Genomic DNA, 112223 nt, shown 5'->3' on the forward strand with positions numbered 1-112223 from the left:
GCGACGACGTGCCGCCAGCGGCCGTAGTCCTTGTACTGCTTGGCCAGCGCCCGCACGCTCGGCCGGGGCCGGTAGGACACCTTCAGCTCGGGCGAGAACCAGATCAGCCCGCCGGCCTCGCGGATGCGGAAGTTCAGCTCCCAGTCCTGGGCGCGGATGAACTCCTCGTTGTAACCGCCCTGCTGCTCCAGCGCCTCGCGCCGGAACACCCCGAGGTAGACCGTCTCGGCGGGGCCCGCCTGGCCGCCGGTGTGGAAGGCGGCGTTGCCGACGCCGATCCTCGACGTCATGGCGGCGGCGACGGCGTGCTCCCAGGCGTTCTCGCCCTCGGCGTGCATGATGCCGCCGACGTTCTGCGCGCCGGTCTCCTCCAGCAGCCGTACGGCCGTGGCGATGTAGTTCGGCGAGAGCATGCCGTGGCCGTCGACGCGCACCACGACCGGGTGCCGGGAGGCCTTGATCGCGGCGTTCAGCGCGGCGGGGGTGCGCCCGCTGGGGTTGGGCACGGTGTGCACGCGCGGGTCCTCGCGGACGAGTTCGGCGGCTATCTCGTCCGTGCGGTCCGTGGACGGACCGAGGGCGATGACGACCTCCATCTCGCCGGCGTACTCCTGCGCGAGGATCGCTTGGACGGCTCCGCGCAGGTGCCGCTCCTCGTTGAGGACCGGCATGATCACGGACACGGCGGGAGGCTGCACGTCGGAGTTGGCGTTCATCGCAGCCCACGTTACCGCGAACGGGGGACACGGGTGCGCGCCGCGGGGGCCGCTGCACCGGGCCGCAGATCGTATGGGCCTACGGTGCTCACGGATCCCCACATCCGGTTCCAGGGCCAGTCCCCGCGGAGGTTTCCCCTTGCCCACGCCGCCCCGCTCACCCTCCCCCAGGGTCCCGGCCTCACCCGCGCGGGGCGGGCCCCCGCCGCCCCGGCGCCGCCCGCGGGCCCCGGGGCCGGCGGCACCGGGGCCCGCCGCCGGGCGGAGGCGGCCGCGCTGGGCCCTGCGGGCGGTGACCACGCTGTCGGTGGTGGTGCTCGCCTCGGCCGGCATCGGGCACACGGTCCTCAGCGACCTGGACGCGGACATCGCCCGGGTCGACGCCTTCAAGGACATGAAGAACCGGCCGCGCGCCGGGCACGGCACGAACATCCTGCTCGTCGGCACCGACGGCCGCGACCGGGTCACCCCCGAGGAGCGGCACCGGTACCGGCTGGGCGGCGCGCCCTGCCACTGCACCGACACCATCATGATCGTGCACATCTCGGAGGACCGGGAGCGCGCGAGCGTGGTGAGCCTGCCGCGCGACTCCTACGCCATGACGCCCGAGCACACCGACGCCACCACCGGCGAGCGGCACGACGGCCACCCGCTCAAGCTGAACGCGGCCTACGCCGAGGGCGGCCCCCAGCTGACCGTCCGCACCGTCGAGGCGATGACCCGCGTGAAGATCGACCACTACCTGGAGGTCGACTTCACCAGCTTCATGAAGACCGTCGACGTCCTCGGCGGCGTGCGGGTGTGCACCGCCCGGCCTCTCAAGGACAGCCACACCGGCCTCGACCTGCCGGCCGGCACCCACACCCTGTCGGGCGGGCAGGCCCTGCAGTACGTCCGCTCCCGCCACCTCGACGGCGCCTCCGACCTGGGCCGGATGCAGCGCCAGCAGCAGTTCCTGGCCGCCCTCATCGAGCGGGCGACCTCCTCGGGCATCCTGTTGAACCCGATCAGGTTCCGGGACATGACGCGGGCTGTGCTGGGCTCCGTCCGCGCCGACAAGGGCTTCGGCACCGGCGAGCTGCTGGCGCTGGGCCGGGCGATGCGGAACTTCTCCCCCTCGTCGTCGGAGTTCGCCACGGTGCCCATCGAGGAGATGGGGTACGCCGTCAAGGGCGTCGGCTCGACCCTGAAGTGGGACCCCGCCCGGTCCGAGCGGCTCTTCCGGGCGCTGCGCGAGGACGAGCCGCTGGCAGCGCACCGGCCGCGCGCCACGCCGGCGCCGACCGTGCCGGTGGACCCGCGGCGGATCCGCGTCCAGGTCGAGAACGGCACGCACACGGCCGGGCTGGGCCGGCGGGTGGACGCGGCGCTGGCGGCGCTCGGCTTCGGCACCACCGGGGCGCCGGTGAACGCCGCGGACCGCACCGTCCGGCGGACCGTCGTCGCCTACGACCCCCGCTGGGACCGCTCGGCCGAGTCGCTCGCCGCGGCCCTGCCCGGCAGCGAGCTGCGCCCGGTCGCCGGGCTCGGGCCGACGCTGAGGGTGATCGCGGGCAGCGACTTCGAGAAGGTCCGCGAGATCCGCGCCGAGCAGCCGGTCCGGCAGCCGGGCGGCGTGGTGCGGGGCGACGAGGTGGTGTGCGGGAAGCCGTGACCGCGGCGGCCCGGCGCCCGCTTGGCGGATCCTCCTCCCGCGCTCCCGTGGCGGGCCCGGCCCGGGGGGCGTACGACGGAGGGGTGGGGCCGGTTCGCGGCCCCGCCCCCGCCCGTCCCCGAGGAGGACACCATGCAGCAACCCGCCGGCATGACCGCGATGAGCAAGGAGATGCAGGACTGCGTCGAGGCGTGCATGTCCTGCCACACCGTGTGCGAGGAGACCATGAGCTCGTGCCTGCAGATGGGCGGTCAGGCCCAGATGCAGATCATGCGCGCGCTGATGGACTGCTCCGAGATGACCCGCATGTGCGCCGACATGATGATGCGCCGCTCGCCGATGGCGGCCGAGATGTGCGCCCTGTGCGCGCGGGCCTGCGAGATGTGCGCCGAGGCGTGTATGGCGATGCCGGACGACGCGCAGATGAAGCGCTGCGCCGAGGCCTGCCGCCGCTGCGCCGCGACGTGCCGGGCCATGGCGGGCGCCACGATGTGACCGGCCCCGCCCGGTGACCGGCCGGGGGCGCCCCGTCGCGGGGCGCCCCCGGTGTGCCGCGGGGTCAGTCGCCGGAGACGGTGACCGTCTCGTCGTTCCTCAGCTGCTCCACGAGCTGCTTGACCTTGGTGGTGTCCCACTGGAGGTTGCCGTTGGGGGCGTTGCCCGCGATCGGCATGTTCAGGGACTTGCCGTCGCCGCCGCTGACGCCCTTCATCGCCCAGAACATGTCGGCCAGGTCGAACAGGCCCATGTCCTTGTCGACGATCAGGGAGTCCAGGCCGGCGCCCATGGTCGGGTAGAGCCTGAACGGGTTGAGGACCGTGGAGGGGGTGGCCACCTGGCTCGCCAGGGCCGACAGGAACTTCTGCTGGTTCTTCGTGCGGTCCAGGTCGGAGCCGGCCAGCGCGTAGCGGGTGCGGACGAAGGCGAGGGCCTCCTCGCCGTTCAGGGTCTGCCGGCCCTTCTTGAGGTCGGCGCCGGACTTGGTGTCCTTGATGTCCTGCGGGATGTCCATCTCGACGCCGCCGACCGCGTCCACGATGTTGGCGAAACCGGCGAAGCCGATCTCGACGTAGTGGTCGATGCGCAGCCCGGTGTTGTACTCGACGGTGCGCACCAGCAGCTCGGGGCCGTCCTCGGCGTAGGCGGCGTTCAGCTTCACGTGCCGGCCGGTGGCCTCGTACCGCTTGCCGGACTCCGAGCCCACGAAGCTCGGGATCTCCACGTCCGAGTCGCGCGGCAGGGAGATCAGCGTGGCGCCGTTGCCGCCGGTGTGCAGGATCATCATCGAGTCCGTGCGCTTGCCCTCGGCGGACCCGGTGTGCAGCTTCTTCTTCTCCTCGGCCGACATGCCCTCGCGGCTGTCGGAGCCGACGATCAGGTAGTTGGTGCCCTCGCCCGCCTCCGGCCGTTCGATGACCTTCGACAGGTCGACCTCGCGGTTGAGCTTGGAGTCGGCCCAGAAGTAGGTGCCGATCGCCGTCACCACGAGCACGGTCACGACGGTGATCGAGGTCACCTTGATGCGGCGCCGCCAGTCGGGCGCGGTACGCGGGCCGCGCGCGCCGGGGCCCCGGCGGCCGGGGGTGCCGTAGACCTGGCCGGTGTTGTAGCCGCTGTCGTAGCCGCCCGGGTCCGCGTACCCGTCGTGGCCGCGGCCGTCGACGTACGACGGCTGCTGCGGCACCCGGGCGCCCTGGGGCCCGGCCGCGGGCCCCCGGCCGGGCGGCCCGGCCTGGCCGCGGCGGACCTGCCGCATCACACGCGCGCCCTCGGGCCGCGCGCTCGCGCTGCCGCGTCCGTACCTGCCGCGGTCGTCGTCGGACCGCCCCTGGGGCCATTCGCTCATGGCTCCCAGTGTGCAGGTCCCCCCTGTGCGGCATACAAGGGTCGTCGGAAAACGGGGGCGGCGCTGTTGCGAAGCCGGCACAAAATACGCCGTCGCCGCCCCGCATAAGGTGGAGGCCATGACAGACCAGGCAGACCACGCCTCGGCCGCCGAGGCGCAGACCCCGGAGATCCCGGGCAAGCCGACCTCGGCGTCCCGCACCACCCTGAGCCACATCATGACCCACAACGACACCAACCTCCTCGGCACGGTGCACGGTGGTGTGATCATGAAGCTGGTCGACGACGCGGCGGGCGCCGTCGCCGGCCGGCACTCCGGCGGGCCGGCCGTCACCGCCTCCATGGACGAGATGGCGTTCCTCGAACCGGTCCGCGTCGGCGACCTCGTCCATGTGAAGGCCCAGGTCAACTGGACCGGCCGGACCTCGATGGAGGTCGGGGTGCGGGTCCTGGCCGAGCGCTGGAACGAGTCCGCCCCGCCGACCCAGGTCGGTTCCGCCTACCTCGTCTTCACCGCCGTGGACGCCGACGGCAAGCCGCGCCGCGTGCCGCCGGTGATCCCCGAGACCGAGCAGGACAAGCGCCGCTACCAGGAGGCCCAGATCCGCCGCACCCACCGCCTCGCCCGCCGCCGCGCGATCATGGAGCTGCGGGAGAAGCGGGCGGCGGAGGGGTTCCCGGACTGACGCCCGGGTCCGGCCCGGAGCCGGGCTCCACGACCGGTGCCCGGATCCGGCCCGGAGCCGGAGCCTCACGGACCGGCGCCCGGGTCCCGCCCGGGACCGGGGCTCCCCGTCTCGAACCAGAGCAGCTTCCCCGCCCCGCGCCCCGGGGGGCCGTCGCCGTCACCGAGCGACCAGGCGCCCCACGAGTCGGCGTACTCCTTCACGAGGTGCAGCCCGCGTCCGCCGCCCGCGCCGGGCGGGGCGGGAACGGCGCGGTCCCCGGGCGGGCCGGTGAAGGGCGCGGGAACGTGCGGGTGGCTGTCCCACACCCCGACCCGCAGCCGCCCGTCGCCCAGCGCGGTGAGCCGCAGCGAGCACGGCCCGCCGGTGTGCCGGTAGGCGTTGGTGACCAGTTCGGACGTCAACAGCTCGACGGTGTCCAGCAGTTCGCGCCTGCCGTGCCCGTCGAGGACGGCCCGTACGGTCATGCGTGCGACGCGTGCGGCTCTGGGGTCGTGGGGCAGGCGGAGGGCGTACACCCAGGTGTCGGGCAGGGATACGGTGCCCATGGAGACCTCCGGGAGAAAGGGGACGCGGCTTGCCCGACCGGCCGCGCCGAGCGGTGGCAGTGCCTGGGGTGGTGCGCTTCCGGCTTATGGGGGCGGCGAGTTGGGCGGTACATGAGAACCGTAGAGCAGACAGTTAGATGCATCTAACCGATTCGCCTAAAAGCATCCATGCTTCACCCTTGTGAGGGAGCACAGCGCCGCGTCGCGGCCAGGAAGGAGACGCCGTGCCGCCCACCAACAGCCCTACGCTCCGGCAGCGAAGGCTGGGCGCGGAGCTGCGCAAACTTCGCGAGCGGGCCGGACTCACCGCTACGAGCGCGGCCGAACTCCTCGGCGTCAACCAGGCACGCGTCAGCATGATCGAGACCGGCCGTACGCCCATCAGCTCCGACCGGCTCCGCTCCATGGCGCACGTCTACGACTGCCGTGACGAGGAGCTGATCGACGCCCTCGCCGCGATGACGGGCCGACGCACGCGCGGCTGGTGGGAGGAGTACCGCGACCACGTGCCGGTCGCCCTGGTCGACTTGGCCGAACTGGAGCATCATGCCTCCGGTTTCCGTGTGGCACTCCTGATCCACATTCCGGCGCTGCTCCAAACCACCGACCACGCCCGCTCCCTGTTCCGCGCAGTGGTCCCGCCGATGCGCCAATACGAGATCGAGCACCGCCTCACGCACCGCATGAAACGGCAGGGCGTCCTGCACCGAGCGGATCCGCCCCCGTACGCGGCGATCATTCACGAAGCGGCACTACGGATGAACTTCGGCGGCCCGGCCGTCGCCCGTGGCCAGCTCAAGCACCTGCTCGACATGAGCGAACTGCCCCACGTCACCATCCGGGTGATCCCCTTCGGCGCGGACCACTTCCCGACCACCGGCCAGTCCTTCGACTACATCGAGGGCTCCGTCCCGCAACTCGACACGGTCCAGCTGGACTCGCATCACGGTGCCTGCGAATTCCTTGACGCGGAGGCTCAGTTGAGCAAGTACCGCGCGGTACTGGACCGCATGGACTCCTGCGCGCTGGACCCCGCCAAGACGCGCGACTTCATCCACCACCGCATCCAGGACCTGTGAAGGAACCGGCCATGCAGACCTTTGACTGGCGAAAGTCCACCTACAGCGGCGACGGCTCGAACTGCGTCGAGATAGCCACCACCCCGGGCACCGTCCTGGTCCGCGACTCCAAGAACCCGGCCGGCCCCCACCTCGCCCTCCCGCCCGCCGCCTGGGCGGACTTCCTCTCCCACCTGACGGACGCCGATCGCTGAGCTCGGTGTTCACGTCGACGAGCCCAGTGCCCCTCGGCCGACTCGGCGCGTCCGGTGGTCCCTCCCTGCCGGACGGCAGGGGGTGACAGCGCGGTTCGGGGGGTGCCCGTCCTCCGGCCTCGGCGCTCCACGGCTGTGGGGCTCCCCGAGCATGACCGGGACACGAACCGTCCGGTGCCCGGCCTCGCCCGCCGGGGCGGGCAGCCGGAGGAGGCCGCGGACGCCGGCAGCCCCGGCCGCCGGGGGCCGGGGCTGTGATCCCGCGGGGCGTGCGGGGCCTACGGCAGGTTCCTCGCCATCACGATCCGCTGGACCTGGTTCGTGCCCTCGTATATCTGCGTGATCTTGGCGTCGCGCATCATCCGCTCCACCGGGTAGTCACGGGTGTAGCCGTACCCGCCGAGGAGCTGGACCGCGTCCGTGGTGACCTCCATCGCCACGTCGGAGGCGAAGCACTTGGCGGCGGCGCCCTGGTAGGTGAGGTCGGCGTCGCCGCGTTCGGAGGCGGCGGCGGCCTGGTAGGTCAGGGCGCGGGCGGCCGAGATCTTCATGGCCATGTCGGCGAGCATGAACTGGACGCCCTGGAAGTCGGCGATCGGCTTGCCGAACTGCTTGCGCTCCCTGACGTAGCCCTTGGCGTAGTCGAGGGCGCCCTGGGCGATGCCGAGGGCCTGGGCGGCGATGGTGATGCGGGTGTGGTCCAGGGTCTTCATCGCCGTGGCGAAGCCGGTGCCCTCCGCGCCGATCATGCGGTCGGCGGGGATGCGGACGTCGTCGAGGTAGACCTCGCGGGTCGGGGAGCCCTTGATGCCGAGCTTCTTCTCCGGGGCGCCGAAGGAGACGCCGGGGTCGGACTTCTCGACGACGAAGGCGGAGATGCCCTTGGAGCGCTTGGACGGGTCGGTGACGGCCATCACCGTGTAGTACTCGGAGACGCCCGCGTTGGTGATCCAGCGCTTGACGCCGTTGAGGACCCAGTGGTCGCCGTCGCGGACGGCCCTGGTCTTCATGCCGGCGGCGTCGGAGCCCGCGTCCGGCTCGGACAGGCAGTACGAGAACATCGCGTCGCCCTTGGCGAGCGGGGCCAGGTACTTCTTCTTCAGCTCCTCGGAGCCGGAGAGGATCACCGGGAGCGAGCCCAGCTTGTTCACCGCCGGTATGAGCGAGGACGAGGCGCAGGCGCGGGCGACCTCCTCGATGACGATGACCGTGGCGAGCGCGTCGGCGCCCGCGCCGCCGTACTCCTCGGGCACGTGCACGGCGTGCAGGTCGCCTGCGACGAGGGCGTCCAGCGCCTCCTGCGGGAAGCGGGCCTCCTCGTCGACCGCGGCGGCGTGCGGCGCGATCTTCGCCTCGGCCAGCGCGCGGACGGCGTCGCGGAGCATGTCGTGCTCCTCGGACGGGCGGTACAGGTCGAAGTCAGCCGATCCGGCCAAGGTCTCTCACGCTCCAAAACGCTGTGATGTGGCGCCCACTGAGCTAACTACCGTTAAGTAACCAAGATTTTAAGGCTCCGCCGGTGCTCCTGGGTAGGTGAGCTTGGCGACAGCGGGAAAGCCGCCCGGCGGGGCCCGCTCCCCGCCCCGGATATGCTCGGGCCGCACGACTGCCGCACATCCCTGGAGCACCCATGGCCCTGAAGATCACCGTGATCGGCACCGGCTACCTCGGCGCGACGCATGCGGCGGCCATGGCCGAGCTCGGCTTCGAGGTGCTGGGGCTGGACGTGGTGCCCGAGAAGATCGAGAAGCTCCGGCGGGGCGAGGTCCCCATGTACGAGCCCGGTCTGGAGGAGCTGCTGCGCCGGCACGTCGCCGGGATCGAGGGCTCCAGCGGGCGGCTGCGGTTCACGACGGACTTCGAGGAGGCGGCGGCCTTCGGCGACGTGCACTTCGTGTGCGTGAACACGCCGCAGAAGCACGGCGAGTACGCGTGCGACATGAGCTACGTCGACGCCGCGATCGCCTCGCTCGCGCCGCACCTGAGGGGCCCGGCCCTCGTCGTCGGCAAGTCGACCGTGCCGGTCGGTTCCGCCGACCGGCTCGCCGCCTACCTGGCCGAGCACGCGCCGGCCGGGGGCGACGCCGAGCTGGCGTGGAACCCGGAGTTCCTGCGCGAGGGCTTCGCCGTCCAGGACACCCTGCACCCGGACCGGATCGTGGTGGGCGTGCGCAGCGAGCGGGCGGAGAAGCTGCTGCGGGAGGTGTACGCCACGCCGATCGCCGAGGGCTCGCCGTTCGTGGTGACGGACTTCCCGACCGCGGAGCTGGTGAAGACGTCCGCGAACTCCTTCCTCGCCACCAAGATCTCGTTCATCAACGCGATGGCGGAGGTGTGCGAGGCCGCGGGCGGGGACGTGGCGAAGCTGGCGGAGGCCATCGGGTACGACGACCGGATCGGGAAGAAGTTCCTGCGGGCCGGGATCGGCTTCGGCGGCGGCTGCCTGCCCAAGGACATCCGGGCCTTCATGGCGCGCGCGGGCGAGCTGGGCGCCGACCAGGCGCTGACGTTCCTGCGCGAGATCGACTCGGTCAACATGCGCCAGCGCGGCCGGATGGTGGAGCTGGCGCGGCAGGCGCTGGGCGGCGGGCCGTTCCTGGGCAAGCGGGTCGCGGTGCTCGGCGCCACCTTCAAGCCGGACTCGGACGACGTGCGGGACTCGCCGGCGCTGAACGTGGCCGGGCAGATCCACCTCCAGGGCGGCCAGGTGACGGTGTACGACCCCAAGGGCATGGACAACGCCCGGCGGCTGTTCCCGACGCTCGGCTACGCCGGTTCGGCGCTGGAGGCGGTGCGGGGGGCCGACGTCGTGCTGCACCTGACGGAGTGGCGGGAGTTCCGCGAGCTGGACCCCGAGGAGCTCGGCGAGGCCGTGGCCGCCCGGATCGTCCTGGACGGGCGCAACGCCCTCGACCCGGAGGCGTGGCGGCGGGCCGGGTGGACGTACCGGGCGATGGGGCGTCCCACCGCGTAGCCGGCGCCCCGCCGCGCGGACGGCCGCGGGCGCACGGGGCCGGAAGGCCACAGGCGTACGGGACGAGACGGCCCCGGGCGCACGGGGCCGGACGGCCGTGAGGGCGCGGGGCGCCGGTCCCGCCCGGGCCGGTGTCCCGCCGTGCGCCGGGCCACGGGGCGCGGGTCTCCCCCTCACGCCCCCTTCGCGCGGTAGCGGCGCATCTTGGCGCGCGCCCCGCACACCCGCATCGAGCACCAGCGCCCGCGTCCGGCGGGGCTGCGGTCGTAGTACGCCCAGTGGCAGTCGGCGGCCTCGCACGCCTTGAGCCGCATCCAGGTGCCGTCGGCCAGGGCCCCGGCGACGGCGGCGGCGACCCGGGAGAGCAGGGGCGGGCGGGCGGCGGCGGGGGCGAGGGCGGCGGTGCCGTCGGCCGCGTCGACCGTGACCACCAGGGGCGCGGCGGCCAGCAGGTCGCCCAGCGGCGTCACCGGGCGGTGCGGCGGGTGGCCGGCGTGGGCGAGCAGGGCCGCGCGCAGCGACTCGCGCAGTTCGCGCGCCGCGGGCACGTCGTCCTCCGCGAGGCCGAACCGCTCCCGGCTCCGCGGTGTGCCGAGCGAGTCGGCGCCCGTCCCGAGGTCCAGCGTGTTCACCAGCTCCTCGACCAGGGCCAGGCTTCCCGGCGCCGGCGACCTCCCATTCATGGTTGCGACGTTACCCCCGGTGCGGGAGCATGAGGTAACGGTTACCGGTTGCCCGGGTCAGCGGGTAACCGCGGACTCCGAGGAGGAAGTCATGGCCGTCGCCGAACTGGGCATCGTCGTCCTGGACTGCCCCGACCCCCGCGCCCTGGCCGGTTTCTACGCCGCCGTGCTGGGCGGCACGGTCGAGGAGGACCCCGGGAACACCGACTGGGTCACCCTGAAGCCGCCCGGCGGGCAGACCCTGGCCTTCCAGGCCGCCCCCGGCTTCGTACCGCCCCGGTGGCCCTCCCCCGACCACTCGCAGCAGTTCCACCTGGACCTGGACGTGCCCGACCTGGACGCGGCGGAGAAGGCCGTGCTGGAGCTGGGGGCCGAGCCGCTGGACACCGAGGACCGCACCCGGAGCTTCCGGGTTTACGCGGACCCGGCCGGGCACCCGTTCTGTCTCTGCGTCTGCTGACGCCCCACATCCGGAGGTTGTGTCCATGGCACCCGTGGCACGTGTCCGTTCCATCGTCCTCGACTGCCCCGATCCGCACGAGCTGGCCCGCTTCTACGCGCGGGTCGCGGGCGGCGAGCCCGTGGAGGAGAGCCCCGACTGGGTGGTGCTCCAGGTCCCCGGCGGGCCGCGGCTGGCCTTCCAGCGGGTCTCCGGCCTGACCCCGCCGGAGTGGCCGCGCCCGGACCGCAACGCGCAGCAGCTCCACCTGGACTTCGACGCGGGGTCCACCTGGGAGGAGGTCGACGCGGCCCACGAGAAGGTGCTGGCGCTGGGTGCCCGGCCGCTGGACCTGGAGGACCGGGAGAAGAAGGACTTCCAGGTGTACGCCGATCCGGCGGGGCATCCGTTCTGCCTGTGCCGGATCGAACACCCCTAGAGATCGTCTTCAAAGGTCAGATCCAGAGCAGGATTGAGGCGATGGTGACGGCGGCCTGGTAGGACTCGCGGGTCTTGTCGTAGCGAGTTGCCGGGCCGCGCCACTGCTTGAGGCGGTTGAAGCAGCGTTCGACGACGTTGCGGCGGCGGTAGACGGACCGGTTGAAGCCGGGTGGCCGGCCGCCGCGTGTGCCGCGGTTCAGTCGGCCGAGGGCCTGGTCGACGCGTTCGGGGATCGTGTGCGGGATGCCGCGCCGTCGCAGGTAGGCGCGGATCTTCCGGGAGCTGTAGCCCTTGTCGGTGACCACGTGGTCGGGGCGGGTGCGTGGGCGTCCGGGCCCGATCCTGGGCACGCTGATCGAGCCCATGAAGACGATCTCTAGGCCCTGTCGTCAGGGAAACAGTGGAGGCGCCCGGCCGGAGTTCCCGGCCGGGCGCCTCCCTGTTCCGTGCCGCCGTACGCGTCGGAGCGAGCCGCTGCCTCGACGAAGTCCGAGAAGGCCTTCGGCGTCACCTTGAAGGCGGCCGCGCCACCACCCGCAGGCTGAAGCAACGCCTGCCGCCGGACGCTCTCAGGGCTGCCGCGGACGGGGGACACGGTGAGCTTCGGTGGGCGGCCCGGCTTTTCCTTTCGGCAGCAACGGCTCGGGCCGGGCCCACTGGCCATTCGCTGGATCCCCCGCCCTCGGAGCGACCACTGCGGATATTGATCCACTTCTACGGCAGGTCCTCAGTGGCCGCGGCACCGCCGGGTCCGGCACCGACGAGTACGGCGACCAGTCGTTCCGCCTGTTCGCGGGGGTCCGGCACGTCGGCCCAACTCGTCATCAGGAGGTGGTGGACGGTTCCGACGAGGGCGAGCGCGATCGAGGAGGTGTCGGTGGTGTCCGGAAGGCGCCCGAGCCGCTGTTCGCTGTCCAGATAGGCGGCGATCGCGCCCTGGATCGCGGCAAAGCCCGGCGAGCCGGCCTCCAACGCCCGGCGAATCCGGAGAGAAGCGGCGGGGCGGGTCAGGGCCAGGCCGATGACCGCGGGGTCCAGGGAATTCAGGAGTGTGAGCGCGACCGTGACGAGGTTGCCGGCCACGGTGGCCCGGCCTGCTTGTGCGGGGAGCCCGTCGGTCTGTCGCGCGGCGCGCGCGAACCGGTCCAGGACCAGCTCGGCGATGAACTCGTCCAAGCCGTCGAAATGCGCGTGCAGCAGCCCCTTGGCGCAGGCCGCCTCTCCGGTGATCGCTCTGCTGGTCAGGGCGGCCGGGCCCTCTCGGGCCAGGACCCGTTCCGCGGCGTCGAAGAGCCGTTCGCGAAGGTCGAGGATCGCTACTCCACGCGGTGACACAGGCCTCTCCCGGTACGGGTCGTACGGCATCGCGTCCTGCTCCGGCGATAAGGGATTGCCGGTATGGGCGCACGCCCATAGTGTTTGGGCGCACGCCCATACTAATTCCGGCAACCACCGCATCCCCCAGGAGGCCGCGCATGCAACGCATCGTCAACACCGACCAGGCGCAGGCATGGAACGGGTATGAAGGCAACCACTGGGCCCAAAACCAGGTCCGCTGGGACGCCGTGAACGCCGGCTTCAACAAACCCCTGCTCGCCGCCGCCGCGATCCAGGAGCGCGACCGCGTTCTGGACATCGGCTGCGGAACCGGGTGCACGACCCGACTGGCCGCACGCCGGGCCCGAAGCGGCCGAGTCCTGGGCCTGGACCTGTCGGCACCGATGCTGGCGCGCGCACGCGAGACCGCGCAGCGTGAAGGCATCCCCAACGTGGCCTTCGAACAGGGAGATGCCCAGGCCTACACCTTTGAGCCAAGCACGTTCGACGTCGCGATCAGCCGTTTCGGAGTGATGTTCTTCGCCGACCCCGTCGCCGCCTTCACCAATATCCGGCGCGCCCTACGCCCCGGTGGCCGCACGGCGTTCATCTGCACGGCCGGGTCCGAGGGCAACGAGTGGCTTCAGGCCGTCGCGGCACTGCGCGACATCCTGCCTGTCGGAGAGTTCGGCGCACTGGAGAGCCCCGGAATGTTCTCCTTGGCGGACCCGGACCGCACCGGCGAGATACTGTCCGCCGCTGGATTCGAGCACATCGACGTCGTGCGCGTGGACGCATACGGGACATGGGGCCGGAACGCCGCCGACGCTGCCGCCTTCCTGCTGGCCTCCGGACCCGGACGCCACCTGACCGGCCAGGTCGAACAACAGACTCGGGACCGCGCCCGCCAGGCACTCACGGACATCCTCGGCATCCGCGAGGAGAACGGCGCACTGCGACTGCGTACCCCCGCCTGGCTGGTCACCGCCAACCGCCCGAAGTAGCCGGGCCAGGCCGGCCGGCTCGCCCGGCCGCGACAGCCCGGTCACTTCACTTCGAGGTCAACGTGCTGGTCCCGGACATCGATGAGCCGCTGTGCCCAGCCCTCCCAGGGGGTTGGGGAACATCCGTGTCAGATCGTGCGCCAAGCCTCCGTCGGCCCTGGTGGGCGGCTGACGGGGTGTCGGCTCCCCGCCACGTCTGAAGTCCTTCCGGAGACAACGCCCTGGTCATCTGCGGCATCGCCGAGCGCGACCTGCGGCGACGTCCTCGGGCCGATGCGCAAAGCGGTCCCGTTATCCGCGGCAAGGGAGAAGCTGTGACCGCCGTCACCGGGCTCCCGACCGGGAAGGTGCTGACCGTCCAGGCGGCGGCCGACATCTTCCTGGACTCGCTCGGCAGCCTGCTCGCGCCCGGCGACAGCAGGCGCTGACCGTGCCGACCGCCTGTGTGCCGGTCGGCTCGCCCGGCGGGGTCAGTTGCGGGTGACGTTCGCGGTGAGCAGGCGGAGCAGGTGTTTGGCGGTGGCGTCCTGCTCGGGGGTCAGGCCCATGGCCTCACCGATGGCCAGGGGGACGGTGCGGGCCTTCTCGCGGAGGTCCGTACCGGCCTGGGTGAGGCGTATGGCGACGGAGCGCTCGTCGTCGGAGCGCCGCTCACGGTGGATTAGGCCGCTGGCTTCCAGACGCTTGAGCAGAGGGGAGAGGGTGCTGGACTCCAGCTGGAGCGCGGTTCCCAGCTCGCGGACGGAGACCGAGTCCTGGTCCCACAGCACCAGCATGACCAGGTACTGCGGGTAGGTCAGCCCCAACTCCTCCAGCAGCGGCCGGTAGCGCGTGGTGACCGACCGCGAAGCGGCGTACAGGGCGAAGCACAGCTGGTCCTGGAGCAGGAGCGAGCCCTGTTCTGCGGCGTGGTGCGCGGCCTGGGCCATGACCGGGTCCTAACGTCGAACGATCGGAACTCCATCCTACCATTCCAGTCGCGCACGACTACATATAGCTCAATTAAGTTGTGCACGATTCAATCGCGCAGTACTGTTCTTGTCGTACCCGCCGAACGACTGGCTGACACGACCCACGAGGAGCGCCCCATGTCCGAGACCACCACCCGCCCGGTGCTGGAGCCGGCCGCCGCCGCCTTCGCCGAGGCCACCGCGAACCCGCCGTACCTCTTCGACCTCGGTCCGGCCGAGGGCCGCAGGACCGTCGACGAGGTGCAGTCCGGTGAGATCGGCAAGCCGGAGATCGCCGAGGAATGGGTGACCGTCCAGGGCGGCCCCACCGGATCGGTCCGGGCCCGCATCGTCCGGCCGGCCGGCGCCGAGGGGACGCTGCCGGTGATCATCTACATCCACGGCGCCGGCTGGGTCTTCGGCAACGCGCACACACACGACCGGCTGGTGCGCGAACTGGCCGTCGGCGCCCGGGCGGCCGTCGTCTTCCCCGAGTACGACCTGTCTCCCGAGGCCCGCTACCCGGTGGCCATCGAGCAGAACTACGCCGTCGCCCAGTGGATCGTCCGCGAGGGTGCGGCCAAGGGCCTGGACGCCACGCGAATCGCGGTGGCCGGCGACTCCGTCGGCGGCAACATGTCAGCTGCGCTGACACTGATGGCCAAGGAGCGCGGCGACGTACCGCTGGTCCAGCAGGTGCTGTTCTACCCGGTCACCGACGCGAGCTTCGACACCGGCTCCTACCACCAGTTCGCGGAGGGGTACTTCCTGCGCCGCGACGCCATGCAGTGGTTCTGGGACCAGTACACGACCGACGAGCAGCAACGCGCCGAGATCACCGCCTCCCCGCTGCGCGCCACCACCGAGCAACTCACCGGCCTGCCCGCAGCCCTGGTCATCACCGCCGAGGCCGACGTGCTGCGCGACGAGGGCGAGGCCTACGCCAACAAGCTCCGCCAAGCAGGCGTCCCGGTCACCGCCGTGCGCTACCAGGGCATCATCCACGACTTCGTCATGCTCAACGCCCTGCGCGAAACCCACGCCGCCGAAGCCGCCGTCAACCAGGCCGTCGCCACCCTGCGCACGGCCCTCGGCACCGTGTGACCCAGCCATCCCCCAGTCTGCGGCCCGGGCAACACAGACGCCCGGGCCGCAGCATTCCTGCCACCGGAGCAAGGCCCGCTTCACAACGCCTTGCCATGGCGAAGGCATGGGTACACGACAACGGTCAGTTGTCCTCGGCGGCGTCCGGATGGCGCAAGGGCCGCATGCCACCGGGCAGTTCCGGCAGCTGGAAGGAGTAGCGGCCCGGCATGTCGATGTGGTGCCGTACGAACGGGGGGGGGGAGGCGGGCCGGCTCGTGCGGCTCGGGGCAGTCGAGGACGAGGGAACGGACACGTGCCACGGGTGCCACGGGCACAATCGCGGTGCCGTCAGCCGTCAACCGTCGAGCTCGGCGATCGTCGCCGTCGACGGCTCGCGGCGCCGCTGGAACGCGCGGACGGTGAAGTCCGCGACGCGCAGCACACGCTGCACGTTCCCCCAGGTCAGCAAGGCCACGTCGGACTCCTCCCAGCCGCGCCGGAGCAGCTCGGCGATCAGGCGGGGGTAGCAGGAGGCGTCGTCGAGCTCCATCGGGTGGGCGGTCCCGGTGTCGTACGCGCCGGACAGGGCGACGCATCCGGGGCCGGCGACGGCGCGGACGTGGTCGAGGTGGTCGGCGACGTCCCGGACGGCCGGGCCGGTCTGCTCGGCGGTCAGCGGCACCATGCACAGGCCCCCGGCGGCGCCGAGTTCGGCGAGCAGGTCGTCGGGGAGGTTGGCCGGGTGGGGGCGCAGGGCGTGGGCGGCGGAGCGGGTGCACAGCACGGGCGTCCTGGAGATGGCGAGGACGCGACGGACGGTCCGCGGGGAGGCACCGGAGAGGTCGGCGAGGACGCCGAGCCGGTTCATCTCGCGCACGACCTCCTCACCGAACCGGGTCAGCCCCTCCTCGCCGGCCCAGGTGGCGCCGGTCAGCGTCAGCACGCGCAGCCCGAGGGCGCGCAGGCAGCGCAGGGTGCCGAGGCTGTCGCCGAGGGCGGCGGCACCGGCGGGACCGAGCAGGACGGCGACGCGTCCGCAGTTGCGGGCGTCCACGGCCTGTCCGGCGTCCTCGGCCAGGCGCAGGTACTCGGGATGGGCCCGCACGACCGTCCTCACCAGGTCGAGCTGGTCCAGGGTGGCGCCGACGGCCCGGTCGCCGTCGAGGCCGTCGGGCAGGTGCAGTGACCAGAACAGGGCGGCCACGCGGCCCTCGCGCAGCCGCGGCACGTCGGTGTCGACGGCGCTCTCGCCGAGGTCCAGGTCGTACCAGGGCAGGCGCTTGAGGGCCCAGGCCAGTCCGCTGTAGCCGTCGGCCACGGGGTGGGAGGCGAGCACGGCGCGGGCCTGCTCCAGCGGGGCGTCGTCCGGGCCGGAGAGGGGCCCGCCGGCCCCCTGCTCGGGGGCGTCCACCGGGATCGGCACGGACAGATCGTCGAGCTCGTCGGCCTCCGGAGCGGCGCGCAGGTCGTCGAGCTCACCGGCCTCTGGAGTGGCGTGCAGGTCGTCCTGGAGGTCTGCCATGGCGGGCTCCGTACGGTCGTCGTGCAGTACTGTCACCGTCGCACGGAGCCCGGGCGGCTTCCTGGTGGGCGGGGCGTTCGGGGGTACGCCGGTTCAGCGGCCCCGGGCCGTGTCGATCACCTCGTCCAGGGTGTCCCGCGAGCGGACCAGATCGGCGATCGTCCGGTCGATCCGCTCCCGCTCGGCGATGAGGTCCGTCACCAGTTTCGGCGTGGCGATCGCGGAGGGACGGCCGTCGGCGTCCCGCATGCAGGGCAGCAGCTGGGCGATCTTGCTGCTGCACAGTCCGGCGGCGAACAGCTCCTGGATCCGGACGACCCGGTCGACGGCCGCCTCCGGGTACTCGCGGTGCCCGCCGGGCGTGCGCTCGGCCGCGAGCAGCCCCTGCTTCTCGTAGTAGCGCAGCGAGCGTTCGCTGACGCCGGTGCGCCGGGCCAGTTCACCGATCCGCACCTTCCCCCATCCCTTCTCCCGCCGGGACTTGATTCTGACACCAATGTCAAGTTTTAGTGTACCGGCATGACGAACGCGACGAAGCTCCTCGCACCCGCCTCCCTCGGTCCGCTCTCCCTCCCCAACCGCCTCCTGATGGCCCCGCTGACCCGCAACCGGGCCGAGGCCGACGGCACGCCGACCCCGCTGATGGCCGAGTACTACGCCCAGCGCGCCTCCGCCGGCCTGATCATCGCCGAGGCTTCGACGCCGAACGCGGTCGGGCAGACGTACCCGAACATCACCGCGATCCACACCGCTCGGCACGTCGAGGGCTGGCGGCGGGTCACCGACGCGGTGCGCGAGGCCGGGGGCGGGGGGATGTTCCTCCAGCTCCAGCACGGCGGCCGGGTCGGCCATCCCGCGACCAGCGGGCTGACGCCCCTCGCGCCGTCGCCCGTGCCGCTGCCCGAGACGATCTTCACGCCGGGCGGGCACCGGCCGGCCGTCGTACCCAGGGAGATGACGGCCGAGGACATCCGCACCACGATCGCCGACTTCGCGCGGGCCGCCCGCAACGCGAGGGACGCCGGGTTCGAGGGGGTGGAGGTGCACTCGGCCAACGGTTACCTCCTGCACCAGTTCCTGGCCCGCAACACCAATCGCCGCACGGACGGCTACGGCGGCTCGATCGCCGGGCGGATCCGGTTCACGGCCGAGGTGACCGAGGCCGTGGCCGCCGAGATCGGGGCCGACCGGGTGGGCTTGCGGATCTCCCCCGGCAACACCGTCAACGGCATCGCGGAGGGCGAGACCGAGGAGGTCTACCCGGCGCTCGCCGAACGGCTCGGCGGGCTGGGGCTGGCCTACCTGCACCTGGTCTTCGCCGACCCGGACAGCCCGGTCTTCGGCGAGATCCGCGCCGGATGGCCGGGAACGCTGGTCGCCAACCCGGTGCTGAGGGAGATGTCCGGCCCGGCGATCGAGGAGGCGTCCGTGCGGCTGCTGGAGGCCGGGGCCGACCTGATCGCCCTCGGCCGGCCCTTCCTCGCCAACCCCGACCTGGTGACCCGGCTGCGCCTCGGCGCCCCCCTGAACCAGGTACGGGACCGCTACCTGATGTACGTGGGCGGGGCGACCGGCTACACCGACTACCCCACCCTCGCCGAGGCCGGTGCGGCCGCTCAGCCGTCCAGCGACTCGATCGTCGCGTTGGACGGCGCCCGCGTGGCCTGAAGGTCCCGGGCCACGTCCTCCGCCGCGCCCAGCACCCGCACCGCGTTCTTCCAGGTCAGCTTGGACAGGTCGGCCTTGGACCAGCCGCGCTCCAGCAGCTCGGCGATGAGGTTGGGGTAGCCGGATACGTCGTCGAGGCCGTCGGGGGTGAAGGCCGTGCCGTCGTAGTCGCCGCCGATGCCGAGGTGGTCGACGCCGGCGACCTCGCGCATGTGGTCGAGGTGGTCGGCGACCGTGGCCGCCGTGGCGACCGGGCGCGGGACGCGCTCCTCGAAGGCGCGGTGGACCCTCATCGCCTCGGGGCTGGTGTCCAGGTGGTGGAAGCCGTGCGCGCGCATGTTCTCGTCGGCCGCGGCCGTCCAGTCCACGGCCGCCTGGAGCACGAACTTCGGCACGAACGTCACCATCGCGACGCCGCCGTTGGCGGGCAGCCGCTCCAGGACGTCGTCGGGGATGTTGCGCGGGTGGTCGCACACGGCCCGCGCGGACGAGTGCGAGAAGATCACCGGCGCGCTGGAGGTGTCCAGCGCGTCCCGCATCGTCGTCGGCGCGACGTGCGAGAGGTCGACCAGCATGCCGAGGCGGTTCATCTCGCGGACCACCTCGCGGCCGAAGGCCGACAGGCCGCCGACGCGCGGCTCGTCGGTCGCCGAGTCCGCCCACGCCACGTTGTCGTTGTGGGTGAGGGTCAGGTAGCGCACGCCGAGCGCGTACAGCGCGCGCAGGGTGGCGAGCGAGTTCGCGATCGAGTGGCCGCCCTCGGCGCCCATGAGGGAGGCGATGCGGCCCTCGGCGCGCGCCGCCTCCATGTCCGCGGCCGTGTACGCGGCGCGCAGATCGCGGGGGTGGCGGTCGATCAGCTGCCGCACGCAGTCGATCTGCTCCAGCGTCGCCGGGACCGCGTCGGGCAGGTCGGAGCGGACGTACACCGACCAGTACTGCGCTCCGACGCCGCCCGCGCGCAGGCGGGGGATGTCGGTGTGCAGGTGGGCGGCCTGGTCGACGGCGATGTCGCGGGCGGCCAGGTCGTAGCGGACCTGCTCGCGCAGCGCCCAGGGCAGGTCGTTGTGGCCGTCGGCGACCGGGAACTCGCGCAGGAGCTCCCGGGCCTCCTCCAGCGGGGTCGTCGCCGTCACCGCCGTCACTTCCCGAAGCCGAAGCCGGCGCCGGCCCCCTGGGTCTTGGACCGCAGGCGGCGGCCCTTCTCGGTGGCCTGGTCGTTCAGGTCCTGCTGGAACTCGCGCATCCGGGCGAGCAGCTCCTCGTCGTGCGCGGCGAGCATGCGGGCCGCGAGGAGACCGGCGTTGCGGGCGCCGCCCACGGAGACGGTCGCGACGGGCACGCCGGCCGGCATCTGCACGATCGAGAGCAGGGAGTCCATGCCGTCCAGGTACTTCAGCGGCACGGGCACGCCGATGACCGGCAGCGGGGTGACGGAGGCGAGCATGCCCGGCAGGTGGGCGGCGCCGCCCGCGCCGGCGATGATCACCTTCAGGCCGCGGTCGGCCGCCTGCTCGCCGTACGCGATCATCTCGCGCGGCATGCGGTGCGCGGAGACGACGTCCACCTCGTAGGCGATCCCGAACTCGTCGAGGGCCTTGGCGGCGGCCTCCATCACGGGCCAGTCGGAGTCCGATCCCATGACGACGCCGGCAACGGGGCTCATTCGGTGATCGTCCCTCTCAGGTAACCGGCAGCGTGACGGGCGCGCTCCAGCACGTCGTCCAGGTCGTCGCCGTAGGTGTTGACGTGGCCCACCTTGCGGCCGGGCTTCACGTCCTTGCCGTACATGTGGATCTTGAGCTGGGGGTCGCGGGCCATGCAGTGCAGGTACGCGGAGTACATGTCCGGGAAGTCGCCGCCCAGGACGTTGACCATGACCGTCCACTTGGCGCGCGGGCGCGGGTCGCCGAGCGGGAGGTCGAGCACGGCCCGGACGTGGTTGGCGAACTGGGAGGTGATCGCGCCGTCCATCGACCAGTGGCCGGAATTGTGCGGGCGCATCGCCAGCTCGTTGACGAGGATCCGCCCGTCGCGGGTCTGGAACAGCTCGACGGCGAGGTGGCCGACGACGCCGAGTTCCTTGGCGATGTTCAGCGCCATCTCCTCGGCCCGCAGGGCGAGGTCCCGGTCCAGGCCGGGCGCGGGGGCGATGACCGTGTCGCAGACGCCGCCGACCTGGCGGGACTCGACCACCGGGTACGCCACGGCCTGGCCGTGCGGGGAGCGCACGACGTTGGCGGCGAGCTCGCGGACGAAGTCGACCTTCTCCTCCGCGAGGACGGGGACGCCGGCGCGGAAGGGCTCGGCGGCCTCCTCGACGGAGTCGACGACCCAGACGCCCTTGCCGTCGTAGCCGCCGCGGACCGTCTTCAGGACGACGGGGAAGCCGTCGCCCTCGGCGCCCTCGGGCAGGCCCTCGCGGGCGAAGGCGGCCACGTCGGCCGGGTCGCTGACGATGCGGTGCCGCGGGCAGGGCACGCCGATCGCGTCGAGCCTGGCCCGCATCACGCCCTTGTCCTGGGCGTGCACGAGCGCGTCCGGACCCGGCCGGACGGGGATGCCGTCCGCTTCCAGGGCGCGCAGGTGCTCGGTCGGGACATGCTCGTGATCGAAGGTGATCACGTCACAGCCGCGGGCGAACGCGCGCAGTGTCTCCAGATCGCGATAGTCGCCGACGACGACATCGTTCACGACCTGGGCCGCGGAGTCCTGAGGAGTGTCACTGAGGAGCTTGAACCTGATGCCCAGCGGGATGCCCGCCTCGTGTGTCATACGAGCGAGCTGGCCCCCGCCGACCATGCCGACTACCGGGAACGTCACACCCCTAGCGTATCGGCCACACGGCGGTGCCGGTCCCCCGGCCGGTTCGCCCCGTTCCGGGTGGGCTTCGGCCCTCGTCCACAGGAAGATCACGGGTGGGGGTGGTTAGCATGGCTGGGTTGACGCCGACCGATGGACGGGGGCCTGCACGACCATGGGACGTGGTTCCTCGGGGCACCCCCCGACGCCCCCGGCAGCACCCCGCGGGCCGGTGCGGCAGCGCATCGACCGGCTCGTGCGCGAGGCCGCCAAGTTCGGCGCGGTGGGCGGGGCGGGGCTGCTCGTCAATCTGCTCGTGTTCAACCTGGTCCGGCACACGACCGACCTGCAGGTGGTCCGGGCGAGCGTCGTCGCGACCGTCGTCGCGATCGTCTTCAACTACATCGGCTTCCGCTACTTCACGTACCGGGACCGCGACAAGAGCGGCCGTACGCGGGAGATGACGCTGTTCCTGCTGTTCAGCGCGGCCGGGCTCGTGATCGAGAACGGCGTGTTGTACACGGCGACGTACGGCTTCGGCTGGGACAGCCCGCTGCAGAGCAACGTCTTCAAGTTCCTCGGCATCGGCATCGCCACGCTGTTCCGCTTCTGGTCGTACCGCACCTGGGTCTTCCGCGCCCTGCCCGCCCGGGAGGCGGTGGCCCGCGCGGAATCGTTCCTGGACCGCGAGCGCCCGACGGCGGCCCGTCCGGGTGACGGCCCCGCCGCCGGCCGCTCCACCAGGGTGAGCCGGGTGGGCGCGGGACGCAGGTCGTAGGGCGCGGGCCGCGGGGCCGGCGGACCGCCCGGGCACGGGGTCAGCGGACCGTGTGGGCCGGGTCCGACTTCTTCGGGGGCGGCGTGCGGGACAGGAACAGGCCGAAGACCGCCGGCTTGGTCTGGAGGAGCTCCAGACGGCCGCCGTCGGCCTCCGCCAGGTCGCGGGCGACCGCCAGGCCGATGCCCGTCGAGTTCCGGCCGCTGATCGTGCGTTCGAAGATGCGGGCACCGAGGTCGGCGGGGACGCCCGGACCCTCGTCCGTCACCTCCACGACCGCCTGGTTGCCCGTCACCCGGGTCCGCAGCGCCACCGTGCCGCCGCCGTGCATGAGGGAGTTCTCGATCAGCGCGGCCAGCACCTGCGCCACCGCGCCGGGCGTGCCCACGGCCTCCATGTGCCGCTTGCCGGAGGAGACGATGGCGCGGCCCGCGCTGCGGTAGGCGGGGCGCCACTCGGCGATCTGCTGCTGGATGACGTCGTCGAGATCGAAGGTGACCGCGGAGCCGTTGCGCGGGTCGCGGGAGTTGGTCAGCAGCCGCTCCACCACGTCCGTCAGCCGCTCCACCTGCGACAGCGCGATCGTCGCCTCCTCCTTCACCGTCTCCGGGTCGTCGGTGAGGGTGATCTCCTCCAGTCGCATCGACAGCGCCGTCAGCGGCGTGCGCAGCTGGTGGGAGGCGTCGGCGGCCAGGCGCCGCTCGGCGGTCAGCATGCGGGCGATGCGCTCGGCGGAGGCGTCCAGCACGTCCGCGACCCGGTCCAGCTCCGGGACGCCGTACCGCTTGTGCCGCGGGCGCGGGTCGCCGGAGCCGAGGCGTTCGGCGGTCTCGGCGAGATCGGTGAGGGGCGAGGCGAGGCGGTTGGCCTGGCGGACCGCCAGCAGCACCGCCGCGACCACCGCGAGCAGCGCCACCAGCCCGATGATGATCAAGGTCCGGCCGACCTCCCGGGTCACCGAGGAGCGCGGCTCCTCGACGACGACCGTCTCGCCCTCCTCGCCGGTGGCCCTTCCGCGGATGACCTCGCCGTCCGGTTTGCCGCCGATCTCGATGACCGGCTTGCCCGGGATGCGGATGGCGGCGTACCGGTCGTCCGCGACCTGCTGGCGGAGGACGTCCGCGTCCACCCGCCCGGTACCGAGGAGGCGGCTGTCCACGATGCTGGCCAGCCGGGCCGCCTCCAGATCGACCCGTTCCTGGGCGCTGCTGCTGATCGTCCGGGTCTCGACGATGACGAGGGAGACGCCGAAGACGGAAATCACGACGAGCACCACGGCGAGCGTGGACTGGATCAGTCGGCGGCGCATGTCCTCTTACCCGGTGGGAGCCCGTAGGGCTCGGTCCTCGGAGCCCTGTGGGGCTCAGCTCTTCTCGAAGCGGAAGCCCACGCCACGCACGGTCGCGATGTACCGGGGGTTGGCCGCGTCGTCACCCAGCTTCTTGCGCAGCCAGGAGATGTGCATGTCGAGGGTCTTGGTCGACGACCACCACGTGGTGTCCCAGACCTCCCGCATCAGCTGGTCGCGGGTGACCACCCGGCCGGCGTCGCGCACCAGCACCCGCAGCAGGTCGAATTCCTTCGCGGTGAGCTGGAGCTCCTCGTCGCCCATCCAGGCCCGGTGCGACTCGACGTCGATGCGGACGCCGTGCGCGGCGGCCGGCTGCTGCGGCTCGGCGGAACCGCGCCGCAGCAGGGCCCGGACGCGGGCGAGCAGCTCGGCGAGGCGGAAGGGCTTGGTGACGTAGTCGTCGGCGCCCGCGTCCAGGCCGACGACCGTGTCCACCTCGTCGGCGCGCGCGGTCAGGATGAGGATGGGCACGGCATGGCCCTCGGCGCGCAGCCGGCGGGCGACCTCCAGACCGTCCATACCGGGCAGGCCCAGGTCCAGCACGACCAGGTCCACGCCGCCCCGCATCCCGGTGTCCAGCGCGGCGGGTCCGTCCTCACGCACCTCGACCTCGTACCCTTCCCGGCGCAGTGCGCGGGCCAGCGGCTCCGAGATGGACGCGTCGTCCTCGGCGAGCAGTACACGGGTCATGAGCTGATGGTAGTCCGCTCGGACCAACGGCCGAGGCGGGATGCGGAGGGCCGTTGCCCCCTTCGGACAGGCCGGGCACCCGGCCCCGCCGGCCGTCCGCCGCTCCCGGCGCCCCCGGCGCGGACCTGCGGCTGTGGGATGCCATCCTGATAACGACCTTGGAAAGGACATCCGCGGTTCCGGGATCACCTGTGATCCATGTCTCAAGTCCTTCCATACCAGGCGGTGTCCTGCCGTATGGTGAATCAACGCCTGTAGCACCACGGGGACCTTTGGCGACCATTTGACGCTGAAGGTCTCTTTTGTGTGCGGGCTGGTCCGAGACCAGCCTGACAAGGAACGACCTGTGGCCGGGCCTCACCGCGCAGCGACGCGCACCGAGGCGTGGATCCCGGTGGTCACCGTCCGCCGCCCCGTGATCCGGGGCGGGCACCCCGTGGGCGTGGGGTGGACGGCCCGCCGCCGGTGCCGGCTCCCCCACCGGGCGCGCATCGCCTACTGAGCGCGTCCCGACCAGCAAGGAACGACCATGGCGTCCAGCCTGACGAAGGACTCGGTCCACCCGGGCACCCCCGGGTCCGAGAAGACCTTCTTCGGCCACCCCCGGGGACTGGCCACCCTCTTCATGACCGAGATGTGGGAGCGCTTCAGCTTCTACGGCATGAGGGCCTTGCTCGTCGTCTACCTGCTCTCCGGCGGTCCTGACGCCAAGGAAGGCAGCATGGGCGGCGGGCTCGGCATGGACCTCGCCACCACGACCGCGATCTACTCGGTCTACCTGTCGATGGTGTACCTGCTCGCCATGCCCGGCGGCTGGCTCGGCGACCGGGTCTGGGGTCCCCGCAAGACGGTGGCCGTCGCCGCCGTCACGATCATGGCGGGTCACGTCGTGCTCGCGCTGCCCGGCGGGCAGGCTCCCTTCTTCGCCGGCCTCGCGCTGGTCGCGCTCGGTTCCGGCCTGCTGAAGGCCAACATCTCCACCATGGTCGGCCACCTCTACAACGGTCCGGACGACCCGCGCCGCGACGGTGGCTTCACCATCTTCTACATGGGCATCAACATGGGTGCCTTCTTCGCGCCGCTGATCATCGGCACGGTCGGCCAGAAGGTGAACTGGCACTTCGGCTTCGGCCTGGCCGCCGTGGGCATGGCCATCGGCCTCGCGGCCTTCCTGATCGGCACCCGCAACCTCAGCCCGGAGAGCAGCGTCGTCCCCAAGCCGCTGGCGGCCGAGGAGCGCGCCGCCTGGCTGCGCAAGGGCCTGATCTGGCTGGCCGTCGCGGCCGTCTTCTACGGCATCGTCGGCTTCACCGGCCACTTCACCCTGAACTGGGCGATGATCCCGCTGACCGTGCTCGGTCTGGTCATCCCGGCGGGCGTCCTGCTGCGCATCAAGCGCGACAAGGAGCTGTCGGACGTCGAGCAGTCGAAGATGACCGGCTACATCTGGTTCTTCGTCGCCGCCGCCGTCTTCTGGATGATCTACGACCAGGGCGGTTCCACGGTCCAGGCGTTCGGTGAGACGGGGGCCGCCAACTCGCTGTTCGGCTTCACCTTCCCCTCCTCCTGGTTCCAGTCGCTGAACCCGGTGTTCATCATGGCGCTGGCCCCGGTCTTCGCCTGGTTCTGGCTGTGGCTGAACCGCAAGGGCAAGGAGCCGAGCACGGTCGCGAAGTTCGCCGCCGCCCTGTTCTTCATCGGCGTGTCGTTCTTCTTCTTCCTGCTGCCGATGGGCATGGCCGACGGTGACACGCTGGTCAGCCCGATGTGGCTGGTGGGCATCTACCTGATCCAGACCGTCGCCGAGCTGTGCATCTCCCCGGTCGGCCTGTCGGTGACCACGAAGATGGCGCCGGCGAAGTACGCCAGCCAGATGATGGGCGTGTGGTTCCTCGCGGTCACGGCGGGCGACTCGATCACGGGTCTGCTCTCCAACCCGGCCGTCGCCGGGGTCGACCTCAGCGGCAGTGGCGCGGTCGCCGCGGAGGCGGCCCTCGCCGTCGTCGCGGGCATCGCGGTCTACATGTACCGCAGGAAGGTCAAGGAGCTCATGGGCGACGTGCGCTGACGCCTGAGGGCGGCACACGGCCGCCGGCCACGACGCGGAAGGGCCGCGCACCCGAGGGTGCGCGGCCCTTCCGCGTCCTCCGGGCCCGTACGCGTGCCACCGCGGCACGGGGGACACGAGGCGGCGCGGGGATTCCGTCCGGACGGGGTCCGGACCGGGTCGCGGAGGAGTGACGGCGCCGGCCGGCGCCGTCGAGGGGGCCGCGGTACGCGCGGCCGCGAGGCGGGGGAGCCAGCCGGCGCGGAGCGTCGGCGGGGGCCGGCGACGTGGTGGACGCGTGTGCCGGACCCCACCTCCGCGGCAGGGTCCGAACGGCCGCCCCCGGGCCCGGTACGGGGCGGGGGCGGCTACGCCGGTACGCCCAGCTCCGCCCAGACCCGCTTGCCGTCGACGCCCGGGGTCCGCACGACCCCCCAGTCCAGGCACAGCCGCTGCACGATGAACATGCCGTGACCGCCGGGACGTCCCGCGCGGTGCGGGGTGCGGGGCGCGGGCTGGCCGGTGCCCCGGTCGGAGACCTCCAGCCGGATCACCTTCCGGTCGCAGCTGATCCGCAGCTCGTCCGGTCCCTCGGCGTGCAGGCAGGCGTTGGTGACCAGCTCGGACACGACGAGCAGGACGTCCTCCGCGGCGGCCCGCTGGTCGGCGGTGGCGGCGGGCAGCCAGCCCCACGCGTACAGCGCCTGGCGGGTGAAGTCGCGGGCGAGCGGTACGACACCGCTCTCGCCGTCGAAGCTCAGCCTGCGGACCTGGCGGCCCGCCGGTCCCGGCGGCCCGGCCGCGTCCTCGGCGGCCGCCGCGGTCTCCGTCGCGCCTCCCGCGGGCTCCTCGGTCACGGGTACGCCCCCCTCAGGCATCCCGGAAGCGCCGCTGGGCTCCGGACCGCGGTCGCCCGGCGAGTGGGGCCGGGTGGTGCTCATCAGCGCTTCACCTCACCGATTCACCAGTTCACGTTTCAACGTCGTACTTCGAAGTCGTGCACATTCAGTTGCGTGGTACAGCGGCGCCCGTCCCGGGCACCCCGCGCCCCGGCGGCCGACAGGTTCAGGTTGTCTCCTGCCCGGGCGAACCGGCGGAACACCCCCTGTCCTCACGGGAAACCGGGCAGCGGGCGAAATCGCCGGCCGCGGAGCCGCTCGGGGGTCGCCGTCGCCGCCATCGGGCGACTCAGCCGGACTCGCCGGCCAGAGCGGCCTCCAGCGTGTCATGGACCGTGAAGACGGCGTCCGCCCCCGTGATCTCGAACACGCGCGCCACGACCGGCCGCATCCCCACCAGGTGCACGCCGCCCCCTGCCGACTCCGCCTTCAACCGCGCGCCCAGCAGGACGTTGAGCCCCGTGGAGTCGCAGAACTCCAGGCGTGAGCAGTCGACGACCAGCCGGCCGAATCCTTTGGCGAGGCAGTCCTCCAGCGGCTCACGCAACAGGTCCGCGGTGTGGTGGTCCAGCTCACCCGCCGGAGTCACGACGGCGCTGAGGCCCTCTTCCCGCACCTCCACCAGAAGCCGGCCCGACTGTGCGCTGCCGACTGTCCCGTGGTCCATGCCGTCTCTCTCTCCCGACGTCGTGACTGCTTGCTGACGCCCCTGAACACTACGCCTTCCCCGCGCCCTTCGACACCCGAACAATCGCGCACAAACGGACATATGCCCACAGAACACACTTGCGGTGGGCTCGGTGAAGCGGGTAGGCCTAGGAGGACACGTACCCGACACGGCCGGCTTTGGAGGCGCCGCACACCGCAGTGCACGTAACTGGCTTCGGCAGCCGTATGCCGAGAACGATGGAGGACATCATGTCACCCCGGCTCGACGGATCGCGTACCCACGAAGCGACGTCGACACTCCCTCCGGAACACCCGAATCCCATCGAGCAGCGGGACGCGGACGCCTCTCACGGCGACGCGCTCGCCGGGCTCCCGGACATCCCCGCGTACGACGAGGTGGCTCCGGCCGACGCCCGGGCGCTGTCCAAGACCCTCTTCGAGCGGCTGGAGTCGCTGGAGGAAGGCACCTACGAGTACGCGTACGTCCGCAACACGCTCGTCGAACTCAACCTCGCGCTCGTCAAGTTCGCCGCCTCCCGCTTCCGCTCGCGCAGCGAGCCGATGGAGGACATCGTCCAGGTCGGCACCATCGGCCTGATCAAGGCGATCGACCGCTTCGAACTCCCCCGCGGCGTGGAGTTCCCCACCTTCGCGATGCCGACCATCATCGGCGAGATCAAGCGGTTCTTCCGCGACACCTCGTGGTCCGTGCGGGTACCGCGCCGCCTCCAGGAACTCCGGCTCGACCTGGCCAAGGCCGGTGACGAACTGGCCCAGCAGCTCGACCGCTCCCCGACCGTGGCCGAACTGGCCGAGCGTCTCGGCATCTCCAACGAAGAGGTCGTCGAGGGCATGGCGGCCGCGAACGCGTACACCGCCTCCTCGCTGGACGCCCAGCCGGAGGAGGACGACACCGAGGGCACGCTCGCGGACCGGATCGGCTACGAGGACCACGGGCTCGAAGGCATCGAGTACGTCGAGTCGCTGAAGCCGCTGATCGCCGAACTCCCCGCCCGGGACCGGAAGATCCTCTCCCTGCGTTTCGTCGCCGGCATGACCCAGTCGGAGATCGGCGAGGAGCTCGGCATCTCCCAGATGCACGTCTCCCGGCTGCTGTCGCGCACGCTGGTGCGGCTGCGCAAGGGGCTGACGGCCGAGGAGTGACGGCCGGCCGCCGCACGGCCCGCCGGACCGGGATGCGGCTCACCCCGGTGCCCCGCCGGCGCCGGATGTCCGCACGGGCACCGGGCGTCCACCGGGCGCCGGGGTGAGCCGCGTGCGGGCCGTGCGCACGGCCCGCACGCGGCCGGAGGGTCAGCCGCCCACGCGCCGCCCCCTCCGCCAGACCTCGCCGACCAGCGGGACACCCGGCCGGTAGGCCAGGTGGACATGGCTCGGGGCGTCGAGGAGGACCAGGTCGGCGTAGGCGCCGGGCGTGAGGCGGCCGATGTCCGTGCGGCGCAGGGCCGCCGCGCCGCCCGCCGTGGCCGACCACACCGCCTCGTCCGGCGTCATCCCCATCTCCCGCACCGCCAGCGCGACGCAGAAGGGGACGGAGGAGGTGTAGGACGAACCGGGGTTGCAGTCGGTGGACAGGGCGACCGTGGCGCCGGCGTCGATCAGGCGGCGGGCGTCGGGCCACGGGGCGCGGGTGGAGAACTCGGCGCCCGGGAGCAGGGTGGCGACGGTGCGGCTGTTCGACAGGGCGTCGACGTCCGCGTCGGTGAGGTGGGTGCAGTGGTCGGCGCTGGCCGCGTCGAGTTCGACGGCGAGCCGCACGCCGGGGCCGTGGGAGAGCTGGTTGGCGTGGATGCGGGGGTGCAGGCCCCTGGCCCTGCCCGCCGTGAGGATCGCGCGGGCCTGGTCGCCGTCGAAGGCGCCCTTCTCGCAGAACACGTCGATCCAGCGGGCGTGCGGGGCGCAGGCGTCGAGCATCTCGCCGGTGACGAGGTCGACGTAGGCGGCCGGGTCGTCGGCGAAGTCCGCGGGGACGATGTGGGCGCCGAGGTAGGTGACCTCGTCGGTGTGGCGGGCGGCCAGGCGCAGGGCGCGGGACTCGTCGGCGACGGTGAGGCCGTAGCCGGACTTGGTCTCGAAGGTGGTGGTGCCCTGGCGGAGGGCCTCGGCGAGGTGGCGGACGAGGTTGGCCTCCAGTTCCGCGTCGGTCGCGGCGCGGGTGGCGGCGACGGTGGTGCGGATGCCGCCCGCGCTGTAGGGGCGGCCGGACATGCGGGCGTTGAACTCCTCGGTGCGGTCGCCCGCGAAGACCAGGTGGGAGTGGGAGTCGACGAAGCCGGGCAGGACCGCCCGGCCGCCGGCGTCGACCCGGTTGTCGGTGGCGGGTGCTTTGCTTGTCCCACCGGTCCACGCGATGCGGTCGCCGTCGATGACGACGGCCGCGTCCCGGACCAGGCCGAGGGGGGAGCCGTCGCCGAGGGAGGGGTCGTTGGTGACCAGCGTGGCGATGTTGGTGATGACGGTGCTGCTGCTCATGGCGTCCTTGGGGGTTCCCGGTTCGGGGGGTGGGGTCAGGCGCGCAGTGCCTCGACGGCCCGCGCGAGGGCCCGCGGCACGTCGGGGACGAGGGTGTGCGCCCCGTCGCGCACGACGTGCCGGCCCGCGACGATCGTGTGCCGCACGTCCGCTGCCGTCGCCGCGAATACGGCCGTCTCGGCGCCGAGCCGCGGGGGCGGCCCCGCTGTTCTGACCGAGTCCAGCGCGAGGGTGGTCAGGTCGGCGCGGGCGCCCGGCTCGATGGTGCCCGTGCCGTCCCAGCCGAGGGCGGCGTGGCCGCCGGCGGTGGCGGCGCGCAGCAGCGCGTCGGCCGTCCAGTGGCCGCGGGTGCGGCTGCGCAGGCGCTCGTTCAGCTCCATCGCGCGCGCCTCCTCCAGCAGGTCGATCACGGCGTGGCTGTCGGAGCCCAGGCAGAGCGGCGACCCGGCCCGCTGGAGGGCGGCGGCGGGGCCGATGCCGTCGGCGAGGTCGCGTTCGGTGGTAGGGCACATGCAGGTGCCGGTACCGGTGGAGCCGATCAGCGCGATGTCCTCGTCGGTGAGGTGGGTGTTGTGGACGCCGGTGGTGCGGGGTCCGAGCACGCCGTGGTCGGCGAGGAGCCGGGCCGGGGTGCGGCCGTGGGCCCGGCGGCAGGCGTCGTTCTCGGCGGTCTGCTCGGACAGGTGCACGTGCAGCGGGGCCCGCCGCGCCTCGGCCCAGTGCGCCACGGTCGCCAGTTGGCCGGCGGGCACGGCCCGTACGGAGTGCACCGCCGCCCCGATCCGCGCGTGATCCCGTTCCTTGAGAAGTGAACAGCGCTCCGCCCAGGACTCCGCGGTCCCGTCGGAGAAGCGGAGCTGGTGGGCGTCGGGCGGCTGCCCGAAGCCGGCGGAGAGGTAGCAGGCGTCGAGGAGGGTGATGCGGATGCCGGCCTCGGCGGCGGCCTGGATGAGCGCCTCGCCCATCGCGTTGGGGTCGGCGTAGGGGGTGCCGCCGGGGGCGTGGTGGAGGTAGTGGAACTCGCCGACGGCGGTGATGCCGGCCAGGGCCATCTCGGCGTACACCGCCCGCGCGAGGGCGTGGTACGAGTCGGGGGTCAGCCGGTCGGCGACGGAGTACATGACCTCGCGCCAGGTCCAGAAGGTGCCGGAGCCGACCTGGACGGTGGAGCGCAGGGCGCGGTGGAAGGCGTGGCTGTGGGCGTTGGCCAGGCCGGGGAGGGTCAGGCCGCGCAGCGTCTCGGCACCGGGCGGCGGTGCGGTGACGCCGGTGCGGACGGTGGTGATCCGGCCGTCCGCGACGCCGAGGAGCACGCCCGGCTCGACGGGGGTCCCCGCAGCCCGGGCGGAGCCGGGCGCTTGGGGGAGGGTGCCGAGCCAGGCGTGCTCCAGCCAGTACGTCCGTGGGGGCGTGGGCGTCCGCGTCACGTGCAGGCCAGTCCTTCCAGTACGTCGGCGAGGGCGAGGACCCCGGCCACGCAGTCGTCCTCGGCGGCGAACTCGGCCGGGGAGTGCGAGACGCCGGTGGGGTTGCGCACGAACAGCATGGCGGTGGGGACGCGTCCGGAGAGGATCCCGGCGTCGTGTCCGGCGCCGGTGGCGAGGACGGGGACCCGGAGATCGGCGTCCCCGCCCAGGATGCGGGCGAGTCGGTCGCGCAGGGCGTGGTCGAACTCGACGACGGGCGTGAAGGACTCGCGGACGACATCGAGGCCGACGCCGTGGGCGGCGGCGTGTTCGCGGGCGGCCCGCTCGATGCCGGTGACGACCGTGTCCAGGGTCTCCTGGTCGGCGGCGCGGGAGTCCAGCCAGCCGCGCACCAGGCCGGGGACGGCGTTGACGCCGTTGGGTTCGACGGCGACCTTGCCGAAGGTGGCGACGGCGCCGGCGAGACGGGCCTCGCGGCGGGCGGTGAGGACGGTCTGGGCGTAACCGAGCATGGGGTCGCGCCGGTCGTCGAGACGGGTGGTGCCGGCGTGGTTGGCCTCGCCGCGGAAGTCGAACCGCCAGCGGCCGTGCGGCCAGATGGCGCTGGCGATGCCGACGCGGTCGCCGGTCAGGTCCAGGGCGCGGCCCTGTTCGACGTGGAGCTCGACGAAGGCGCCGATGCGGGCGAGGCGTTCGGGATCGGGTCCGATGGCGTCGGGGTCGTACCCGGCGGCCGCCATGGCCCGTGGGAGCGTGGTCCCCTCGCCGTCGGTCAGCCGGTGGGCCTGCTCGGCGGTGAGTTCTCCGGCGGTGAGGCGGGAGCCGACGCAGGCCAGGCCGAACCGGGCGCCTTCCTCGTCGCCGAAGTTGACGATGCCGACGGGTTTGGTGAACCGCGCTTGCCTGTCGCGCAGTTCGTCCAGGGCCGCGAAGGCGGACACGACGCCGAGGGGCCCGTCGAAGGCGCCGCCGTCGGGGACGGAGTCCAGGTGGGAACCGGTGACGACGGCGTCCCCGGCGGCCGGGTCCCCGAGCCAGGCCCACTGGTTGCCGTTGCGGTCCAGTTCGTAGGCGAGCCCGCGGTCGCGGGCCTGCTGTTCGAACCAGGCCCGGCACTCGGCGTCGGCGGCGGTCCAGGCGAAGCGGCGGTAGCCGCCGGTGGCGGAGCTGCGGCCGACCGGCAGCAGCTCCGCCCACATGCTGTGGAAGGTCACGCGTCGTCACCCTCGCGCATCGGGACGCGCACGCCGCGCTCCTGGGCGACCGTCTCCGCGATGCCGTATCCGGCGTCGACGTGCCGGATGACGCCCATCCCGGGGTCGTTGGTCAGCACCCGGCGGATCTTCTCCCCGGCGAGGGGGGTGCCGTCGGCGACGGTCACCTGCCCGGCGTGGATCGAGCGGCCCATGCCGACGCCGCCGCCGTGGTGGATGGAGACCCAGGAGGCGCCGGAGGCCACGTTGACCATGGCGTTGAGCAGCGGCCAGTCGGCGATGGCGTCGGAGCCGTCGAGCATCGCCTCGGTCTCGCGGTACGGGGAGGCGACGGAACCGCAGTCGAGGTGGTCGCGGCCGATGACGACCGGCGCGGCCAGCTCGCCGCTCGCGACCATGTCGTTGAACCGCTCGCCGGCCTTGTCGCGCTCGCCGTAGCCGAGCCAGCAGATGCGGGCGGGCAGGCCCTGGAAGCGGACCCTCTCGCCGGCCATCCTGATCCAGCGGGCGAGGGACTCGTTCTCGGGGAAGAGGTCGAGGACCGCCTTGTCCGTCCTGGCGATGTCGGCGGGGTCACCGGACAGGGCGGCCCAGCGGAAGGGGCCCTTGCCCTCGCAGAACAGGGGGCGGATGTAGGCGGGGACGAAGCCGGGGAAGGCGAAGGCCCGGTCGTACCCGGCGAGCCTGGCCTCGCCGCGCAGGGAGTTGCCGTAGTCGAAGACCTCGGCGCCCGCGTCCTGGAAGCCGACCATGGCCTCGACGTGCTTCGCCATCGACTCGCGGGCGCGGGTGGTGAAGCCGGCCGGGTCCTTGGCGGCGGCGTCGGCCATGTCCTCGAAGGCGACGCCGAGCGGCAGGTACGAGAGCGGGTCGTGGGCCGAGGTCTGGTCGGTGACGATGTCGACGGGGGCGCCCATGGCCAGCAGTCGCGGGACGATCTCGGCGGCGTTGCCGAGGACGCCGACGGACAGCGGGCGGCGGGCGTCGCGGGCCTCGACGGCGAGGCGGAGGGCGTGGTCGAGGGAGTCGGCCCTGACGTCGAGGTAGCGGTGCTCGATGCGGCGGTCGATGGCGCGGGGGTCGCAGTCGACGCAGATCGCGACGCCGTCGTTCATCGTCACGGCGAGGGGCTGGGCGCCGCCCATGCCGCCGAGGCCGGCGGTGAGGGTGAGGGTCCCGGCGAGCGTGCCGCCGAAGCGTTTGGCGGCGACGGCGGCGAAGGTCTCGTAGGTGCCCTGGAGGATGCCCTGGGTGCCGATGTAGATCCAGGAGCCGGCCGTCATCTGCCCGTACATGGTCAGGCCGAGGGCCTCCAGGCGGCGGAACTCCTCCCAGTTCGCCCAGTCGCCCACCAGGTTGGAGTTGGCGATGAGGACGCGCGGGGCCCACTCGTGGGTCCGCATGACGCCGACCGGGCGGCCGGACTGGACGAGCATCGTCTCGTCCTGTTCGAGGGTTTTCAGCGTGCGGACCATCGCGTCGAAGGACCGCCAGTCCCGGGCCGCCTTCCCCGTGCCCCCGTAGACGACGAGCTTGTCGGGGTGCTCGGCGACCTCCGGGTCGAGGTTGTTCCGCAGCATCCGCAGGGCGGCCTCCTGCTGCCAGCCCAGGGTGTTCAGGTCCGTGCCGCGCGGCGCTCGTACGGGGCGGGGTCCCGGCATCGTCTGCCTCCTGTCGTCACTGCGTCTATTCAGATCCTGTCCGCGTGAATAGAACTAGTCAATAGGGCGGTCGGGGCACACCGGCGCGCCGCGGGTGTTTGTCTGGAGGGACGGCACGCGGACACACGCGCGCACGACGGGGCCGACGACAGGAGGGGGAGGCCGTGGAGCGGGACGGCGACGGCGGGGCGCGGGCGGCCCGGCGGGACGCGGCGGTGCGGGCGGCGGTGGAGCAGGGGCTGCTCGGGCCCGCGGCTCCCCTGGCCGGGCTGCTCGACGTCGTCGGCATCCGGGAGTCGGCGGCGGCTCTGCGGGCGGCGTTCGACGCGGTGGTGGCGCCGGGCACGCCGGTGCTGCACGCCTTCGCGGTGAAGGCGGCCCCGCTGGTGCCGGTGCTGCGGCTGCTGGCCGGGGAGGGACTGGGCGCGGAGGTGGCCGGCCCGGGGGAGCTGGCCCTGGCGCGGGCGGCGGGGGTGCCACCGCGGCGCACGGTCCTCGACTCGCCCGCCAAGACGCCGCAGGAGCTGCGCGAGGCGCTGGCGCTGGGCGTCGCCGTGAACGCGGACAATCCGCAGGAGCTCGACCGGATCGACGCCCTGGTGGGGTCCGCCGGCAGCCGGTCGCCGCTGGGCATCCGGGTGAACCCGCAAATCGGTGCGGGTTCCATCGAGGCGCTGTCGACGGCGACGGCGACCTCGAAGTTCGGTGTGGCGCTGCGGGACGAGGGGGCCCGGGAGTGGGTCGTGCGGGCCTTCCTGGACCGGCCGTGGCTGACCCGGCTGCACACGCACACCGGGTCCCAGGGAGTCCCGCTGTCCCTGATGGCCGAGGGTGTGGCGGCGGCGTACGCCCTCGCCGAGGAGATCAACGAGCGGGCCGGGCGGCGGCAGGTCGACACGCTCGACATCGGCGGCGGCCTGCCGGTGAACTTCGCCTCCGAGGAGACGGCACCGACGTACGCCGCGTACGCGCGGCGGCTGCGGGCGGCGGTGCCCGGGCTGTTCGACGGGCGGTACGGGCTGGTCACCGAGTTCGGGCGGTCGCTGCTGGCCAAGCACGGGACGGTGGTGGCGCGGGTGGAGTACGCCAAGAGCGCCGGCGGGCGTCCGATCGCGGTCACGCACGCGGGGGTGCAGGTGGCGACGCGGACGGTGTACGCGCCGGGGGCGTGGCCGCTGCGGATCGCCGCGTACGACGCCGGGGGGCGGCCCAAGGGCGGGCCGGACGTCGTGCAGGACGTGGCCGGTCCCGCCTGCTTCGCGGGGGACCTCCTCGCGGCGGGGCGGGCGCTGCCGCTGCTGGAGCAGGGGGACTACGCGGCGGCGCTGGACACGGGGGCGTACTACTTCGCGCACCACTACGCGTACAACTCGCTGGCCCGGCCCGGGGTGTACGGTTTCGCGCCGGACGGCGAGGGGGGCGTCGCCTTCGCGGTCGTGCGGGAGCCGCAGCCGGTCGAGGCGATCGTGGCCGAGGCGGGAGGGGCCCACGCCGACGCGCTCACCTCGGGCCTCGCCCCGCGAGCGGCCCGACCGTCCCGGGACCGGCGGCCCGGGCGGTGACGTCCCGGGCCCGGTGCGGGGGGGGGCGGGGCCGGCCCGCACCGGGGCGGCCCGGCTGAGCGGGCCCCCGGGCCCGCTCCACCGGAACGCGTCCCGCGTGCGGTCAGACCAGGGCCGCCGCCTTGCGGGGCTTGCCCCCCGGGACCGCCGCCTTGCCGGGCTTGCCCCCCGGGACCGCCGCCTTGCCGGGCTTGCCCCCCGGGACCGCCGCCTTGCGGGGCTTGCCCCCCGGGGCCGCGTCGCCCGCCGCGATGCCGGTGCTGCGGTACGCCTTGACCGCCTTGCCGGCGGGGCGGCCCGCGCTCTTGGTGAGCCAGTCGACGCGGACCCACAGCAGGACGTCCGCGTCGCGTTCGAGGCGGCCGACCCAGGCGGCCTTCAGCCACAGGCCCACCCCGCAGCCGGCCAGCAGCATGCCGCCCGCGGCCGGCGCGGCGAACGCGCTGCCCACGGCGACGAGGAAGGCGAGCAGCAGCCACCAGCGGTGGCCGCGGCGCCAGTTGCGGGCGGTCACCGCCCGGTCCTGGAGCACGTCGTGCTTGCCCGCGCGGGCGGCCGAGCGGGCCAGTGCGGCGTACCGCCTGCGCCGCGCGTACGCCACGGCGGCCACCGCGACGAGGAACAGCGCCGCTCCGGCCAGCACCCCGATCCGGCGCCCGGTCAGTCCCGGTACGCACGCGCCGACACCCGCCGCGAGCACGCCCAGCCACCACAGCGGCGCCGCGCCCGCCCGCACGACGACGGCCACCCGAGCCAGCCCTTGTCCACCGCGTGCCACGTCCAGCCTCCCGTCCCAGGTCTGTGAAGGGTCTGAGGGTTTCTTGGGGGAGGCACGGTAGCGGGGCAACGTGAGACGAGTCTGAGAAGCCCGTCCCACGAACGGCCCCGCCGTCACTCCACGAACAGCCCCCGTGCCGCCGCCTTGGCGTCGAACTCCTCCAGCCGCGCCTGGGCGTCCGGCAGGTCGTCGCACATCGCCTCCAGCAGCACCCGGCCGAGCAGCATCGGCGCGCAGGCGGTGTCGAAGGCGAGGCCGGTGCCGACGGCGGCGGGCAGCAGCAGGTCGGACACCTTGGCGACGGGCGCGAAGGCCGAGTCCGCGACGGTCACGACGGTCAGCCCGGCCTCGCGGGCGTAGGCGAGGGCGTCGACGGTCTCGCGGGGGTGCCGGGGCAGCGCGAAGCAGAGCAGGGCGCGGGCCCCGGCGCGCACGGCGCCGTCGATGCGGTCCTGGAGCATCGTGCCGCCCTCGTCCAGCAGGCGCACGTCCGGGTGGACCTTGGTGGCGAAGTAGGCGAAGCCGTAGGCCTGGGAGGCCGCCGCCCGCAGTCCGAGGACGGGCAGGGGCCGGGAGGCGGCGAGCACCCGGCCCGCCTCCCGCACCGGCCCGGGGTCGGCCAGCAGTTCCGCCAGGTGGCGCAGGTTCTCGATCTCGGCCTCGACGGCCCGCTGGTACTCGTTGGGCGCCCCGGCCCCGCCCGCCGGCTCGGCGGGGGCGACCTCGCGCAGGTGGCGGCGGAGCGCCGGGTAGCCGTCGAAGCCGAGGGCGACGGCGAAGCGGGTCACGGACGGCTGGCTGACCCCGGCCAGTTCGGCCAGTTCGACGCTGGAGAGGAACGGCACGTCGGCGGCCCGCCGCACCATGCTGTGCGCGATGCGCCGCTGGGTCGGCGTCAGGCGGCGCCCCTCGAAGAGCGCCTGCAGCCGCGCGGCAGGGCGGTCGGTCACGCTCACGACGTGTTCCCCCTCCAGATGTCCGTGCGCCGTCGGCCGGGCCGGCCCGCCACCGTCACGCCCCGGGAGGGTACAGCGGCCGTTCGCGGCCCCGTCCGCGCGGTCCGGGACGGCGTCCCGTCCGCTCCCTCCCCGAACCGGACGTCCGGTCCCGCCCTCCGGCCCGCCGCCACCGCCGGCCCATTCACTCCGTCAAAACTCTGCATACCGTTATACATCCGCGTGCGGGGCCCCGCACGGCCCGGTCCGTCCGGACCGTGCTCGGCCGGCGCCGCCCCGGACGACGAGCGCCACGGCGGAGCCCCCCGTCCACGCTCCGGCCCGGCGCCGGCCCCCGGGGCACGGCCGTCGTCGCCGGCGCCCTCGCCGGCCCGGCGGACCCCAGGCCGAGAACGGGGGTTACCCCCAGTGCGGCCCGCCCCGCCGCTCCCTACCGTGGGGCGCATGACCGGAATGGACGCGCGGGACACCGACCTGAAGAAGGAACTCGACGCCAGCCTGCGGGCCCGCGGGGAACTGGGCGAGGAGTACGAGTCCGCGCTGGTCGACTCGTTCCTGGAGAAGGTGGACCGGCGGATCGACGACGCCGTCGAGCGCCGGGTGCGGCGGCAGGTCGCCGAGCAGCGGACGGCGGCGGCGCGGGGGTCCCGGTCGCCGGCGCCCACGGACTCCTGGGGCGAGCGCTTCGGCTTCGGGATCGTCTCGCTGGTCCTGGCCGTCCCGCTGTCCGCGATCGGCGGCGGCGTGGCCCACCTGCCCGGCCTTCTCGTCGCCTGGGCCGGCATCGTCGGCGTCAACGTCGTCCAGGCCGCCCGCACCGATCCCGGCCTCTTCCAGCGCCGCCGCACGGCCTCCCGGGACGACGGCTGGGAGGACTGAGGGAGGCGAAGCGCCGGGGGCCGGGCGGCGAGCGCCGCCCGCCGGACCGCGAGGGGAAGGAGTGTGCGCGGGGACCGCCGCACCCCCGTCGCCGGGGGGCGGGACGACGGCGGTCCCCGCGAGGGACGCGGAGCGGGCCGGTGACCGGCCGCCGCGTCCGTGGCGTCCATAGGAAGGTCCGGGAGCCGCTCCGGAAAGTCCCTGGCGCCGTTCGGTGCCGGGCCAGACGGGGATCCTCCCCCTCGCTCAACGCTGGGAGGTGCCTCCGCCTGCCGACACCCCTTACTCTGCCGGGCGCGTGTTAAGTGAGTGCTGCGTACACGTGACGTGCTCGTACCGGTTCACGGCGTCCCGACCACCCGCGGTCCACCGCGCGTTCGCCGTCGCCACCGCCGGTTCACCCCGCGTTCGCCGCTACTTCCCGCCCCCGGCGAGGAAGGCCAGCAGGTCCTGCCGGCTGACCACACCGGTCGGCTTGCCCTCGACGAGGACGATCGCCGCGTCCGCCGTGCCGAGCACGCTCATCAGGTCCCCGACCGGCTCCCCGGAGCCGACCTGCGGCAGCGGGGCGGACATGTGCCGCTCCAGCGGGTCCTCCAGCGCGGCCCGCCGGGTGAACAGGGCGTCCAGCAGCTCCCGTTCGACGACCGAGCCGACGACCTCGGCGGCCATCACGTCCGGGTGGCCGGCGCCGGGCTTGACGATCGGCATCTGGGAGACGCCGTACTCGCGCAGCACCTCGATGGCCTGGCCGACCGTCTCGTCGGGGTGCATGTGGACCAGGGAGGGGATGGAGCCGCCCTCCTTGTGCTCCAGGACGTCGGCGACGCGGGCGCTGGTGCCGGCGTCGGCCAGGAAGCCGTAGTCGGCCATCCACTCGTCGTTGAAGATCTTGCTGAGGTAGCCGCGCCCGCCGTCCGGGAGGAGGACGACGACCACGTCGTCCTCGGTCAGCCGCTCGGCCACCCGCAGCGCGGCGGCGACGGCCATGCCGCAGGAACCGCCGACCAGCAGGCCCTCCTCCCTGGCCAGGCGCCGGGTCATCTGGAAGGAGTCCTTGTCGGAGACGGCCACGATCTCGTCGGCGATCGTCCGGTCGTAGGCGGTGGGCCAGAAGTCCTCACCGACGCCCTCGACGAGGTACGGCCGCCCGGAGCCGCCGGAGTAGACCGATCCCTCGGGGTCGGCGCCGATCACCTTCACCCGGCCGTCGCTGGCCTCCTTCAGGTAGCGGCCGGTGCCGGAGATGGTGCCGCCGGTGCCGACGCCCGCCACGAAGTGGGTGATCCTGCCCTCGGTCTGTTCCCACAGCTCGGGGCCGGTCGAGTGGTAGTGGGAGAGGGGGTTGTTGGGGTTGGAGTACTGGTCGGGCTTCCAGGCGCCGGGGATCTCGCGGACCAGGCGGTCGGAGACGTTGTAGTAGGAGTCCGGGTGCTCCGGGGCGACCGCCGTCGGGCACACGACCACTTCGGCGCCGTACGCGCGCAGTACGTTGATCTTGTCGGTCGACACCTTGTCCGGGCAGACGAAGACGCACTTGTAGCCCTTCTGCTGGGCCACGATGGCCAGGCCGACGCCCGTGTTGCCGCTGGTCGGCTCGACGATGGTGCCGCCGGGCTTCAGCTCTCCGCTCTGCTCCGCCGCCTCGATCATGCGCAGGGCGATGCGGTCCTTCACCGAGCCGCCCGGGTTGAAGTACTCCACCTTGGCCAGGACGGTGGCCCTGATGCCCTTGGTCACGCTGTTGAGCCGCACCAGCGGGGTGTTGCCGACGAGGCTGATCATCGAGTCGTGGAATTGCACCGTTGTCTCCGGATGCTGCAAAAGGTGTGGTCGTGATGGTTCCGCCAGCCTAGGCCCTGCCACCGGCGCGCGACGGCCGTTCACTCCCCGTCGGGATTGGGCGACGGTCCGTACGGGGCAAGCAGTGGGTGTACGGCTCGAAGGAGGTGGCGGCGGCGCATGACGAGCGTGTCGAGGGCGAGGGTGGCCCGGCGGATCGCGGCCGGCGCGGCATACGGCGGCGGTGGGATCGGCCTGGCCGGCGCGGCGGCGGTCGGTCTGCTGCTGGCGGAGATGCGGCTGGCCCGGCGCCGGGTGGGGAACGGCGCGCCCGCGCGGGTGCCGAACGCGGAAGGACTGTACGGGGGCGCCCTGCCGACGGCCGGCGAGCCGCCGTTGCGGCTGGTGATGCTGGGCGACTCCACGGCCGCCGGGCAGGGGGTGCACCGGGCCGGGCAGACGCCGGGGGCGCTGCTGGCGTCGGGGCTGGCGGCGGTCGCCGAGCGGCCGGTGGCGCTGCGGTCGGTGGCGGTGCCCGGGGCCCGGTCGGACGACCTGGAGCGGCAGGTGTCGCTGGTGCTGGCCGATCCCGCCCGGGCGCCCGACGTCTGCGTCGTCATGGTCGGAGCCAACGACGTCACCCACCGCATGCCCCCGACCCGCTCGGTGCGCTGCCTGGCGGCGGCGGTGCGGCGGCTGCGCACGGCCGGCGCGGAGGTCGTGGTCGGCACCTGTCCGGACCTGGGCACGATCGAGCCGGTGCGGCAGCCGCTGCGCTGGCTGGCCCGGCGGGTCTCGCGGCAGCTGGCGGCGGCCCAGACGATCGGGGTCGTGGAGCAGGGCGGGCGCACGGTGTCGCTGGGCGACCTGCTGGGCCCGGAGTTCGCGGCCAATCCGCGCGAGCTGTTCGGCCCGGACAACTACCACCCCTCGGCGGAGGGGTACGCCACGGCGGCGATGGCGGTGCTGCCGACGGTCTGCGCGGCGCTCGGCCTGTGGCCGGCGGAGGAGGAGCGGCCCGACGCCTCCCGCCGCGAGGGCTTCCTGCCGGTGGCGCGGGCGGCGGCGGAGGCGGCGTCCGAGGCGGGCACCGAGGTCGCGGCGGCGCTGCCGGCCGGGCCGCGGGGTCCGTGGGCGCTGCTGAAGCGGCGCAGGAGGCGCCGGGTGGACGAGGCGGAGCCGGAGCCTTCGGCGCAGCCGTCGTAGCGGAACCCTCCCGAAGAAAGCAAGCGCTTAGTAAATTGCGGTCAGGGTCACACCGCACGACCCGTGACCCGGGCCGTACGTCCCGGTAACTTCCCAACCAGCCCGCCGATCCCGTATCCGTACCGCCTCTGGAGCCGTGATGCCCGAAGCCGTGATCGTCTCAGCCGCCCGCTCCCCCATCGGGCGCGCCTTCAAGGGCTCCCTGAAGGACCTCCGCCCGGACGACCTGACCGCCACCGTCATCCGGGCGGCCCTGGACAAGGTGCCCGAGCTGGACCCGAAGGACATCGACGACCTGATGCTCGGCTGCGGCCTGCCCGGCGGCGAGCAGGGCAACAACCTCGGCCGGATCGTCGCCGTGCAGATGGGCATGGACCACCTGCCCGGCTGCACGGTCACCCGCTACTGCTCGTCCTCGCTCCAGACCACCCGCATGGCCCTGCACGCCATCAAGGCCGGCGAGGGCGACGTCTTCATCTCGGCCGGCGTCGAGATGGTCTCCCGGTACACCAAGGGCAACTCCGACAGCCTCCCGGACACGCACAACCCGCTCTTCGCCGAGGCCGAGGCGCGCACCGCCGCCGTCGCCGGGCAGGAGGGCACCACCTGGCACGACCCGCGCGAGGACGGCCTGCTGCCCGACCCGTACATCGCGATGGGCCAGACCGCCGAGAACCTCGCCCGCCTCAGGGGCGTGACCCGCCAGGAGATGGACGAGTTCGGCGTCCGCTCGCAGAACCTCGCCGAGGAGGCCGTCAAGAACGGCTTCTGGGAGCGCGAGATCACCCCGGTGACGCTGCCCGACGGCACGGTGGTCGCCAAGGACGACAGCCCGCGCCCCGGCGTGACGATGGAGGGCGTGGCGGGCCTGAAGCCCGCCTTCCGCCCCGACGGGATGGTCACCGCCGGCAACTGCTGCCCGCTCAACGACGGCGCCGCCGCCCTGGTCGTCATGAGCGACACCAAGGCCCGCGAGCTGGGCCTGACCCCGCTGGCCCGGATCGTCTCCACCGGCGTCTCCGGCCTCTCCCCCGAGATCATGGGCCTCGGCCCGGTCGAGGCGTCGCGGCAGGCCCTGAGGCGGGCGGGGCTGACCATCGACGACATCGACCTGGTGGAGATCAACGAGGCGTTCGCCGCCCAGGTGATCCCCTCCTACCGCGACCTCGGCATCCCGCTGGAGAAGCTGAACGTCAACGGCGGCGCCATCGCCGTCGGCCACCCCTTCGGCATGACCGGCGCCCGCATCACCGCAACGCTCATCAACTCCCTGCGGTGGCACGACAAGCAGTTCGGCCTGGAGACGATGTGCGTCGGCGGCGGCCAGGGCATGGCCATGGTCGTCGAGCGGCTCAGCTGAGTCCGCGCCGGCCGCCCGCGGACCACGTTCGGTAGCGGCCGGCCGACACCGCGCGAGGCTTTGGCCCGGGACCCCGCACGCACCGGGTCCCGGGCCGTTTCGTGACCCCATCTTTCCCAGGATGTGACCTATCTCCCTCGCTCCTGGGGTTTCCGCAGGTCAGAGCGGCCCCATCACCCTCTTCAGCCCCACCGTCCCGTCCGTTTCGTGACGTTACGCACTGACAGGGGGTTAGTCCGCCCTTCAAGCTGATGTAGGAAGTCGGGGGTCGACTTTGAACCGGGAGTACGTCCGTGAGCGCCATGCCGATCGCCCTGCTGCTCACCACGGTCGCCACCGGCGCCGTGGGCGTCGCCGTCCTGCGCAGCATCCAGGTACTGCGCCGGCAGGTGGCGGCCCTGCACACCGAGCTGGCCGAGAGCCGCGCCGCCTCCTCATCGCGGGGTCTCGTCCCCGCCGCCCGCACCGCCGCCGACGCAGACGAGATACGGGCCGCCGTCGCCGAGGCGCTGGCCGAGGAGCGGGAGCGGGAGCTCGCCGAGGCGCGCGCGTTCTGGGCCGCGCAGGAGGCCCGCGACACCTCCGACGCCCCGCTGCTGCTGGGCCTGTCCGACAGCGAGCTGTACCTGCCCCGGCAGGCCGACTTCGCGGGGCTGGAGCCGGTGGCCGAGTCCGGCGCGGAGGGCGACGAGAGCGCCGGGGACTCCCCCGAGCTGGCCGCGGCCCGCCGCCGCCACCCCTCGCATCCGGACTTCGTGCCGGCCTCCCCGCCGGGCGCCGACGACCAGGAGCGCACGGCCGCCGCGCTGGAGGAGCTGGCCGCCTCCCGGGTCGAGCTGGCCGACGTCCGTCCGGGCCCGCTGGGCACCCTCGACGTCTACGTCTTCGCCGACGGCACCACCCTGTGCATGACGCCGGGCCACCGGGAGACCGCGGAGCGCCTGGCCGCCGCGCTGCGCGCGGGCGACACACCGGTCCTGCTCGGCGGCTCCGGCGTCTCCGGCGCCTACGCCCTCACCTTCGCCTGCGGCGAGGAGAGGGTGTACGTCCTGGCGGACCGCGTCATCGCCTCGCTCTGATCCGGGGCCGCGCGCCCCTCGCTCTCCGCCGCGCGCCGGGGTTCACACCCCGGCGCGTTTCTGTGCCCGGGCGACCAGTTCCACCGCCTCGGCGACCTCGGCGTCGTCGGTCAGGACGAGCGCCAGGTCGTGTCCGGCGACGGTGATCTGGTCGGCGGCGGCGAACATCCCCGCGTCGGGCATCTCGCGGGGCCGCGCGCCCGGTTCCTCGGCGAGCTGGGCCCGGCGCGCCAGCTCCCTGGCCAGCTCCAGCGCCTCGGCGGCGGCGCCCCGTTGCAGCCGGCTCTGCGGGGCCGCCCGCAGCCGGTCGGCGAAGTGATCCACGGCACGGGTCAGAGGCGTCGTATCAACCACGAGCGCGAGCGTACGCGGCCCGTCACGGCCACCGCCAACGGGCGCCGGGACTGTTGCCAACGGGTGAACGCTCGGGCACGGTGAGCTGAAGGACCGGCTCGAACCCACACGTCCGGAGGCGCCGATGTCCCAAGTCTTCTCCGAGGAGACCCACCGCAACCTGCTCGCCCGCATCCCCCACTGCACCGGTCGTGAGATCTCCGACTGGCTGCGCACCGTCGAGGAAGGCCCGGCTCTCCGCTTCGAGGAGAGGGTCAGCTGGCTTCGCCACGAACACGACCTCGCGTACGGCCACGCCAAGGCGATCGTCCACGAGTACGACCTGAGGCGGGCCGCGCGCAAGCTGCTCTAGGGTCTTTCGTCCGGATCAGGTCGGATCAGGTCCCGCGAGCCCGGCATGATCCGAACGAGAGGCCCTACGGCGCACGGCCCCGGACACGACGAAGGGCCCCGGGGGTGCCGGGGCCCTCTCGCACGCCTGCGCCGAGCGGGGAGCTCGCGCGGGGCGTCAGTCGTTGCTGTTGAGGATCGAGATGAGGCGCAGGAACTCCAGGTAGATCCACACCAGCGTCAGCGTCAGGCCGAACGCGGCCAGCCACGCCTCCTCGCGGGGGGCGCCGTAGGCGATGCCGTCCTCGACCTGCTTGAAGTCCAGGGCGAGGAAGCAGGCGCCGAGCAGCACGCCGATGACGCCGAAGACGACGCCGAGGGCACCGCTGCGGAAGCCGAGGCCGTCACCGCCGCCGAAGACGGCGAACAGCAGGTTCACCAGCATCAGCAGCACGAAGCCGAGCGCCGCCGCCATCACGAAGCCGACGAAGCGGCGGTTGACGCGGATCCAGCCCGCCTTGTAGGCGACCAGCACGGCGGCGAAGACCGCCATCGTGCCGAGCACCGCCTGCATGGCCGCGCCGCTGGCGATGTGGGTGTCGACGATGCTGGAGACGACGCCGAGGAAGACGCCCTCGAACGCCGCGTAGGCCAGGATCAGCGCCGGCGAGGCCGTGCGCTTGAAGGACTGGACGAACGCCAGGACCATGCCCACCAGCGCGGCGCCGATGCCGATGCCGTAGGAGCGGTTGATGTTGGCCTCGTCGACGGGCAGCAGCGCCCAGGAGAGCGCGGCCGTGACGATGAGCACGCCGAGCGTGCTCGCCGTCCGCACGACGACGTCGTCCATCGTCATCCGGCCGGTGGTCGCCGGCGCCTGGGGCGGCGCCCCGTACTGCAGGTCCTGCTGGGCGTACGGGTTCTGCGCGTAGGGGTTGCCGGCCGGCTGGGCATACGGGTTGCCCTGCGCGTACGGGTTGCCCTGCGTGGCGACGGCGGGACCCCCGGCCTGCGGCGCGGCGCCGAAGCCCGCGTAGCCGTCGTCGCGGCTGAACCCCCGTCGCGAGAAGACCGGGTTTCTGCTCCTCATTTCACTCCTCCATGGCCACACGACATGGCCTTGGCTCAAGAGTAATAGGTAGGCAAAGGATTGACCCTAGTGCTCGGGGAGGATCTTTCCCTCGTCGTACTGCGCAACACGCTACGCGGATTCGTGATTCCCCTCACGGCAGGGGACCACACCAGAGGTCCCACGGGGGGACGGGAGGAACGGGGCTCACCCGATCGGGAAGCCGGTGTAGGCCTCGGCGAGGTCGGTCTCGGCGGCCCGGGAGGAGGTGATCCGCTCCAGGCGGGCCACCTGGAGGCGGTCCTCGAAGGGGGTGGCGCCGGGGGCGCGGTGCAGCAGGGTGGTCATGTCGTAGGAGAACCGCTCGGCCTGCCAGACGCGGCGCAGGCAGGTGGCGGAGTAGGCGTCGAGGAGCTCGTCGGAGCCGGTCTCGCGCCGGTGGACGAGGGCCCGGGCGAAGGTGACGACGTCGCCGACGGCGAGGTTGAGGCCCTTGGCGCCGGTGGGCGGCACGATGTGGGCGGCGTCGCCGGCGAGGAAGAGGCGGCCGTGGCGCATGGGCTCGTGGACGAAGGAGCGCATGGGCGTGACGGACTTCTGGGTGATGGGGCCGCGCTCCAGGCGCCAGTCGTCGGCGGTCTCGAAGCGGCGTTCCAGCTCGTCCCAGATCTCCTCGTCGCCCCAGCTCTCGGCGTCGGTTCCCGCGGGCACCTGGAGGTAGAGGCGGGAGACGGACGGGGAGCGCATGGACAGCAGGGCGAAGCCGCGGTCGTGGCGGGCGTAGACCAGCTCGTCGTGCGAGGGGGCGACGTCGGCGAGGACGCCGAGCCAGCCGAAGGGGTACGTCCGCTCGAAGGTGCGGCTCAGCTCGGCGGGGACCGCCTTGCGGGCCACGCCCCAGAAGCCGTCGCAGCCGACGACGTAGTCGCATTCGAGGACGGACTCGGCGCCCTGGTGGCGGAAGCGGACGCGGGGGCTGTCGGTGCCGGCGCCCTCGACGGCCAGCGCCTCGGCCTCGAACAGCAGCGGGCCGCCCTCCTTGAGCTGGAGGGCGATGAGGTCCTTGCACACCTCGGTCTGGGCGTAGACCATCACGGACTTCCCGCCGGTCAGGGCGGGGAAGTCGACGCGGTGGCGGGTGCGGTCGAACCGCAGCTCGATGCCGTCGTGGCGCAGGCCCTCGCGGTCCATCCGCTCCCCGGCGCCGGCCGCGCGCAGGACGTCCACCGTTCCCTGCTCCAGGATGCCGGCCCGCTGGCGGCGCTCGACGTAGGCGCGGTCGCGGCTCTCCAGGACGACCGAGTCGATGCCGGCGTTGTGGAGGAGCCGGGCGAGGAGGAGGCCGGCGGGGCCGGCTCCGATGATGCCGACGGTGGTGCGCATCGGTCGTTCCCTTCGATTGGCGTCGTCGCCGGGGGCGGCGGGCGGGTGTCCGGACGGGCGGCGCGCCACCCGTTGTTCGCGTAGTGAAGTTTCCTTCACTACGCGCTGACGCGAGTTTCCGGCCGGGCGGGCCCGCTGTCAATGGGTGCGCGGTGAAGTCGTCGGCACCGAAGGAGGTGAAGCCCTCGCCTCCGAAGAGGGAGCAGGAGGGAGGGAAAGGAAGGGAAAAGGGGAGGCCGACGTCGGAAGTGCCCGGAGCCGGACTCGAACCGGCACGCCCGCGAAGGGGCAGCGAGGTTTAAGCTCGCCGTGTCTGCATTCCACCATCCGGGCAGGCCATGGGCTCCGCGTCGAGACCCCGAGCCTATCGGGATGCTTCCCCCGAACAGCGGGCGGGCGGACCGATGTTGTCTTATTTTATTGAGGTCTGAGGAAGCGTCAGTCGGCAGAACAGGCCGTCCGCACTTGCCAACAGCCTCGCGCGCGACGATCGGCCGCGCATGCGGAATGACGGAATTTCACCGTCTCAGCAAAGGTGAATCACCGGTTCCGCCGTCGGCCCCCGGTGTTCCCCGGCATCTCGGGGTCGCCCGTCATCCCCAGGTATGACGCGGCCCCGCCCGGTCCGACCGAAGTCGCCCCCCGGAACCGGAACAGCGGCTGACTCCCCCGCCCGCCGCGGCCGGAAGGATGGATCACATCCCCGGAAACACCCCGGCACGCCGCCGGGCACACCGTCGTCCCGACAGGAGCGCCTTCCCATGACCACCGCATCCTCCCCCGGACTCCGCCCGGGGGGATCCCCGGCCGGCCGGTCCGCCACCGTGGCCGCACGCGCCACGGAGCTGTCGAAGATCTACGGCGAGGGCGAGACCCGAGTGGTCGCCCTGGACCGGGTCTCCGTGGACTTCCGGCAGGCCGAGTTCACCGCGATCATGGGCCCCTCCGGTTCCGGCAAGTCCACGCTGATGCACTGCGTGGCCGGGCTGGACACCTTCTCCTCCGGATCGGTGCGCATCGGCGAGACCGAACTGGGCTCCCTGAAGGACCGGCAGCTCACCCGGTTGCGCCGGGACAAGATCGGCTTCATCTTCCAGGCGTTCAACCTGCTGCCGACGCTGACGGCCCTGGAGAACATCACCCTCCCGATGGACATCGCGGGCCGCAAGCCGGACAAGGAGTGGCTGGACACGGTGATCCGGATGGTCGGCCTGGCGGACCGGCTCGGCCACCGCCCCTCCCAGCTCTCCGGCGGCCAGCAGCAGCGCGTCGCCGTGGCCCGGGCGCTGGCCTCCAAGCCCGAGATCATCTTCGGTGACGAGCCGACCGGGAACCTCGACTCGCGCTCGGGCGCCGAGGTGCTGGGCTTCCTGCGCAACTCCGTACGGGAACTGGGGCAGACCGTCGTGATGGTCACCCACGACCCGGTGGCGGCGGCGTACGCGGACCGGGTGGTCTTCCTGGCGGACGGCCGCATCGTCGACGAGCTGTCCGGGCCGACGGCCGACGCGGTGCTGGACCGCATGAAGCGGTTCGACGCCAAGGGCCGCACCAGCTGACGCGCCTCCCCCACTCCTCACCACCCTCACCACCCGCCCCGCGCTGCCCTGCCCTGCGCCCGCACCCGTACCCCTGGACTGAGACGACCCCATGTTCCGAACCGCCTTGCGCAACGTACTCGCGCACAAGGCCAGGCTGTTGATGACCGTGCTCGCCGTGATGCTCGGCGTGGCGTTCGTGTCGGGCACCCTGGTCTTCACCGACACCATCTCCGACGCGCTGCAGAAGAGCTCCGCCAAGGGCTACGACCACGTCGACGTCTCCGTGCAGCCCGAGTACCAGGACGCCGAGGGCGACCGGGTCGGCAAGGCGCCCGAGCTGACCCAGGCCGTGCTCGACCGAAGCGCGCGCGTGCCCGGCGCCGCGAACGCCGTCGGCCTCGTCGGCGGCTTCACCGCCCTCGCCGGCAAGGACGGCAAGCCGGCGGGCGAGGGCTTCAGCACGTGGGGCGGCAACTACTGGGGCACCGAGGACCCCCGCTATCCGCTGGTGGAGGGCCGCGCCCCGAAGGGACCCGGCGAGGTACTGATCGACTCCGCGACCGCCCGGCGCACCGGCTACCGGGCCGGGGACACCGTGCGCCTGTCCGTCGACGGGCCCGTGCTGACCCCGACCGTCACCGGCGTGTTCACCACCGACGACGGCGCCGTCGCGGCCGGCGGCAGCCTCGTCCTGTTCGACACGGCGACCGCGCAGAAGCTGTTCGGCAAGACGGGCACCTACGACACGATCGCCGTCGAGGCGGAGCCGGGCGTCACGCAGAACGCGCTCAAGGCCGAGCTGGACCGGGCGCTGCCGAAGGACCTCGTCGAGACCACCACCGGCGAGCGGCTCGCCGAGATCCAGGCGGAGACGATCGCCTCGTCGATGAGCGGCATGAAGCAGGGCCTGCTGGTCTTCGCCGGCATCGCGCTGTTCGTCGGCACGTTCATCATCGCCAACACCTTCACCATGCTGGTCGCCCAGCGCACCAGGGAGCTGGCGCTGCTGCGCGCGGTCGGCGCCTCCCGCCGCCAGGTCTCCCGGTCGGTGCTGATCGAGGCGTTCGTGGTGGGTCTGGCCGCCGCCGTGGCCGGTCTGGCCGCCGGCATCGGCATCGGGGCCGGGCTGCGCTCCCTGATGGATTCGCTCGGCGCGACCGTGCCCGACGGACCGCTGGTCGTCTCCCCGGCCACGGTCGTCTCGGCGTTCGCGGTCGGCGTCCTGGTCACCATGCTGGCCGCCTGGCTGCCGGGCCGCCGGGCGGCGAAGGTCCCTCCGGTGGCGGCGATGAGCAGCGTGCACGCCGTGGCGTCGGCCAAGTCGCTGGTGCTGCGCAACACGCTGGGCTCCCTGTTCGCGGCCGCGGGCGTCGCGGTGGTGCTGGCGGCCACGACGATGGGCGGCTCCGACGGGCAGGCCCCGATGGGCCTGGGCGCCGTACTGCTGATCATCGGCGTGTTCGTCCTGACCCCGCTGCTGTCCCGCCCGCTGATCGCCGCCGCGTCCCCGGTGCTGCGCCTGTTCGGGGTCTCCGGCAAGCTGGCCCGGCAGAACTCGGTGCGCAACCCGCGCCGTACGGCCGCCACCGCCTCCGCGCTGATGATCGGCCTCACCCTGATCACCGGAATGACGGTGGTGGCGGGCAGCCTGCAGAAGTCGATCGACAAGATGGCGTCGGCGGCGATCGAGGCGGACTACGTGGTCTCCATGGCCAACGGCAACCCGCTGTCGCCGGACGTCGAGGAGAAGCTGAAGCGGACCGGTGGCGTCACCGCCACCAGCCCGCTGCGCAACGCGCCCGCCCGCATCGGCGGCGAGACCGAGTACCTCACCGGCGTCGACGGCTCCACCATCGGCGAGCTGACCGACCTCGCGGTGAAGGAGGGCGCCTTCGAGGTGGGCGGCGCCCGGGTGGCCGTCGACGACACCACCGCCGAGCGGCACGGCTGGCAGGCCGGCTCCGTCTTCACCGTCGCCTACGAGGACGGCGCGAAGCAGCGGCTGACCGTCGCCGGCGTCTACGAGGGCAACGAGATGATGCGCGGCATCATGCTCGACACCGCGACGCTCACCCCGCACCAGAGCGACCCGGGCGACATGCAGGTGATGGTCAAGACCTCCGGCGGCGCGTCGGACTCGGCCGAGGACCGCCTGGAGAAGGCGCTGGGCAGCAACCCGGCGATCAAGGTCCAGGACAAGGAGGACCTGTCCGAAGAGATCGCGCAGACGTTCACACTGATACTGAACATGCTCTACGGCCTGCTGGCCATGGCGGTGATCGTGGCCGTCCTCGGGGTCGTCAACACCCTGGCCATGTCGGTCTTCGAACGCTCCCAGGAGATCGGCATGCTGCGGGCGATCGGCCTGGACCGCCGGGGCGTCAAGCGGATGGTCCGCCTGGAGTCCCTGGTGATCTCCCTCTTCGGCGGTGTGCTCGGCATCGGTCTGGGTGTGTTCTTCGGCTGGGCGGCCGGCGAGCTGCTCGGCACCTCGTTGGCGACGTACGAGCTGGTCCTGCCGTGGGGCCGGATGGCCGTCTTCCTGCTGCTGGCGGCGGCCGTGGGCGTCCTGGCGGCGCTGTGGCCGGCGCGGCGGGCGGCCCGGCTGAACACGCTCCAGGCGATCAAGGCCGAGTAGACCGGGCGGCCCGGGGCCCGCGCCGAGCGGACCGGGCGGCCCGGGACCCGTACAGCGGCCGGGGCCCCCGTTCCCCCACGGGAACGGGGGCCCCTTCGCCGTTCCCCCGTCCCCGTTCCTCCCCTCTCCTCCGCTCAGCCGTTCCAGGTGCGCGAGCGCAGCGGCATCCCGGAGTCGCCCGACTCGGGGGTCCGCACGGCCAGGACCTGGTTGACGCCGATGCGGTTGTGCTCGAAGGCCAGCGCGGAGGCGGCCATGTACAGACGCCAGACGCGGGCCCGGCCGGGGCTGGAGAGCTCCACGGCGCGCGCCCAGTGGGTCTCCAGGTTGGCGACCCAGCGGCGCAGGGTGAGGGCGTAGTGCTCGCGGATCGACTCCACGTCGCGCACCTCGAACCCGGCGCGCTCCAGCTGGGTGACGGTGGTGCCGACGGGCGCGAGCTCGCCGTCGGGGAAGACGTAGGCGTCGATGAACTCGTCCACCCGGTAGGCGGACTCGTCCTTCTCCGGGCGCCGGGCGATCTGGTGGTTCAGCAGCCGCCCGCCCGGCTTCAGCAGGGCGTACAGGTTCCGGGCGTACTCCAGGTACCGTTCGGCACCGACGTGCTCGGCCATGCCGATGGAGGAGATCGCGTCGTACGGCCCGTCGGCGACGTCCCGGTAGTCCTGGACGCGGATCTCCACCCGGTCGGTGAGCCCCTCGTCGGCGACGCGCTTGCGGGCGTACACCGCCTGCTCCCGCGACAGGGTGACGCCGACGACGCTCACACCGTGCTCGCGGGCGGCGTGGACGGCCATGGAGCCCCAGCCGCAGCCGACGTCGAGCAGGCGCTGACCGGGCTTCAGGTCCAGCTTGCGGCAGACCAGTTCCAGCTTGTCGCGCTGGGCTTCCTCCAGGGTGCCGCCCTCGGGTTCCGGGGCCCGCCAGTAGGCGCAGGAGTACACCATGGAGGGCCCGAGGAACAGCTCGTAGAAGTCGTTGCCGACGTCGTAGTGGTGGCTGACGGCCCGCTTGTCGGTGCGGCGGGTGTGCAGGTGGCCGCGGACCCGGCGGACCTCCTCGCGGGGCGGCGCGGGCGGCAGCGCGGGCCCGCCCATCCGCACCAGCCCGCGCACGGCGGCCCGGACCCGGGGATCGCGCAGCGCCTGGCCGAGGCCGCGGGCGTCCTCCCCGCGTTCCCAGACCAGTCCGGCGATCAGGTCGAGCGCCGCGTACAGATCGCCCTCGACCTCCAGGTCGCCGGCCACCCAGGCGCGGGCCAGGCCCAGTTCGCCCGGCTTCCACAGCAGCCGCCGCAGGGCCCGGCGGTTGCGCACCACCAGCACCGGCGTGCCCGGCGGGCCCGCCTGCGACCCGTCCCAGGCGCGGATGCGCACCGGGAGCGGCACTCCCAGCGCCTGCTCGACGAGCTCCTTCAGCCGCGGCGCGGCGTCGGCCATGGCGTACACCTCCGTGACAGCGATCCCGGATGTCCCCCACCACGTAAACACCTGCGCGCGCCCGGCGCAGTCCCGCAACGGGGTCATGGCTCGGCAAAACAGGTGGTACGTACGCCTGTTCGCCGACCGTGTCACGGCGGCGGCCCGGAGCCGCTCCCCGTCCCCGCTCCGTGGCGCGGCGGGCCGGCCGTGTCGGCCGTCCGTGCACCGGGGCCGGCGCCGAGGGTGGTGCCCGGCTTGACGTACGGGGATGCGGCCGGTCCCGGCAGGCGGTCCGGCCGGTCGGCCGCCGGCGGGTCCGCGTGCCGTCGCGCGGGTCGTGGATCGGGGTGCGGGGTGCCCGTGGCGGGGCGGTCGCGGCTCCCGCGCGCGGAGCCGTTCCCGGGGTCCGCGCGGCGAGACGGTCCCCCCGGTGCGGGCCGGCGCTCCGCCGGCGCGGGCGCGCGGGGCGGGCCGGACCGGTCCGGCGCCACCGGTACGGCGGTGCCGGCGGGTTCGGCCGGACGGCGGTCACCGGGCCGGGTGCCGTGCCCGGGCCGGAGGCAGGGGCGGAAGGCGGAAAGCGGAGGGCGGAGGGCGGAGGGCGGAGGGCGGAGGGCGGAAAGCAGGGGAAACCGCCGAAGGGGCCGTCCGCACCACGGATGGCGGACGGCCCCTTCGGGCGGGTGACGGGGTGACGTGCCGGCGCGCCCCGCGGGGCGCGCCGGCACGTCCGGTGACCGTGGGGTCAGGAGGCCTTGGCCTTCTCCTCGGTCTTGGCGGCGGGCGCCGGGGCCGGCTTGGCGGCCTCGTAGAACTCCTCGCGCGGGGACTCGATCGCGCCGAGCGAGACGACCTCGCGCTTGAGGAACATGCCGAGCGTCCAGTCGGCGAAGACCCGGATCTTGCGGTTCCAGGTCGGCATCGCCATGCCGTGGTAGGCGCGGTGCATGTACCAGGCGAGACGGCCCTTGAGCTTGATCTTCATCTTGCCCATGACGATCATCGCGACGCCCTTGTGCAGGCCGAGGCCCGCCACCGCGCCCTTGTTGGCGTGGCTGTACTCCTTCTGCGGGAAGCCCCGCATGCCGGACAGGACGTTGTCGCCGAGGACCTTGGCCTGGCGCAGCGCGTGCTGGGCGTTGGGCGGGCACCAGGCGTTCGGGTTGCCGTTCTTGCGGCCCACGAGGTCCGGGACCTGGGCGTTGTCGCCCGCGGCCCAGACGTGGTCCATGCCCTTGACCTGGAGCGTCGGCTCGCAGTCGACGTGGCCCCGGGGACCGAGGGGCAGGCCGAAGCGGGACAGGGCCGGGTTCGGCTTGACGCCGGCGGTCCAGACGATCGTGTCGGAGTCGACCTCGAGGCCGTTCTTCAGCACCACGTGGCCGTCGACGCAGGACTCCATGGAGGTGGAGAGGTAGACCTCGACCCCGCGGCTTTCGAGGTGCTCCTTGCCGTACGTGCCGAGCTTGGGGCCGACCTCGGGGAGGATCTTGTCGGCGGCGTCGACCAGGATGAAGCGCATGTCCTCGCGGGACACGTTCCTGTAGTACTTGGCGGCGTCGCGGACCATGTCCTCGACCTCGCCGACGGTCTCGGCGCCGGCGAAGCCGCCGCCGATGAAGACGAAGGTGAGCGCCTTGCGGCGGATCTCCTCGTCCGTGGTGGAGTCGGCCTTGTCGAGCTGCTCCAGCACGTGGTTGCGCAGGCCGATGGCCTCCTCGATGCCCTTCATGCCGATGCCCTGCTCGGCGAGGCCGGGGATCGGGAAGGTGCGGGATACCGCGCCCATGGCGATGACCAGGTAGTCGAAGGGCAGCTCGTACGCCTCGCCCACGAGGGGGGCGATCGTGGCGACCTTGCGGTCCTGGTCGATGGTGGTGACCCGGCCGGTGAGGACCTCCGCCTTGGGGAGCACGCGCCGCAGGGGGACGACGACGTGCCGCGGGGAGATGTTGCCGGCGGCGGCTTCGGGGAGGAAGGGCTGGTAGGTCATGTACGACCGGGGGTCGACGACGGTGACGGTCGCCTCCCCGTAACGCATCTTCTTCAGAATGCGTCGAGCTGCGTACAGGCCTACGTACCCACCGCCTACTACGAGGATCCTGGGACGCTCCGTGGTGCTCATGCCATCGAGTATCCACCCGCTCCCGGGGGTGCCCTCGTGCGCCCCTTCACAAGCTCCGACCGGGGCTGTGTTACACTCCGCCGCTCACGTGACGGAGATCATGATGCCGAGAGGGAACCACCGCGCGGGGAAGGTCGTTGTCAACGGCTCGTGAGCTGCCCTTCAGGCTCGCCGGGCCGCTCCGCTCCCCCTTTCGCCCCGCCTGCCGGGACGTCTCCCGGAGCGCTCTCCTGAACGTGTTCAAAGGGCAGTTGCACCCCCAAAAAGGGCAATGTGACCACGGGAGCCGTCCAGCCGGATCCAATTCCTTGTGAAGAACTTCACGAAGTTTCCCGCCGGTCGCCGCCGCCCGCTCGCCCGCACCCGTCGCGCGGGCGCTCATACGCTCCCCGACCAGCTCACACGTCACCCTTCGGGCGAGCGGTCGAGCGGCGGTGCCGGCATCCCTCCCGGACACCGGACGGCCGTGGCCGGAGCCGCGGGGACACCCCGGGCCACGCGGCGACGGGACCGGCCCAGGGGGCCGGTCCCGTCGGGCACCGCCCCTCAGGACGCCTGGCTCGCCGCGTAGTGGGCTATCCCGTCGAGGATGTCGTGCTCGCTGACCACGACCTCCTCCGCGCCGACCCGCTCCATGACCGCCAGCAGGACGAGGGCGCCGGCGGCGATCACGTCGACGCGGCCCGGGTGCATGGACGGGATCGCGGCGCGCTCGGCGTGGGTGGAGCGGAGCAGGCGGCCGGTGATCTCGCGGACCCGGTCACGGGTGACGCGGGAGTGGTGGATGGCGGCGGAGTCGTACTCGGGCAGCTCCTGCGCGATCGCCGACACCGTCGTCACCGAGCCGGCCAGGCCGACCAGCGTGCGCGCCTCGCGCAGCGGGACGGTCCGTTCGACCAGGTCGAGGGCGGCCTCGATGTCGGCCCGCATCGCCGCGATCTGCTCCTCGGCGGGCGGGTCGGCGACCGCGCCGTCGCGCACCAGGTGCCGTTCGGTCATGCGGACGCAGCCGACGTCGACGGAGCGGGCCGCGCGGACGTGGTCGTCGCCGACGACGAACTCGGTCGAACCGCCGCCGATGTCCACGACCAGGAAGGGGCGGCGCAGGTCCGCACGGCCCGTCAGCTCCCTGGTGGCGCCGGTGAAGGAGAACTCGGCCTCCCGGTCCCCGGTGATCACCTCCGGCTCGACGCCGAGGATGTCCCGGACGCCGCGTACGAAGTCGTCGCGGTTGGAGGCGTCGCGGGAGGCGGACGTCGCCACGAAACGCAGGCGCTCGACGCCGTGCGCCTCGACGACCTCCGCGTACTCGCGGCAGGCGGCGAAGGTCCGCTCCAGCGCCTCGGGGGCGAGCCGGCCGGTGCGGTCGACGTCCTGGCCCAGGCGGACGATGGTCATGCGCCGGTCCAGTTCGACCAGTTCGCCGGTGGCCGGGTCGACGTCGGCGACCAGGAGCCGGATGGAGTTCGTACCGCAGTCGACGGCGGCGACACGGGTCACTTGGGGTCCTCCTCGATCGGCTTGACGGCGAAGTGGCCGCTGTCCGACCCGTCCACCTGCCACCCCTCGCCGGCGGGCGGCGCGGCGGTCGTCACGCACGGGCCCTTGCGCCACCACTCGGGCAGCATCGCGATCGCCTCGTCGCCCAGCGGGTTGACGCCCGGACCGGCGGCCAGCGAGTGGGCGACCAGGACGTGCAGGCACTTGACCCGGTCCGGCATGCCGCCCGCGCTCGGGAAGTTCCTCAGCTCCTCGATCTCGTCGCGGCGCCGGATGTAGTCCTCGTGCGCGGCGCGGTAGGCGGCGGCCAGCTCCGGATCGGCCGCCAGGCGCTCGGTCATCTCCTTCATCACGCCCTCGGCCTCCAGCGTGCCGATCGCCGAGTTGGCGCGCGGGCACGTCAGGTAGTACAGCGTCGGGAAGGGCGTGCCGTCGGGCAGCCGCGGTGCCGTCTCCACGACGTCCGGCTGCCCGCACGGGCAGCGGTGCGCGATGGCGCGCAGTCCGCGCGGCGGACGCCCGAGCTGCTGCTTGAAGGCCTCGACGTCCGCGTCGGTGGGCTCGGTGCGCGGGGTGGGCGGCGGAGGGGTTTCCATGGCGGTGTTCAGACTGTCTTTCTGTCCGTGGGTGCGGGGTGCGTGGGGCGGAGCGCGGGGCGCGGGACGGGGGCCGGGACCGTCCTCACCGGCCGGCGGCGTCGGACTCGTCCACCTCGTCCCAGAGGTTCAGGTACCAGGGGCGGTCGGCCGCCCCGAGGTCGGCGCGGGACTGCCCGGCCGCGTCCGGGTCGACGACGACGTAACCCGTCTCGCCCGGCATCACGTAGTGCAGCCGCCGCCGGATCTGCTGCTCCGCGTACGCGTCGTCCTGCCAGCGGGCCTTCAGGTCGCGCAGGCGTTCGACCCGCTCCTGGGTCTGCTGCTTCTGCCGCCGCAGGTCGGCGATCTCGCCGCGCTGGGCGACGTACTGCCTCGTGGGATAGGCGAGCGCCACGACGAGGGAGCAGACGACCATCGCGAGCAGCGCGGCCCGGCCGGTCAGCCGGGAGCGGCGGGCCTGCCGTTTGGTCTGCGAGCGGTAGACCCGGGCCGCCGTCTGCTCGCCGAGCAGCCGGATCCGGGTCGTGGTGGAGAAACGGTCCCGGTCCTTCACCGCCATGTCCCCGCCTCCCGTTGCGCCGTCCTACGTGCGTACGTCCCCGCACACGGTACGGGACCGGGTGCGGGGACGTACGGACGACGCTGCCTTCTGCCGGGGCCGGTCAGCCCTTGAAGCGCGGGAAGGCGCTGCGGCCGGCGTACACCGCGGCGTCGTCGAGGATCTCCTCGATGCGCAGCAGCTGGTTGTACTTGGCGACGCGCTCGGAGCGGGCCGGGGCGCCGGTCTTGATCTGGCCGCAGTTGGTGGCGACGGCCAGGTCGGCGATGGTGACGTCCTCGGTCTCGCCGGAGCGGTGGGACATCATGCACTTGTAGCCGTTGCGCTGGGCCAGCTCGACGGCGTCCAGGGTCTCGGTCAGCGAACCGATCTGGTTGACCTTGACCAGCAGGGCGTTGGCGGCGCCCTCCTCGATGCCGCGGGCCAGGCGCTCGGGGTTGGTGACGAACAGGTCGTCGCCGACGAGCTGGACCTTGTCGCCGAGCTGGGCGGTGATGGTCTTCCAGCCCTCCCAGTCGTCCTCGAACAGCGGGTCCTCGATGGAGACCAGCGGGTACGCCTCGACCAGCTCGGCGTAGTACTCGGTCATCTCGGCGGCCGTGCGCTCCTTGCCCTCGAAGACGTACACGCCGTCCTTGTAGAACTCGGACGCGGCGACGTCGAGGGCGAGGGCGATCTGCTCGCCGGGGGTGTAACCGGCCTCCCTGATCGCCTCCAGGATGAGGTCGAGGGCCTCGCGGTTGGAGCCGAGGTTCGGGGCGAAGCCGCCCTCGTCGCCGAGGCCGGTGGCCAGGCCCTTGCCCTTCAGGACCTTCTTCAGGGTGTGGTAGACCTCGGCGCCCCAGCGCAGGGCCTCGGAGAAGGACTCCGCGCCGATCGGGGCGATCATGAACTCCTGGATGTCCACGTTGGAGTCGGCGTGCGAGCCGCCGTTCAGGATGTTCATCATCGGCACCGGCAGCAGGTGCGCGTTGGGGCCGCCCAGGTAGCGGAAGAGCGGCAGGTCGCTGGCCTCGGAGGCGGCGTGGGCGACGGCGAGGGACACGCCGAGGATGGCGTTGGCGCCCAGGGAGCCCTTGTTGTCGGTGGCGTCCAGGTCGAACATGGCCTGGTCGATCAGGCGCTGCTCGGTGGCGTCGTAACCGACCAGCTCCGGGCCGATCTGCTCGATGACGGCCAGGACGGCCTTCTCGACGCCCTTGCCCAGGTAGCGGTTGGCATCGCCGTCACGGAGTTCGATGGCCTCGAAGGCGCCGGTCGAGGCGCCGGACGGAACGGCGGCACGACCCGTGCTGCCGTCGTCGAGGCCGACCTCGACCTCGACCGTGGGATTGCCTCGGGAGTCCAGGATTTCCCGGGCTACGACGACGTCGATGGACGGCACGAGCATCTCCTTCTTGGATGTGACGCGGGTGGGCAGGACCGCGGCGGTTCTGCCAGAGAAACCGTGTGGCTCTGCGGGACGAGCCTAACCGGCTCCGGGCGATCGGCCAGCCGGTCACCCACTCCTCGGGCAGAACCGAGAGTAAATTGTTTCCGAACGGAACAAATGCGTCCCCCGCGCGGACCGGACCGGGGACGCCGCGCCGCGGCGCGAAAAACCCCGCCCCGGTGCGCAGGGGGGACACGCACCGGGGCGGGGAGACCGCCGGGGAAGACCGGGCGAGCCGGTGCCGCGCCTTACTTCAGGTGCAGCTGCTGGCCCGGGTAGATGAGGTCGGCGTCCTCGACGATGTCCTCGTTCAGCTGGAACAGCTTCTCCCAGCCGCCCTGGACGCCGTGCTCCGCGGCGATCGTGCTGAGGGTGTCGCCCTCGACGACCTTGTACTCGCCGTCGCCCTTCTCGACCTTCTCACCGGTCGGGGTGGTGACGGTCTCCCGCGGGGCGGCCGGGCGCTCCTGCGAGCGGGAAGCCTTCTGCTCGGTCGAACGGGTGGTGGTCTCGGGCTGGGCCGCGGACGAGCCGGCCGAGCCGCCGGAGCCGGTGTTCGACGAACCGGCCGACGCGCCGCCGCCGGTGTACGCGGCACCGGACAGGCCCTTGCCGCAGACCGGCCAGGCACCCTTGCCCTGGCCCGCGAGCACCTTCTCGGCGACCGCGATCTGCTGCTCCTTGCTGGCCTGGTCGGCGGTGGCCGCGTACTGCGTGCCGCCGTAGGCGGCCCAGGTGGAGGCGGAGAACTGCAGACCGCCGTAGTAGCCGTTGCCGGTGTTGATCGACCAGTTGCCGCCGGACTCGCACTGGGCGACGGCGTCCCACTCGGAGGCGGTGGCGGCGGAGGCGTTGCCGGCCGCCATCAGCGGGGCGGCGACGGCGGCGCCGGCGACACCGGCGAGCGCGATGGCGCGGGTGGCCTTGGACGGACGACGGTGCTTGCCCTTGCCGGAAAACAGCATGGTTGATCCCCTCACCGACGCCTGCGAGGTGAGCTGTCGGGTTCGGGCCGGTTGAGTTGCCCGGCCGGGTCCCTCGCGGGACTCGGCTCCACCCCTAGCCGCTCCGGTTCGACTGCCCGGCGCGGCACTTACCTTGGGTCCCCCGCTCCTGCCTGCGGCGCATGACGCGACGACTGTTCCCGGACGGCCGCTGGCAGGATTCGGCGTTGCGGCAGCCGGGGCCCGCGATGGCGAGCGCTCATGACCGTAGACAGGCGACCGGCGGAATTTCAAAGACGATCAGGGCTTCTGAGACCTATCTCTCACCACGTTTATAACGGACATTAATGGTGAAGAACGACGCTAACTCCCGCTACTTTTCGCCCGTTTCGTCACTGACCGCAAGCTTCTGGCCGGGGAGGATGTAATCCGGGTCGGCGCCGACCGTCTCCTTGTTCCCGGCGTACAGCCCCTGCCATCCGCCGCCGAGGTCAAGGGAGTCGGCGATGGCCCAGAGGCTGTCGCCGTGGCGGACGGTGTAGGAGCCGTCGACGACGTCGCGCGCCGCCCCCTCGCCGCGCGAGACGTGCCGGCCGGAGGAGGCGCCGTCGCGGCGGTCGGCCGGGACCTCGTCGGCACCGGCGCCGCGATGACGGCCGCCGCCGGAGGTGCCGGTGCCCGCCGGACCCGAAACGGCGTCCTCCCGGCCGGAGTTGCCGGATCCGCCGTGCCCGGGCGCGGCCGGGTTCCGGGAGTCGGACACGGATCCGGAGTCCGATCCGGAATCATCCGATGTGCCGGACTTCACCGATTCGTCCCGGTCGCCTGACGGGGCGTCAGGCACACCGGACGCGGATGAGGACGATCCGGACGTTCCGGTACTTTCGACAGCCTCCGGCGACGCGGACGGGGCGGACGAACCAGATGAACCAGACACATCCGGCGACTTCGACGGATCCACCGGCCCGGACGACTCCGGCGACCGGGGCGATTCGGGCGCCTTCGTGGCGCCCGACCCGGACGACGCCCCGTCCGCCGGACCGGTGCCGGTGGCGGCCGGCCCCGAGCCCTTGTTCAAGCCGGCGAGAAGACCGCAGGTCGGCCAGGCGGTGATGCCCTGGGCCGCGAGGACCTTCTCCGCGATTCTTATCTGCTGGGAACGACTGGCCTGGTCGGCACTGGACGCGTAGGCGAGCCCGCCGTACTTCTCCCAGTCGTCCTGGGTGAGTTGCAGACCGCCGTAGTAGCCGTTGCCGCTGTTCTCGCTCCAGGCACCGCCGGTCTCGCACTCGGCGACCCGGTCCCAGGCCGCGCCGTCGGCCGCACTGGCACCGGAGGCTCCGAGGAGGGGGATCGCGATGGCGGAGCCAGTCACTCCGGCGGCGACCACGAGTGCCGGAGCCTGGCGGGGGCGGCGGTGACGACCGTTCCCGGAAAGCATGCGGAAACCTTTCGCGAGACAACAAGGACCGCGCGACGGGTGGCGCACGGCGCCGCGCTGATCCGTGAACGTATAGCCATGCGATCACTTGTCACAAGTTCATGCCGCGCAGATCACACGAAGATCACAGAGGTGAATGCCTGTCACCTCCCGGTGAGGACGGTTCTGTTCCCGGGCGGGGTCATGGAGCCGGTGTGAACGCCACGGGCAGCGTGCGCAGGCCCCGCATGATGAGCCCGCCGCGCCAGCGCAGGTCGGCCGGATCGGCGGCCAGACGCAGGTCCGGCAGACGGGTGAGGAGCGTGGCGAGCGCGGTCTGGCCCTCCAGCCGGGCGAGCGGGGCGCCCAGGCAGTAGTGGATGCCGTGGCCGTACCCGAGGTGCTGGTTGTCCCGGCGGGCGAGGTCGAGGGTGTCCGGGTCCGCGAACCGCTCCGGATCCCGGTCGGCGGCGGCCAGCACGACGAGCACCGGGTCGCCGGGGGCGATGTCCTGCCCGCCGATGGTGAGCGGCCGGGTGGCGAAGCGCCAGGTGGCCAGCTCCACCGGCCCGTCGTAGCGCAGGAGTTCCTCGACACCGGTCTCCAGCAGGCCGCGCTTGCCGGCGGCGAGGGACCGCTGGAGGCGGGTGCGCTGTCCGGGATGGGTGAGCAGGGCGTACATGCCGTTGCCGATGAGGTTGACGGTGGTCTCGAAACCGGCGAACAGGAGGATGAACGCCATCGCCGCGGCCTCGTTCTCGGTGAGGTGCTCGCCGTGGTCGGAGGCCCGGATGAGACCGGAGATGAGGTCCTCGCCGGGGCCGGGCTCGGGCGGCAGCGCCTCGCGCTTGCGGTGGATGAGGTCGGCGAGATAGCCGCGCATCTTCTTCACCGAACGGGCGACCCCGCCCCGGGGGCCTCCCTGGTGGCGGATCATCATGCCCGCCCAGTCCCGGAAGTCGTCCTGGTCCTCACGGGGGACACCGAGCATGTCGCAGATGGCGTAGATGGGCAGCGGGAAGGCGAACTCGTGGATGAGGTCGGCCTCCCCCGCGGCCGCGAACCGGTCGATGAGTCCGTCGGCGAGCTCCTGCACGCGGGGCGCGAACTCGGCGACACGGCGGGGCGTGAACGCCTTGCTCACCAGACGGCGCAACCGGGTGTGGTCCGGCGGGTCGATGTTGAGCAGGTGCGTCATCAGCTCGGCCTTCCGCTCACCGGGAATGCCGGTCCTGCCCTTGGCGTGGGCGGGCTCGTCGTGGTGGGCCGGGTTCTTGGAAAGGCGGTCGTCGGCGAGCGCCTGCCGGGCGTCGGCGTAACGGGTGACCAGCCAGGCCTCGACCCCGCTGGGCAGCGTGGTCCGGCGCACGGGGGCGTGTTCGCGCAGCCAGGCGTAGGCGGGGTAGGGGTCGGCGGCGAACTCCCAGGTGAAGAGGGCGGGCTCCGACGCGGGGGGCGGGGCGGGGTGGGGAGGGGGCGGGGCGGAGGTGGTGCTGTCGGGCTTGGGCTGGTCGGTCACCCCTCGACGGTATCCGGGAGGGGATCTCCCCCCTCCCCTCCCCTCCCCACACGGCTCAGCCCTCGACGCCCTCGACCTCCCGGATGGCGTCGCGGTACGCCCGTGCGGCTGCTCTGAGTGCCGCTTCCGGGTCGACGCCCTGCGCCTCGGCGCGTACCGCCAGCGCGAGCAGTTCGTAGCCGATGCCCTCGGCGGGCGGGAGCGGCACGTCGAGCCCGGCCGTGCGCACCCGCGACGCCAGTTTCGCCGCGAGGGCCAGGCCGGGCTGGCCCAGGGGGACGCCCTCCGTGACGGAGGTGCGCTGCTTCTCGACCGCCTTGGTGCGCAGCCAGTGCTCCTTGACCTCTTCGGGGGTGGCCGCCGTGGCGTCCCCGAAGACGTGCGGATGGCGGTGGATCAGCTTGGCGACGATGCCGCCGGCCACGTCGTCGATGGAGAAGGGGGCGTCCGGGTCCTCCTCGGCGATCCGGGCGTGGAAGACGACCTGGAGCAGGACGTCGCCGAGTTCCTCGCGCAGTTCCTCGCGGTCGCCGTCCTCGATGGCCTCGACCAGCTCGTACGCCTCCTCGATGCCGTACTTCGCCAGCCCCTTGTGGGTCTGCCGCGAGGACCAGGGGCACTCGGCGCGGATGCGGTCCATGACCTGCACGAGGTCGAGCAGGCGGGCGCCCGGCAGGTCGTAGGAGGCGGGCAGCAGCTCCAGCTCCGGCATGCGCACGCGGCCGGAGCCGGCGAGCCGGGCCAGGCCGTCGGTGAGGGCCGGTTCGCCCTCGCCGGTGGCCACGACCACGACCGTGCGCCCGCCGGCGCAGGCGTCGACCAGTTCCCGGGCGGTCGAGGACGCCTCGTCGACGGCCACCCCCGCCTCGCGCAGGTACGGCAGCTGCGGGTGCGCCCCGTCCGCGCACAGCACGCGGTCGGCGGCGTGCAGGGCCTGCCAGGCGGGCCAGGACAGCAGGCCGGGCGCGACGCGGTGGCTGGTGGTGAGCAGGATGATGCGGCCGGGGCCGGAGGCGGTTTCGGGGCTGGTTCCGTTCACACCTCGAACGTAACGCACACCGCGGACGGGCCCGCGAGTTGTCCACAGGGCCGGGCCTCCGCCTCCGCGGGGTCCGCCGGGTCGTCCACGGGGTGCGGGGACGTCCGCGGGGCGCGGGGGGTGAACCGTCGTGCCGCGCCGGTCCCCGTGCGAATGCCTAGGCCGTCCGCTGCGTGCCCTGTGCCGTCACGTCGCGCAGCCACGGCGTCTTCGCGTCGACGCGGCTGTTCTTGTCCACGTCCCAGGAGCCGTAGCGCGGATTGAGGTCGATGTCGAGCTTCCTGGACGCCTCGGACAGGGCCTTCCAGAATTCGGGCCGGCCGGTGTCGGTGCCGAGTTTCTCGGCGAGTTTCTGGGCCTGGAGCTGGAGGCGGAGGTTCTCGTCGAGGCGCGCGGGCGGGATGTCGTACTGCTCCAGCCAGGCCCTCTCCAGCGCCTTAGCGCCGCCGACCTGCCGTTCCAGGCCGGTGCGCATCCGCTGGACCTCCTTGGGGGCGACGGTCACGCCCGCGTCCCGGGCGGCGCGGTGCAGCACCCGGTCCAAGACCATGTTCTGGAGGGTGGTGCGGGTGAGGGTGCCGGTCCCGGCGACGACCTGCGCGTACTGGGCGTCGTCCCGTACGGCCGCGCGCTGTGCGGCGCGCACCTCGTCGACCCGGTCCTCCAGCTGGGCGACGGTGATCCGCCGGCCGTCGACGACGGCCGCCGCGCCGGGGCGCGCGTCGTTTCCGCAGGCGGTCAGCAGAGGGGCCGCGGCGATCGCGGCGGTGAGGAGGAGCGCGGTGCGACGGCGGCGGTGCAAGGGGACCTCCCGGGGGGATTGTGCGGCGGTGCACAAGGTCTTGCGGTGATCGATGGTAGGCAGTGGGCAAGCTCTGGCCAACCCATTCGACCAACGATTCGCCGGGGCGCGCGGCACCGCCGCGTGGCGCCCGGGTGGTCGGGTGCCCGGGTGTCAGCCGCGCACCTGTCCCAGCCATTGGAGGGTGCGCCGGATCTCGACCGCGAGCGGGTGCCCGGGGCCGTGCAGGCGTTCGACGTCGTGGAGGAGCCGGGCCAGGGTGTCGTGGGCGGCGGCGCGGTCGCCGAGGGCGAGCAGGAGGTGGCCGATGCGGCGGCGGACGTCGTGGGCGAGGTCCGGGTCGCCGGCGGCGACGTACTGGTTCTCGTAGTACGGCAGCAGCGCCCGGTACTCGGCGAGTGCCGCCGCCGGTTCGCCGAGCTGCTCCAGGCACTGGGCGGCGTCGTGGCGGAAGCGCAGGGCCTGCGGGTCGGCCTGGCCGGCCTCGGCGGCGCGTTCGTCGGCGAGGCGGCGCAGTTCGGGCAGTGCGCGCCGGTACTGGCCGTCGTCCATGAGGGTGGCCGCGTACTGCTTGCGCAGGGTGCGGACGACGGGGGAGCGTTCGCCGTGCTGTTCGGCGGCGGTGGGCAGGATCGCGCCGAGGATGTCGACGGCCTGGGTGATGCGGCCCTCGCCGAGCAGGCGCTTGACCTCGTCGACGGCCCGGGCGACGTCCGGTTGCCCGGTCCTCCCGGCGGCCGGCGGGGCCGGGGCGGGCTGGGGGGCGGGGGTGCGGGCGCGGTCGGGCCAGGGGGCGTGCGGGCGCAGGAAGGGGCGGGTGGGGTCGAGAGGTGCTCCGGTGGGGGTACCGCGCGCGGGCAGGAGTGGTTCCAGGTGCTCGTACACCTCCTGCGCGGAGGCGGGGCGGTGCTGCGGGTCCTTGGCGAGCAGGCGCAGGACCAGCGTTTCGAGGGGCTCGGGTATCTCCGGGCGGATGCGGCGCACGGGCAGCGGCGGCTCGTACAGGTGCCGGTGGAGCACGCCGAGCGCGGTGGAGCCCGCGAACGGCACGTTGCCGCTGAGCAGTTCGTGCAGCAGGACGCCGAGCGCGTACAGGTCGGTGTACGGGCCGACCGCGCCGCCCATCGCCTGTTCGGGGGCCATGTAGGCGGGCGAGCCGATGGGCGTGCCGGTGTGGGTGAGGCGGGTGGTATCCGCGTCCATCACCGAGGCGACGCCGAGGTCGAGGACGGTGACCGTACCGTTCTGCCTCACCATCACGTTGCGGGGTTTGAGGTCCCGGTGGACGATCGGCACGGCGTGCACGGCGCTGAGCACGGCGCACAGCTGGGCCGCGACCGCGACCGCCCACGGCCACGGGTACGGGTCGTGTTCGGCGAGGTGGTCGGAGAGGTCGGCGCCGTCGACGTACTGCATGACGAGGAACAGCTCCTCGCCCTCGCTGCCCGCGTCGTGCACCGTGACCAGGCCGGGGTGGTCGACCTGCGCGGTCACCCGGCACTCGCGCACGAAGCGGCGGCGCAGTTCGTCCGCGTCCTGGCCGGCCACCCGGTCGGGGCGCAGCAGCTTCACCGCCACGCGCCGGTCGAGCCGCCGGTCGTACGCCGTCCAGACCTGTCCCATGCCGCCCTGGCCGATGAGCGTCGCCAGCTCGTACCGGCCGGCGACGATCCGTCCCGCCGCCACCGTCACCGTCCGCCCTCGTGGCCGCCGTCCTGCCGGCGCAGGTAGTCGCTGAGTTCGTCGAGTTCGGCACGCACCTGGTCGATGCGGGCCGGTGCGGGGCGCCGGGGCGGAGGGGCGGGGGGAGCGGGGGGAGTGGGGGCGGGGGACGGCGCGGCCGTGGGCGCGGGAGGCGCGGGCACGGGGGGTACGGGGGTGGGGGGCGCGGGCGCGGGGGGTGCGGAGGTGGGGACCGGGCCGACGGGCATGGGGGCCGGGGGCGCGGCGGAGTACGGGGCCGGCGGCTGCGGGTAGCCGTACCCCGGCGCGGGCCGCGACAGGTGGCCGCCGTAGCGGAGCTGGTGGAAGTGGCGCGTCTCCGCCGCGAGGTAGTAGGCGATCGAGGCCACCAGCGTGCCGAGCAGCAGGCCGAGGCCGGTCCAGCCGCCGGCGGTGTGGATCTCGTCGCCGGGCTCGCTGCCGAGCAGGACGATGCTGAGGACGTCGGCCGCCAGCACGGCCACGAACAGGCCCCAGTCGAGGGACCTGCGGGTCACGATCGACAGCCGCAGCAGCATCGTCCAGGTGAGGAAACCGAGGCTGAGGATCGCGAGGGTCACGAACAGCACGCGCAGGAGGACCAGCCACACCGTCGGGGGCGGCTGCTTCACCGGCTGCGTGTAGCCGTGGCCGTGCATGGCTGCTCCTGGTGCCTGGGGCGGGCGTACGGGCGCGGCCGGTGCTCGGACGGCACCGGCCGGTCGTGCGATGGTCGCTTCGAGCGTATAGGCCGACACGGACAACCGGTCCCGGGTTGTACCGAACCGTTGTCGTGCTGGTCACGTCGCCCGTCCGCGCCGGAACCGGCGGGCACCGGCCCGGGCGTCGCCGGGCGCGTCACCGCGGGAAGGCGCCGGCGGCGCGGTCCACGGACCGTCAGCCGGGCGCCACCGTACCGTCGGTCAGGCCGTCGTACATGCCCCGTACGAGCTGCTCCCCGAGGCGGCCCGCGAGCCTCAGCGCCCGCTCGAACTCGTCCAGCGCGCGGAACCGGGCGCCGTAGCGGCGCTGTTCGGCGAGCGGGAGGCGGGGCAGTTGCAGGCGGCGGGCGTCCAGGCGGGTGGCGGTGGAGGCGTAGCTGCTGGCCTGGCGGTTGTTGGCGCTGCCGCGCAGGAAACCGGCGAGGAACCAGGCGTCGAGGGCGGCGGGGTCGGGGCGCAGCAGGACGAGGTTGCGTCCCAGGGCGGCGCCGCTCGTCGCCTCGTCGATCACGCGCGCCACCGCGCCGCCGCCCAGCACCGGCAGGACGACGTCGCCGGGTTCGGTCAGCACCGGCTCCTCGTCGCTCTCGGGCAGCGTTCCGGAAGGACCGGTTCCGGCGAGGACGTCGTGGTCGGTGAGGACGGGCACGCGCGCGCGGCCGCCGTTCCCGCCGGTGCGCAGCACCAGCGCGCCGCCGCGGGCGAGTTCGCCGACGGTGGTGAGCGGCCAGCGGGGCGCGGACGGGACGGCGTCGACGGGCGGCGGGGTCAGATCCGCGGTCAGGCGCAGGGTCTCGCCCAGGCGCTCGCGCACGCCGGCGAGCTGCTCGGCGCCGTCGGCCGCCGCCGGGGGCGGCAGATGGCGGGCGGGGGCCAGGTCGACGTCGTCGTCGAGGAGGTCGATCACGGGCAGGGAGCGGGCGAGGCCCGGCCGTTCGCCGAGGCGGCCGGCGCGGTCGTAGGCCCGCCAGGCGTCGAGGACGGCGTCCCGCACGCCCTGCCAGTCCGGTCCGCCGCGCCCCTCGCCGGCGAACCGTCCGGCGTCGGCGAGCAGCACCTCCGGCTGCGCGGGGGCCCTGTCGGGCCGGCGCAGCACCCACAGGTGGAGGGGGATGTTGTACGGCGGTGCCGCGCCGGCCGGCAGGGCGACGACGGCGCGCAGCGCCCCCCGGCGCAGCAGGTCGGCGCGGATGCGGCGGCCGGAGCGGCGGGAGGCGGCGGCGGGAGGCATGAGCACGACGGCCGTGCCGCCGTCCCTCAGGCGGGCGAGCGCGTGCTGCACCCAGGCCAGCTCGGACTCGGTGCGGGCCGGGAAGCCGTACTCCCAGCGGGGGTCGTAGGCGAGTTCGTCGTGCCCCCAGTTGCGCTCGTTGAACGGCGGGTGGCACAGGACCGCGTCGGCGCGCAGGTGCGGGTGGGCGTCGGCGCGCAGGGTGTCGCCGGCGGCGGCGTGGACGGCGGCGCGGGAGTGCAGGGCGAGCCGGAGCGCGGTGAGCGCGGCGAGGTCGGGCGCGCTGTCCTGGGCGTAGAGCTCCTGGCGGTCCTGTCCGGGGCCGTGCGCGGGGGCGGTGCCGGAGGCCGCGGCGGCGCACAGCAGGGCGCCGGGGCCGCAGGCGGGGTCGAGGACGGTGCGGGCGGGTCCGGCGAGACCGGCCATGAGGTCGGCGAGACCGGCGGGGGTGAGCGTGTACTGGCGGGGGTTGGCGTCCAGGTGCCGCCCGAGCAGGAACTCGAACGTCTGCCGGGCTCCCAGCTCGGCGGCCAGCTCGGCGGCGCCGCGGAGGAGGGGGACGGAGGGGAGGAGTTCCGGGCCGGTGGGGACGTGGAGGGCGGATGGACCGTGAACGGCGGAATCCGATGCTCCGGGCTGCGGTCGGTTCACACCGGTGGTCCCGGTGCCCGCGCTCGCCCCGAAGCGGGGTGTGAACACCTGCTCCAGTGAGCCCGGCAGCATCGCCGCGAGCCGCTCGTCGGAGCCGGCGCTCACCTCCAGCCACACCGTGGGGCGCTCGTGGACCAGCAGCAGGGCGCACCCGGCGTGCGTGAGCGCGGTGACCGGTCCCGCGGGATGGCCCGCCACGTGCTGCCAGACGCGCTCCCGCAGCGGCACCTCGGCGAGCTTGCCGTGTCGGCGCAGCCACGCCTCCACGTCGGCCAGGGCGAAGGACGGGCTGGTCTCCGTGCCGCCGGCGGGCTTGGGGAAATCGGCGTGGCGGCGGCGCCAGTTGCTCACCGCCGCACGGCCGACCCCGGCGAGCCGTGCGATCCCCGCCGCGGTCACTTCCGTCGCGTTGTCCTGCATCCGGCCCACTCCCTCGTCCGCCCCGCGCCCGTCCGTCCGCGCCCATGCCCGTGCCGGTGCCCCGCTCCGAGCGCGCCGTGGCGTCGAGCATACCGGCGCATGGGCGAATCAGCCGTTCACATCGTGTACAAGCCGAGTCGCATTAACGTTGTTGACTCGATTCACAGGCTCTGCTCTTATTGACCCCGCCAACCAGCAACCGCCGATGGGCGGCGGTTGCCGCATCGGGGGAGGGACACAGCCATGGGCATGAAGGGCAGGATCGCGCTGGGCGCCGTCGTGGGGATCGCCGTCATCGGTACCGTGTCGGCGAACGCCGGCGACGGGGGGACCGACGGTTCGGCCGGCGGCAAGGGGACCTCGGCGTCCGGGCACCGGCACTCCGATGACCGGTCCGGCGGACGGTCCGGCGCCGAGAAGGGCGCGGGCCGGGCCGCCGGGCGGGAGGCCGCGTTCGAGGGGGACGGGGACTTCCGGGTCGGCACCGACATCGAGCCGGGCACCTACCGCACCACCGGCAACACCGACGGCACGTGCTACTGGGAGCGCGCCGAGGACGCCTCCGGCGAACTGGACTCCCTGCTGGCCAACGACAACGTCACCGGCACCGGTTACGTCACCGTCAAGCCCACCGACAAGCTCTTCGAGTCGAGCGGCTGCAACGACTGGGAGGCCGTCGACCCGCGGGCGCAGGGCTCACCCGCCGTGGAGATGGCCGGGGAGGGCGGCATGTTCCGGGTCGGCACCGACATCGCGCCCGGCACGTACGAGTCCGCGGGCAACACCGACGACTCCTGCTACTGGGAGCGCGCCAAGGACGCCGAGCACTCGATCGACTCGGTCATCGCGAACGACAACGCGTCCGGCACGGCGGTCGTCACGATCGGCTCCGCGGACCGGTACTTCAAGACGACCGGCTGCCAGGACTGGAAGAAGACCGGCTGACCCGGCCGGCCCGACACCCCCTCACCCCTCACCCCTCACCCTGCCCCTGCCCCTGCCCCTGCCCCGGCAGCCGTCCACCCCTCCACCCGTTCACCCGCCCCACCCGTTCACACGAAGAAGGACCCGTCATGCGCCGTACCGCACGCGCCACCCTCTGCGTCACCATCGCCGCGTCCGCCCTGGCACTCACCGCCTGCGGAGGCGGCCAGGACGAGAAGGGCGGCGCGCCGGCCACCTCGGCCGCGTCCGGCGCACCGGACCGGCAGGCGTTCCCCGGACTGAGCGGCCCGGAGATCGCCGGCCGGGCCGTCGAGGCCACCACCGGCGCCTCCTCGCTGCGCGTCAAGGGCGAGATCCCGGACGACGGGACCGGCGGCACCATCCGGCTCGACATGGCCCTGGACAAGAAGGGCGAGTGCGCCGGCACCCTGGGCCTGGACGGCGGCGGCCGGGCCGAGCTGATCCGGACCGGGAACGTGGTCTACCTCAAGTACGACGAGGCGTTCCTGCGCGCCCAGTCGGAGGGCGAGCCCAAGGCGGAGACCGACGCGGCGGTGGCGATGCTCGCGGGCAAGTGGACCAGGATGCGGGCCACGGGGCAGGACGCCGAGGACCTCGCGGGCTTCTGCGACCTGGACACGATGCTCGGCGGCGCGCACGACGTCAGCGCGGACTCCACCCGCGGCGGGACCACCACGGTCGACGGCACGCCCGCGGTCGTCCTGCACGAGAAGGACGGCAAGGACCGCTTCGACCTGTACGTCGCCACCGAGGGCAAGCCCTACCTGCTCCGGATCGACAGCCTGACCCCCGGGGACGGCGGTTCCCTCACCCTCGGCGACTACGACGAGCCGGTCCCGGCCACCAGGCCCACCGGAGAGGTCATCGACCTGGACGCGCTGAGCGGCTGAGGCACCCGCACCACTCGCCGGGACGTCCGCGCCGCCCGTCAGCCACCGCACTGGCGCAGCATCGCCTGCTTGTCCGGTGCGGTGACCGGCAGCTCGTACTTGACGGCGACCTGGGCGAACCGGACCGCGTAGGCGCACCTGATCCGCCGGTCGGGCGGCAGCCAGGAGGCGGGTCCCGAATCGCCCTTGGCCGAGTTGGCCCGCCCCTCGACCGGGATCAGGTTCAGCACGTCGTTGGCGAATCGCTCCCGCTTGCTCTCCGGCCAGCGGGAGGAACCCATCTGCCAGCTGTAGGACAGCGGCACCACGTGGTCTATCTGCACCTCGGAGGCCCGCTGCTTGCGCCACTCGATGGCCGTCCCGGTGTACGGGTCGTGCAGCGTCATGGCGATGACCACGCAGTCGGAGCCGGACCGGAAGCGGAGGTCCCGGCCGTCGCGGCGCAGGAGGTCGTTCCGGGTGTCGCACCCGTTCCTCGCCAGCGGCACCCCGTCGGCCGTGTCCATCCACGCGTAGCCGAACTCGTCCCTGTCGTAACCCGTCTTCGGGCCCCGTCCCTTCGTGGGCAGTCCGCCGATGATCTCGCGGGCCGCGGCCCTGTCCGCGGCCGCCGTCACGGGCGCGAGCCCCGGCTTCGTACCGTCCGGGTTCTCCAGGGGGCTGACGGCCCGCCCGTCCGCCGTGGCCGGCCCGGTCCCCGCCGGGGAGCCGTCCCCGCCCGGGCCCTCGCACCCCGGAACGAGGAGCGCGGCGGCCACCAGTGCCGCCGCCGCGCGGGGAAAGCACACGCTCCCGGTACTCCTGCGCCTCATGTCCCTCTCCGCGAGCACAACGCATCACTCCCCCGCACGAGCTGCGCGAACACCCGGATCGGCCGGCGAAGCGCAGAGATGACACGAGTGTCGCACCGGGCCGTCGGCGCGTCGACCGCGAACCCGCTGTGCCTGATGTGCCTGATGCGCCCGCTGTGCCCACCGAGCCCCCGTCCGCCGGCCCGCGGAGCCCGCCGCGCCCCGGGCGTTTGCCGGGCCCGGTACGCCCGTCGCCGCGGTAGCGGCCGAGAGGTCCAGACCATTGCGGACAAAACCTCCGATTCCCTACCGTCCGGCGTATCGTCGGTGGTGGACCACCTCCGGAAGGAGTCGCGCATGGGCATCTTCGACAAGCTGAAGAACAGGGTGTCGCCGGCCAAGTCCAAGGGCATGTCCGACGCTGCGGAGAAGCAGGCCAACGACAGGACCGGCCACAAGTACGAGGACCAGGTCGACACCGCTCAGCAGAAGATCGAGGGACGGTACGACGTGGGTCGCGACCGGCCCGACCGGCCGTAGGGCTCCAGCCCCGCACGGGGCGCGAAGCGGCCCGCACGGAAAACCGTGCGGGCCGCTTCGCGCCCTGCGCCCCCGGAGGGTCCTCCCGGAGGACCTCCGAGGCGCGCCTCCCCCGGGAACCCCTTTCGGAAGCCCCCTCAGGAGTCCAGCACCGACGTCAGGAACTCCCCGGCCCACGCCAGCAGCTCCCGCCCGACCAGTGGCCTGCCGCCCACCTTGGCGGTCTTCGGGCGCGGCACGAGGACCTGGTGCGCCGTCGGCTTGAGGATGCTGCCCGGGTACAGCCGCTTGAGCCGCAGCTCCTGCGACTCGCGCAACTCCACCGGCGCGAAGCGGATGTTGTTCCCCTGGAGCATGATCTCGCCGACGCCGCAGGCCCGCGCGAGCATCCGCAGGCCCGCCACCAGCAGCAGGTTCTCCACCGGCTCCGGCAACTTGCCGTAGCGGTCGACGAGTTCCTCCCGTACGGCCTTGATGTCCTCCTCGGTGCTGGCGGAGGCGATGGAGCGGTACGCCTGGAGGCGCAGCCGCTCGCCGGGGGCGTAGTCGTGCGGGACGTGCGCGTCGACGGGCAGCTCGATCCGCACCTCGAGCGGCGCCTCCTCCTCGGCTTCGCCCGTCTCCAGCTGCCGCCGGTAGTCCGCGACCGCCTCGCCGACCATCCGCACGTACAGGTCGAAGCCGACCCCGGCGATGTGGCCGGACTGCTCGCCGCCGAGCAGGTTGCCCGCGCCGCGGATCTCCAGGTCCTTCATCGCCACGTACATGCCCGCGCCCATCTCGGTGTGCTGGGCGATGGTGGCGAGCCGCTCGTGGGCGGTCTCGGTCAGCGGCTTCTCCGGCGGGTAGAGGAAGTAGGCGTAGCCGCGCTCGCGGCCACGGCCGACCCGGCCGCGCAACTGGTGGAGCTGGGACAGGCCGAAGGTGTCGCCGCGCTCGACGATCAGGGTGTTGGCGTTGGAGATGTCGATGCCGGACTCGACGATGGTCGTGGAGACCAGCACGTCGAACTTCTTCTCCCAGAAGTCGACCACGACCTGCTCCAGGGCCTGTTCCGACATCTGGCCGTGGGCGGTGGCGATCCGGGCCTCGGGGACGATCTGGCGCAGCTTGGCCGCCGCGCGGTCGATGGACTCGACGCGGTTGTGGATGTAGAAGACCTGGCCCTCGCGCAGCAGCTCGCGGCGGATGGCCGCGCCGATCTGCTTCTCCTCGTACGGCCCGACGAAGGTCAGCACCGGGTGGCGCTCCTCCGGCGGGGTGGTGATCGTCGACATCTCGCGGATGCCGGTGACCGCCATCTCCAGGGTGCGGGGGATCGGGGTGGCGGACATGGTCAGCACGTCCACGTTGGCCCGCAACTTCTTCAGCTGCTCCTTGTGCTCGACACCGAAGCGCTGCTCCTCGTCGACGATGACCAGGCCCAGGTCCTTGAACTTGGTCTCGGAGGAGAACAGCCGGTGGGTGCCGATGACGACGTCCACCGAGCCGTCGCGCAGGCCCTCCAGGACCGCCTTGGCCTCGGTGTCGGTCTGGAAGCGGGACAGCGCCTTCACGTTCACCGGGAACTGGGCGTAGCGCTCGGAGAACGTCCCGTAGTGCTGCTGCACCAGCAGCGTGGTGGGCACCAGCACGGCCACCTGCTTGCCGTCCTGGACGGCCTTGAAGGCGGCCCGCACCGCGATCTCGGTCTTGCCGTAGCCGACGTCGCCGCAGATCAGGCGGTCCATCGGGACCGTCTTCTCCATGTCCTCCTTGACCTCGGCGATGGTGGTGAGCTGGTCGGGCGTCTCCGTGTAGGGGAAGGCGTCCTCCAGCTCGCGCTGCCAGGGCGTGTCGGGCGCGAAGGCGTGGCCGGGGGCGGCCATGCGGGCGCTGTACAGCTTGATCAGGTCGGCGGCGATCTCCTTGACGGCCTTCTTCGCCCGCGCCTTGGTCTTGGTCCAGTCGGCGCCGCCCAGGCGGTGCAGGGTGGGCGCCTCGCCACCGACGTACTTGGTGATCTGCTCCAGCTGGTCGGTGGGGATGTACAGGCGGTCGCCGGGCTGGCCGCGCTTGGCGGGGGCGTACTCCACGACCAGGTACTCGCGGGTGGCGCCCTGCACGGTGCGCTGCACCATCTCGATGTAGCGGCCCACGCCGTGCTGCTCGTGGACGATGTAGTCACCGGCCTCCAGCGTGAGCGGGTCGATGGTCTTGCGGCGCCGGGCGGGCATGCGGGCGCCGTCGCGGCCGGCGGCCTTCTGGCCGGTCAGGTCCGTCTCGGTCAGCACGGCCAGCTTCAGCGCCGGATCGACGAAGCCGTGGTCGATGCAGCCGCACGACACGTGCACGACGGAGGGGGCGATCTCGCCGAGGTCGGTGTCCAGGCGGGCCGCGATGCCCTCGCCGCCGAGCACCTCGACCGTGCGGGCGGCCGGTCCGTGGCCCTCGGTGACGAACACGGTGCGCCAGCCGTCGGCGAGCCAGCCCTTGGTGTCGGCGAGCGCCTTGGCGGTGTCGCCGCGGTAGGCCTCGGGGGCGTGCATGCCCAGGGTGAGGGTGTCGGTGCCCAGTTCCTCGTCGGCGGCGAACGGCGACACCGACCACCACATCATGCCCAGCTCGCGGGCCCGCTCCCGCACGTCCGCGATCGACCACAGGGAGGCCGCGCCGACGTCGATCGGCGCCTCCCCGCCGCCCGCGGTGGCCGCCCAGGACGCCTGGAGGAACTCCTGGCTGGTCGCCACCAGGTCGGCGGCCCGCGTGCGCACCCGCTCCGGGTCGCACACGACGGCCATGGCGCCCTCGGGCAGCACGTCGAGCAGCAGCTCCATGTCGTCGACCAGGACCGGGGCGAGGGACTCCATGCCCTCCACCGCGATCCCCTCGGCGATCTTGCCGAGCAGTTCGCCCAGCTCCGGGTGGTCCTCGGCCAGGGCCCGTGCCCGCGCCCGCACCTCGTCGGTGAGCAGCAGCTCCCGGCAGGGCGGGGCCCACAGCCCGTGCTCGGCGACCTCCAGGGAGCGCTGGTCGGCGACCTTGAAGTAGCGGATCTCCTCGACGTCGTCGCCCCAGAACTCGACGCGCAGGGGGTGTTCCTCGGTGGGCGGGAACACGTCGAGGATGCCGCCGCGCACGGCGAACTCGCCGCGCTTCTCCACCAGCTCCACGCGCGCGTACGCGGCTGCGGCCAGCGCCTCGACGACGGTGCCCAGGTCGGCGCTCTGCCCGGTGCGCAGCGCCACCGGTTCCAGGTCGCCGAGCCCCTTGACCTGCGGCTGGAGCACGGACCGCACGGGGGCGACGACGACGGAGACCGGGCCGGTCTCGGGGTCGTCGGGGCGGGGGTGGGCGAGGCGGCGCAGTACGGCCAGGCGGCGGCCGACGGTGTCGCTGCGGGGGCTGAGCCGCTCGTGCGGGAGGGTCTCCCAGGACGGGTACTCCACCACGCCCTCGGGCGGCAGCAGCGAGCGCAGGGCGGCGGCGAGGTCCTCCGCCTCCCTCCCCGTCGCCGTCACGGCGAGTACGGGCCGGCCCGTCTCGCGGGCGAGCGCCGCGACCGTGAAGGGGCGGGCGGCCGGGGGGCCGACGAGGTCGACGTGCGGGCGGTTGCCGTCGGCGGCCGCCTTGATCGCTTCCGCGAGGGCGGCGTCCTTGACGACGGCGTCGAGCAGACCGTGCAGGCTCATGGGGGGTGCTTTCCGTCCGGGGGTGGACAACACGACGGGCCCGACGCGCGCCGCGGGCCGGGGTGTCCAGCCTACGACTCCGCACCGGCGGGCGCCGGTGCCTGTGGACGGCGCCCGCCCCCGGCGCCCACCCCGGTACACGCCTTCCGGCACCGCCCCCCGGCACACGGCGGACCGGTGCCCGGAAGCCCCCCATGGCTCCCGGGCACCGGCTCCTCCTGCCCGCGGCGGCTGCCGCGGCACCGGGCGCGACCGCTGCGCCGCCGGGCGCCGCTACTCCGTGGCGATCGCGTTCAGCACGTTCATCCGGCCGGCCCGGAACGCCGGGACCAGCGCCGCGAACAGGCCCACGAACGCCGACCCGAGGAACACCCCGACGATCGTCGGCCAGGGGATGTCGAGGACGTTCAGGCCCTCCAGCGCGAGCAGCCGCTGCGCGGTGGTGCCCCAGCCCATGCCCAGTCCCAGGCCCAGCAGGGCGCCGAAGAGGGCGATGACCACGGACTCCAGGCGGATCATGCGGCGCAGCTGGCGGCGGGAGAGGCCGATCGCCCGCATCAGGCCGATCTCCCGGGTCCGCTCGACCACCGACAGGGCCAGGGTGTTCACCACGCCCAGGACCGCGACGACGATCGCCAGGGCGAGCAGGCCGTAGACCATGTTCAGCAACTGGCCGACCTGGTCCTTCAGCTCCTGCTTGTAGTCGGTCTGGTCCCGGACCTGGTACTGCGGGTACGGGGCGAGCGCCTTCTTCAGCGCCGCGTACGCCTGTTCCTCCTGGCCGTCCTTCGCCGCGGCGAACATGATCGTGTTCGGCGGGACCCTGTCGGCCGGGAGGTACTTCCGCATCGTCGTGATGCCGATGTAGCGGGCGCCCTGGTCGATGGCGGTGTCGTCGTCGGTGATGGCGGCGACCTTCAGCCTCGCCGTCCTGCCGCCCTCGAAGGCGACGGTGACGGTGTCGCCGACGCGCACGCCGTGCCGGTCGGCGTAGTCCGAGCCGACCGACATGGCGTCCGTGCGGTAGGCGGCCGACAAGGTGCCGGCCGTCGTCGGGCGGCGCAGGTCCTGGGCGTAGGTCGGGTCGGCGGCCGTGACACCGGTGTCGTCCTTCGCGCCGTCGGGGGAGATCAGCGTGGCGTCGAGCGTCTTGTAGCGGGTGACGTGCGCCAGGCCGGGCGTGTTCCTCACCGCCTGCTCGGCCTGCGGCACGATCCGCTGGTTGCCCTGGACGATGAAGTCCGCGCCGACCGACTTGTCCAGCTCGCCGGTGGCCGAGGCGACCATGGAGGAGCCGACCACCGACAGGCAGGCCACCAGCGCCAGGCCGATCATCAGGGCCGCGCCCGTGGCGCCGGTGCGGCGCGGGTTGCGCAGGGCGTTGCGTTCGGCCATGCGGCCCACCGGCCCGAAGGCCCGCAGCAGCACCGCGCCGATCGCCCGTACGACCCCGCCCGCCAGCAGCGGCCCGACGACGACGAAGCCGATCAGGGACAGCACCACGCCCGCGCCCAGCATCAGCGCGCCGTCACCGGCCTCGTCGGCCGTGCCCGCCGCGTACAGGGCCGCGCCGCCCGCCGCGGTGAGGACCAGGCCGATCGCGGCGCGCGGCCACCCGGCCCTGCCGTCGGCCGGGGTCCCGGCGTCGCGCAGCGCGGCCATCGGGGAGACCTTCCCGGCCCGGCGGGCCGGCAGCCAGGCGGCCAGGACGGTGACCACGACGCCCAGGGCCACGCCGGCCACCGGGGTGGTCGCCTTGACGGTCAGGTCGTCGGTGGACAGGTTCATGCCCACCGACGACATCACCTTCATCAGGCCGACGGCGATGCCGACCCCGGCCGCGACGCCGAGGACCGAGCCGACGACGCCGAGGAACAGCGCCTCGACCAGTACCGAGCGGTTGACCTGGCGGCGGGAGGAGCCGATCGCCCGCATCAGGCCGATCTCGCGGGTGCGCTGGGCGACCAGCATCGAGAAGGTGTTGACGATCAGGAAGACGCCGACCAGGAACGCGATGCCGGCGAAGCCGAGCATGGCGTACTTGATGACGTCCATGAACTCGCCGACGTCCTTGCGGTTCTCGTCGGCGGCCTCCTGGGCCGTCCGGATCTCGTACGTGCCGTCCAGGGCCCGCGCGACGTTCCGCTTGAGCTGCGCGTCGGAGACACCGGCCGCCGCGGTGATGTTGAGCTGTGTGAACCGGCCGGTGCCGCCGAGCAGTTCGCGCTGGGCGGTGGCCGTGTCGAGGAAGACGACGGCGGCACCGGGGTTGGTCACCGTGAAGGCGGCGACACCGACGATCCGCGCCCTGATGTCACCGGTCTGCGCGATGGTGCGCAGCTCGTCGCCGAGGTTCAGGCCGTGCTTGTCGGCGGTGTCGGCGTCGATCATCACCTCGGTCGGGCCGCGCGGGGCGTGCCCGGAGGTGATCTCCATCGACCTCAGGTCGTTCCTCGTCCAGTTGCCGGCGAGGGTGGGGGCGCCGCCGGTCGCGCCCACGTTGTCGTTGTCGCCGTCGACGACGGTCACGTTCGACGAGGCGACCGCGCCCTCGGCCGACTCGACGCCCTCGGCGGAGCGGACCCGCTCCAGCAGGGACGCGGGCAGGGACCGCGGCACGCCGTTCTGCGACGCCTCCTGGCTCTTGGCGTCCTTCGGGGCGACCGTCACATCGGGGGAGCTGACCGCGAAGAGCTTGTCGAACGTCGTGTTCATGGTGTCCGTGAACACCAGCGTGCCGCACACGAACGCCACCGACAGCAGCACCGCCACCGCCGACAGCGCCATCCGGCCCTTGTGCGCGAGGAAGTTGCGCAGCGAGGTCTTCAGCACGGTCATGACGTACGCCCCCGGGCGTCGAAGTCCTTCATGCGGTCCAGGACCTGCTCGGCGGTGGGCTGGTGCATCTCGTCGACGATGCGGCCGTCGGCGAGGTACAGCACCCGGTCCGCGTAGGAGGCGGCCACCGGGTCGTGCGTCACCATCACGACGGTCTGGCCCAGTTCGTCCACCGACCGCCGCAGGAAGTCCAGCACCTCCGCGCCGGCGCGGGAGTCGAGGTTGCCGGTCGGCTCGTCACCGAAGACGATCTCGGGCCGGGCGGCGAGCGCCCGTGCCACCGCGACGCGCTGCTGCTGGCCGCCGGAGAGCTGCGCCGGCCGGTGCTTGAGCCGACCGGCCAGCCCCACGGTGTCCACCACCCGCGCCAGCCACTCCTCGTCCGGCTTGCGGCCCGCCATGTCCATGGGCAGCGTGATGTTCTCGATCGCGTTCAGCGTCGGCAGCAGGTTGAACGCCTGGAAGACGAAGCCGATGCGGTCCCGGCGCAGCCGGGTGAGCTTCTTGTCCTTCAGGCCGGTGATCTCGGTGTCGCCCAGGTGGATCCGCCCGGACGTGACGGTGTCGAGGCCCGCCAGGCAGTGCATCAGCGTGGACTTGCCGGAACCCGAGGGACCCATGATCGCGGTGAACCGCCCGCGGGCGATGTCCACGTCCACGTGGTCGAGGGCGACGACCCGGGTCTCCCCGGCCCCGTAGGCCTTCACGACCTGCCGCGCCCGCGCGGCGACGGCCGTATGCCCTCCGGTGATCCCGTGTCCGGGAATGGTAACGGCCGATGTCATGGCAAGTCTCCTATGTCGGTCATCGGGTGGGCCGCCGGTACCGGCGGCGGCCGGGTCGGAGGTGGTTCGGGGACAAAGCGGCGGATGCCGTCGCACCCATCGCGCCGGCCGTGCCGATCGTGCTGGTGGTGCTGCCGTACCGGTCCGCCGCCGTACTGCCCGCGCCCATGAGTCTGGTCGGTCCGGACGCCGGGCGCGCTGGTGCCCGGCGCACTCTTCCGCTGGGGAAAACCCCACCCCCGCGGGTCCGGTGCGCCGCCCCCCAGCGGCGTGAAGCCAGGTTAAGGACGGCACCGCTCCCGTCTCGTCCTCCGACGGTACGAACCCTCCCCGAGCCGTAGTGCGGAGGTACCCCTAGGGGCGGTCCTCCCGCCGGTGGGGCGCGGTACCGCCCGCCACCATCCATCGGAGGACGAGCCGGAGGACGGGAAGGACCGGTACGGACGGGGGAACGGCCGTGAACGGCCGGGGTGTTAGCTTCTTCCCGTGGGGGAGCACCAGGACGAGACCAGGGCGGCCTACGACGGGGTCGTCGAGCTGTACGCGTCGATGTTCGCCGGCCGCCTGGAGACGCAGCCGTTCGCGCGGAACATGATCGGCACCTTCGCCGAACTGGTGCGCGAAACGGGGAACCCGCGGGTGGCCGACGTCGGGTGCGGACCGGGGCACCTGACGGCCATGCTCCACGACCTGGGGCTGGACGCGTTCGGGCTCGACCTCTCCCCGCGCATGGTCGACCACGCCCGGCGGGCCCACCCGGAACTGCGGTTCGCCCAGGCGCGGATGGAGGCCCTGCCGGTCGGGGACGGCGCGCTCGGCGGTGTGCTGGCCCACTACTCGATGATCCACACCCCGCCCGGGGAACTGCCCGCGCTCCTCGCCGAGCAGGTGCGCGTCCTGGCGCCGGGGGGCCTGCTCCTGGTCTCGTTCTTCGCGACCGACGGACCGGAACCGGTCCGCTTCGACCACAAGGTGACGCCCGCCTACAGCTGGCCGGCGGACCGGTTCGCCGAGTCGCTGGCCGGGGCCGGGCTCGTCACGTTCGCCCGGCTGCTCCACGACCCGGCCTCCGAGCGGGGCTTCCTCGACGCCCACCTGCTGGCCCGCCGCCCCTCGCGGACGGAGCGGAATCCGGCGAAGCACCCCTAGCCGGCGCCCCTCTCCGGGCGCATCCGGCGTCCGCCCTCCCCCGCGCCGGACCCGAGTGGGAAGCTGCTCCCGGCAGATGGATGCAAAGGGAAACGAGGCGGGGAGGGACCCGGGGTGGGCAGCACCAGACCGGCGGCACGCGACAGCGAACGGCGCACCGTCCCACACCGGCGCGGCGCGGTGGCCGCCGCCCTGATGCTGACGATGGCGCTGGCGGCCCTGGACTCCACCGTCGTCTCCACCGCCGTGCCCCAGATCGTCGGCGACCTCGGCGGGTTCTCCGTCTTCTCCTGGCTGTTCTCCGGCTACCTGCTGGCCGTCACCGTCACCCTGCCCGTCTACGGCAAGCTCTCCGACACCTTCGGCCGCAAACCGGTCCTGGTCGCGGGCGCCGCGCTCTTCCTCCTCGGCTCCCTGCTGTGCGCGCTGGCCTGGAACATGGCCGCCCTCATCGCCTTCCGCGTGGTCCAGGGCCTGGGCGGCGGCGCCCTGCAGGGCACGGTGCAGACCCTCGCCGCCGACCTCTACCCGCTGGAGGAACGCCCGCGGATCCAGGCCCGGCTGTCCACGGTGTGGGCGGTGTCCGCGGTGGCGGGCCCCGGACTGGGCGGCGTCCTCGCCGCGTACGCCGACTGGCGGTGGATCTTCCTGGTCAACCTGCCCGTCGGGGCCGTCGCGCTGTGGCTGATCGTCCGCCACCTCCACGAGCCGCAGCGGGAGACGCCCCCGGAGGCGCCCGGTGCCCGCCCCCGCGTCGACTGGGCGGGCGCGCTGGCGGTGTTCGCCTGCGGCGGCGTCCTGCTCACCGCGCTGGTGCAGGGCGGGGTGGCCTGGCCGTGGCTGTCGCCGCCCTCCCTCGCCCTCTTCGGCACCGGCCTGGTCCTGCTCGCCGCCGTGGTGGTGATCGAACGCCGGGCGGCGGAGCCGATCATCCCCGGCTGGGTGTGGCGGCGGCGCACGATCGCCGCGGTCAACCTCGCGCTCGGCGCGCTGGGGCTGCTGATGGTGGCGCCGACGGTGTTCCTGCCCACGTACGCCCAGTCCGTGCTGGGCCTGGCCCCCGTCGCCGCCGGTTTCGTCCTGTCCGTCTGGACGCTGAGCTGGCCGGTGACGGCGGCGCTGAGCCAGCACGTCTACCGCAGGATCGGCTTCCGCAACACCGCGATGCTCGGCATCGGCGCGGCCGCCCTGATCCTGGCCGCCTTCCCCCTCCTGCCCTACCCCGGCCGAGCCTGGCAGCCGACCCTGCTGATGCTGGTGCTCGGCGCCGCGCTCGGCCTGTTCCAGCTGCCGCTCATCGTCGGCGTGCAGTCGACGGTGGGGTGGTCGGAGCGGGGTACGGCGACCGCGTCCGTCCTGTTCTGCCGGCAGACCGGGCAGACCGTCGGCGCGGCCGTCTTCGGGGCGATCGCCAACGGCGTGCTGGCCGCCCGGCTCGGCGGCTCCGGCGACCTCGACTCGGTCACCCGCGCCCTCGACGCGGGCACCGCCCCCGAGGCGACCCGCCGCGCCATCGCCGACGCCGTCCACGCCGTCTACCTGGGGGCGGCGGGCGCGGCGGCGCTGGCGTTCGTCGTCCTGCTCCTGCTGGCACCGCGGAAATTCCCGGTCCTCAAGGACTGACCCGCGCCTATGCTCGCGCCATGGTGACTCCGGAACGGCTGCGCGCCGGCCACGCGGACGCGCTGTGGGCCTTCGAGCGGGACAACCGCGCCTACTTCGCCCGCTCCGTGCCCGACCGCGGGGACGCCTACTTCACCGCGGCCGGGTTCGCCGCACGCCACCGCGCCCTCCTGGCGGAGCAGCACGCGGGCGACTGCCACTTCCACGTCGTCCTGGACGGCGACGGCCGCCTGGTGGGCCGCGTGAACCTGGTCGACGTGGCGGACGGCTCCGCCGAACTCGGCTACCGCGTCGGCGAACGCGCCGCGGGCCGGGGCGTGGCGACGGCGGCCGTCGCCGAGGTCTGCCGGCTGGCCGCCGGCTACGGGCTCGCCTCCCTCACCGCGGTCACCACCCTCGACAACCCCGCCTCCCTGGCCGTCCTGGCCCGCAACGGTTTCACGCGCGTGGCGGACCTCCGGGTCGACGGCCGCCCCGGCGTCCGCTGTGTGCGCGGGGTCCCCGGTCCGCCGCCGGGCGAGGGGGCGGGCGGCGGCGCTACTCCCCCGCCCGCGCCGACAACGCGCTGAGCCGGCTGCGTGCCCGGTCCACCTGGGCCCGGACGACGTCCCAGCGTTCGCCGTGCTCACGCAGGACCCGTTCCGTCTCCCGCGTGATCCGTTCCTCGCGCACCCGCGCCTCGGCGAGCACCTCCGCCGCCCGGACCCGTGCTTCCTCCTGCCGGCGCCGAGCCGCCTCCCGGGCCCCGGCCAGCTCCCGTTCCGCCTCCACCAGCGCGTCCTCGGCCCGTGCCAACAGCTCCGCGTGGTGAGCCTCCAGCGCCGCCGCCCGCTCCGCCTCGGCCCGCTCCTCGCGCGCCCACCGCTCGGCGTCCACCCGGGACCGGACGGCGAGCGCGCCCTCCGCGCGCCGCCGCGCCTCCCGCAGGACGGCCAGCACCTCGCGGCGGCCCGCCTTCACCGCGCGCCGGGACGCGATCCGGATCTCGTCGGCCTCCGCGCGCGCCGCGAGCAGCCGCTGCCGGGCGCGTTCGTCGGCCTCGGCGCGCACGGCATCGGCGTACGCCTGCGCGGCCTCGCGTACGCCTGTCGCGTACGCCCGAGCTTCCTCCCTCACGTCCTCCGCCGCGCGCCGTGCGCCCTCCGAAACCGCGGCGGCCTCCTCCTGCGCGAGCCGGAGCACGCCCTGCGCACGCGCCCCGAGGGTCTCGTAGGTCTGCGGCGCGAGCCGCGACACCGCCTCCCGCAGCCGGGCCGCCTCCTCCTCCATCTCCCGGGCGAGCACGGTCAGCCGGGCCGCCCTCTCCCAGGCGGCGTCCCGCTCCGCGAAGAGAGCGTCGGCGCAGGCGTCGACGTGGTCGGGGCGGTAGCCGCGCCCCCGTACGGCCACGAAGCCGTGGGGCGATCCGGATGCGCTGCTCATGCGCACATACTGAAGTACCGGATGTAAGTGCCATAAACCGACACTCCGCACATCGTCCGAACACGACCGGGCCGGGGCCCGGGGCCCGAAACGCCCGGGGCCGGGGCCGGTCGGCGTCACGCACGACCGGCCCCGGCCCCGATGCCCACCGGCATCCGCCGGTTGCCGCCGGTTGCCGTCAGTGCCCGCGGATCACAGCAGCCCGTCCCACATCTGCTCCAGCAGCACCGACCACCAGCTCTCGGGCGAGCCGAGCGCCGCCGGGTCCAGGGCGGCCAGCTGGGCCTGGAAGTCGACGGTCCAGCGGCCCGCCTGCTCCTGGTTCAGCCCGAACCTCAGCCGCCACATCCGGCCCAGCAGCGCCAGGCAGCGGGCGAACTCCGGCAGCCCGGTGTTCACGAACTGCGGCGGCACCGGCGCACCGCCCGGCCCCGCCTCCACCGGCACCGCGACGATGTTCGCCGTGCCGTACTGCACACAGATCGCCTTGCCGAAGTCGCTGCCCACGACCAGGTACGAGCCCGCGTCCGGCGCCGGCTGCACACCCCGCTCGACCGCCAGCTCCGCCAGCGTCGGCACCGGACGGCCCGGCTGGGCCTGCGCCCAGAAGAACGGGCCCATGTCCACCGGCAGACCCGCCACCACCAGCGTGTGCGCCACGACCGGCGGCACCCCCTGCCGGGACACGGCCTGCTGCTCGAACCGGAAGATCCCCGGCCCGAACGCCCCCGCCAGCTCCTGCGCGACCGCCTCCGGCGGCACCGGCGGCAGCGCCTGCACCGGCGGCAACGGCGCCCGCACCGGAGCCGGACGCGCCGGGCCGTCGGCGACCTGGTGCAGCTCGCCCTGGTGCGCCAGCAGTTGCCGCATGCCCTGCTGCCGGCTCGCGTGATCCGTGCCGTACGGGGCGATCGACGTGATCCGCGCCTGCGGCCACTGCTCCCGGATCATCCGCGCGCAGTACGCCCCCGGCAGCTCGCACGACTCCAGCTCCGTGTGCAGCTCCAGCACCTGGTCCGGCGGCACGTTCATGGCGCGCAGCTCGTGGAAGATCTGCCACTCCGGGTGCGGCACGCCCGGCGCCGAACGCCGGATCAGCTGCTGCTCGGACCCGTCCTGCGCCCGGTAGCGCAGCACGGCCTGGTAGCCGGGACCGACGGTCGGCTGCCCGGCGGGCGGCTGCGGATAGCCGTACGCCGGCGGCCGACCGGGCACGGGCCCGCCGGGCGGGGGCACCGCACCGGGCTGGGGCTCACCGGGCGGAGGCACCGCACCCGGCGGAGGCATCGCACCAGGCTGAGGCTGACCGGGCGGAGGCATCGCACCAGGCGGAGACACCGCACCAGGCTGAGGCATCGCACCCGGTTGAGGCTGACCGGGCGGAGGCACCGCACCAGGCGGAGGCATCGCACCCGGTTGAGGCTGACCGGGCGGAGGCACCGCACCAGGCTGAGGCTGACCGGGCGGGGGCACCACACCGGGCGGAGGCATCGCACCAGGCGGAGACACCGCACCCGGCGGAGGCACCGCACCCGGTTGAGGCTGACCGGGCGGAGGCACCGCACCAGGCGGCATGGGCGGAGGCGCACCATGTCCGGCGGGAGCGCCGGGAACCGGCGGCGGCGTACCGGGAACCGGTGGTGGGGGCGTGCCCGGTCCGCCCACCGCAGGCGCGGCCGGCACGGTGTCCGCGTGGTGCGCGGCGCCCCGACCGCCCGGGACGCCGGGCACGCCGGGCGGTCCCGGGGGCTGCGGGGGCTGCGGGGGCTGCGGAGCACCGGGAACCCCGGGGGGCCCCGGAACGCCGGGGGGCACGGGGGGCACGGGGGGCCCGGACGGCTGCGGAGCACCCGGAGTACCAGGCACACCCGAAGCGCCGGGAGGGCCGGAAGGCTGCGGGGCGCCACCCGCCCGGCCGGGGTCGGCCGGCACCGCGGCGGCGTTGCGGCCCCCGCCCGGAGGCGTACCGCCGGGCGCACCGGGCCCGTTCGGGGCACCCGGGGGCGGTGGCGGTCCCGCCGCACCCGGACCGCTCCGGGCACCCGGAGCGCCCGGGGCGCCGGCACCCTGCGGAACTCCCGCCCCGCCGTGTCCCTGCGGCCCGTCGGGACCGGTCGCCGAAACCATCTGCGTCGGTACGCAACCACCCGCCGGAGCACCCGGAGCACCCGGCGGCGGCCCGGGCGTGCCCTGCGGCGGCACGGCCGGCGCCGCGGGCCCGGCCGGCGGTTCGTCGCCGGCACCGCCCGACGGCGGCGCGGACACGGTCTCGGGCAGCGGAACGGAACGGTCGTCCTCGGCGTACGCGCTGGTGTCCGTACCCGTCCAGGGCGTCGCCCCCGGCGGCGCGGCCGGCACACCCGGCGGCGCGGCCAGCGCACCCGGCGCGGACGTCGCCGACGTACCCGCACCGTCACCACCGCCGGCGCCACCCGCGCCAAAGCCCCCGGGACCGCCCTCCCGCGCACCGCCCCCCCGGCGGTCCGGGCCCCCCATCCGGTCCGCCGCCTCCTGCAACCACTCCGGCGGCGTCAGCAGGAACGACGTCTGGTTCAGGTCCACGCGCGCCGCCGGCGCCGGCGCCGGCTCCTCCCCCGTGTCCGGACGGCCGTACTCCTCCTCGTACCGGCGGATCACCTCACCCACCGGCAGCGCCGGCCACAGCGTCGCCTCGCCGCTGTCCCGCGCGATGACCAGCCGCTGCGCGCCCCCGTCCGAACGCGGCCCGTCCGCCCGGTCCTCCGGCCACACCACGAACCCGAGCTCGAACTCCCGCACCCGCACCTCACGGTGCAGGTACGGCGGCACGTCACCGTTGATCCACTCCTCGGCGCGCTCCTGCGCCTGCGCGAACGTCACCATCGCCCAGCTCACTCCCCGACCGGGGCCGCGGAAACCGCGGAAGCCCCGAAGGACCCGTCGGACACCGGCACCACGCGCGCGAAGCCACCGTCCACCATCAGATTCGCCACCGTCTCCAGTTCCGGAGGGGAACCCGCCAGCCGCGACAGGAAGGCGTCGAAGTCCTCCCCGCACGGCAGCAGCAGCCGCTCCATCCGCTCCGCCGGCGTCCACGACGGATCCACGTCCCGCGCGTCGTCGTACGCGCAGAACCACACCGACCCGGCCCGGTCGCCCCTCACCTTCACGGCCAGCAGCCCGCCCTGGACGAAGGCGACTCCCAGGTAGTCCTTCGTCAGGTGGTCCCGCAGGCACTTGTTGACGTACACCAGGTCGTTGACGGCCGCCTCGTCCCGCACCGTGAAGAACGGCTGGTCCACCAGCAGCCCCAGCTCCGCGTCCAGCGCCGTCCCCACCGGCGCGCACCCGCCCGCCGCCTTCAGGAACGACCGGTACGCGCCCGGCAGCCGGTACCCGAGGTCCTCCTCGACCCCCTGCACCTGCTGCTCCGTCACCGCCACACCCGACTTCGGCAGCCCGAAGTGCGCCGGGCGCGTCTCCTGCAGCGGACGCGTCCCCCGCTTGTCCTGGTCGACGTCGGCGGTCGCGATCCCCCCGTGGTGCCGCAGCAGCGCCTTCACCTCGACCGGAACCAGCTCCAGCCGCCGCGTGCCCGCCACGTGGTGCCACGTCCAGCCGTGCGGCGTCGCCACCGCCGGCACCGTGTCCCACAGCGCGTGCCCGCTCGCCGACAGCGCCGCGTTCGCCGTCACGTAGTCCGTCAGCCGCAACTCGTCGACGCCGAAGCCCTCCGGCGGGTCCGCGATCTCCACCGCCGCCCGCGCGTACGGCGAGAAGTCGGGATGACCGCGCTCGTCCACCCGCACCCCCCGCGGATGGCGGGCCGCCCTGACCGGGTCCGGGAAATGCACGACCTGCCCGGCGTAGGCCGCGTTCGGCGGCACGGCTCGTCCACCGGCCTGGGAGCCGGGGGGTGCCCCCGGCCCGAGCCGACCTGTCGTCATGGCGGTTGCCCCCTGCGGCATTCAGTACGGCCCGTGGGGCCACCTCCGGCGCACCACGGCCCGTATCGACTGTCACGTCTAGCGGTTGCTGACTGGAAGGCGGTCCGCCCCACTCGGCGTCCCGCCACCCCCGGACCCCGCGCATCACCGCACGGCCCGCGGTGCGGACAGCCTATGCGGTGCGCCGGCACCGGTCACCGGCACGGCCACCGGCCCCGCCACCGCGACCCGGCGCCCACCGCCGTGACCAACCGTCACCCGACCGTGACGGCCCGCTCGAACACCAGCGCATCACCCCGCCCCAGCTTCCGCACCGGCCGCGCCATTTGGCACCCTGTGACCTCCGGGGGGATGCTCAGGAGGGGAAGACGATCATGAGCGTGACGCACACGAGACCACACACGGGACCGCACCGGGAACCGCGCACGGGCCGCACCGGCGACCCCCGCGTCGGCTGGAGCGCCGCCGACGCCCCGCACGCCCCCACCCTCCGCCACCGCCGCGACGGCATACTCCCCACCATCGCCGCGGCCCTCTCCGTGCGCGGCACCACCCTCACCGGCACCGCCGCCCGCGGCGACACACCCCCCACCCTCCACCCCCTCGTCCAGGACTTCCTCGACACCCTCACCAGCGGCCAGCGCGACCGCTTCACCGGCCGCTGCGCCGAGACCATCCTCATCTCCCGGCACATCACCGCCGCCGACGCCGCCCGCAGCAAACGCGCCAGCCGCAGGCCCATGACCAATGGCGAAGCCCGCAAAGCCCTCAAGCACGCCAAACTCACCGCCCGCCGCATCCGCGAGGACGGCGACCCCCTGCACGGCACCTTCGCCGCCCCCTGCCGCGCCTGCACCGCCCTCAGCGCCCACTTCGGCGTCCGCATCGTCGACCCCGCGGCCGGCGGCTGACCACCGCGCCCCGCACCCCGCACCCCGGAACCACCCGCACCACCGCACGACGAACGAAGGGCAGATGCACACCGACCGCGCCTCGACCACGCGCTTCCCCGTCCCCGTCGACGCCGCCCTGCGCGCCGCCGGCTGGCACCCCGGGCGCTGGGACATCAAACAGGCCGAGATCTGGGCCGACACCCTGCGCGACCACACCTCGCCCGCCGGGCACCGCCACACCGTCTTCCCCGCCGCCGTGGAGGCCTGGGCCGAATTCGGCGGCCTCACCCTCACCCCCACCGGCCCCGGCCGCCAGGTCGCCCCCGCGACCTTCCACCTCGACCCCCTGCACGGCCTCCACCTCGCCCGCACCCTCGGCGACCTCGGCCGCGCCCTCGGCACCCAGGTCAGCCCCCTCGGCGTCGAGACCGACACCAAGGCCCTGCTCGCCATCGACGCCGAAGGCCGCGTCTACGCCCTCGACCACACCGGCGACTGGTACCTCGGCCCCGACCTCGACCAGGCCCTGGCCACCCTCGTCACCGGCATCCAGCCCGTACGCCTCACCGCGGGCTGACCCCCGCCAGGCCCCACGGCGGCCCTACGGCTCCGGAATCACCGCCGACACCCGGAAACCCCCCGCCTCCGTCGGCCCCGACACGAACACCCCGCCCAGCGCGACGACCCGCTCCCTCATCCCCACCAGGCCGTTGCCACCCGACGGCAACCGCGCCGACGACGCCGACGAACCCTCCGGCGGCGGCTCGTTCTCCACCTGCATCGCGATCTCCGACTCCCGGTACGCCAGCCGCACCTTCGTCTTCGCCCCCGCCGCGTGCTTGTGGACGTTCGTCAGCGCCTCCTGCACCACCCGGAACGCCGTCTGCTCCACCTCCGCCGCACACGACCGCGCCTCGCCCTCCACGGACAGCTCCACGGCCATCCCCGCCGCCGCCGACTGCCCCACCAGCTCCTCCAGCTCGGCCAGACACGGACCGCCCTCCTCCACGGCCGCCCGCGACGCCGCCGCGGCGGCCGCCACCCCCACCGCCGCCAGCGGCGGCGCCGACACCGCCCGCTCCCGGCGCTCCGCCCCGCCGCTGCGCAACACCCCGAGCATCTCCCGCAACTCGGTCAGCGCCTGCCGCCCCATGTCCCCCACCAGCGCGGCGTTCCTCACCGCCTTCTCCGGGTCCTTGCGCGCCACCGCCTGCAACGCCGCCGCGTGCACCACCATCAGACTCACCCGGTGCGCGACCACGTCGTGCATCTCCCGCGCGATCCGCGTCCGCTCCTCGTTCCTGGCCCACTCGGCCCGCTCCTCGGCCCGCTCCGCCAGCAGCTGGAGTTCCCGCTCCAGACTGTCCGCCCGCTCCCGCAGGCTCTCCATCAACCGCCGCCGCGCCCCCACGTACAACCCCAGCAGCACCGGAGGCGCGGTCAGCCCCAGCGAGGCGGTGACCGACGCGAACGGCACGAACCAGTCCCCGAGGTCCAGCTCCCCCCGCGCCATGTCCTGCCGCGCCCGCACGAACATCACGATCAGCGTGCCCAGCAGCGACATCCCCGCCAGCGCGCCGATGATCCGGCGCGGCAGCTCGGAGGCCGCCAGCGTGTACAGGCCGATGATGCCCATCAGGAAACCCATCCGGGCCGGCGTGACCGCGATCGCCACCAGCACGACGGCGATCGGCCACCGCCGCCGCACCAGCAGCACCGAACCGGCCAGCAGCCCGAAGACCACCCCCGCCGCCACCGGGACCCCCGCCTCCCGGGCGAACGAGACCCCCTCCGCCGCGCACTCCAGCGCGGACACCCCGGCCAGCCCGGCATCGAGCGCGGCCCCCCGCCGCCTGGCCCACCACCACGGCCCTCCCCGGGCCGTCACATGGTCTTCCCCCGTCGTGGTCATGTCTCCAGCCTACGGGCGGGGGGTGCGGCTTTTCCGGCGAGTTTCCCCACCGGACCACCACGGTCCGCGACGTCTCCGCGGGCGGAACGAACCGGTTTCCCCCGAACTGCTGAACCGCACACCGTTCGACCCCGGACCCCGCCATTCCGCCCGGACGGTGGGCCCATGGCACACCCATCCGACAAGTACGCCGACTTCGAGGGCCTGCGGCAACGGGCGGTCGCCCTGCGCCGGGCGGGGCTCAGCCGACGCCAGATCCGCGACCGGCTCCACGTCGACAACAACGACATCCTCAACCGCCTCTTGGAGGGCGAGCCCCCTCCGGAGTGGACCAGACGCCCCAACGCCAAGGACGCCCTGCGGGAGAGGGCGCGGGAGCTGCGCCTCCAGGGCTGGACGTACGACCGGATCGAGGCGGAACTGGGCTGCTCCCGCAGCTCGGTCTCGCTGTGGGTGCGGGACCTGCCGAAGCCGCAGCCGCGCTACACGCCGGAGGAGCAGCGGGCGCTCATGCAGGCCGGCCTGGCACGTCTGCGCGGCGCACAGGACGAGGAACGCAAACGGATCAGGGAAGGTTCGGCCCGGGAGATCGGCGAGCTCACCGAGAGGGAGCTCTTCCTGACAGGGGTCGCGCTGTACTGGGCCGAGGGCACCAAGAGCAAGCCTTACGACCGACGCGAGCGCGTCGCCTTCGTCAACAGCGACCCCGGTGTGATCCAGGTGTACCTCGCCTGGCTCGACCTGCTCGGCGTGAGCCGTGACCGGCTCGGCTTCCGGGTGCTGATCCACGAGTCCGCGGATGTGGAGGGGGCCACCCGCTACTGGGCGGACCTCTCGGGCACGGACTGCTCCGCCTTCTCGAAGCCGACGCTCAAGAAGCACAACCCGAAAACCGTGCGCAAGAACACCGGTGATCGGTACCACGGCTGCCTGGTCATCACCGTGGCGAGGAGCGCCGAGTTGTACAACCGCATCGAGGGCTGGTGGAACGGCATCGTGACCCACGCCCGGACGCGTCTCCGGTAAGGTCTGAGGCGCTGTCCCCCGTGGTGTAACTGGCAGCACACTGGTTTTTGGTACCAGCAGGACAAGGTTCGAATCCTTGCGGGGGAGCCAACAGCGCACACGGCCTGCGTTCGGGTCCCGGCCGGCGGACACCGCCGACCGGGACCCGCACTCATACCCCCCACAAAACCCCCCGGTATCCTGCGGATGTCCAACCCCACCCCATAAGCCGAAGGGCATCCCGTGAGCGCCAACCGCCCGGCAGCCGTCGTCGTTCTCGCAGCGGGTGAGGGCACCCGTATGAAGTCGGCCACGCCGAAGGTCCTGCACGACATCTGTGGCCGTTCCCTGGTGGGCCACGTGCTCGCCGCCGCCGGCGAGCTGGAGCCGGAGAACCTGGTCGTGGTCGTGGGTCACGCCCGCGAGAAGGTCACCGCGCACCTCGCCGAGGTCGCCCCCGACGTCCGCACCGCCGTGCAGGCGCAGCAGAACGGCACCGGGCACGCCGTGCGGATGGCGCTGGAGGAGCTCGGCGGGTCGGTCGACGGGACCGTGGTCGTCGTCTGCGGTGACACCCCGCTGCTGACGGGCGGGACGCTGCGGTCGCTGGCCGCCACGCACTCCGCCGACGGCAACGCGGTGACCGTGCTGACGGCCGAGGTGCCGGACGCGACCGGTTACGGCCGGATCGTGCGGGACGAGGTCTCGGGCGCGGTGACGGCGATCGTGGAGCACAAGGACGCGTCGGAGGCGCAGCGGGCGATCCGGGAGATCAACTCGGGTGTGTTCGCGTTCGACGGGCGGCTGTTGGCCGAGGCGCTGGGGAAGGTCCGTACGGACAACAGCCAGGGCGAGGAGTACCTGACGGACGTCCTGGGGATCCTGCGGGAGGCCGGTCACCGGGTGGGTGCCTGTGTGGCGGGTGACCACCGGGAGATCGCGGGGATCAACAACCGGGTGCAGTTGGCGCAGGCGCGCCGGATCCTGAACGACCGGTTGCTGACCCGCGCGATGCTGTCCGGGGTCACGGTGGTGGACCCGGCGACCACGTGGGTCGACGTGACCGTCACCTTCGAGCAGGACGTGCTGGTCCATCCCGGTACGCAGTTGCACGGTGCCACGCATCTGGCGGCGGGCTGCGAGGTCGGGCCGAACTCGCGGTTGACGGACACGCGGGTGGGCGCCGGTGCGCGGGTGGACAACACGGTGGCGGTGGGGGCCGAGGTCGGCGCGGAGGCGACGGTGGGTCCGTACGCGTATCTGCGGCCGGGGACGCGGCTCGGGGTCAAGGGCAAGATCGGTACGTACGTCGAGACGAAGAACGCGACGATCGGTGAGGGCACGAAGGTGCCGCACCTGTCGTACGTCGGTGACGCGACGATCGGCGAGTACACGAACATCGGGGCGGCGAGCGTGTTCGTGAACTATGACGGGCAGGACAAACATCACACGACGGTCGGTTCCCACTGTCGTACGGGTTCGGACAACATGTTTGTGGCTCCTGTCACGATCGGGGACGGCGCGTACACCGCCGCCGGCTCGGTGATCACGAAGGACGTGCCGCCCGGTTCGCTGGCCGTGGCCCGCGGTCAGCAGCGGAATATCGAGGGTTGGGTGGCTCGCAAGCGTCCTGGGAGCGCGGCCGCGAAGGCGGCCGAGGCGGCGTCCCGGGAGCCGGGCGGCGAAGGCTGACCGGAAACCGGTGCGTCGATCTGGGCGTACCGTGATAAGTGCACGCCGCGTGCACAACCGCACCCCACCAGCTGAGACGGCCTCCCGCGTGCTGCGGGGACGGCTTGGCTCGATCCAGCTGCGACACCTCTGAGGAGAAAGTCTGTGACCGGGATCAAGACGACCGGCGAGAAGAAGATGATGTTCTTCTCCGGCCGCGCCCACCCCGAGCTTGCCGAGGAGGTCGCCCACGAGCTGGGTGTCGGGGTCGTCCCGACGAAGGCCTTCGACTTCGCCAACGGCGAGATCTACGTGCGGTATCAGGAGTCGGCCCGCGGTGCGGACTGCTTCCTGATCCAGAGCCACACGGCTCCGATCAACAAGTGGGTCATGGAGCAGTTGATCATGATCGACGCGTTGAAGCGCGCGTCGGCCCGCTCCATCACCGTCATCGTGCCGTTCTACGGTTACGCGCGGCAGGACAAGAAGCACCGGGGGCGTGAACCGATCTCGGCGCGTCTGATCGCGGACCTGATGAAGACGGCCGGCGCGGACCGCATCCTGGCCGTGGACCTGCACACGGACCAGATCCAGGGCTTCTTCGACGGTCCGGTGGACCACCTGTTCGCGCTGCCGCTGCTGGCGGACTACGTGGGCGCGAAGGTGGACCGGGAGAAGCTGACGGTGGTCTCCCCGGACGCGGGCCGGGTGCGGGTCGCGGACCGCTGGTGCGACCGGCTGGGCGCGCCGCTGGCGATCGTGCACAAGCGCCGCGACAAGGACGTGGCGAACCAGGTCACGGTGCACGAGGTCGTCGGTGATGTGAAGGGCCGGATCTGCGTGCTGGTCGACGACATGATCGACACCGGTGGCACGATCTGCGCCGCGGCGGACGCGCTGTTCGCGCACGGCGCGGAGGACGTCATCGTGACGGCGACGCACGGTGTGCTGTCGGGTCCGGCGGCGGACCGGCTGAAGAACTCCAAGGTGAGCGAGTTCGTGTTCACGAACACGCTGCCGACGCCGAACGAGCTGGAGCTGGACAAGATCACGGTGCTGTCGATCGCGCCGACGATCGCGCGCGCGGTGCGCGAGGTGTTCGAGGACGGCTCGGTGACGAGCCTGTTCGACGAGCAGTAAGGGTTCCTCCCGGGGGTTGCCGGGTTCTTCCCGTTGACCCCCGGGGCCCGGTAGATCGTTTTGGGTACGGCCTCCCTCTCCGAGTAGACTGCTGCAGTTGCTCGGCGAGGGAGGCCGTACCGCTTCGGAAGGGGCTCGTACGGCGGTCCGTAATCGACGCGCTCTTCGTAGCAGGCCGTTCGTGGCCGGGTGACCACGTCCGTTTCTGAATTTCTGCGAGGAGTGATCATGTCTGAGGTGAAGATCGCCGCCGAGACGCGCACCGAGTTCGGCAAGGGTGCCGCGCGTCGTATCCGCCGCGACAACAAGGTTCCGGGTGTGCTGTACGGGCACGGTTCGGACCCGCTGCACCTGACGTTCCCGGGCCACGAGCTGCTGCTGGCGCTGCGTACGCCGAACGTGCTGATCGCGCTGGACATCGACGGCAAGACGAACGAGCTGGCGATCCCGAAGGCCGTGCAGCGCGACCCGCTGAAGGGCTTCCTGGAGCACGTCGACCTGCAGCTGGTGCAGCGTGGCGAGACGGTGACGGTCGAGGTCCCGGTGAACACCGAGGGCGAGCTGGCCCCGGGCGGCAACCTGCTGGAGCACCTGCTGGACACCGTGACGGTCGAGGCCGAGGCCACGCACATCCCGGAGTCGGTGACCGTCTCCATCGAGGGTCTGACCGCCGGTGACACGGTCCAGGCCAAGGACATCAAGCTGCCGAACGGCACGAAGCTCGCGGTGGACGGCGAGACCGCCGTTCTCCAGGTCGTGACCGGTCAGGTCGAGGCCCCGGCCGAGGGCGAGGGCGAAGAGGCCGCCGAGGCCTGAGCCGCCGCTCGCTGAGGGCCGTCGAGGCTCGCGGGCATCGTTTTGTTCGGCCGCTGCCCCCTTCGGGGGGCAGCGGCCGACGCGTATGTATGAAGGAGACATGGACGTGACGACCGACGCGGGCGCTCCCTGGCTGATCGCGGGTCTCGGCAATCCCGGTCCGGAGTACGCCGCCAACCGGCACAACGTCGGCTTCATGGTGGTGGACCTGCTGGCGGAGCGGATGGGGGGACGGTTCAAGCGGCACGGCAAGGCCCAGGCGCAGGTGGTCGAGGGCCGGATCGGCCCGCCGGGACCGGCCGGCCGGCGGGTGGTGCTGGCGAAGCCGATGTCGTACATGAACCTGTCGGGCGGTCCGGTGAACGCGCTGCGGGACTTCTACAAGGTGCCGGTGGCGCACGTGGTGGCGGTCCACGACGAGCTGGACATCGACTACGGGGTGCTGCGGCTGAAGCTGGGCGGCGGGGACAACGGGCACAACGGGCTGAAGTCGATCACCAAGGCGCTGGGGGCGGAGTACCACCGGGTGCGGTGCGGGATCGGGCGTCCGCCGGGGCGGATGGCGGTGGCGGATTTCGTGCTGAAGGACTTCTCGTCGGCGGAGCGCAAGGAGCTGGACTGGTTCGTGGACCGGGCGGCGGACGCGGTCGAGTGCCTGGTGACGGAGGGCCTGGAGCGGGCGCAGAGCGCGTACAACTCCTGAGGACGGCTCCCCGGGCCCGTTCCCCCCTCGGCCCGGGTTGCCGGTGCCGGGTCCGCGGCGACGGCGCTTCCGGCACGGTGGTGCCGTCATCGACCTGTCGGCGGGACCGATCGCCAGGGGGGCGGTCAGTCGTGAGTATCGAGTTCCTCATCACCGCGTTCATCATCGTGGTCTCGCCGGGGACCGGCGCGGTGTACACCGTCGGCACGGGACTGGCACGCGGCTTCCGCGTGTCGGTCGTGGCGGCCTTCGCGCCGTTGACCAGGGACATCGCACCGTGTGAGGCGTTGGGGCACCCGCCGCATGCGGGGATTCTGTGTGTTGCCTGTTCGTGATTGACGAGCTGCCGGGCCGAAGGAGAAGCTGAACCGCCCCCTCCACATCTTCCGTTCACTTCTCGAAGATGGATTTCCGTTTCATGCGAACCCCCACTCGCGCCGGCGTTCTCGCCTGCGCATCCTCGGCCGCGCTGCTGCTCGCGCCCGCCGCCCACGCCACCGCTCCGGGCGACAACGGGACGGTCAAGGTCCACGACGCGGCCACCGGCGAGGAACTGCGGCGCAACGAGCCGCACGTCTGCACGTTCTACCTGGACGCCTTCGGCTTCGACGGCGGCCAGCGGGTCGACTGGCACATCGAGTCCTGGGCCCCGACGGCCGCCGTCAAGGGCGAGACGGTCGAATCCGGCTCCCTGACCCTGGACGCCGAGGGCCACGGCCGGACGAACGACCTGTCGCTGCCCGACGGGCACTACAAGCTGTTCTGGAACTTCGACGGCGAGAAGGGCTCCGCCAAGCACAAGGTGTTCTGGACGGACTGCCCGGAGCCGGAGAAGGCCGGTGCGGCGCCCGGCGCCCCGGCCGCCCCGCCGTCGTCGCCCGCGGCCACCGCGGACGTCCCGCCGGCGTCCTCGGCCCCGTCCGCCGCCCCGGCCCCGTCGGGCTCCTCGGCCCCGTCCGCCGCCCCGGTGCCGTCGGGCTCCTCGGCCCCGTCCGCCGCCTCGGTGCCGTCGGGCTCCTCCACCCCGTCCGCCGCCTCGGTGCCGTCCGCGTCCGCGCAGGGCGACCTCGAGGGCGACTTGGCCGAGACCGGCAGCGGCATCCCCGCGGCCCTGCTGTCGGCCGCGGCGGCGGTGCTGGTCGCGGCGGGCGGTTACCTGGTGTTCCGGCGCCGCAGGGCCGCCCGCGGCTGACACCGCACGGTAAGAGCGCAGAAAAAGGGGGGTGCCCCCGGGTCCGTACGGAGCCCGGGGGCACCCCCTTTCGCGCGCGGGCGCGGTCAGCCGGTGTTGCGCAGGCCGGCGGCGACGCCGTTGACGGTGAGCAGCAGGGCCCGCGCGAGCAGCGGGTCGGGCTGCTCGCCCGCGGCGGCGGCGTCGCGCTGGCGCTTGAGCAGGGCGACCTGGAGGTAGGAGATCGGGTCGAGGTAGGCGTCGCGGATGGCGAAGGTCTGCTTGAGCACGGGCTGGGCGTCGAGCAGTTCCTCCTCACCGGTGACGCCGAGGACCTCGCGCACGGTCAGCTCGTGTTCGGCGCGGATGGTGTCGAAGACGTGCCGCAGCTCGTCCGGCACCAGGGTCTCCACGTAGTGGGCGGCGATCCGCAGGTCGGTCTTGGCCAGCGTCATCTCGACGTTGGAGATGAAGTTGCGGAAGAAGTGCCACTGCCCGTACATCTCCTCCAGCACGGTGTCCAGGCCCGCCTCGCGCAGCGCCTTGAGGCCGGAGCCGACGCCGAACCAGCCGGGCACGATCTGCCGGGACTGGGTCCAGCCGAACACCCACGGGATGGCGCGCAGGCCGTCGAGGCCGGCGCCGGAGTCGGGGCGGCGCGACGGGCGCGAGCCGAGGTGGAGGTCGGCGAGCTGGTCGACGGGGGTGGAGGCGAAGAAGTACGCGGGCAGGTCGGGGTCCTCGACCAGGCGGCGGTAGGCGGCGTGGGCGGCGTCGGAGACGACGTCCATGGCGGCGTCCCAGCGGGCGAGGGCCTCGGTGGACTGGCGGGGCGCGGTGTGCAGGGCGGAGGCCTGGAGGGTGGCGGCGACCGTCAGTTCCAGGTTCTCCCGGGCGAGGGAGGGGATCAGGTACTTGTCGGAGATGACCTCGCCCTGCTCGGTGACCTTGATCTCGCCCTCCAGGGTGCCCCAGGGCTGGGCGAGGATCGCGTCGTGGGTGGGGCCGCCGCCGCGGCCGACGGTGCCGCCGCGACCGTGGAAGAGGCGCAGGCGGACGCCGTAGCGGTGGGCGACGTCGCGCAGGCGGCGCTGGGCGCGGTGGATCTCCCACTGGCTGGTGGTGATGCCGCCGAACTTGGAGGAGTCGGAGTAGCCGAGCATGACCTCCTGGACGTCGCCGCGCAGGGCGACCAGACGCCGGTAGGAGGGGTCGGAGAGCATGTCCTCCAGGATGGTGTCGGCGGCCTTGAGCTCGTCGGTGGTCTCCAGCAGCGGCACGATGCCGATCTTGGCCCAGCCGGCGTGCAGGTCGATGAGGCCGGCCTCGCGGGCGAGGACGGCGGCGGCGAAGACGTCGTCGGCGCCCTGGCACATGGAGATGATGTACGACTCGATGACCTCGGGTCCGAAGACCTCCAGGGCCCGCCTGACGGTCTGGAAGACGCCGAGGGTCTTCTCGCCGGCCGCGTCCACCGGCGCCGGGCTCGGCGCCAGGGGCCTCCTGGAGCGCAGCTCCTTGGCGAGGAGCTTGGCGCGGTACTCGCGGGGCATGTCGGCGTAGCGCCAGGACTCCTCGCCGAGCCGGTCGAAGAGCTGGCCGAGGGCGTGGTGGTGGGCGTCGGCGTGTTCGCGGACGTCCATGGTGGCGAGCTGGAGGCCGAAGGCGGCCAGGGTGCGGATGGTGCGGGCGAGGCGGCCGTCGGCGAAGAGGCCGCCGCGGTGCTCGCGCAGGGAGGTCTGGATGATGCGCAGGTCGGCGAGGAGCTCGGCGGTGCCGAGGTAGTCGCGGCCCGGCTCGTGCGGGGTGCCCTTGGCCAGGCGCTGCTTGGTGTTCTCCAGCTTCTGCCGGATGCAGGTGGCCTTGAGCCGGTAGGGCTCCTCGGCGTTGAGGCGCTTGTAGCGGGGGCTGATCTCGGGCAGCCGCTCCAGGTCGGCCTGGAGGGAGTTCAGCAGCTCCTCCGTGGCACCGGCGTAGCGGATGGAGTTGGACAGCAGGCCTCGCAGCTCGTCGATGGTCTCCAGCGCGTCGTTGATGCCGTGCTCGTGCTGGAGGATCAGGACGTCCCAGGTGACCTGCGGGGTGACGTTGGGATTGCCGTCGCGGTCGCCGCCGATCCAGGTGCCGAAGCTGAGGGGGCGGGTGTCGTCGGGGAGCTTGACGCCGACGCGCTCCAGTTCGGCGGTGAGGTCCTCCAGGACGTCGCCGACGGCGCCGGCGTGGAGTTCGTCGAGGTAGTAGATGGCGTTGCGGGCCTCGTCGGCGGGTTCGGGGCGCACGACGCGCAGTTCGTCGGTCTGCCAGACGAGGTCGATGTTCTCGGCCAGCCGGGTGTCGAGGCGGCGCCGGTCGGACTCGATGACGGGGGTGTCCAGGAGGGCGGCGATGCGGCGCAGCTTGTTGAGGACGGAGCGGCGGGCGGCCTCGGTGGGGTGGGCGGTGAAGACGGGGCGGACGTTGAGGTTGGCGACCGTCTCGCGCAGGTGCTCGGGGTCGGCGTCCTTGAGCCGGTCGGCGGTGCGGGCGATCAGGCCGCCCTCGGCGGCGCGCCTGGCGCGCAGTTCGCGTCCGCGGTGGACCTGTTCGGTGATGTTGGCGAGGTGGAAGTAGGTGGAGAAGGCGCGGACCAGCTTGGCCGCGGTCTCCAGTTCGGTGCCGCGCAGCAGCTCGGCGGCGGCGTCCCCGTCCTCTCGGGTGAGGCGGCGGACCTTCTCCACGAGCTCCAGCAGCTCGGGGCCCTCCTGCCGCACGAGGGTCTCTCCGAGGAGGTCGCCCAGTCGGCGGATGTCGGCGCGCAGCTCGCTGCTGGTCGTCGTGGACCGCGTCGTCAGGTCGTCGGCACTGCTCACAGGTGCGGCTCCTTGCAGTGTTGAAGCTCGTCTGGGAGGGGTACCCGGACGGACGTCTCGCACGGCGGGGCCGCTTACGGGCCGGACGTCCGGGAAGAAAACTTCAGAGCGGACCGCGCTGTCCGACCGGCTCCAAGTCTAGGCGCCGAGTGGGGCGCGCAGGCTCGTGGCTCTTGCCGTCGAACGCCGCGCTGTCATACTTACGGCGCCGTAGGTTACGGGACCGTAGGAAACGGGCACGGTCTCTGCGCGCGGCACTTCCACAACCTTCACCCCCCAGGGGACGCGTATGACCACAAGCTCCGAAGTGATCGAAGAAGCGCCGAAAGCGCCCGACGACACCTCCACGCCCTCCGCCACGCTGGGCGGCGAACAGAAGCGGACGATCGAGCAGATTACGCTGCTGCTGTTCATCGTCGTCCCGTTCCTCGCGCTGCTGGCGGCGGTACCGCTGGCGTGGGGGTGGGGGGTGAGCTGGCTGGACCTCGGCCTGCTGGTGTTCTTCTACTTCCTGGGCTGCCACGGCATCACCATCGGCTTCCACCGGCACTTCACCCACGGTTCCTTCAAGGCGAAGCGGCCCCTGAAGATCGCGCTGGCGATCATGGGGTCGATGGCGGTCGAGGGGCCGCTGGTGCGCTGGGTCGCCGACCACCGCAAGCACCACAAGTTCTCCGACCACGAGGGCGACCCGCACTCGCCGTGGCGCTACGGCGAGACGGTCCCGGCCCTGATGAAGGGCCTGTGGTGGGCACACATCGGATGGATGTTCGACGAGGAGCAGACCCCGCAGGACAAGTACGCACCGGACCTGATCAAGGACAGGACGCTGCGGAGGATCTCCCGCCAGTTCGCCCTGTGGACGGCGGTGTCCCTGCTGCTGCCCCCGCTGATCGGCGGCCTGGTCACCATGTCGTGGTGGGGCGCGTTCACCGCGTTCTTCTGGGGGTCGCTCGTCAGGGTGGCGCTGCTGCACCACGTGACGTGGTCGATCAACTCGATCTGCCACGCGGTCGGCAAGCGGCCGTTCAAGTCGCGTGACCGCTCGGGCAACGTGTGGTGGCTGGCGATCCTGTCGTGCGGCGAGTCCTGGCACAACCTGCACCACGCCGACCCGACCTCCGCGCGGCACGGTGTGGAGCGCGGCCAGCTGGACTCCTCCGCCCGCCTGATCCGCTGGTTCGAGCAGCTGGGCTGGGCGTACGACGTGCGCTGGCCGTCGCGTTCGCGCATCGACGCGCGCCGTGCCGACAAGGAAGGCGGCTCCCGGCGCGGGAAGGAAACCGTCAAGGCGGCATGATGGGCGCTGTGGCGACCGACTCCAGCACCCCCAGCAATGACAAGCCGCGGCGTACGCGCCGCACCCGGATGACCGGTGCCGAGCGCCGCCAGCAGCTGCTGGAGATCGGTCGCACCCTCTTCGCGGCCAAGGGTTTCGAGGGCACCTCGGTGGAGGAGATCGCGGCGAAGGCCGGGGTCTCCAAACCGGTGGTCTACGAGCATTTCGGTGGCAAGGAGGGCCTGTACGCGGTGGTGGTGGACCGCGAGATGCGGTGTCTGCTGGACATGGTGACCGGCTCGCTCACCGCGGGCCACCCCCGCGAGCTGCTGGAGCAGGCGGCGTTCGCGCTGCTGGACTACATCGAGGAGTACACGGACGGGTTCCGCATCCTGGTCCGCGACTCCCCCATCCCCCAGTCGACGGGGTCCTTCGCCTCGCTCATCTCGGACATCGCCACCCAGGTGGAGGACATCCTCGGCAAGGAGTTCAAGAGCCGCGGCTTCGACCCGAAGCTGGCCCCGCTGTACGCGCAGGCGCTGGTGGGGATGGTGGCGCTGACCGGCCAGTGGTGGCTGGACGTGCGCAAGCCGAGGAAGGCGGAGGTGGCGGCCCATCTGGTGAACCTGGCGTGGCACGGGCTGGACGGACTGGAGCCCAGGCCGCGGCTGATAGGGCACCGGAAGGCTTAGATCCGTCGTCGGGCTCCCGTCGTCGCCCGGGGGCGGCCCCGCGGCGTCGGGTGTGTGCCCTGGGGCCCCCGGCCGCAGGCTGGGGGTGCCGGGCCCCGGCTCTCGTAGGGGACGCGCCCGGGCCAGGGCCCGGTGCGGCGAGTGGGGGTGCCCCCTTCCGGGGAGCGTGCACGGCGTCGCGGGGCGGACGGGAGTGTGCCGGTGGGGCCCAGCCGGGGTCCTCGCCGTCACCCCGCCGTACGGGCGACGGCGAAGACCCGGCGGAACGGGAACGGCGTGCCGTGCGGTCCGGCCGGATAGGCGGCCCGCAGCGCGGCCCGGTACTCGGCGAGGAAGGCGTCCCGTTCCCCCGGGTCGCCGGCCAGCGCCGTCAGCACGGGCCGCAGCCCGGTCCCCTTCACCCAGTCCAGCACGGGGTCCTCGCCCGTCAGCAGGTGGAGGTAGGTGGTCTCCCACACGTCGGCGGCGCAGCCGAGGGCGGTGAGGCGGTCCAGGTAGGCGGCCGGGGTGAGGACGGCGTCCTCGTGGCGCAGGACGCCGGCGAGGCGGGCGCGCCGGCGCGGGGCGCGGGCGAGGTCCCGCATCAGCCGGTGGCTGGGGGCGTCGAAGTTGCCGGGCACCTGGAAGGCGAGGGTGCCGCCGGGGGCGAGGGCGTCGATCCAGGCGGGGAACAGCCCGGCGTGGCCCGGCACCCACTGGAGGACGGCGTTCGCGACGATCAGGTCGTACGGCTCGGCGGGCGTCCAGGTGCCCACGTCGGCGTGGACGAAGTCCAGCCGGCCGCCGCCCGGGGTGGGCCCGGCGTAGGGGGCGGCCCGGGCGAGCATCTCGGGGGAGTTGTCGTAGCCGGTGACGCGGGCGGTGGGCCAGCGGGCGGCGAGCAGGGCGGTGACGTTGCCGGGGCCGCAGCCGAGGTCGGCGATGCGGGGCGCCCGCGCGGCCGGGTCCGGGACGCGGGCCAGCAGGTCGGCGAAGGGGCGGGCACGGTGATCGGCGTGGCGGAGGTACTGGGCGGGGTCCCACACGGAATCGGCCATGCCGCCAGCTTCCCCACCATCTATCTCGACGTCAAGAGACTTCATGTCGACACAACCACTACACTGATCGCATGGAGGACGAGGTCGATCGGCTGGTCGCAGCGTGGCGCCGGGAGCGCCCGGACCTCGACGTGGAACCGCTCGAGGTGCTCAGCCGGGTGAGCAGACTGGCCCGGCACCTGGACCGCGCGCGCCGGCTGGCCTTCTTCGAGCACCAGCTGGAGCCCTGGGAGTTCGACGTCCTCACGGCGCTGCGCCGTGCGGGCACCCCGTACCAGCTCTCACCCGGGCAGCTGCTGACCCAGACCCTGGTCACCTCCGGCACGATGACCAACCGCATCGACCGCCTGGCCAAGAAGGGCCTGGTGGAGCGCCTGCCCGACCCCAGCGACCGCCGGGGCGTCCTGGTGCGGCTGACGGACGAGGGCCGGGACCGCGCCGACCAGGCCCTGGCGGGCCTGCTGGACCAGGAGCGCGCGATCCTCGCGGAGCTCTCCCGCTCCCAGCGGATGGAACTGGCCGGGCTGCTACGCCGGCTGACCGCCCCGTTCGACAACATCCCCGGTTAGGTCGGCCGGGCCGACCCCGGCCCGCCGGGCCAGCGCGACCGCGGCCAGGGTGGAGTGCACGCCCAGCTTGCCCAGCACGTTCTGCATGTGGGTGCGGACCGTGTGCGGGGACAGGTACAGCCGCTCGGCGACGGCCTTGCGCCCGAGGCCGGCGACCATGCACCGCAGCACTTCCCGTTCCCGGGGCGTCAGGGACTCCACCAGCCGCTCGCTCTCGGTGCGGTGCCTGCGGGCGGCGGTCAGCTCCCGCAGGACGCCCGTCAGCAGGGCGGGCGGCAGGTGCGTCTCCTCGCGCAGCACACCCCGGACGACGGTGAGCAGCCGGGACAGGGAGCAGTCCTTGGCCACCCACCCGAAGGCTCCGGCCTGCAGGGCGAGGGCCGCCCGCCGCGGGTCGTCCTTCTCGGCGAGCACGACGACCCGCACCCCCGGCTGCGCGGAGCGCACCGCGGCGACGAGGGAGATCCCGTCGACGGTCCCGTCCTCGCCGCGGCCCCGCAACGGCACCGCCGGCCGCGGGCCCGGTCCGCCGACGCCCAGGTCGGCGTCGACGAGCAGCACGTCGAACCGCCGCCCCTCGCCCGCCGCCCGCTCCAGGCAGCGCAGCGCGGCCGGGCCGCTGCCGGCCGCGAAGACGTCGACGTCGGGCTCGGCGGCCAAGGCCGCGGCGAGCGACTCGGCGAAGATGCGGTGGTCGTCGACGACCAGCACTCGGATGCGCACCACGAAACCCCCTCCCCCGCGCTCCCGAGGAGCGGGGGATCCACCCGGTCGGCACAGGACGGCACCGGCGCGGGTGCGGCGCCCGGAACCCCCTGCCCGAACACCGTTCGCACCGGGACGGGCCGCCGCGGCCGCACGACCGCCGCCGTCCGTGACGCCGCTGCCCCCGCCCCGGGCGCCGTACCCGGCTGCCTCGCCCCCTGAGAGCGGCACCGGCCCCCACCGGTGCAGTTCCTCAGGGTACGGGCGGGAGCGGGCAGCGGAAGGCTCTTTGCAGAACTGCCGGCCCGGCGCGTTTATGGTGTGCCGCATGTTTCGTCTTGAGACAGAAGTCGACACGGCGCGGCGCGATCTGCTGCGGGCCCGCCTGAGGGAGACGAACACCACGGCCTCCCCCGTCCTGCGGTCCCTGCGCGGCACCCCCGCCGCCCGCGAGGCCCCCCTGCACGTCTGGGCGTCGGACGAGGCCGGCGGCCTGGCCGGCGGCCTCGTCGGCCACACCTGGGCCGGCTGGCTGCACGTGACCTACCTGTGGGTCGACGCCCGCCACCGGGGCGCGGGCCTCGGCTCCCGCCTGCTCGCCGAGGCCGAACGCGTCGCCCGCGACGACCGCGGCTGCCGCGCGGTCCGCCTGGAGACCTGGGACTTCCAGGCCCCCGGCTTCTACCGCAAGCGGGGGTACGAGGTGGTGGGCGTGATCCCCGACTACCCGCCGGGGATCACCGAGTACACGCTGACGAAGGCGCTGGCCTGACCCGGGCCGGGCGGCTCAGGCCAGCCGCCGCGCCCCCGCCGACGGCACCGCCTCGAACACGCGCGGCGCGGTGAGAGCGGCCTGCGCGAACGCCTCCTGGACCGCCTTGGTGAGGGTGTCCACGTCGGCGGTCCGCGCCAGGACGATCGCCGAGCCGCCGAAGCCGCCGCCGGTCATCCGGGCGCCCAGCGCGCCCGCCGCCAGGGCGGTGTCGACGACCAGGTCCAGTTCGCGGCAGGAGATGCGGAAGTCGTCCCGCAGCGAGACGTGCCCCTCGGTCAGGACCGGCCCGATGGCCGACGTGTCGCCCGCCTCCAGCAGGGACACCACCCGCTCCACCCGCTCGTCCTCGGTGACGACGTGCCGCACCAGGCGGCGCACCTCCTCGTCGTCGCCCAGCCGCTCCAGCGCCGCGTCCAGCCCGTCGTAGGGCACGTCGCGCAGGGCGTCGACGCCGAGCAGGGCGGCGCCCTTCTCGCAGCCGGCGCGGCGCTTGCCGTACTCGCCCTCGCTGTGGGCGTGCTTGACCCGGGTGTCGACGACCAGCAGGCGCATGCCCTCGGCGGCCAGGTCGAAGGGGATCTGCCGCTGGGACAGGTCGCGGGTGTCGAGGAACAGGGCGTGGCCGGCCTCGCAGCAGGCCGCGGCGGTCTGGTCCATGATGCCGACGGGAGCGCCGACGTAGACGTTCTCCGCGCGCTGGCACAGACGGGCCAGCTGCCAGCCGCGCAGGCCGAGGCCGTACAGGTCGTTCAGGGCCAGCGCCACCACGACCTCCAGCGCCGCCGACGAGGACAGGCCCGCGCCCGCCGGAACCGTGGAGGCCAGGTGGATGTCGGCGCCGGTCACCTCGTGCCCGGCCTCGCGCAGCGCCCACACCACGCCCGCCGGGTACGCCGTCCAGCCCCGGTCGGTCCCGGGCGCGAGGTCGGCCACGCGCAGCTCCGCCACACCGCCCGCGCCGTCGTCGATGTCCGCCGAGTGCAGGCGCAGCACGCCGTCGTCGCGGCGGGAGACGGCGGCGACCGCGGTGTGCGGCAGGGCGAACGGCATGACGAAGCCGTCGTTGTAGTCGGTGTGCTCGCCGATGAGGTTGACCCGGCCCGGCGCCGCCCACACCCCTTCCGGACCGGCCCCGTACAGCTGCGTGAACCGCTCGGCGACAGTTCCTGCGACAGCCTCGCTCATGCCCTGACCCCTGACCCTTCGTGATGTTCCACTAAGCGCGCTTCTGCGCGAACTCCCACGCGTCCGCGACGATCCCCTCGAGGTCCGCGCGGGACGGATTCCAGCCCAGCTTCTCGCGAGCGGTCGCGGCCGACGCCACCAGGACCGCCGGATCGCCGCCGCGGCGGGGCGCGACGACCTCGGGGATGGGGTGGCCGGTGACCCGGCGGGCGGTCTCGATCACCTCGCGGACCGAGAAGCCGTTGCCGTTGCCGAGGTTGCAGATCAGGTGCTCGCCGGGGGTGGCCGCGCCCAGGGCCAGCAGGTGGGCCTCGGCCAGGTCGGCGACGTGGATGTAGTCGCGCACGCAGGTGCCGTCCGGCGTCGGGTAGTCGTCGCCGTAGACCGAGATGGCGTCCCGCCGGCCCTGGGCGACCTGGAGGACGAGCGGGATCAGGTGCGACTCGGGGTCGTGGCGCTCGCCGTACTCCCCGTAGGCGCCGGCCACGTTGAAGTAGCGCAGCGACACCGCGCCCAGCCCGTGCGCCGCCGCCTCACCGGTGATCATGTGGTCGACGGCGAGCTTGGAGGCGCCGTAGGGGCTCGTGGGGCGGGTCGGCGCGGACTCGAGGATCGGGACCTGCTCGGGCTCGCCGTACGTCGCCGCGGTCGAGGAGAAGACGAGCTTGCGCACCCCCGCCGTCCGCATGGCCGCCAGCAGGGCCATGGTGCCGCCGACGTTGTTGTCCCAGTACTTCTCCGGCTTCACCACCGACTCGCCGACCTGCGAGGACGCGGCGAAGTGCAGTACGCCGTCGAAGGAGGCGTCCAGCCACCGGGCGGCGTCGCGGATGTCGCCCTCGACGAAGGAAGCACCGGCCGGCACCCCCTGGCGGAAACCCGTGGAGAGGTCGTCGAGCACGACGACCTCGTGCCCCGCCTCCAGCAGGTGCTGGGCGACGACGCCGCCGACGTAACCCGCGCCGCCCGTCACCAGGTACTTCCCACTCATCGACTCGCTACCTCCCGCAGTCGCTCGGCCGCGCGCTCCGGCGGCACGTCGTTGATGAACACGCCCATGCCGGACTCGGAGCCCGCGAGGAACTTCAGCTTGCCCGACGTACGGCGGATGGTGAAAAGCTCCAGGTGGAGCGCGAAGTCGTCGCGGCTCACCCCGTCGAACTCCTCCAGCTGCCCGAACGGGGCCTGGTGCCAGGCCGCGATGTACGGCGTCGGAGGCTCACCCTCACCGAAGATCCGGTCGAAGCGCTTCAACAGTTCCAGATACACCTGGGGGAACTCTGTGCGCGCCGCCTCGTCCAGCCCCAGCAGGTCGGGAACGCGGCGCTTGGGGTACAGGTGCACCTCGTACGGCCAGTGCGCGGCGTACGGCACGAAGGCGACCCAGTGCTCACCCTCCAGGACGACCCGCTCGCCCGCCCGCTCCCGCTCCACGACGGCGTCGAACAGGTTCTCCCCGCCCGTCGCCTCCTTGTGGGAGGCGAGTGAACGGAGCATCAGCGCGGTGCGCGGGGTGGTGAAGGGGTAAGCGTAGATCTGCCCGTGCGGGTGGCCCAGCGTCACGCCGATCTCGGCGCCCCGGTTCTCGAAGCAGAACACCTGTTCAACGGAGGGCAGATGGGACAGCTCCGCCGTGCGGTCCGTCCAGGCGTCCAGGACCAGGCGCGCCTGCTCCTCGCCCAGGTCGGCGAAGGAGGCGTGGTGGTCGGAGGTGAAGCACACGACCTCGCACCGCCCGGAGTCCCCGGCCAGCGAGGGGAAGCGGTTCTCGAAGACCACCACGTCATACGACGAGTCCGGGATCTCGCTCAGCCGCTCGCCCCGCGAGGGGCACAGGGGGCACTCGTCGGCGGGCGGGTGGTACGTGCGCCCCTGCCGGTGCGAGGCGACGGCCACGGAGTCGCCGAGCAGCGCGTCCCGCCGGATCTCGGAGGTGGTGACGGTCCGCTCCAGGGGGCGGCGGTCCACCGCGTCCCGCACGGTGTCGTCGCGCAGGTCGTAGTAGATGAGCTCGCGGCCGTCGGCCAGCCGGGTCGAAGTCTTCTTCACTGCCGGACTCCTCTGCGCCCACACCCAATCACCCAACAGAATCAAACATAACACATCACAACTCACCACCCTTTCGCCCCTCATCACAATCAAACAAAGAACACCATCGAAAGTGTTCACTTACTGAAGGCGGAGGCATAGGTTCCGTCCGGATCAAGTTCGCGCAACGAAGCGAGTACTTATGCAAACCCCCTCATACCTGGCCGCGGAGCTACGGCTCCCCACCAACTGGCTCGACTACTCGATCCTCGGGATCTACTTCGTCGTCGTCCTGGGCATCGGCTTCGCCGCCCGCCGCTCGGTCAAGACCAGCCTCGACTTCTTCCTGTCCGGCCGTTCCCTGCCGGCGTGGGTCACCGGTCTCGCCTTCGTCGCCGCCAACCTGGGCGCCACCGAGATCCTGGGCATGGCCGCCAACAGCGCGCAGTACGGCGTCTACACCACGCACTGGTACTGGATCGGCGCCATCCCGGCCATGGTCTTCCTGGGCCTGGTGATGATGCCGTTCTACTACGGCTCCAAGGTCCGCTCGGTCCCCGAGTTCCTCCTGCTCCGCTTCGACAAGGCGGCGCACCTGCTCAGCGCCATCCTGTTCGCCTTCGCCGCCATCCTCATCGCCGGCGTCAACCTGTACGCCCTCTCGATCGTCGTCGAGGCGCTGCTGGGCTGGCCGGACTGGGTGGCCATCGTCGTCGCCGGCGCGTTCGTCCTCGGCTACATCACCCTCGGCGGCCTGTCCTCGGCCATCTACAACGAGGTCCTGCAGTTCTTCGTGATCCTGGCGGCCCTCATCCCGATCACCGTGCTCGGCCTGAGGAAGGCCGGCGGCTGGGACGGCCTGACCGACACCCTCACCGCACGGCACGGCGGGGACTTCATGTCCTCCTGGGGCGGCACCGGCATCGGCAGCGACAACCCGCTCGGCGCCAACTGGCTGACCATCGTCCTGGGCCTCGGCTTCGTCCTCTCCTTCGGCTACTGGACGACGAACTTCGCCGAGGTGCAGCGCGCCCTGTCCGCGAAGAACCTCTCCGCCGCGCAGCGCACCCCGCTGATCGCCGCGTTCCCGAAGATCTTCATCGTCTTCGTGGTGATGATCCCGGGCCTGGTCGCCGCCGCGCTGGTCCCGGACATCGGCCGGCCCGGCTCCGACCTCCAGTACAACGACGCCATCCCGTACCTGATGGAGGCCCTGCTGCCCAACGGCGTGCTCGGCATCGCGGTGACCGGTCTGATGGCCGCGTTCATGGCGGGCATGGCGGCGAACGTGTCGTCCTTCAACACCGTCTTCACCGCCGACATCTGGGCGAAGTACGTGGTGACGAACCGCCCGGACGAGTACTACGTGAGGTTCGGCCGCCTGATCACGGCGATCGGCGTCCTCGCCTCCATCGGCACGGCGTTCCTGGCGAAGTCCTTCTCGAACATCATGGCGTACCTCCAGACGCTGTTCTCCTTCTTCAACGTGCCGATGTTCGTGGTCTTCATCATCGGCATGTTCTGGAAGCGCGCGTCGATGAAGTCCGGCTTCTGGGGCCTGATCGCGGGCACCACCGCGGCGATGGTGAACTACTTCGTCATCTACAAGCAGGGCATCATCGACATCCCCTCCGACCAAGGCGCCAACTTCGTCTCCGCGATCGCCGGCTTCGTCGCCGGCGCGGTGGTCATGGTGGCGGTCTCCCTGTTCACCCGGCCCAAGCCGGCCGCCGAGCTCCAGGGCCTGGTCTACGGCACCACGTCCCCCGGCATGTCCGAGCCGCCCGCCCAGGGCGACGACGCCTGGTACCGCAAGCCGGCCCTGCTGGGCTGGGGCGCGGTGGTCCTGGCCGCCGCCTGCTACATCCCGTTCTCGTTCTGATCGCGGGAGGATGGAGAGACCATGTCCGAGTTCTACTCCGAGAAGGACGTCCAGCGGGAGGTCTCCGAACTGGAGACCAAGTCCGCGACCGCCGCACGGCTGTTCGACATCCGGCGCATCATCGGGGGCCTGTTCGTCCTCTACGGCGTCATCGTCACGATCGCCGGCATCACGGCGTCCGACGCCGACATCGACAAGGCCGAGGGCGTGAACATCAACCTGTGGACCGGGTTGGGGATGCTGCTGCTGGGGGTGTTCTTCCTGGCCTGGCTGAAGCTCCGCCCCGTGGCTCCGCCGCCGCCGGACGTCACGCCCGACGGGAAGCCGGCCGAGTAGCGGCCGGCCGGGACGCTCGCGGGCCGGGACCCACCGGGTCCCGGCCCCGTGCCGTCCCCGCGCCGGGGCCGCTACCCGGCGGTCACCAGCGTCAGGGCCCGCCCACCGGGCAGCGCGAGCACCCCACCGCGCTCCGGATCCCCCGCGAACCAGGCGCCGTGCTCCATCCCGGCCGTCCAGCGCCGCCACCGGAACAAGGAGGCCAGCGCCAAGGGGCGAATGCCGACGAACGTCAGGAGCGGGAAGACGGCCCGTACCGTTTCCAGGCTCCGATCATTGACCAATACGACCGCCGGGACCAGCAACGCCCACACGGCTGTCACGTCACCAGCCGGACCGGCCCGCGCCACCATGTCGCCAACAGGACCGTCTGGGTCTGCGGATCGTCGACCGCACGGGAAGCCGGCGGACTCGGCGGCGGTGCCGGAAGCGCGGCCGTCCACCGGGCCACAAGCGGCCGGGCGTTCCCCGGGGCGCACGGCCTCGCGGGTGACGTGGCCACCAACTCTCCCATCGGCTTCGGGCTCGGTGTGGGTGGCAACATCTCCAAGGACATCGACGCGGCCGTCGACGGCGATCCCAACGCGGACAAGGACGAGGACAAGCCTGGTGCCGCCGCCGACGCCCGGAAGGACGCGGGTGAGGATGCCAAGGCCCTGCGGGATCGGGAACGGCCCGATTCAGATCGGTACGGAGCGTTCGGGTGAACAGTGAGTGGACCGTGAGTGAGCCCCACGACGGCGTCGGCGAGGTGACCGGTGTCCGGGGCTTCCCCCGCTGCGGGCGATTGGTCGCCGTGGCCGCCCCGCTCGCCCTGGTGGCGCTGACCGCCGCGTGGCTCTTCCTGGGGGCCGCACCGGTACGCGACGCCGTCACGTGGGGCTCCCTGGCGCTCCTCGCCCTGTGTGTCGTGCTGTTGGGGACGGCGGTGGTACTCGGGGGCGGCCGGTCCCGCCGCGAGACCTACCGGTGGGCCGTACGGGCCGCCTCGGTGACCCCGGGACACGGCGAGGGCACGGTGCCGTCGCGGCTGGGCGGCACCCGCTGGCCGTCGGCCCGCTACCTGGGCGTGCTGATCGCCCTTCCCACGCTGCTGGCCCTCTGGGGGACGCTGGCCGCCGCCGACGCGCGGGGA

Annotated in this window: 101 protein-coding genes, 2 tRNA genes, 1 pseudogene and 1 riboswitch (2 of these 105 running past the window's edge); of the genes and pseudogenes, 46 read left to right on the plus strand and 58 right to left on the minus strand. The window is 73.0% G+C overall.

The features are described 5' to 3' along the window. Window positions 1–716: the 5' portion of a glycosyltransferase family 2 protein gene (locus tag ACSU6Z_RS11150; protein ID WP_437044805.1), read on the minus strand. Its footprint begins 334 nt before the window's first position; the window shows 716 of its 1050 coding nt (coding positions 1–716); it begins with the start codon at window positions 714–716; its stop codon lies off the left edge, out of view. A 139-nt stretch (window positions 717–855) separates the two neighbouring features. Between ACSU6Z_RS11150 and ACSU6Z_RS11155 the strand changes: the two genes are divergently transcribed. Continuing rightward, window positions 856–2370 carry an LCP family protein gene (locus ACSU6Z_RS11155; RefSeq protein ID WP_437044807.1) on the plus strand — a complete coding sequence of 505 codons (1515 nt, stop codon included), beginning with the start codon at window positions 856–858 and terminating at the stop codon, window positions 2368–2370. Window positions 2371–2502: 132 nt separating this feature from the next. Next, window positions 2503–2865 (plus strand): four-helix bundle copper-binding protein, encoded by a 363-nt coding sequence (locus ACSU6Z_RS11160; RefSeq protein ID WP_437019015.1) that lies wholly within the window; start codon window positions 2503–2505, stop codon window positions 2863–2865. A gap of 64 nt (window positions 2866–2929) precedes the next feature. Here ACSU6Z_RS11160 and ACSU6Z_RS11165 read toward each other — a convergent pair whose 3' ends face one another. Next, a complete protein-coding gene (locus tag ACSU6Z_RS11165) occupies window positions 2930–4216 on the minus strand; it encodes an LCP family protein (protein ID WP_437044809.1) in 1287 nt (428 codons plus the stop codon). 118 nt (window positions 4217–4334) lie between these two features. Here ACSU6Z_RS11165 and ACSU6Z_RS11170 point away from each other — a divergent pair, with 118 nt between their 5' ends. Continuing rightward, window positions 4335–4901: an acyl-CoA thioesterase gene (locus tag ACSU6Z_RS11170; RefSeq protein ID WP_437044811.1), complete on the plus strand. Its 567-nt coding sequence runs from the start codon at window positions 4335–4337 to the stop codon at window positions 4899–4901. A gap of 65 nt (window positions 4902–4966) precedes the next feature. Here ACSU6Z_RS11170 and ACSU6Z_RS11175 read toward each other — a convergent pair whose 3' ends face one another. Continuing rightward, complete coding sequence (locus ACSU6Z_RS11175) at window positions 4967–5449, minus strand: ATP-binding protein (RefSeq protein WP_437044812.1); 483 nt, start codon at window positions 5447–5449, stop codon at window positions 4967–4969. A gap of 224 nt (window positions 5450–5673) precedes the next feature. Between ACSU6Z_RS11175 and ACSU6Z_RS11180 the strand changes: the two genes are divergently transcribed. After that, the gene (locus ACSU6Z_RS11180; RefSeq protein WP_437044814.1) at window positions 5674–6528 is read left to right on the plus strand and encodes a helix-turn-helix domain-containing protein; all 855 of its coding nucleotides are present in this window, start codon (window positions 5674–5676) and stop codon (window positions 6526–6528) included. Between the two features lie 11 nt (window positions 6529–6539). Further along, window positions 6540–6722 (plus strand): DUF397 domain-containing protein, encoded by a 183-nt coding sequence (locus tag ACSU6Z_RS11185; protein WP_437044816.1) that lies wholly within the window; start codon window positions 6540–6542, stop codon window positions 6720–6722. A 278-nt stretch (window positions 6723–7000) separates the two neighbouring features. Here ACSU6Z_RS11185 and ACSU6Z_RS11190 read toward each other — a convergent pair whose 3' ends face one another. Then, window positions 7001–8158: an acyl-CoA dehydrogenase gene (locus ACSU6Z_RS11190; RefSeq protein ID WP_437044818.1), complete on the minus strand. Its 1158-nt coding sequence runs from the start codon at window positions 8156–8158 to the stop codon at window positions 7001–7003. 194 nt (window positions 8159–8352) lie between these two features. On the opposite strand from ACSU6Z_RS11190, the gene ACSU6Z_RS11195 reads away from it, so the two are divergent. Continuing rightward, window positions 8353–9696, plus strand: coding sequence for a UDP-glucose dehydrogenase family protein (locus ACSU6Z_RS11195; RefSeq protein ID WP_437044820.1), 1344 nt, complete (start codon window positions 8353–8355; stop codon window positions 9694–9696). Between the two features lie 173 nt (window positions 9697–9869). On the opposite strand, the gene ACSU6Z_RS11200 is transcribed toward ACSU6Z_RS11195, so the two are convergent. Continuing rightward, window positions 9870–10379 (minus strand): CGNR zinc finger domain-containing protein, encoded by a 510-nt coding sequence (locus tag ACSU6Z_RS11200; protein ID WP_437044822.1) that lies wholly within the window; start codon window positions 10377–10379, stop codon window positions 9870–9872. A 91-nt stretch (window positions 10380–10470) separates the two neighbouring features. Between ACSU6Z_RS11200 and ACSU6Z_RS11205 the strand changes: the two genes are divergently transcribed. Then, complete coding sequence (locus tag ACSU6Z_RS11205) at window positions 10471–10839, plus strand: VOC family protein (protein WP_437044824.1); 369 nt, start codon at window positions 10471–10473, stop codon at window positions 10837–10839. Window positions 10840–10864: 25 nt separating this feature from the next. Next, window positions 10865–11257 carry a VOC family protein gene (locus tag ACSU6Z_RS11210; protein WP_437044826.1) on the plus strand — a complete coding sequence of 131 codons (393 nt, stop codon included), beginning with the start codon at window positions 10865–10867 and terminating at the stop codon, window positions 11255–11257. A gap of 16 nt (window positions 11258–11273) precedes the next feature. Here the strand turns inward: ACSU6Z_RS11210 and ACSU6Z_RS11215 are convergent. Together ACSU6Z_RS11215 and ACSU6Z_RS11220 are read right to left on the minus strand one after the other, a co-directional pair. Further along, window positions 11274–11624: pseudogene (locus ACSU6Z_RS11215) on the minus strand (transposase); the annotation flags it as partial. A gap of 349 nt (window positions 11625–11973) precedes the next feature. Continuing rightward, window positions 11974–12594, minus strand: a complete 621-nt coding sequence (locus tag ACSU6Z_RS11220) for a TetR family transcriptional regulator (protein WP_437044828.1) — start codon at window positions 12592–12594, stop codon at window positions 11974–11976. 140 nt (window positions 12595–12734) lie between these two features. Here ACSU6Z_RS11220 and ACSU6Z_RS11225 point away from each other — a divergent pair, with 140 nt between their 5' ends. Continuing rightward, a complete protein-coding gene (locus ACSU6Z_RS11225; RefSeq protein WP_437044830.1) occupies window positions 12735–13580 on the plus strand; it encodes a class I SAM-dependent methyltransferase in 846 nt (281 codons plus the stop codon). A 470-nt stretch (window positions 13581–14050) separates the two neighbouring features. Here ACSU6Z_RS11225 and ACSU6Z_RS11230 read toward each other — a convergent pair whose 3' ends face one another. Continuing rightward, window positions 14051–14509: a MarR family winged helix-turn-helix transcriptional regulator gene (locus ACSU6Z_RS11230; RefSeq protein ID WP_437044832.1), complete on the minus strand. Its 459-nt coding sequence runs from the start codon at window positions 14507–14509 to the stop codon at window positions 14051–14053. A gap of 159 nt (window positions 14510–14668) precedes the next feature. Here ACSU6Z_RS11230 and ACSU6Z_RS11235 point away from each other — a divergent pair, with 159 nt between their 5' ends. Then, the gene (locus ACSU6Z_RS11235; protein ID WP_437044834.1) at window positions 14669–15634 is read left to right on the plus strand and encodes an alpha/beta hydrolase; all 966 of its coding nucleotides are present in this window, start codon (window positions 14669–14671) and stop codon (window positions 15632–15634) included. 124 nt (window positions 15635–15758) lie between these two features. Here ACSU6Z_RS11235 and ACSU6Z_RS11240 read toward each other — a convergent pair whose 3' ends face one another. From ACSU6Z_RS11240 to ACSU6Z_RS11250, 3 genes are all read right to left on the minus strand, one after another. Continuing rightward, window positions 15759–15929 carry a hypothetical protein gene (locus tag ACSU6Z_RS11240; protein ID WP_437050533.1) on the minus strand — a complete coding sequence of 57 codons (171 nt, stop codon included), beginning with the start codon at window positions 15927–15929 and terminating at the stop codon, window positions 15759–15761. A 42-nt stretch (window positions 15930–15971) separates the two neighbouring features. After that, window positions 15972–17138 (minus strand): dipeptidase, encoded by a 1167-nt coding sequence (locus ACSU6Z_RS11245; RefSeq protein ID WP_437044836.1) that lies wholly within the window; start codon window positions 17136–17138, stop codon window positions 15972–15974. A gap of 93 nt (window positions 17139–17231) precedes the next feature. Continuing rightward, entirely contained in the window at window positions 17232–17591 is a 360-nt protein-coding gene (locus ACSU6Z_RS11250) for a MerR family transcriptional regulator (protein ID WP_437044838.1), read from the minus strand. A gap of 66 nt (window positions 17592–17657) precedes the next feature. Between ACSU6Z_RS11250 and ACSU6Z_RS11255 the strand changes: the two genes are divergently transcribed. Then, window positions 17658–18806 (plus strand): alkene reductase, encoded by a 1149-nt coding sequence (locus ACSU6Z_RS11255; protein WP_437044840.1) that lies wholly within the window; start codon window positions 17658–17660, stop codon window positions 18804–18806. Here ACSU6Z_RS11255 and ACSU6Z_RS11260 read toward each other — a convergent pair. From ACSU6Z_RS11260 to ACSU6Z_RS11270, 3 genes are read right to left on the minus strand one after another with little or no spacing between them, the layout of a single operon-like run. Continuing rightward, window positions 18755–19942 carry a dipeptidase gene (locus tag ACSU6Z_RS11260; RefSeq protein ID WP_437044842.1) on the minus strand — a complete coding sequence of 396 codons (1188 nt, stop codon included), beginning with the start codon at window positions 19940–19942 and terminating at the stop codon, window positions 18755–18757. The two genes, ACSU6Z_RS11255 and ACSU6Z_RS11260, sit on opposite strands and share 52 nt — an antisense overlap. Window positions 19943–19947: 5 nt before the next feature. Further along, a complete protein-coding gene (gene purE, locus ACSU6Z_RS11265) occupies window positions 19948–20472 on the minus strand; it encodes a 5-(carboxyamino)imidazole ribonucleotide mutase (protein ID WP_437018990.1) in 525 nt (174 codons plus the stop codon). After that, window positions 20469–21629 carry a 5-(carboxyamino)imidazole ribonucleotide synthase gene (locus ACSU6Z_RS11270; protein WP_437044844.1) on the minus strand — a complete coding sequence of 387 codons (1161 nt, stop codon included), beginning with the start codon at window positions 21627–21629 and terminating at the stop codon, window positions 20469–20471. Before ACSU6Z_RS11270 ends, purE begins: the two co-directional genes overlap by 4 nt. A gap of 154 nt (window positions 21630–21783) precedes the next feature. On the opposite strand from ACSU6Z_RS11270, the gene ACSU6Z_RS11275 reads away from it, so the two are divergent. Beyond that, window positions 21784–22386 (plus strand): GtrA family protein, encoded by a 603-nt coding sequence (locus tag ACSU6Z_RS11275; protein ID WP_437044846.1) that lies wholly within the window; start codon window positions 21784–21786, stop codon window positions 22384–22386. 40 nt (window positions 22387–22426) lie between these two features. On the opposite strand, the gene ACSU6Z_RS11280 is transcribed toward ACSU6Z_RS11275, so the two are convergent. Further along, on the minus strand, window positions 22427–23695 hold the full coding sequence (locus ACSU6Z_RS11280) for an ATP-binding protein (protein ID WP_437044847.1): 1269 nt from the start codon (window positions 23693–23695) through the stop codon (window positions 22427–22429). Between the two features lie 54 nt (window positions 23696–23749). Continuing rightward, complete coding sequence (locus ACSU6Z_RS11285) at window positions 23750–24427, minus strand: response regulator transcription factor (RefSeq protein ID WP_437044849.1); 678 nt, start codon at window positions 24425–24427, stop codon at window positions 23750–23752. Between the two features lie 529 nt (window positions 24428–24956). On the opposite strand from ACSU6Z_RS11285, the gene ACSU6Z_RS11290 reads away from it, so the two are divergent. Then, window positions 24957–26495: a peptide MFS transporter gene (locus tag ACSU6Z_RS11290; protein WP_437044851.1), complete on the plus strand. Its 1539-nt coding sequence runs from the start codon at window positions 24957–24959 to the stop codon at window positions 26493–26495. Window positions 26496–26842: 347 nt separating this feature from the next. On the opposite strand, the gene ACSU6Z_RS11295 is transcribed toward ACSU6Z_RS11290, so the two are convergent. Both ACSU6Z_RS11295 and ACSU6Z_RS11300 read right to left on the minus strand, forming a co-directional pair. Next, entirely contained in the window at window positions 26843–27415 is a 573-nt protein-coding gene (locus ACSU6Z_RS11295; RefSeq protein WP_437044853.1) for an ATP-binding protein, read from the minus strand. Window positions 27416–27662: 247 nt separating this feature from the next. After that, window positions 27663–28040: an STAS domain-containing protein gene (locus tag ACSU6Z_RS11300; RefSeq protein ID WP_437044855.1), complete on the minus strand. Its 378-nt coding sequence runs from the start codon at window positions 28038–28040 to the stop codon at window positions 27663–27665. Window positions 28041–28279: 239 nt separating this feature from the next. Between ACSU6Z_RS11300 and ACSU6Z_RS11305 the strand changes: the two genes are divergently transcribed. Then, window positions 28280–29206: an RNA polymerase sigma factor SigF gene (locus ACSU6Z_RS11305; protein WP_437044857.1), complete on the plus strand. Its 927-nt coding sequence runs from the start codon at window positions 28280–28282 to the stop codon at window positions 29204–29206. A gap of 150 nt (window positions 29207–29356) precedes the next feature. Here the strand turns inward: ACSU6Z_RS11305 and hutI are convergent, their stop codons facing one another. From hutI to hutU, 4 genes are read right to left on the minus strand one after another with little or no spacing between them, the layout of a single operon-like run. Then, window positions 29357–30535, minus strand: a complete 1179-nt coding sequence (gene hutI, locus ACSU6Z_RS11310) for an imidazolonepropionase (protein ID WP_437044859.1) — start codon at window positions 30533–30535, stop codon at window positions 29357–29359. Between the two features lie 35 nt (window positions 30536–30570). Then, entirely contained in the window at window positions 30571–31962 is a 1392-nt protein-coding gene (locus tag ACSU6Z_RS11315; RefSeq protein WP_437044861.1) for a formimidoylglutamate deiminase, read from the minus strand. Then, entirely contained in the window at window positions 31959–33176 is a 1218-nt protein-coding gene (locus ACSU6Z_RS11320) for an allantoate amidohydrolase (protein ID WP_437044863.1), read from the minus strand. Before ACSU6Z_RS11320 ends, ACSU6Z_RS11315 begins: the two co-directional genes overlap by 4 nt. Then, a complete protein-coding gene (gene hutU / locus ACSU6Z_RS11325; protein WP_437044865.1) occupies window positions 33173–34837 on the minus strand; it encodes a urocanate hydratase in 1665 nt (554 codons plus the stop codon). Before hutU ends, ACSU6Z_RS11320 begins: the two co-directional genes overlap by 4 nt. A gap of 164 nt (window positions 34838–35001) precedes the next feature. Here hutU and ACSU6Z_RS11330 point away from each other — a divergent pair, with 164 nt between their 5' ends. After that, window positions 35002–36399: a diaminopimelate decarboxylase gene (locus ACSU6Z_RS11330; protein ID WP_437044867.1), complete on the plus strand. Its 1398-nt coding sequence runs from the start codon at window positions 35002–35004 to the stop codon at window positions 36397–36399. Window positions 36400–36502: 103 nt separating this feature from the next. Here the strand turns inward: ACSU6Z_RS11330 and ACSU6Z_RS11335 are convergent, their stop codons facing one another. Together ACSU6Z_RS11335 and ACSU6Z_RS11340 are read right to left on the minus strand one after the other, a co-directional pair. Beyond that, window positions 36503–37177 (minus strand): hypothetical protein, encoded by a 675-nt coding sequence (locus ACSU6Z_RS11335; RefSeq protein ID WP_437044869.1) that lies wholly within the window; start codon window positions 37175–37177, stop codon window positions 36503–36505. A gap of 113 nt (window positions 37178–37290) precedes the next feature. Then, window positions 37291–38133: a MurR/RpiR family transcriptional regulator gene (locus tag ACSU6Z_RS11340; RefSeq protein WP_437044871.1), complete on the minus strand. Its 843-nt coding sequence runs from the start codon at window positions 38131–38133 to the stop codon at window positions 37291–37293. Window positions 38134–38586: 453 nt separating this feature from the next. Between ACSU6Z_RS11340 and ACSU6Z_RS11345 the strand changes: the two genes are divergently transcribed. After that, a complete protein-coding gene (locus ACSU6Z_RS11345) occupies window positions 38587–39012 on the plus strand; it encodes a hypothetical protein (protein WP_437050265.1) in 426 nt (141 codons plus the stop codon). A gap of 414 nt (window positions 39013–39426) precedes the next feature. On the opposite strand, the gene ACSU6Z_RS11350 is transcribed toward ACSU6Z_RS11345, so the two are convergent. Then, the gene (locus ACSU6Z_RS11350; RefSeq protein ID WP_437044873.1) at window positions 39427–40815 is read right to left on the minus strand and encodes a cystathionine beta-synthase; all 1389 of its coding nucleotides are present in this window, start codon (window positions 40813–40815) and stop codon (window positions 39427–39429) included. 159 nt (window positions 40816–40974) lie between these two features. Here ACSU6Z_RS11350 and ACSU6Z_RS11355 point away from each other — a divergent pair, with 159 nt between their 5' ends. The 3 genes from ACSU6Z_RS11355 to ACSU6Z_RS11365 all read left to right on the plus strand — a co-directional run bounded on the left by ACSU6Z_RS11355 (window position 40975) and on the right by ACSU6Z_RS11365 (window position 44439). Next, window positions 40975–42000: an SGNH/GDSL hydrolase family protein gene (locus ACSU6Z_RS11355; protein WP_437044875.1), complete on the plus strand. Its 1026-nt coding sequence runs from the start codon at window positions 40975–40977 to the stop codon at window positions 41998–42000. 139 nt (window positions 42001–42139) lie between these two features. Continuing rightward, window positions 42140–43360 carry an acetyl-CoA C-acetyltransferase gene (locus tag ACSU6Z_RS11360; protein WP_437044876.1) on the plus strand — a complete coding sequence of 407 codons (1221 nt, stop codon included), beginning with the start codon at window positions 42140–42142 and terminating at the stop codon, window positions 43358–43360. A 293-nt stretch (window positions 43361–43653) separates the two neighbouring features. Further along, window positions 43654–44439: a hypothetical protein gene (locus ACSU6Z_RS11365; RefSeq protein ID WP_437044878.1), complete on the plus strand. Its 786-nt coding sequence runs from the start codon at window positions 43654–43656 to the stop codon at window positions 44437–44439. Between the two features lie 42 nt (window positions 44440–44481). Here ACSU6Z_RS11365 and ACSU6Z_RS11370 read toward each other — a convergent pair whose 3' ends face one another. Next, complete coding sequence (locus ACSU6Z_RS11370; protein ID WP_437044880.1) at window positions 44482–44793, minus strand: hypothetical protein; 312 nt, start codon at window positions 44791–44793, stop codon at window positions 44482–44484. 124 nt (window positions 44794–44917) lie between these two features. Between ACSU6Z_RS11370 and ACSU6Z_RS11375 the strand changes: the two genes are divergently transcribed. Next, window positions 44918–45145, plus strand: coding sequence for a DUF4287 domain-containing protein (locus ACSU6Z_RS11375; RefSeq protein WP_437044882.1), 228 nt, complete (start codon window positions 44918–44920; stop codon window positions 45143–45145). A 156-nt stretch (window positions 45146–45301) separates the two neighbouring features. Here the strand turns inward: ACSU6Z_RS11375 and ACSU6Z_RS11380 are convergent, their stop codons facing one another. From ACSU6Z_RS11380 to ACSU6Z_RS11390, 3 genes are all read right to left on the minus strand, one after another. Next, window positions 45302–46213 carry a Bax inhibitor-1/YccA family protein gene (locus ACSU6Z_RS11380; RefSeq protein WP_437044884.1) on the minus strand — a complete coding sequence of 304 codons (912 nt, stop codon included), beginning with the start codon at window positions 46211–46213 and terminating at the stop codon, window positions 45302–45304. A 186-nt stretch (window positions 46214–46399) separates the two neighbouring features. Continuing rightward, entirely contained in the window at window positions 46400–47575 is a 1176-nt protein-coding gene (locus tag ACSU6Z_RS11385; protein ID WP_437044886.1) for a 4-hydroxybenzoate 3-monooxygenase, read from the minus strand. Window positions 47576–47824: 249 nt separating this feature from the next. Beyond that, a tRNA-Leu gene (locus tag ACSU6Z_RS11390) sits at window positions 47825–47908 on the minus strand. Window positions 47909–48336: 428 nt separating this feature from the next. Here ACSU6Z_RS11390 and ACSU6Z_RS11395 point away from each other — a divergent pair. Together ACSU6Z_RS11395 and ACSU6Z_RS11400 are read left to right on the plus strand one after the other, a co-directional pair. Then, window positions 48337–49134, plus strand: coding sequence for an ABC transporter ATP-binding protein (locus ACSU6Z_RS11395; protein ID WP_437044888.1), 798 nt, complete (start codon window positions 48337–48339; stop codon window positions 49132–49134). A gap of 91 nt (window positions 49135–49225) precedes the next feature. Then, a complete protein-coding gene (locus tag ACSU6Z_RS11400; RefSeq protein ID WP_437044890.1) occupies window positions 49226–51754 on the plus strand; it encodes an ABC transporter permease in 2529 nt (842 codons plus the stop codon). Window positions 51755–51888: 134 nt separating this feature from the next. Here ACSU6Z_RS11400 and ACSU6Z_RS11405 read toward each other — a convergent pair whose 3' ends face one another. The 14 genes from ACSU6Z_RS11405 to ACSU6Z_RS11470 all read right to left on the minus strand — a co-directional run bounded on the left by ACSU6Z_RS11405 (window position 51889) and on the right by ACSU6Z_RS11470 (window position 69839). Further along, a complete protein-coding gene (locus ACSU6Z_RS11405; protein ID WP_437044892.1) occupies window positions 51889–53193 on the minus strand; it encodes a class I SAM-dependent methyltransferase in 1305 nt (434 codons plus the stop codon). 727 nt (window positions 53194–53920) lie between these two features. Further along, window positions 53921–55300 (minus strand): NAD(P)/FAD-dependent oxidoreductase, encoded by a 1380-nt coding sequence (locus ACSU6Z_RS11410; protein WP_437044894.1) that lies wholly within the window; start codon window positions 55298–55300, stop codon window positions 53921–53923. A 546-nt stretch (window positions 55301–55846) separates the two neighbouring features. After that, the gene (locus ACSU6Z_RS11415) at window positions 55847–56800 is read right to left on the minus strand and encodes a Ppx/GppA phosphatase family protein (RefSeq protein ID WP_437044896.1); all 954 of its coding nucleotides are present in this window, start codon (window positions 56798–56800) and stop codon (window positions 55847–55849) included. Next, window positions 56797–57396 (minus strand): DUF501 domain-containing protein, encoded by a 600-nt coding sequence (locus ACSU6Z_RS11420; protein WP_437044898.1) that lies wholly within the window; start codon window positions 57394–57396, stop codon window positions 56797–56799. The genes ACSU6Z_RS11415 and ACSU6Z_RS11420 overlap by 4 nt, the downstream gene beginning before the upstream one ends. A gap of 85 nt (window positions 57397–57481) precedes the next feature. Next, window positions 57482–57958: an FtsB family cell division protein gene (locus tag ACSU6Z_RS11425; protein ID WP_437044900.1), complete on the minus strand. Its 477-nt coding sequence runs from the start codon at window positions 57956–57958 to the stop codon at window positions 57482–57484. A 103-nt stretch (window positions 57959–58061) separates the two neighbouring features. Continuing rightward, a complete protein-coding gene (gene eno, locus ACSU6Z_RS11430; RefSeq protein WP_437018929.1) occupies window positions 58062–59342 on the minus strand; it encodes a phosphopyruvate hydratase in 1281 nt (426 codons plus the stop codon). 296 nt (window positions 59343–59638) lie between these two features. After that, window positions 59639–60355: a transglycosylase family protein gene (locus tag ACSU6Z_RS11435; protein WP_437044902.1), complete on the minus strand. Its 717-nt coding sequence runs from the start codon at window positions 60353–60355 to the stop codon at window positions 59639–59641. A gap of 3 nt (window positions 60356–60358) precedes the next feature. After that, window positions 60359–60525: riboswitch (cyclic di-AMP (ydaO/yuaA leader) on the minus strand. A 182-nt stretch (window positions 60526–60707) separates the two neighbouring features. After that, the gene (locus ACSU6Z_RS11440; RefSeq protein WP_437044904.1) at window positions 60708–61775 is read right to left on the minus strand and encodes a transglycosylase family protein; all 1068 of its coding nucleotides are present in this window, start codon (window positions 61773–61775) and stop codon (window positions 60708–60710) included. A gap of 181 nt (window positions 61776–61956) precedes the next feature. Next, on the minus strand, window positions 61957–63273 hold the full coding sequence (locus ACSU6Z_RS11445) for a cytochrome P450 family protein (protein ID WP_437044906.1): 1317 nt from the start codon (window positions 63271–63273) through the stop codon (window positions 61957–61959). A 55-nt stretch (window positions 63274–63328) separates the two neighbouring features. Then, entirely contained in the window at window positions 63329–64312 is a 984-nt protein-coding gene (locus ACSU6Z_RS11450; protein WP_437044908.1) for a nucleoside triphosphate pyrophosphohydrolase, read from the minus strand. Between the two features lie 157 nt (window positions 64313–64469). Continuing rightward, window positions 64470–65114: a SurA N-terminal domain-containing protein gene (locus ACSU6Z_RS11455; RefSeq protein WP_437044910.1), complete on the minus strand. Its 645-nt coding sequence runs from the start codon at window positions 65112–65114 to the stop codon at window positions 64470–64472. Between the two features lie 153 nt (window positions 65115–65267). Next, window positions 65268–66785 (minus strand): protein kinase domain-containing protein, encoded by a 1518-nt coding sequence (locus tag ACSU6Z_RS11460; protein ID WP_437050266.1) that lies wholly within the window; start codon window positions 66783–66785, stop codon window positions 65268–65270. A 17-nt stretch (window positions 66786–66802) separates the two neighbouring features. Beyond that, window positions 66803–67474: a hypothetical protein gene (locus tag ACSU6Z_RS11465; protein WP_437044912.1), complete on the minus strand. Its 672-nt coding sequence runs from the start codon at window positions 67472–67474 to the stop codon at window positions 66803–66805. A 238-nt stretch (window positions 67475–67712) separates the two neighbouring features. Beyond that, complete coding sequence (locus tag ACSU6Z_RS11470; protein ID WP_437044914.1) at window positions 67713–69839, minus strand: N-6 DNA methylase; 2127 nt, start codon at window positions 69837–69839, stop codon at window positions 67713–67715. Between the two features lie 243 nt (window positions 69840–70082). On the opposite strand from ACSU6Z_RS11470, the gene ACSU6Z_RS11475 reads away from it, so the two are divergent. Together ACSU6Z_RS11475 and ACSU6Z_RS11480 are read left to right on the plus strand one after the other, a co-directional pair. Further along, entirely contained in the window at window positions 70083–70784 is a 702-nt protein-coding gene (locus ACSU6Z_RS11475) for a hypothetical protein (protein WP_437044916.1), read from the plus strand. A 128-nt stretch (window positions 70785–70912) separates the two neighbouring features. Further along, the gene (locus ACSU6Z_RS11480; protein WP_437044918.1) at window positions 70913–71695 is read left to right on the plus strand and encodes a hypothetical protein; all 783 of its coding nucleotides are present in this window, start codon (window positions 70913–70915) and stop codon (window positions 71693–71695) included. A 38-nt stretch (window positions 71696–71733) separates the two neighbouring features. On the opposite strand, the gene ACSU6Z_RS11485 is transcribed toward ACSU6Z_RS11480, so the two are convergent. Then, window positions 71734–72507, minus strand: coding sequence for an HNH endonuclease family protein (locus ACSU6Z_RS11485; protein WP_437044920.1), 774 nt, complete (start codon window positions 72505–72507; stop codon window positions 71734–71736). Window positions 72508–72843: 336 nt separating this feature from the next. On the opposite strand from ACSU6Z_RS11485, the gene ACSU6Z_RS11490 reads away from it, so the two are divergent. Continuing rightward, window positions 72844–73026, plus strand: coding sequence for an antitoxin (locus tag ACSU6Z_RS11490; protein ID WP_437044922.1), 183 nt, complete (start codon window positions 72844–72846; stop codon window positions 73024–73026). A gap of 137 nt (window positions 73027–73163) precedes the next feature. Here the strand turns inward: ACSU6Z_RS11490 and mfd are convergent, their stop codons facing one another. From mfd to ACSU6Z_RS11505, 3 genes are all read right to left on the minus strand, one after another. Beyond that, window positions 73164–76697, minus strand: a complete 3534-nt coding sequence (mfd, locus tag ACSU6Z_RS11495) for a transcription-repair coupling factor (RefSeq protein WP_437044924.1) — start codon at window positions 76695–76697, stop codon at window positions 73164–73166. Between the two features lie 273 nt (window positions 76698–76970). Continuing rightward, window positions 76971–79535 carry an ABC transporter permease gene (locus ACSU6Z_RS11500; RefSeq protein WP_437044926.1) on the minus strand — a complete coding sequence of 855 codons (2565 nt, stop codon included), beginning with the start codon at window positions 79533–79535 and terminating at the stop codon, window positions 76971–76973. Continuing rightward, entirely contained in the window at window positions 79532–80320 is a 789-nt protein-coding gene (locus ACSU6Z_RS11505) for an ABC transporter ATP-binding protein (protein ID WP_437044928.1), read from the minus strand. The genes ACSU6Z_RS11500 and ACSU6Z_RS11505 overlap by 4 nt, the downstream gene beginning before the upstream one ends. A 486-nt stretch (window positions 80321–80806) precedes the next feature. Between ACSU6Z_RS11505 and ACSU6Z_RS11510 the strand changes: the two genes are divergently transcribed. The 3 genes from ACSU6Z_RS11510 (at window position 80807) to ACSU6Z_RS11520 (ending at window position 83661) form a co-directional block, all read left to right on the plus strand. Continuing rightward, the gene (locus ACSU6Z_RS11510) at window positions 80807–81469 is read left to right on the plus strand and encodes a class I SAM-dependent methyltransferase (RefSeq protein ID WP_437044930.1); all 663 of its coding nucleotides are present in this window, start codon (window positions 80807–80809) and stop codon (window positions 81467–81469) included. 114 nt (window positions 81470–81583) lie between these two features. Next, a complete protein-coding gene (locus tag ACSU6Z_RS11515) occupies window positions 81584–83092 on the plus strand; it encodes an MFS transporter (RefSeq protein ID WP_437044932.1) in 1509 nt (502 codons plus the stop codon). A gap of 20 nt (window positions 83093–83112) precedes the next feature. Continuing rightward, window positions 83113–83661, plus strand: a complete 549-nt coding sequence (locus ACSU6Z_RS11520) for a GNAT family N-acetyltransferase (protein ID WP_437044934.1) — start codon at window positions 83113–83115, stop codon at window positions 83659–83661. Here ACSU6Z_RS11520 and ACSU6Z_RS11525 read toward each other — a convergent pair. The 3 genes from ACSU6Z_RS11525 to ACSU6Z_RS11535 all read right to left on the minus strand — a co-directional run bounded on the left by ACSU6Z_RS11525 (window position 83630) and on the right by ACSU6Z_RS11535 (window position 88440). After that, the gene (locus tag ACSU6Z_RS11525; protein WP_437044936.1) at window positions 83630–84514 is read right to left on the minus strand and encodes a cellulose-binding protein; all 885 of its coding nucleotides are present in this window, start codon (window positions 84512–84514) and stop codon (window positions 83630–83632) included. The genes ACSU6Z_RS11520 and ACSU6Z_RS11525 overlap by 32 nt on opposite strands. A gap of 192 nt (window positions 84515–84706) precedes the next feature. Next, window positions 84707–87376: an SUKH-4 family immunity protein gene (locus ACSU6Z_RS11530; RefSeq protein ID WP_437044938.1), complete on the minus strand. Its 2670-nt coding sequence runs from the start codon at window positions 87374–87376 to the stop codon at window positions 84707–84709. Window positions 87377–87384: 8 nt separating this feature from the next. After that, on the minus strand, window positions 87385–88440 hold the full coding sequence (locus tag ACSU6Z_RS11535; RefSeq protein WP_437044940.1) for an SMI1/KNR4 family protein: 1056 nt from the start codon (window positions 88438–88440) through the stop codon (window positions 87385–87387). Window positions 88441–88814: 374 nt separating this feature from the next. Here ACSU6Z_RS11535 and ACSU6Z_RS11540 point away from each other — a divergent pair, with 374 nt between their 5' ends. Then, window positions 88815–89351, plus strand: a complete 537-nt coding sequence (locus ACSU6Z_RS11540) for a YwqJ-related putative deaminase (RefSeq protein WP_437044942.1) — start codon at window positions 88815–88817, stop codon at window positions 89349–89351. 64 nt (window positions 89352–89415) lie between these two features. Next, on the plus strand, window positions 89416–89910 hold the full coding sequence (locus tag ACSU6Z_RS11545; RefSeq protein ID WP_437044944.1) for an SUKH-3 domain-containing protein: 495 nt from the start codon (window positions 89416–89418) through the stop codon (window positions 89908–89910). A 24-nt stretch (window positions 89911–89934) separates the two neighbouring features. Here ACSU6Z_RS11545 and ACSU6Z_RS11550 read toward each other — a convergent pair whose 3' ends face one another. After that, on the minus strand, window positions 89935–91245 hold the full coding sequence (locus tag ACSU6Z_RS11550) for a sensor histidine kinase (RefSeq protein WP_437044946.1): 1311 nt from the start codon (window positions 91243–91245) through the stop codon (window positions 89935–89937). Between the two features lie 165 nt (window positions 91246–91410). Between ACSU6Z_RS11550 and ACSU6Z_RS11555 the strand changes: the two genes are divergently transcribed. From ACSU6Z_RS11555 to ACSU6Z_RS11590, 8 genes are all read left to right on the plus strand, one after another. Next, complete coding sequence (locus ACSU6Z_RS11555; RefSeq protein WP_437044948.1) at window positions 91411–92271, plus strand: hypothetical protein; 861 nt, start codon at window positions 91411–91413, stop codon at window positions 92269–92271. Between the two features lie 14 nt (window positions 92272–92285). Then, a tRNA-Gln gene (locus ACSU6Z_RS11560) sits at window positions 92286–92361 on the plus strand. Between the two features lie 132 nt (window positions 92362–92493). After that, entirely contained in the window at window positions 92494–93942 is a 1449-nt protein-coding gene (gene glmU, locus ACSU6Z_RS11565; RefSeq protein ID WP_437044950.1) for a bifunctional UDP-N-acetylglucosamine diphosphorylase/glucosamine-1-phosphate N-acetyltransferase GlmU, read from the plus strand. Between the two features lie 144 nt (window positions 93943–94086). Then, window positions 94087–95061, plus strand: a complete 975-nt coding sequence (locus tag ACSU6Z_RS11570; RefSeq protein ID WP_437044952.1) for a ribose-phosphate diphosphokinase — start codon at window positions 94087–94089, stop codon at window positions 95059–95061. Between the two features lie 228 nt (window positions 95062–95289). After that, window positions 95290–95877, plus strand: coding sequence for a 50S ribosomal protein L25/general stress protein Ctc (locus ACSU6Z_RS11575; RefSeq protein ID WP_437018879.1), 588 nt, complete (start codon window positions 95290–95292; stop codon window positions 95875–95877). A gap of 100 nt (window positions 95878–95977) precedes the next feature. After that, the gene (gene pth, locus ACSU6Z_RS11580; RefSeq protein ID WP_437018878.1) at window positions 95978–96580 is read left to right on the plus strand and encodes an aminoacyl-tRNA hydrolase; all 603 of its coding nucleotides are present in this window, start codon (window positions 95978–95980) and stop codon (window positions 96578–96580) included. A 131-nt stretch (window positions 96581–96711) separates the two neighbouring features. Further along, the gene (locus ACSU6Z_RS11585) at window positions 96712–96915 is read left to right on the plus strand and encodes a hypothetical protein (RefSeq protein WP_437044955.1); all 204 of its coding nucleotides are present in this window, start codon (window positions 96712–96714) and stop codon (window positions 96913–96915) included. An 83-nt stretch (window positions 96916–96998) separates the two neighbouring features. Then, a complete protein-coding gene (locus ACSU6Z_RS11590; protein ID WP_437044957.1) occupies window positions 96999–97772 on the plus strand; it encodes an LPXTG cell wall anchor domain-containing protein in 774 nt (257 codons plus the stop codon). 86 nt (window positions 97773–97858) lie between these two features. Here ACSU6Z_RS11590 and ppc read toward each other — a convergent pair whose 3' ends face one another. Continuing rightward, a complete protein-coding gene (ppc, locus tag ACSU6Z_RS11595; RefSeq protein WP_437044959.1) occupies window positions 97859–100600 on the minus strand; it encodes a phosphoenolpyruvate carboxylase in 2742 nt (913 codons plus the stop codon). A gap of 289 nt (window positions 100601–100889) precedes the next feature. On the opposite strand from ppc, the gene ACSU6Z_RS11600 reads away from it, so the two are divergent. Beyond that, the gene (locus tag ACSU6Z_RS11600; protein WP_437044961.1) at window positions 100890–101900 is read left to right on the plus strand and encodes an acyl-CoA desaturase; all 1011 of its coding nucleotides are present in this window, start codon (window positions 100890–100892) and stop codon (window positions 101898–101900) included. Further along, entirely contained in the window at window positions 101897–102571 is a 675-nt protein-coding gene (locus ACSU6Z_RS11605; protein ID WP_437044963.1) for a TetR family transcriptional regulator, read from the plus strand. Before ACSU6Z_RS11600 ends, ACSU6Z_RS11605 begins: the two co-directional genes overlap by 4 nt. 227 nt (window positions 102572–102798) lie before the next feature. Here the strand turns inward: ACSU6Z_RS11605 and ACSU6Z_RS11610 are convergent, their stop codons facing one another. After that, window positions 102799–103608, minus strand: coding sequence for a trans-aconitate 2-methyltransferase (locus ACSU6Z_RS11610; RefSeq protein WP_437044965.1), 810 nt, complete (start codon window positions 103606–103608; stop codon window positions 102799–102801). Between the two features lie 71 nt (window positions 103609–103679). On the opposite strand from ACSU6Z_RS11610, the gene tamR reads away from it, so the two are divergent. Next, a complete protein-coding gene (tamR, locus tag ACSU6Z_RS11615) occupies window positions 103680–104177 on the plus strand; it encodes a MarR family transcriptional regulator TamR (protein WP_437044967.1) in 498 nt (165 codons plus the stop codon). On the opposite strand, the gene ACSU6Z_RS11620 is transcribed toward tamR, so the two are convergent. Further along, a complete protein-coding gene (locus tag ACSU6Z_RS11620; protein WP_437044969.1) occupies window positions 104136–104903 on the minus strand; it encodes a LuxR C-terminal-related transcriptional regulator in 768 nt (255 codons plus the stop codon). The genes tamR and ACSU6Z_RS11620 overlap by 42 nt on opposite strands. A gap of 295 nt (window positions 104904–105198) precedes the next feature. On the opposite strand from ACSU6Z_RS11620, the gene ACSU6Z_RS11625 reads away from it, so the two are divergent. Then, on the plus strand, window positions 105199–105654 hold the full coding sequence (locus tag ACSU6Z_RS11625; RefSeq protein WP_437044971.1) for a GNAT family N-acetyltransferase: 456 nt from the start codon (window positions 105199–105201) through the stop codon (window positions 105652–105654). Between the two features lie 15 nt (window positions 105655–105669). Here the strand turns inward: ACSU6Z_RS11625 and galK are convergent, their stop codons facing one another. Genes galK through galT form a run of 3 tightly spaced genes read right to left on the minus strand, consistent with a single transcriptional unit; the run spans window position 105670 to window position 108891 of the window. Next, window positions 105670–106842, minus strand: coding sequence for a galactokinase (gene galK / locus ACSU6Z_RS11630; RefSeq protein WP_437044972.1), 1173 nt, complete (start codon window positions 106840–106842; stop codon window positions 105670–105672). Window positions 106843–106873: 31 nt separating this feature from the next. Further along, complete coding sequence (gene galE / locus ACSU6Z_RS11635; protein WP_437044974.1) at window positions 106874–107833, minus strand: UDP-glucose 4-epimerase GalE; 960 nt, start codon at window positions 107831–107833, stop codon at window positions 106874–106876. After that, a complete protein-coding gene (galT, locus tag ACSU6Z_RS11640; protein WP_437044976.1) occupies window positions 107830–108891 on the minus strand; it encodes a galactose-1-phosphate uridylyltransferase in 1062 nt (353 codons plus the stop codon). Before galT ends, galE begins: the two co-directional genes overlap by 4 nt. A 181-nt stretch (window positions 108892–109072) precedes the next feature. On the opposite strand from galT, the gene ACSU6Z_RS11645 reads away from it, so the two are divergent. Then, complete coding sequence (locus tag ACSU6Z_RS11645) at window positions 109073–110752, plus strand: sodium:solute symporter family protein (protein ID WP_437044978.1); 1680 nt, start codon at window positions 109073–109075, stop codon at window positions 110750–110752. A 21-nt stretch (window positions 110753–110773) separates the two neighbouring features. Then, the gene (locus tag ACSU6Z_RS11650; protein ID WP_437044980.1) at window positions 110774–111088 is read left to right on the plus strand and encodes a hypothetical protein; all 315 of its coding nucleotides are present in this window, start codon (window positions 110774–110776) and stop codon (window positions 111086–111088) included. Window positions 111089–111159: 71 nt separating this feature from the next. Here the strand turns inward: ACSU6Z_RS11650 and ACSU6Z_RS11655 are convergent, their stop codons facing one another. Further along, window positions 111160–111411 carry a hypothetical protein gene (locus ACSU6Z_RS11655; protein WP_437044981.1) on the minus strand — a complete coding sequence of 84 codons (252 nt, stop codon included), beginning with the start codon at window positions 111409–111411 and terminating at the stop codon, window positions 111160–111162. Between the two features lie 171 nt (window positions 111412–111582). On the opposite strand from ACSU6Z_RS11655, the gene ACSU6Z_RS11660 reads away from it, so the two are divergent. Both ACSU6Z_RS11660 and ACSU6Z_RS11665 read left to right on the plus strand, forming a co-directional pair. Further along, complete coding sequence (locus ACSU6Z_RS11660) at window positions 111583–111795, plus strand: hypothetical protein (RefSeq protein WP_437044983.1); 213 nt, start codon at window positions 111583–111585, stop codon at window positions 111793–111795. A 14-nt stretch (window positions 111796–111809) separates the two neighbouring features. After that, window positions 111810–112223, plus strand: partial view of a hypothetical protein gene (locus tag ACSU6Z_RS11665; protein ID WP_437044985.1) — the start only. It continues 1008 nt past the right edge of the window; the window shows 414 of its 1422 coding nt (coding positions 1–414); the start codon lies at window positions 111810–111812; its stop codon lies beyond the right edge, outside the window.

Source organism: Streptomyces sp. enrichment culture, assembly GCF_964273145.1.
GTDB lineage: Bacteria > Actinomycetota > Actinomycetes > Streptomycetales > Streptomycetaceae > Streptomyces.

Excerpts from the sequence above, each read along its gene's own strand:
- ACSU6Z_RS11410 (WP_437044894.1), bottom strand. The coding sequence starts at position 55,300 with ATGAGCACCACGGAGCGTCCCAGGATCCTCGTAGTAGGCGGTGGGTAC.
- ACSU6Z_RS11200 (WP_437044822.1), bottom strand. The coding sequence starts at position 10,379 with ATGAATGGGAGGTCGCCGGCGCCGGGAAGCCTGGCCCTGGTCGAGGAG.
- ACSU6Z_RS11230 (WP_437044832.1), bottom strand. The coding sequence starts at position 14,509 with ATGGCCCAGGCCGCGCACCACGCCGCAGAACAGGGCTCGCTCCTGCTC.
- ACSU6Z_RS11405 (WP_437044892.1), bottom strand. The coding sequence starts at position 53,193 with ATGGCCGACGCCGCGCCGCGGCTGAAGGAGCTCGTCGAGCAGGCGCTG.
- ACSU6Z_RS11295 (WP_437044853.1), bottom strand. The coding sequence starts at position 27,415 with ATGAGCACCACCCGGCCCCACTCGCCGGGCGACCGCGGTCCGGAGCCC.
- ACSU6Z_RS11300 (WP_437044855.1), bottom strand. The coding sequence starts at position 28,040 with ATGGACCACGGGACAGTCGGCAGCGCACAGTCGGGCCGGCTTCTGGTG.
- ACSU6Z_RS11420 (WP_437044898.1), bottom strand. The coding sequence starts at position 57,396 with ATGGAAACCCCTCCGCCGCCCACCCCGCGCACCGAGCCCACCGACGCG.
- ACSU6Z_RS11625 (WP_437044971.1), top strand. The coding sequence starts at position 105,199 with ATGGTGTGCCGCATGTTTCGTCTTGAGACAGAAGTCGACACGGCGCGG.
- ACSU6Z_RS11385 (WP_437044886.1), bottom strand. The coding sequence starts at position 47,575 with ATGCGCACCACCGTCGGCATCATCGGAGCCGGCCCCGCCGGCCTCCTC.
- ACSU6Z_RS11530 (WP_437044938.1), bottom strand. The coding sequence starts at position 87,376 with ATGGTGACGTTCGCGCAGGCGCAGGAGCGCGCCGAGGAGTGGATCAAC.
- ACSU6Z_RS11395 (WP_437044888.1), top strand. The coding sequence starts at position 48,337 with ATGACCACCGCATCCTCCCCCGGACTCCGCCCGGGGGGATCCCCGGCC.
- ACSU6Z_RS11610 (WP_437044965.1), bottom strand. The coding sequence starts at position 103,608 with ATGGCCGATTCCGTGTGGGACCCCGCCCAGTACCTCCGCCACGCCGAT.
- ACSU6Z_RS11290 (WP_437044851.1), top strand. The coding sequence starts at position 24,957 with ATGGCGTCCAGCCTGACGAAGGACTCGGTCCACCCGGGCACCCCCGGG.
- mfd (WP_437044924.1), bottom strand. The coding sequence starts at position 76,697 with ATGAGCCTGCACGGTCTGCTCGACGCCGTCGTCAAGGACGCCGCCCTC.
- ACSU6Z_RS11355 (WP_437044875.1), top strand. The coding sequence starts at position 40,975 with ATGACGAGCGTGTCGAGGGCGAGGGTGGCCCGGCGGATCGCGGCCGGC.
- ACSU6Z_RS11470 (WP_437044914.1), bottom strand. The coding sequence starts at position 69,839 with ATGCAGGACAACGCGACGGAAGTGACCGCGGCGGGGATCGCACGGCTC.
- ACSU6Z_RS11475 (WP_437044916.1), top strand. The coding sequence starts at position 70,083 with ATGGGCATGAAGGGCAGGATCGCGCTGGGCGCCGTCGTGGGGATCGCC.
- pth (WP_437018878.1), top strand. The coding sequence starts at position 95,978 with ATGGACGTGACGACCGACGCGGGCGCTCCCTGGCTGATCGCGGGTCTC.
- ACSU6Z_RS11255 (WP_437044840.1), top strand. The coding sequence starts at position 17,658 with ATGACGAACGCGACGAAGCTCCTCGCACCCGCCTCCCTCGGTCCGCTC.
- ACSU6Z_RS11650 (WP_437044980.1), top strand. The coding sequence starts at position 110,774 with ATGTCCGAGTTCTACTCCGAGAAGGACGTCCAGCGGGAGGTCTCCGAA.
- ACSU6Z_RS11440 (WP_437044904.1), bottom strand. The coding sequence starts at position 61,775 with ATGCTTTCCGGGAACGGTCGTCACCGCCGCCCCCGCCAGGCTCCGGCA.
- galK (WP_437044972.1), bottom strand. The coding sequence starts at position 106,842 with ATGAGCGAGGCTGTCGCAGGAACTGTCGCCGAGCGGTTCACGCAGCTG.
- ACSU6Z_RS11555 (WP_437044948.1), top strand. The coding sequence starts at position 91,411 with ATGGCACACCCATCCGACAAGTACGCCGACTTCGAGGGCCTGCGGCAA.
- ACSU6Z_RS11425 (WP_437044900.1), bottom strand. The coding sequence starts at position 57,958 with ATGGCGGTGAAGGACCGGGACCGTTTCTCCACCACGACCCGGATCCGG.
- ACSU6Z_RS11575 (WP_437018879.1), top strand. The coding sequence starts at position 95,290 with ATGTCTGAGGTGAAGATCGCCGCCGAGACGCGCACCGAGTTCGGCAAG.
- ACSU6Z_RS11225 (WP_437044830.1), top strand. The coding sequence starts at position 12,735 with ATGCAACGCATCGTCAACACCGACCAGGCGCAGGCATGGAACGGGTAT.
- ACSU6Z_RS11540 (WP_437044942.1), top strand. The coding sequence starts at position 88,815 with ATGAGCGTGACGCACACGAGACCACACACGGGACCGCACCGGGAACCG.
- ACSU6Z_RS11210 (WP_437044826.1), top strand. The coding sequence starts at position 10,865 with ATGGCACCCGTGGCACGTGTCCGTTCCATCGTCCTCGACTGCCCCGAT.
- ACSU6Z_RS11600 (WP_437044961.1), top strand. The coding sequence starts at position 100,890 with ATGACCACAAGCTCCGAAGTGATCGAAGAAGCGCCGAAAGCGCCCGAC.
- ACSU6Z_RS11605 (WP_437044963.1), top strand. The coding sequence starts at position 101,897 with ATGATGGGCGCTGTGGCGACCGACTCCAGCACCCCCAGCAATGACAAG.
- ACSU6Z_RS11165 (WP_437044809.1), bottom strand. The coding sequence starts at position 4,216 with ATGAGCGAATGGCCCCAGGGGCGGTCCGACGACGACCGCGGCAGGTAC.
- ACSU6Z_RS11590 (WP_437044957.1), top strand. The coding sequence starts at position 96,999 with ATGCGAACCCCCACTCGCGCCGGCGTTCTCGCCTGCGCATCCTCGGCC.
- ACSU6Z_RS11490 (WP_437044922.1), top strand. The coding sequence starts at position 72,844 with ATGGGCATCTTCGACAAGCTGAAGAACAGGGTGTCGCCGGCCAAGTCC.
- ACSU6Z_RS11435 (WP_437044902.1), bottom strand. The coding sequence starts at position 60,355 with ATGCTGTTTTCCGGCAAGGGCAAGCACCGTCGTCCGTCCAAGGCCACC.
- galE (WP_437044974.1), bottom strand. The coding sequence starts at position 107,833 with ATGAGTGGGAAGTACCTGGTGACGGGCGGCGCGGGTTACGTCGGCGGC.
- ACSU6Z_RS11285 (WP_437044849.1), bottom strand. The coding sequence starts at position 24,427 with ATGACCCGTGTACTGCTCGCCGAGGACGACGCGTCCATCTCGGAGCCG.
- ACSU6Z_RS11545 (WP_437044944.1), top strand. The coding sequence starts at position 89,416 with ATGCACACCGACCGCGCCTCGACCACGCGCTTCCCCGTCCCCGTCGAC.
- ACSU6Z_RS11170 (WP_437044811.1), top strand. The coding sequence starts at position 4,335 with ATGACAGACCAGGCAGACCACGCCTCGGCCGCCGAGGCGCAGACCCCG.
- tamR (WP_437044967.1), top strand. The coding sequence starts at position 103,680 with ATGGAGGACGAGGTCGATCGGCTGGTCGCAGCGTGGCGCCGGGAGCGC.
- purE (WP_437018990.1), bottom strand. The coding sequence starts at position 20,472 with ATGAGCCCCGTTGCCGGCGTCGTCATGGGATCGGACTCCGACTGGCCC.
- ACSU6Z_RS11185 (WP_437044816.1), top strand. The coding sequence starts at position 6,540 with ATGCAGACCTTTGACTGGCGAAAGTCCACCTACAGCGGCGACGGCTCG.
- ACSU6Z_RS11480 (WP_437044918.1), top strand. The coding sequence starts at position 70,913 with ATGCGCCGTACCGCACGCGCCACCCTCTGCGTCACCATCGCCGCGTCC.
- ACSU6Z_RS11360 (WP_437044876.1), top strand. The coding sequence starts at position 42,140 with ATGCCCGAAGCCGTGATCGTCTCAGCCGCCCGCTCCCCCATCGGGCGC.
- ACSU6Z_RS11645 (WP_437044978.1), top strand. The coding sequence starts at position 109,073 with ATGCAAACCCCCTCATACCTGGCCGCGGAGCTACGGCTCCCCACCAAC.
- ACSU6Z_RS11160 (WP_437019015.1), top strand. The coding sequence starts at position 2,503 with ATGCAGCAACCCGCCGGCATGACCGCGATGAGCAAGGAGATGCAGGAC.
- ACSU6Z_RS11305 (WP_437044857.1), top strand. The coding sequence starts at position 28,280 with ATGGAGGACATCATGTCACCCCGGCTCGACGGATCGCGTACCCACGAA.
- ACSU6Z_RS11195 (WP_437044820.1), top strand. The coding sequence starts at position 8,353 with ATGGCCCTGAAGATCACCGTGATCGGCACCGGCTACCTCGGCGCGACG.
- ACSU6Z_RS11275 (WP_437044846.1), top strand. The coding sequence starts at position 21,784 with ATGGGACGTGGTTCCTCGGGGCACCCCCCGACGCCCCCGGCAGCACCC.
- ACSU6Z_RS11380 (WP_437044884.1), bottom strand. The coding sequence starts at position 46,213 with ATGAGGAGCAGAAACCCGGTCTTCTCGCGACGGGGGTTCAGCCGCGAC.
- ACSU6Z_RS11400 (WP_437044890.1), top strand. The coding sequence starts at position 49,226 with ATGTTCCGAACCGCCTTGCGCAACGTACTCGCGCACAAGGCCAGGCTG.
- ACSU6Z_RS11345 (WP_437050265.1), top strand. The coding sequence starts at position 38,587 with ATGGACGCGCGGGACACCGACCTGAAGAAGGAACTCGACGCCAGCCTG.
- ACSU6Z_RS11525 (WP_437044936.1), bottom strand. The coding sequence starts at position 84,514 with ATGAGCAGCGCATCCGGATCGCCCCACGGCTTCGTGGCCGTACGGGGG.
- ACSU6Z_RS11505 (WP_437044928.1), bottom strand. The coding sequence starts at position 80,320 with ATGACATCGGCCGTTACCATTCCCGGACACGGGATCACCGGAGGGCAT.
- ACSU6Z_RS11205 (WP_437044824.1), top strand. The coding sequence starts at position 10,471 with ATGGCCGTCGCCGAACTGGGCATCGTCGTCCTGGACTGCCCCGACCCC.
- ACSU6Z_RS11375 (WP_437044882.1), top strand. The coding sequence starts at position 44,918 with ATGTCCCAAGTCTTCTCCGAGGAGACCCACCGCAACCTGCTCGCCCGC.
- ACSU6Z_RS11500 (WP_437044926.1), bottom strand. The coding sequence starts at position 79,535 with ATGACCGTGCTGAAGACCTCGCTGCGCAACTTCCTCGCGCACAAGGGC.
- hutI (WP_437044859.1), bottom strand. The coding sequence starts at position 30,535 with ATGAGCAGCAGCACCGTCATCACCAACATCGCCACGCTGGTCACCAAC.
- ACSU6Z_RS11175 (WP_437044812.1), bottom strand. The coding sequence starts at position 5,449 with ATGGGCACCGTATCCCTGCCCGACACCTGGGTGTACGCCCTCCGCCTG.
- ACSU6Z_RS11280 (WP_437044847.1), bottom strand. The coding sequence starts at position 23,695 with ATGCGCCGCCGACTGATCCAGTCCACGCTCGCCGTGGTGCTCGTCGTG.
- ACSU6Z_RS11465 (WP_437044912.1), bottom strand. The coding sequence starts at position 67,474 with ATGCACGGCCACGGCTACACGCAGCCGGTGAAGCAGCCGCCCCCGACG.
- hutU (WP_437044865.1), bottom strand. The coding sequence starts at position 34,837 with ATGCCGGGACCCCGCCCCGTACGAGCGCCGCGCGGCACGGACCTGAAC.
- ACSU6Z_RS11550 (WP_437044946.1), bottom strand. The coding sequence starts at position 91,245 with ATGACCACGACGGGGGAAGACCATGTGACGGCCCGGGGAGGGCCGTGG.
- ACSU6Z_RS11245 (WP_437044836.1), bottom strand. The coding sequence starts at position 17,138 with ATGGCAGACCTCCAGGACGACCTGCACGCCACTCCAGAGGCCGGTGAG.
- ACSU6Z_RS11520 (WP_437044934.1), top strand. The coding sequence starts at position 83,113 with ATGGTGACTCCGGAACGGCTGCGCGCCGGCCACGCGGACGCGCTGTGG.
- ACSU6Z_RS11235 (WP_437044834.1), top strand. The coding sequence starts at position 14,669 with ATGTCCGAGACCACCACCCGCCCGGTGCTGGAGCCGGCCGCCGCCGCC.
- ACSU6Z_RS11485 (WP_437044920.1), bottom strand. The coding sequence starts at position 72,507 with ATGAGGCGCAGGAGTACCGGGAGCGTGTGCTTTCCCCGCGCGGCGGCG.
- ACSU6Z_RS11535 (WP_437044940.1), bottom strand. The coding sequence starts at position 88,440 with ATGACGACAGGTCGGCTCGGGCCGGGGGCACCCCCCGGCTCCCAGGCC.